The organism is Enterobacter sp. JBIWA003 (assembly GCF_019968825.1).
GTDB lineage: Bacteria > Pseudomonadota > Gammaproteobacteria > Enterobacterales > Enterobacteriaceae > Enterobacter > Enterobacter quasiroggenkampii.
The window spans coordinates 169,143-283,499 of record NZ_CP074170.1 but is presented as its reverse complement, the minus strand read 5'-3'; the positions used below and the strand labels follow the sequence as shown (position 1 = coordinate 283,499).

Annotated in this window: 104 protein-coding genes, 5 tRNA genes and 2 pseudogenes (2 of these 111 running past the window's edge); 60 read left to right on the top strand and 51 right to left on the bottom strand. The window is 56.2% G+C overall.

The annotated features are described in order from the left end of the window. From tuf to KGP25_RS01370, 5 genes are all read right to left on the bottom strand, one after another. Window positions 1–103, bottom strand: partial view of an elongation factor Tu gene (gene tuf / locus KGP25_RS01390; protein WP_014830236.1) — the 5' end (the start) only. It extends 1,082 nt beyond the left edge of the window; only the first 103 of its 1,185 coding nucleotides appear in the window; its start codon is at window positions 101–103; the stop codon falls past the left edge of the window. A 118-nt stretch (window positions 104–221) separates the two neighbouring features. Beyond that, a tRNA-Thr gene (locus KGP25_RS01385) sits at window positions 222–297 on the bottom strand. Window positions 298–303: 6 nt separating this feature from the next. Next, a tRNA-Gly gene (locus KGP25_RS01380) sits at window positions 304–378 on the bottom strand. A 117-nt stretch (window positions 379–495) separates the two neighbouring features. Further along, window positions 496–580: transfer RNA gene (locus KGP25_RS01375), tRNA-Tyr, on the bottom strand. An 8-nt stretch (window positions 581–588) separates the two neighbouring features. Next, window positions 589–664: transfer RNA gene (locus tag KGP25_RS01370), tRNA-Thr, on the bottom strand. A 317-nt stretch (window positions 665–981) separates the two neighbouring features. Between KGP25_RS01370 and coaA the strand changes: the two genes are divergently transcribed. After that, entirely contained in the window at window positions 982–1,932 is a 951-nt protein-coding gene (coaA, locus tag KGP25_RS01365; RefSeq protein ID WP_021242480.1) for a type I pantothenate kinase, read from the top strand. A gap of 43 nt (window positions 1,933–1,975) precedes the next feature. Here coaA and dppF read toward each other — a convergent pair whose 3' ends face one another. From dppF to KGP25_RS01320, 9 genes are all read right to left on the bottom strand, one after another. Next, window positions 1,976–2,989, bottom strand: a complete 1,014-nt coding sequence (gene dppF, locus KGP25_RS01360; protein ID WP_008502773.1) for a dipeptide ABC transporter ATP-binding subunit DppF — start codon at window positions 2,987–2,989, stop codon at window positions 1,976–1,978. Continuing rightward, window positions 2,986–3,969 (bottom strand): dipeptide ABC transporter ATP-binding protein, encoded by a 984-nt coding sequence (dppD, locus tag KGP25_RS01355; protein WP_047746334.1) that lies wholly within the window; start codon window positions 3,967–3,969, stop codon window positions 2,986–2,988. Before dppD ends, dppF begins: the two co-directional genes overlap by 4 nt. 10 nt (window positions 3,970–3,979) lie before the next feature. Continuing rightward, complete coding sequence (gene dppC, locus KGP25_RS01350) at window positions 3,980–4,882, bottom strand: dipeptide ABC transporter permease DppC (RefSeq protein WP_008502771.1); 903 nt, start codon at window positions 4,880–4,882, stop codon at window positions 3,980–3,982. Between the two features lie 9 nt (window positions 4,883–4,891). Beyond that, the gene (gene dppB, locus KGP25_RS01345; protein WP_008502770.1) at window positions 4,892–5,911 is read right to left on the bottom strand and encodes a dipeptide ABC transporter permease DppB; all 1,020 of its coding nucleotides are present in this window, start codon (window positions 5,909–5,911) and stop codon (window positions 4,892–4,894) included. A gap of 177 nt (window positions 5,912–6,088) precedes the next feature. Continuing rightward, complete coding sequence (dppA, locus tag KGP25_RS01340; protein ID WP_223539859.1) at window positions 6,089–7,696, bottom strand: dipeptide ABC transporter periplasmic-binding protein DppA; 1,608 nt, start codon at window positions 7,694–7,696, stop codon at window positions 6,089–6,091. Window positions 7,697–8,316: 620 nt separating this feature from the next. Then, window positions 8,317–8,393 (bottom strand) — tRNA-Pro (locus tag KGP25_RS01335). Window positions 8,394–8,484: 91 nt separating this feature from the next. Then, on the bottom strand, window positions 8,485–10,176 hold the full coding sequence (gene eptB, locus KGP25_RS01330; protein ID WP_048226604.1) for a kdo(2)-lipid A phosphoethanolamine 7''-transferase: 1,692 nt from the start codon (window positions 10,174–10,176) through the stop codon (window positions 8,485–8,487). A gap of 256 nt (window positions 10,177–10,432) precedes the next feature. After that, window positions 10,433–11,635, bottom strand: coding sequence for an MFS transporter (locus KGP25_RS01325; protein WP_008502767.1), 1,203 nt, complete (start codon window positions 11,633–11,635; stop codon window positions 10,433–10,435). Window positions 11,636–11,873: 238 nt separating this feature from the next. Continuing rightward, on the bottom strand, window positions 11,874–12,572 hold the full coding sequence (locus KGP25_RS01320) for an autotransporter domain-containing protein (RefSeq protein ID WP_048226602.1): 699 nt from the start codon (window positions 12,570–12,572) through the stop codon (window positions 11,874–11,876). A gap of 153 nt (window positions 12,573–12,725) precedes the next feature. On the opposite strand from KGP25_RS01320, the gene tag reads away from it, so the two are divergent. Beyond that, window positions 12,726–13,307: a DNA-3-methyladenine glycosylase I gene (tag, locus tag KGP25_RS01315; RefSeq protein WP_045907859.1), complete on the top strand. Its 582-nt coding sequence runs from the start codon at window positions 12,726–12,728 to the stop codon at window positions 13,305–13,307. Beyond that, complete coding sequence (locus tag KGP25_RS01310) at window positions 13,285–13,731, top strand: N-acetyltransferase (protein ID WP_048028040.1); 447 nt, start codon at window positions 13,285–13,287, stop codon at window positions 13,729–13,731. Before tag ends, KGP25_RS01310 begins: the two co-directional genes overlap by 23 nt. Here the strand turns inward: KGP25_RS01310 and KGP25_RS01305 are convergent. Continuing rightward, the gene (locus KGP25_RS01305; RefSeq protein ID WP_245405060.1) at window positions 13,694–15,973 is read right to left on the bottom strand and encodes a molybdopterin guanine dinucleotide-containing S/N-oxide reductase; all 2,280 of its coding nucleotides are present in this window, start codon (window positions 15,971–15,973) and stop codon (window positions 13,694–13,696) included. The genes KGP25_RS01310 and KGP25_RS01305 overlap by 38 nt on opposite strands. A 211-nt stretch (window positions 15,974–16,184) precedes the next feature. Here KGP25_RS01305 and KGP25_RS01300 point away from each other — a divergent pair, with 211 nt between their 5' ends. The 6 genes from KGP25_RS01300 (at window position 16,185) to ghrB (ending at window position 22,239) form a co-directional block, all read left to right on the top strand. Beyond that, entirely contained in the window at window positions 16,185–16,847 is a 663-nt protein-coding gene (locus KGP25_RS01300) for an OmpA family lipoprotein (RefSeq protein WP_024909080.1), read from the top strand. A gap of 179 nt (window positions 16,848–17,026) precedes the next feature. After that, window positions 17,027–18,043 (top strand): LacI family DNA-binding transcriptional regulator, encoded by a 1,017-nt coding sequence (locus KGP25_RS01295; protein WP_045907861.1) that lies wholly within the window; start codon window positions 17,027–17,029, stop codon window positions 18,041–18,043. Window positions 18,044–18,146: 103 nt separating this feature from the next. Next, the gene (locus KGP25_RS01290) at window positions 18,147–18,896 is read left to right on the top strand and encodes a hypothetical protein (protein WP_025910491.1); all 750 of its coding nucleotides are present in this window, start codon (window positions 18,147–18,149) and stop codon (window positions 18,894–18,896) included. 3 nt (window positions 18,897–18,899) lie between these two features. Continuing rightward, a complete protein-coding gene (locus KGP25_RS01285) occupies window positions 18,900–19,838 on the top strand; it encodes a sugar kinase (protein WP_126348576.1) in 939 nt (312 codons plus the stop codon). Window positions 19,839–19,955: 117 nt separating this feature from the next. Continuing rightward, entirely contained in the window at window positions 19,956–21,236 is a 1,281-nt protein-coding gene (locus KGP25_RS01280) for an MFS transporter (RefSeq protein WP_045907864.1), read from the top strand. 28 nt (window positions 21,237–21,264) lie between these two features. Beyond that, window positions 21,265–22,239, top strand: coding sequence for a glyoxylate/hydroxypyruvate reductase GhrB (gene ghrB, locus KGP25_RS01275; RefSeq protein WP_069720483.1), 975 nt, complete (start codon window positions 21,265–21,267; stop codon window positions 22,237–22,239). Between the two features lie 58 nt (window positions 22,240–22,297). On the opposite strand, the gene cspA is transcribed toward ghrB, so the two are convergent. Both cspA and KGP25_RS01265 read right to left on the bottom strand, forming a co-directional pair. Continuing rightward, window positions 22,298–22,510 (bottom strand): RNA chaperone/antiterminator CspA, encoded by a 213-nt coding sequence (cspA, locus tag KGP25_RS01270; protein ID WP_003860775.1) that lies wholly within the window; start codon window positions 22,508–22,510, stop codon window positions 22,298–22,300. Window positions 22,511–22,756: 246 nt separating this feature from the next. Further along, complete coding sequence (locus KGP25_RS01265; RefSeq protein ID WP_024909075.1) at window positions 22,757–23,467, bottom strand: DUF3053 domain-containing protein; 711 nt, start codon at window positions 23,465–23,467, stop codon at window positions 22,757–22,759. A gap of 331 nt (window positions 23,468–23,798) precedes the next feature. Between KGP25_RS01265 and KGP25_RS01260 the strand changes: the two genes are divergently transcribed. Beyond that, complete coding sequence (locus KGP25_RS01260) at window positions 23,799–24,086, top strand: HTH-type transcriptional regulator (protein WP_008502755.1); 288 nt, start codon at window positions 23,799–23,801, stop codon at window positions 24,084–24,086. Window positions 24,087–24,125: 39 nt separating this feature from the next. Here the strand turns inward: KGP25_RS01260 and KGP25_RS01255 are convergent, their stop codons facing one another. After that, a complete protein-coding gene (locus KGP25_RS01255; RefSeq protein WP_223539857.1) occupies window positions 24,126–25,745 on the bottom strand; it encodes an ABC-F family ATP-binding cassette domain-containing protein in 1,620 nt (539 codons plus the stop codon). An 841-nt stretch (window positions 25,746–26,586) separates the two neighbouring features. Here KGP25_RS01255 and KGP25_RS26780 point away from each other — a divergent pair. Together KGP25_RS26780 and KGP25_RS01250 are read left to right on the top strand one after the other, a co-directional pair. Continuing rightward, window positions 26,587–26,766, top strand: a pseudogene (locus KGP25_RS26780) (hypothetical protein); the annotation flags it as partial. Next, window positions 26,694–26,879, top strand: a pseudogene (locus KGP25_RS01250) (hypothetical protein); the annotation flags it as partial. The pseudogenes KGP25_RS26780 and KGP25_RS01250, both read left to right, overlap by 73 nt. A 108-nt stretch (window positions 26,880–26,987) precedes the next feature. On the opposite strand, the gene glyS reads toward KGP25_RS01250, so the two are convergent. From glyS to KGP25_RS01235, 3 genes are all read right to left on the bottom strand, one after another. Then, on the bottom strand, window positions 26,988–29,057 hold the full coding sequence (gene glyS, locus KGP25_RS01245) for a glycine--tRNA ligase subunit beta (RefSeq protein ID WP_111967676.1): 2,070 nt from the start codon (window positions 29,055–29,057) through the stop codon (window positions 26,988–26,990). Window positions 29,058–29,066: 9 nt separating this feature from the next. Next, on the bottom strand, window positions 29,067–29,978 hold the full coding sequence (gene glyQ, locus KGP25_RS01240; protein ID WP_003860141.1) for a glycine--tRNA ligase subunit alpha: 912 nt from the start codon (window positions 29,976–29,978) through the stop codon (window positions 29,067–29,069). Window positions 29,979–30,138: 160 nt separating this feature from the next. Further along, complete coding sequence (locus KGP25_RS01235; protein ID WP_045907868.1) at window positions 30,139–30,444, bottom strand: YsaB family lipoprotein; 306 nt, start codon at window positions 30,442–30,444, stop codon at window positions 30,139–30,141. Window positions 30,445–30,627: 183 nt separating this feature from the next. Here KGP25_RS01235 and KGP25_RS01230 point away from each other — a divergent pair, with 183 nt between their 5' ends. Then, the gene (locus tag KGP25_RS01230; protein ID WP_048226586.1) at window positions 30,628–31,623 is read left to right on the top strand and encodes an acyltransferase; all 996 of its coding nucleotides are present in this window, start codon (window positions 30,628–30,630) and stop codon (window positions 31,621–31,623) included. Here the strand turns inward: KGP25_RS01230 and KGP25_RS01225 are convergent. The 4 genes from KGP25_RS01225 to xylA form a co-directional block, all read right to left on the bottom strand. Beyond that, complete coding sequence (locus KGP25_RS01225) at window positions 31,616–32,536, bottom strand: helix-turn-helix domain-containing protein (RefSeq protein WP_223539856.1); 921 nt, start codon at window positions 32,534–32,536, stop codon at window positions 31,616–31,618. The two genes, KGP25_RS01230 and KGP25_RS01225, sit on opposite strands and share 8 nt — an antisense overlap. After that, window positions 32,536–33,075, bottom strand: a complete 540-nt coding sequence (locus tag KGP25_RS01220) for a cysteine hydrolase family protein (RefSeq protein WP_223539855.1) — start codon at window positions 33,073–33,075, stop codon at window positions 32,536–32,538. Before KGP25_RS01220 ends, KGP25_RS01225 begins: the two co-directional genes overlap by 1 nt. Before the next feature lie 103 nt (window positions 33,076–33,178). After that, on the bottom strand, window positions 33,179–34,633 hold the full coding sequence (xylB, locus tag KGP25_RS01215) for a xylulokinase (RefSeq protein ID WP_223539854.1): 1,455 nt from the start codon (window positions 34,631–34,633) through the stop codon (window positions 33,179–33,181). A 61-nt stretch (window positions 34,634–34,694) separates the two neighbouring features. Further along, complete coding sequence (gene xylA, locus KGP25_RS01210; protein WP_086374966.1) at window positions 34,695–36,017, bottom strand: xylose isomerase; 1,323 nt, start codon at window positions 36,015–36,017, stop codon at window positions 34,695–34,697. Between the two features lie 371 nt (window positions 36,018–36,388). Between xylA and xylF the strand changes: the two genes are divergently transcribed. From xylF to xylR, 4 genes are all read left to right on the top strand, one after another. Continuing rightward, window positions 36,389–37,381: a D-xylose ABC transporter substrate-binding protein gene (gene xylF / locus KGP25_RS01205; RefSeq protein WP_008502746.1), complete on the top strand. Its 993-nt coding sequence runs from the start codon at window positions 36,389–36,391 to the stop codon at window positions 37,379–37,381. A gap of 72 nt (window positions 37,382–37,453) precedes the next feature. Continuing rightward, complete coding sequence (locus KGP25_RS01200) at window positions 37,454–38,995, top strand: xylose ABC transporter ATP-binding protein (RefSeq protein WP_223539853.1); 1,542 nt, start codon at window positions 37,454–37,456, stop codon at window positions 38,993–38,995. Further along, complete coding sequence (gene xylH, locus KGP25_RS01195; RefSeq protein WP_045907874.1) at window positions 38,973–40,154, top strand: xylose ABC transporter permease XylH; 1,182 nt, start codon at window positions 38,973–38,975, stop codon at window positions 40,152–40,154. The genes KGP25_RS01200 and xylH overlap by 23 nt, the downstream gene beginning before the upstream one ends. A 33-nt stretch (window positions 40,155–40,187) precedes the next feature. Then, complete coding sequence (gene xylR, locus KGP25_RS01190; RefSeq protein ID WP_021242460.1) at window positions 40,188–41,366, top strand: D-xylose utilization transcriptional activator XylR; 1,179 nt, start codon at window positions 40,188–40,190, stop codon at window positions 41,364–41,366. 39 nt (window positions 41,367–41,405) lie between these two features. Here the strand turns inward: xylR and KGP25_RS01185 are convergent, their stop codons facing one another. Then, window positions 41,406–42,230: a protein bax gene (locus KGP25_RS01185; RefSeq protein ID WP_048028064.1), complete on the bottom strand. Its 825-nt coding sequence runs from the start codon at window positions 42,228–42,230 to the stop codon at window positions 41,406–41,408. Window positions 42,231–42,544: 314 nt separating this feature from the next. On the opposite strand from KGP25_RS01185, the gene KGP25_RS01180 reads away from it, so the two are divergent. The 4 genes from KGP25_RS01180 (at window position 42,545) to KGP25_RS01165 (ending at window position 49,351) form a co-directional block, all read left to right on the top strand. After that, window positions 42,545–44,575: an alpha-amylase gene (locus KGP25_RS01180; protein ID WP_223539852.1), complete on the top strand. Its 2,031-nt coding sequence runs from the start codon at window positions 42,545–42,547 to the stop codon at window positions 44,573–44,575. 196 nt (window positions 44,576–44,771) lie between these two features. Next, complete coding sequence (gene avtA, locus KGP25_RS01175) at window positions 44,772–46,028, top strand: valine--pyruvate transaminase (protein WP_223539851.1); 1,257 nt, start codon at window positions 44,772–44,774, stop codon at window positions 46,026–46,028. 305 nt (window positions 46,029–46,333) lie between these two features. Next, window positions 46,334–47,542: a collagen-like triple helix repeat-containing protein gene (locus tag KGP25_RS01170; RefSeq protein ID WP_072052246.1), complete on the top strand. Its 1,209-nt coding sequence runs from the start codon at window positions 46,334–46,336 to the stop codon at window positions 47,540–47,542. Between the two features lie 90 nt (window positions 47,543–47,632). Then, the gene (locus KGP25_RS01165; protein WP_223539850.1) at window positions 47,633–49,351 is read left to right on the top strand and encodes a POTRA domain-containing protein; all 1,719 of its coding nucleotides are present in this window, start codon (window positions 47,633–47,635) and stop codon (window positions 49,349–49,351) included. Here the strand turns inward: KGP25_RS01165 and KGP25_RS01160 are convergent. Next, complete coding sequence (locus tag KGP25_RS01160) at window positions 49,335–49,790, bottom strand: 4Fe-4S dicluster domain-containing protein (RefSeq protein WP_223539849.1); 456 nt, start codon at window positions 49,788–49,790, stop codon at window positions 49,335–49,337. The genes KGP25_RS01165 and KGP25_RS01160 overlap by 17 nt on opposite strands. Before the next feature lie 3 nt (window positions 49,791–49,793). Beyond that, entirely contained in the window at window positions 49,794–50,612 is an 819-nt protein-coding gene (gene yiaJ, locus KGP25_RS01155) for an IclR family transcriptional regulator YiaJ (RefSeq protein ID WP_021242452.1), read from the bottom strand. 224 nt (window positions 50,613–50,836) lie between these two features. Between yiaJ and yiaK the strand changes: the two genes are divergently transcribed. From yiaK to araD, 8 genes are all read left to right on the top strand, one after another. Then, the gene (gene yiaK, locus KGP25_RS01150; RefSeq protein WP_048226569.1) at window positions 50,837–51,835 is read left to right on the top strand and encodes a 3-dehydro-L-gulonate 2-dehydrogenase; all 999 of its coding nucleotides are present in this window, start codon (window positions 50,837–50,839) and stop codon (window positions 51,833–51,835) included. Window positions 51,836–51,845: 10 nt separating this feature from the next. After that, on the top strand, window positions 51,846–52,313 hold the full coding sequence (locus KGP25_RS01145) for a YhcH/YjgK/YiaL family protein (RefSeq protein WP_223539848.1): 468 nt from the start codon (window positions 51,846–51,848) through the stop codon (window positions 52,311–52,313). A gap of 151 nt (window positions 52,314–52,464) precedes the next feature. After that, window positions 52,465–53,391 (top strand): DUF4862 family protein, encoded by a 927-nt coding sequence (locus tag KGP25_RS01140; protein ID WP_223539847.1) that lies wholly within the window; start codon window positions 52,465–52,467, stop codon window positions 53,389–53,391. A 43-nt stretch (window positions 53,392–53,434) separates the two neighbouring features. Next, on the top strand, window positions 53,435–54,754 hold the full coding sequence (locus tag KGP25_RS01135; protein WP_047745807.1) for an MFS transporter: 1,320 nt from the start codon (window positions 53,435–53,437) through the stop codon (window positions 54,752–54,754). A 95-nt stretch (window positions 54,755–54,849) separates the two neighbouring features. Then, window positions 54,850–56,355: an FGGY-family carbohydrate kinase gene (locus KGP25_RS01130; protein WP_126534959.1), complete on the top strand. Its 1,506-nt coding sequence runs from the start codon at window positions 54,850–54,852 to the stop codon at window positions 56,353–56,355. Further along, a complete protein-coding gene (gene ulaD, locus KGP25_RS01125) occupies window positions 56,352–57,005 on the top strand; it encodes a 3-keto-L-gulonate-6-phosphate decarboxylase UlaD (protein ID WP_223539846.1) in 654 nt (217 codons plus the stop codon). The genes KGP25_RS01130 and ulaD overlap by 4 nt, the downstream gene beginning before the upstream one ends. 2 nt (window positions 57,006–57,007) lie before the next feature. Then, entirely contained in the window at window positions 57,008–57,868 is an 861-nt protein-coding gene (locus tag KGP25_RS01120; RefSeq protein WP_223539845.1) for an L-ribulose-5-phosphate 3-epimerase, read from the top strand. Beyond that, complete coding sequence (gene araD / locus KGP25_RS01115; protein ID WP_223539844.1) at window positions 57,862–58,557, top strand: L-ribulose-5-phosphate 4-epimerase; 696 nt, start codon at window positions 57,862–57,864, stop codon at window positions 58,555–58,557. The genes KGP25_RS01120 and araD overlap by 7 nt, the downstream gene beginning before the upstream one ends. On the opposite strand, the gene KGP25_RS01110 is transcribed toward araD, so the two are convergent. Continuing rightward, window positions 58,558–59,367, bottom strand: a complete 810-nt coding sequence (locus KGP25_RS01110) for a helix-turn-helix domain-containing protein (protein ID WP_223539843.1) — start codon at window positions 59,365–59,367, stop codon at window positions 58,558–58,560. It abuts the gene before it with no gap. Window positions 59,368–59,592: 225 nt separating this feature from the next. Between KGP25_RS01110 and KGP25_RS01105 the strand changes: the two genes are divergently transcribed. After that, window positions 59,593–60,993 (top strand): MFS transporter, encoded by a 1,401-nt coding sequence (locus tag KGP25_RS01105; RefSeq protein ID WP_223539842.1) that lies wholly within the window; start codon window positions 59,593–59,595, stop codon window positions 60,991–60,993. A gap of 10 nt (window positions 60,994–61,003) precedes the next feature. Beyond that, complete coding sequence (locus KGP25_RS01100; RefSeq protein WP_063622818.1) at window positions 61,004–62,953, top strand: glycoside hydrolase family 127 protein; 1,950 nt, start codon at window positions 61,004–61,006, stop codon at window positions 62,951–62,953. 69 nt (window positions 62,954–63,022) lie between these two features. On the opposite strand, the gene KGP25_RS01095 is transcribed toward KGP25_RS01100, so the two are convergent. Further along, window positions 63,023–63,763 (bottom strand): MipA/OmpV family protein, encoded by a 741-nt coding sequence (locus KGP25_RS01095; RefSeq protein ID WP_023615822.1) that lies wholly within the window; start codon window positions 63,761–63,763, stop codon window positions 63,023–63,025. 117 nt (window positions 63,764–63,880) lie between these two features. On the opposite strand from KGP25_RS01095, the gene KGP25_RS01090 reads away from it, so the two are divergent. After that, window positions 63,881–64,846, top strand: a complete 966-nt coding sequence (locus KGP25_RS01090; RefSeq protein WP_072061912.1) for a LysR family transcriptional regulator — start codon at window positions 63,881–63,883, stop codon at window positions 64,844–64,846. On the opposite strand, the gene aldB is transcribed toward KGP25_RS01090, so the two are convergent. The 6 genes from aldB to KGP25_RS01060 all read right to left on the bottom strand — a co-directional run bounded on the left by aldB (window position 64,843) and on the right by KGP25_RS01060 (window position 71,995). Beyond that, window positions 64,843–66,381, bottom strand: coding sequence for an aldehyde dehydrogenase AldB (gene aldB, locus KGP25_RS01085; RefSeq protein ID WP_223539841.1), 1,539 nt, complete (start codon window positions 66,379–66,381; stop codon window positions 64,843–64,845). The two genes, KGP25_RS01090 and aldB, sit on opposite strands and share 4 nt — an antisense overlap. Before the next feature lie 86 nt (window positions 66,382–66,467). Continuing rightward, window positions 66,468–68,315 (bottom strand): selenocysteine-specific translation elongation factor, encoded by a 1,848-nt coding sequence (gene selB / locus KGP25_RS01080; RefSeq protein WP_223539840.1) that lies wholly within the window; start codon window positions 68,313–68,315, stop codon window positions 66,468–66,470. Next, a complete protein-coding gene (gene selA, locus KGP25_RS01075; protein WP_223539839.1) occupies window positions 68,312–69,697 on the bottom strand; it encodes an L-seryl-tRNA(Sec) selenium transferase in 1,386 nt (461 codons plus the stop codon). Before selA ends, selB begins: the two co-directional genes overlap by 4 nt. Window positions 69,698–69,800: 103 nt before the next feature. Next, a complete protein-coding gene (locus KGP25_RS01070; protein ID WP_196346911.1) occupies window positions 69,801–70,409 on the bottom strand; it encodes a glutathione S-transferase in 609 nt (202 codons plus the stop codon). A gap of 90 nt (window positions 70,410–70,499) precedes the next feature. Continuing rightward, complete coding sequence (locus KGP25_RS01065; protein ID WP_025758413.1) at window positions 70,500–71,636, bottom strand: HlyD family secretion protein; 1,137 nt, start codon at window positions 71,634–71,636, stop codon at window positions 70,500–70,502. Window positions 71,637–71,638: 2 nt separating this feature from the next. Beyond that, on the bottom strand, window positions 71,639–71,995 hold the full coding sequence (locus KGP25_RS01060; protein WP_045907895.1) for a DUF3302 domain-containing protein: 357 nt from the start codon (window positions 71,993–71,995) through the stop codon (window positions 71,639–71,641). A 657-nt stretch (window positions 71,996–72,652) separates the two neighbouring features. On the opposite strand from KGP25_RS01060, the gene KGP25_RS01055 reads away from it, so the two are divergent. From KGP25_RS01055 to trmL, 9 genes are all read left to right on the top strand, one after another. Then, complete coding sequence (locus KGP25_RS01055) at window positions 72,653–74,560, top strand: PTS mannitol transporter subunit IICBA (RefSeq protein ID WP_223539838.1); 1,908 nt, start codon at window positions 72,653–72,655, stop codon at window positions 74,558–74,560. A 100-nt stretch (window positions 74,561–74,660) separates the two neighbouring features. Continuing rightward, window positions 74,661–75,809, top strand: coding sequence for a mannitol-1-phosphate 5-dehydrogenase (gene mtlD / locus KGP25_RS01050; protein ID WP_045907897.1), 1,149 nt, complete (start codon window positions 74,661–74,663; stop codon window positions 75,807–75,809). Continuing rightward, window positions 75,806–76,396 carry a mannitol operon repressor MtlR gene (gene mtlR, locus KGP25_RS01045; RefSeq protein ID WP_047071159.1) on the top strand — a complete coding sequence of 197 codons (591 nt, stop codon included), beginning with the start codon at window positions 75,806–75,808 and terminating at the stop codon, window positions 76,394–76,396. Before mtlD ends, mtlR begins: the two co-directional genes overlap by 4 nt. Before the next feature lie 58 nt (window positions 76,397–76,454). Continuing rightward, entirely contained in the window at window positions 76,455–76,817 is a 363-nt protein-coding gene (locus KGP25_RS01040; protein WP_223539837.1) for a YibL family ribosome-associated protein, read from the top strand. A gap of 271 nt (window positions 76,818–77,088) precedes the next feature. Then, complete coding sequence (lldP, locus tag KGP25_RS01035) at window positions 77,089–78,744, top strand: L-lactate permease (RefSeq protein ID WP_223539836.1); 1,656 nt, start codon at window positions 77,089–77,091, stop codon at window positions 78,742–78,744. Then, on the top strand, window positions 78,741–79,514 hold the full coding sequence (gene lldR / locus KGP25_RS01030) for a transcriptional regulator LldR (RefSeq protein WP_023294814.1): 774 nt from the start codon (window positions 78,741–78,743) through the stop codon (window positions 79,512–79,514). The genes lldP and lldR overlap by 4 nt, the downstream gene beginning before the upstream one ends. Beyond that, complete coding sequence (gene lldD / locus KGP25_RS01025) at window positions 79,511–80,698, top strand: FMN-dependent L-lactate dehydrogenase LldD (protein WP_223539835.1); 1,188 nt, start codon at window positions 79,511–79,513, stop codon at window positions 80,696–80,698. The genes lldR and lldD overlap by 4 nt, the downstream gene beginning before the upstream one ends. Window positions 80,699–80,880: 182 nt before the next feature. Continuing rightward, a complete protein-coding gene (locus tag KGP25_RS01020; protein WP_063622811.1) occupies window positions 80,881–82,221 on the top strand; it encodes an aromatic acid/H+ symport family MFS transporter in 1,341 nt (446 codons plus the stop codon). Between the two features lie 45 nt (window positions 82,222–82,266). Continuing rightward, window positions 82,267–82,740 carry a tRNA (uridine(34)/cytosine(34)/5-carboxymethylaminomethyluridine(34)-2'-O)-methyltransferase TrmL gene (gene trmL / locus KGP25_RS01015; RefSeq protein WP_223539834.1) on the top strand — a complete coding sequence of 158 codons (474 nt, stop codon included), beginning with the start codon at window positions 82,267–82,269 and terminating at the stop codon, window positions 82,738–82,740. Here the strand turns inward: trmL and cysE are convergent. The 5 genes from cysE to KGP25_RS00990 all read right to left on the bottom strand — a co-directional run bounded on the left by cysE (window position 82,737) and on the right by KGP25_RS00990 (window position 85,847). Beyond that, entirely contained in the window at window positions 82,737–83,558 is an 822-nt protein-coding gene (cysE, locus tag KGP25_RS01010; protein WP_008502718.1) for a serine O-acetyltransferase, read from the bottom strand. The two genes, trmL and cysE, sit on opposite strands and share 4 nt — an antisense overlap. 75 nt (window positions 83,559–83,633) lie before the next feature. Then, window positions 83,634–84,653: an NAD(P)H-dependent glycerol-3-phosphate dehydrogenase gene (gpsA, locus tag KGP25_RS01005; RefSeq protein WP_223539833.1), complete on the bottom strand. Its 1,020-nt coding sequence runs from the start codon at window positions 84,651–84,653 to the stop codon at window positions 83,634–83,636. Next, window positions 84,653–85,120 (bottom strand): protein-export chaperone SecB, encoded by a 468-nt coding sequence (gene secB / locus KGP25_RS01000; RefSeq protein WP_003860835.1) that lies wholly within the window; start codon window positions 85,118–85,120, stop codon window positions 84,653–84,655. The genes gpsA and secB overlap by 1 nt, the downstream gene beginning before the upstream one ends. Window positions 85,121–85,152: 32 nt before the next feature. After that, entirely contained in the window at window positions 85,153–85,404 is a 252-nt protein-coding gene (grxC, locus tag KGP25_RS00995) for a glutaredoxin 3 (RefSeq protein WP_008502715.1), read from the bottom strand. A gap of 11 nt (window positions 85,405–85,415) precedes the next feature. Beyond that, window positions 85,416–85,847: a rhodanese-like domain-containing protein gene (locus KGP25_RS00990; protein WP_023309913.1), complete on the bottom strand. Its 432-nt coding sequence runs from the start codon at window positions 85,845–85,847 to the stop codon at window positions 85,416–85,418. Window positions 85,848–86,094: 247 nt separating this feature from the next. On the opposite strand from KGP25_RS00990, the gene gpmM reads away from it, so the two are divergent. The 3 genes from gpmM to KGP25_RS00975 are packed head-to-tail and all read left to right on the top strand — an operon-like array spanning window position 86,095 to window position 89,868. Beyond that, window positions 86,095–87,639 (top strand): 2,3-bisphosphoglycerate-independent phosphoglycerate mutase, encoded by a 1,545-nt coding sequence (gpmM, locus tag KGP25_RS00985; RefSeq protein WP_223539832.1) that lies wholly within the window; start codon window positions 86,095–86,097, stop codon window positions 87,637–87,639. Between the two features lie 33 nt (window positions 87,640–87,672). After that, window positions 87,673–88,932, top strand: a complete 1,260-nt coding sequence (gene envC / locus KGP25_RS00980; RefSeq protein ID WP_025910576.1) for a murein hydrolase activator EnvC — start codon at window positions 87,673–87,675, stop codon at window positions 88,930–88,932. Between the two features lie 3 nt (window positions 88,933–88,935). Then, the gene (locus tag KGP25_RS00975; RefSeq protein WP_196346914.1) at window positions 88,936–89,868 is read left to right on the top strand and encodes a divergent polysaccharide deacetylase family protein; all 933 of its coding nucleotides are present in this window, start codon (window positions 88,936–88,938) and stop codon (window positions 89,866–89,868) included. An 11-nt stretch (window positions 89,869–89,879) separates the two neighbouring features. Here the strand turns inward: KGP25_RS00975 and KGP25_RS00970 are convergent, their stop codons facing one another. The 3 genes from KGP25_RS00970 to kbl all read right to left on the bottom strand — a co-directional run bounded on the left by KGP25_RS00970 (window position 89,880) and on the right by kbl (window position 93,054). Beyond that, entirely contained in the window at window positions 89,880–90,680 is an 801-nt protein-coding gene (locus tag KGP25_RS00970; RefSeq protein WP_196346915.1) for a glycosyltransferase family 2 protein, read from the bottom strand. Between the two features lie 142 nt (window positions 90,681–90,822). Further along, window positions 90,823–91,848, bottom strand: coding sequence for an L-threonine 3-dehydrogenase (tdh, locus tag KGP25_RS00965; RefSeq protein ID WP_024906616.1), 1,026 nt, complete (start codon window positions 91,846–91,848; stop codon window positions 90,823–90,825). Window positions 91,849–91,857: 9 nt separating this feature from the next. After that, window positions 91,858–93,054 (bottom strand): glycine C-acetyltransferase, encoded by a 1,197-nt coding sequence (gene kbl, locus KGP25_RS00960; protein WP_048028122.1) that lies wholly within the window; start codon window positions 93,052–93,054, stop codon window positions 91,858–91,860. Between the two features lie 215 nt (window positions 93,055–93,269). Here kbl and rfaD point away from each other — a divergent pair, with 215 nt between their 5' ends. Genes rfaD through KGP25_RS00935 form a run of 5 tightly spaced genes read left to right on the top strand, consistent with a single transcriptional unit; the run spans window position 93,270 to window position 98,449 of the window. Then, entirely contained in the window at window positions 93,270–94,202 is a 933-nt protein-coding gene (rfaD, locus tag KGP25_RS00955) for an ADP-glyceromanno-heptose 6-epimerase (protein WP_008502707.1), read from the top strand. Window positions 94,203–94,204: 2 nt separating this feature from the next. Further along, window positions 94,205–95,251 (top strand): ADP-heptose--LPS heptosyltransferase RfaF, encoded by a 1,047-nt coding sequence (gene rfaF / locus KGP25_RS00950; protein WP_045907906.1) that lies wholly within the window; start codon window positions 94,205–94,207, stop codon window positions 95,249–95,251. 3 nt (window positions 95,252–95,254) lie between these two features. After that, on the top strand, window positions 95,255–96,241 hold the full coding sequence (gene rfaC / locus KGP25_RS00945) for a lipopolysaccharide heptosyltransferase RfaC (RefSeq protein ID WP_223539831.1): 987 nt from the start codon (window positions 95,255–95,257) through the stop codon (window positions 96,239–96,241). Beyond that, window positions 96,234–97,343: a putative lipopolysaccharide heptosyltransferase III gene (gene rfaQ / locus KGP25_RS00940; RefSeq protein ID WP_023618272.1), complete on the top strand. Its 1,110-nt coding sequence runs from the start codon at window positions 96,234–96,236 to the stop codon at window positions 97,341–97,343. The genes rfaC and rfaQ overlap by 8 nt, the downstream gene beginning before the upstream one ends. Continuing rightward, window positions 97,340–98,449, top strand: coding sequence for a glycosyltransferase family 4 protein (locus KGP25_RS00935; RefSeq protein WP_063622804.1), 1,110 nt, complete (start codon window positions 97,340–97,342; stop codon window positions 98,447–98,449). Before rfaQ ends, KGP25_RS00935 begins: the two co-directional genes overlap by 4 nt. On the opposite strand, the gene KGP25_RS00930 is transcribed toward KGP25_RS00935, so the two are convergent. Continuing rightward, window positions 98,428–99,531 carry a glycosyltransferase family 4 protein gene (locus tag KGP25_RS00930; RefSeq protein ID WP_223539830.1) on the bottom strand — a complete coding sequence of 368 codons (1,104 nt, stop codon included), beginning with the start codon at window positions 99,529–99,531 and terminating at the stop codon, window positions 98,428–98,430. The genes KGP25_RS00935 and KGP25_RS00930 overlap by 22 nt on opposite strands. A gap of 230 nt (window positions 99,532–99,761) precedes the next feature. Between KGP25_RS00930 and KGP25_RS00925 the strand changes: the two genes are divergently transcribed. The 7 genes from KGP25_RS00925 (at window position 99,762) to coaD (ending at window position 107,576) form a co-directional block, all read left to right on the top strand. Then, entirely contained in the window at window positions 99,762–101,132 is a 1,371-nt protein-coding gene (locus KGP25_RS00925; protein WP_223539829.1) for an O-antigen ligase family protein, read from the top strand. Window positions 101,133–101,275: 143 nt separating this feature from the next. Continuing rightward, window positions 101,276–102,259: a glycosyltransferase gene (locus KGP25_RS00920; protein WP_048226537.1), complete on the top strand. Its 984-nt coding sequence runs from the start codon at window positions 101,276–101,278 to the stop codon at window positions 102,257–102,259. Between the two features lie 8 nt (window positions 102,260–102,267). Further along, window positions 102,268–103,239, top strand: coding sequence for a glycosyltransferase family 1 protein (locus KGP25_RS00915; RefSeq protein WP_223539828.1), 972 nt, complete (start codon window positions 102,268–102,270; stop codon window positions 103,237–103,239). 18 nt (window positions 103,240–103,257) lie between these two features. Beyond that, window positions 103,258–104,892, top strand: coding sequence for a sulfatase-like hydrolase/transferase (locus KGP25_RS00910; RefSeq protein ID WP_223539827.1), 1,635 nt, complete (start codon window positions 103,258–103,260; stop codon window positions 104,890–104,892). A gap of 156 nt (window positions 104,893–105,048) precedes the next feature. Further along, complete coding sequence (gene waaA / locus KGP25_RS00905; RefSeq protein WP_024906625.1) at window positions 105,049–106,323, top strand: lipid IV(A) 3-deoxy-D-manno-octulosonic acid transferase; 1,275 nt, start codon at window positions 105,049–105,051, stop codon at window positions 106,321–106,323. Further along, window positions 106,323–107,093 (top strand): glycosyltransferase family 2 protein, encoded by a 771-nt coding sequence (locus tag KGP25_RS00900; RefSeq protein ID WP_223539826.1) that lies wholly within the window; start codon window positions 106,323–106,325, stop codon window positions 107,091–107,093. Before waaA ends, KGP25_RS00900 begins: the two co-directional genes overlap by 1 nt. Before the next feature lie 3 nt (window positions 107,094–107,096). Then, window positions 107,097–107,576: a pantetheine-phosphate adenylyltransferase gene (coaD, locus tag KGP25_RS00895; RefSeq protein ID WP_008502695.1), complete on the top strand. Its 480-nt coding sequence runs from the start codon at window positions 107,097–107,099 to the stop codon at window positions 107,574–107,576. 2 nt (window positions 107,577–107,578) lie between these two features. Here the strand turns inward: coaD and mutM are convergent, their stop codons facing one another. From mutM to radC, 4 genes are all read right to left on the bottom strand, one after another. Next, window positions 107,579–108,388, bottom strand: a complete 810-nt coding sequence (mutM, locus tag KGP25_RS00890) for a bifunctional DNA-formamidopyrimidine glycosylase/DNA-(apurinic or apyrimidinic site) lyase (protein ID WP_223539825.1) — start codon at window positions 108,386–108,388, stop codon at window positions 107,579–107,581. Window positions 108,389–108,460: 72 nt separating this feature from the next. Then, the gene (gene rpmG, locus KGP25_RS00885; RefSeq protein ID WP_003024094.1) at window positions 108,461–108,628 is read right to left on the bottom strand and encodes a 50S ribosomal protein L33; all 168 of its coding nucleotides are present in this window, start codon (window positions 108,626–108,628) and stop codon (window positions 108,461–108,463) included. A gap of 22 nt (window positions 108,629–108,650) precedes the next feature. Beyond that, window positions 108,651–108,887: a 50S ribosomal protein L28 gene (rpmB, locus tag KGP25_RS00880; RefSeq protein WP_002436699.1), complete on the bottom strand. Its 237-nt coding sequence runs from the start codon at window positions 108,885–108,887 to the stop codon at window positions 108,651–108,653. A 218-nt stretch (window positions 108,888–109,105) separates the two neighbouring features. Next, a complete protein-coding gene (radC, locus tag KGP25_RS00875; RefSeq protein ID WP_032675724.1) occupies window positions 109,106–109,774 on the bottom strand; it encodes a DNA repair protein RadC in 669 nt (222 codons plus the stop codon). 171 nt (window positions 109,775–109,945) lie between these two features. Here radC and coaBC point away from each other — a divergent pair, with 171 nt between their 5' ends. The 3 genes from coaBC to slmA all read left to right on the top strand — a co-directional run bounded on the left by coaBC (window position 109,946) and on the right by slmA (window position 112,310). Next, window positions 109,946–111,157 (top strand): bifunctional phosphopantothenoylcysteine decarboxylase/phosphopantothenate--cysteine ligase CoaBC, encoded by a 1,212-nt coding sequence (gene coaBC, locus KGP25_RS00870; protein ID WP_115437283.1) that lies wholly within the window; start codon window positions 109,946–109,948, stop codon window positions 111,155–111,157. Next, window positions 111,135–111,593, top strand: coding sequence for a dUTP diphosphatase (gene dut / locus KGP25_RS00865; protein ID WP_008502691.1), 459 nt, complete (start codon window positions 111,135–111,137; stop codon window positions 111,591–111,593). Before coaBC ends, dut begins: the two co-directional genes overlap by 23 nt. Window positions 111,594–111,713: 120 nt before the next feature. Next, entirely contained in the window at window positions 111,714–112,310 is a 597-nt protein-coding gene (gene slmA, locus KGP25_RS00860; RefSeq protein WP_008502690.1) for a nucleoid occlusion factor SlmA, read from the top strand. Window positions 112,311–112,392: 82 nt separating this feature from the next. On the opposite strand, the gene pyrE is transcribed toward slmA, so the two are convergent. Both pyrE and rph read right to left on the bottom strand, forming a co-directional pair. Then, window positions 112,393–113,034 (bottom strand): orotate phosphoribosyltransferase, encoded by a 642-nt coding sequence (gene pyrE / locus KGP25_RS00855; protein WP_048028136.1) that lies wholly within the window; start codon window positions 113,032–113,034, stop codon window positions 112,393–112,395. A gap of 66 nt (window positions 113,035–113,100) precedes the next feature. Further along, the gene (gene rph / locus KGP25_RS00850) at window positions 113,101–113,817 is read right to left on the bottom strand and encodes a ribonuclease PH (protein ID WP_006812424.1); all 717 of its coding nucleotides are present in this window, start codon (window positions 113,815–113,817) and stop codon (window positions 113,101–113,103) included. Between the two features lie 125 nt (window positions 113,818–113,942). On the opposite strand from rph, the gene KGP25_RS00845 reads away from it, so the two are divergent. Next, on the top strand, window positions 113,943–114,357 hold the 5' end (the start) of the coding sequence (locus KGP25_RS00845) for a YicC/YloC family endoribonuclease (RefSeq protein ID WP_008502687.1). It continues 449 nt past the right edge of the window; the window shows 415 of its 864 coding nt (coding positions 1–415); its start codon is at window positions 113,943–113,945; the stop codon falls past the right edge of the window.

The window sequence follows — 114,357 nt, the reverse complement described above, 5'->3', positions numbered from 1 at the left end:
CGGTAGTGATTGCAGCGGTCAGCGTTGTTTTACCATGGTCAACGTGGCCGATAGTACCGACGTTAACGTGCGGTTTTGTACGTTCAAACTTTTCTTTAGACATCGATTGTCCCTCTAAGACACGGATAAATCGGTGATATCACCACATCAACCAGGCGAAATGCCTGAATTGTTGAATACAGTAAAATTGAAACAGAGAGAAACGGGAAGGAGAAGTGAAGTGGTGCTGATACCCAGAGTCGAACTGGGGACCTCACCCTTACCAAGGGTGCGCTCTACCAACTGAGCCATATCAGCACGTATTGGAGCGGGCAGCGGGAATCGAACCCGCATCATCAGCTTGGAAGGCTGAGGTAATAGCCATTATACGATGCCCGCATCCTGAAACTCGGCTACCCAGTTCTTTCTGTAACAAAAAAAGAGATTTCTCTCTTTTTCAGTTTGAGCTGGCTAATTTTTCCAACCAGCTCCGGCGGCATTTACGCTGCCAGAAAGTGGTGGTGGGGGAAGGATTCGAACCTTCGAAGTCTGTGACGGCAGATTTACAGTCTGCTCCCTTTGGCCGCTCGGGAACCCCACCGGACTTGATGGTGCCGACTACCGGAATCGAACTGGTGACCTACTGATTACAAGTCAGTTGCTCTACCTACTGAGCTAAGTCGGCATCAAGTAGCGCGCATTCTATGGATACCTGCGCGGTCATGCAACTAAAAATTTGCATAAAACGTTCTTTCGCTCACATTTTATGCGAACGAAGCGCTAAGCGCTGTAAAAGTAGTCATTGCGGGTCAAATAATCAACATGCACGCGTGATTTACACTATATACACCATAGCGTGACGGCTTCCGCGTAACGCAGCGCTATCCATCTTTTTTCTTATTATTCCTGCCATCTGGTGTTAACCTCCTGCCCATTGTCCAAAATTAACTGTGTGATGAGCCACGATCCGGCAGTGTAGCGCTGGCTCACTGAAGCATGCTTATGAGCAAAAAAGAGCAAACGTTAATGACGCCTTATCTTCACTTTAACCGCAGCCAGTGGGCTGCCCTGCGTGATTCCGTCCCTATGACGCTGACGGAAGGTGAAATCGCACGGTTAAAAGGGATAAACGAAGATCTGTCCCTTGAAGAGGTGGCAGAAATTTATCTCCCCCTCTCTCGCTTGCTTAACTTCTATATCAGCTCGAACCTGCGTCGTCAGGCGGTGCTGGAGCAGTTTCTCGGGACGAACGGTCAACGCATTCCTTATATCATTAGTATCGCAGGCAGCGTGGCCGTGGGTAAAAGTACCACCGCACGCGTTTTGCAGGCGCTGTTGAGCCGCTGGCCGGAACACCGCAGCGTGGAGCTGATCACAACCGACGGCTTCCTGCATCCAAACGAAGTCTTAAAAGAACGCGGGCTGATGAAGAAGAAAGGCTTCCCGCTCTCTTATGATATGCACCGTCTGGTGAAGTTTGTCTCTGACCTGAAATCCGGCGTGCCTCACGTAACAGCGCCGGTCTATTCGCACCTGATCTACGATCGCATCCCGGGTGGGGATAAAACGGTGGTCCAGCCGGATATTCTCATTCTGGAAGGTCTGAACGTGCTGCAAAGCGGCATGGACTATCCTCACGATCCGCATCACGTCTTTGTCTCGGATTTCGTCGATTTCTCTATTTACGTCGATGCGCCGGAAGACCTGCTGCAGAACTGGTACATCAACCGCTTTCTGAAGTTCCGCGAAGGGGCGTTCACCGATCCGGACTCCTATTTCCACCACTATGCTCAGCTTTCTGAAGAAGAAGCGATCAATGTGGCGACGGGGCTGTGGAATGAGATCAACTACGTGAATCTCAAAGAGAACATCCTGCCGACGCGCGAGCGTGCGAGCCTGATCCTCACCAAGAGCGAGAAGCACGCCGTCGACCAGATTCGCCTGCGGAAATAATAAAGCAGACATAAAAAAACCGGCTTAGCGCCGGTTTTTTTCATTATGCGTGTGGCTTCTCGCCGTTTTCATCCTGATCGACCGCAAAGCAGGCCACCAGCTGGCCGCCATACTCCTTCAGCTGCGGCTGTAGCTGGGTGCAGGGGCCAAAGCGGCGGCTGCAGCGGGCGTTGAATGCACATCCCGGCGGCGGATTCAGCGGGCTTGGCAGCTCTCCCGTCAGCTTAATACGCTCACGACGATCGTCCGGGTTCAGACGCGGCGTCGCGGACAGCAGCGCCTGGGTGTACGGGTGGCGAGGGTTATTAAAGATCTGGTCTTTGGTCCCCTTCTCCACGCAGCGCCCCAGGTACATCACCATCACTTCATCGGCAATATGCTCCACCACCGACAGGTCGTGGGAGATGAACACGTAAGAGAGTCCCAGCTCCTGCTGCAGATCCATCATCAGGTTCAGCACCTGCGCACGCACGGAGACGTCGAGCGCCGACACCGGCTCGTCGGCAATCACCACGTCCGGGTCAAGCATCAGACCGCGTGCGATGGCGATACGCTGACGCTGACCACCGGAGAACATATGCGGATAGCGGTCGTAATGCTCGGTTTTGAGGCCGACCTTCGCCATCATCGCCAGCGCTTTTTCACGGCGCTGCTCTTTGCTCAGATTGCTGTTAATCAGCAGCGGTTCTTCCAGAATCTGCCCCACTTTTTTACGCGGGTTCAAAGAACCATACGGGTTCTGGAACACAATCTGGATTTTCTGGCGACGCAGCTTCTGCGCCTGCGGATCGTGCTTGAGCAGATCCTGGCCCTGATAATAAAGTTCACCGCCGGTCGGCACTTCAATCATCGTCAGCAGACGGCCCAGCGTCGATTTCCCGCAGCCTGACTCTCCCACCACCGCCAGCGTTTTACCGCGTTCGAGGTTAAAGGAGACGCCGTCCAGCGCTTTCACCAGGCGTTCAGGGGCAAACAGTCCCTTTTTCACCGGGTAATATTTTTTCAGGTCGATGGCCTGCAACAGCGGCTGTTGCGTGGTGGCCTGTTGCGTACTCATAGTGTTGGCCTCCCGGCATCATCGAGTGGGTAGTGGCATTTCGACTGACGACCGTCAGCCAGCTGGTTCAGCTCTGGCTCTTCCGTCCGGCATTTGTCCGTCGCATACGGACAGCGCGGATTGAGCAGACAGCCCTGCGGACGGTCATATTTACCCGGCACCACACCCGGCAGCGATGCCAGACGCGCTTTATCCTGAGCAAACTCCGGCAGCGCGCGTAAAAGCGCCTGGGTATACGGGTGACGCGGCGCGCGGAAGATATCGTGCGAATTTCCGGTCTCGACCACCTGGCCGGCATACATCACGATGATTTTGTGCGCGGCTTCGGCCACCAGCGCCAGATCGTGCGTAATCAGCACCAGCGCCATATTCTCTTTCTGCTGCAGCTCCAGCAGCAGCTCGATGATTTGTGCCTGAATGGTCACATCCAGCGCCGTCGTCGGTTCATCCGCAATCAGCAGCTTTGGCCGACAGGCAATCGCCATGGCGATCATCACGCGCTGGCTCATCCCGCCGGAAAGCTGGTGCGGGTAAACGTCCAGACGCGAAGCCGGGTCAGGAATACCCACCTGGTTCAGCAGATCGATCGCCCGCTGACGACGGGTTTTCTTATTCCCGCCCTGGTGCACCTTAATCGCTTCCATAATCTGGAAACCGACGGTGTAGCACGGGTTCAGGCTGGTCATCGGATCCTGGAAAATCATCGCCACTTCCGCGCCCACCAGCTGGCGGCGCTGTTTTTCAGAAATGCGCTTCAGGTCCTGACCGTTGAACTGCAGGTTTTCCGCCATCACGCGGCCCGGGTAATCAATCAGCCCCATGATCGCCAGCGAGCTCACTGACTTACCGGAACCGGACTCCCCAACGATACCCACCACTTCGCCCTGATTGACGCTGTAGCTGATGCGGTCCACGGCGCGAAACGGGGTGCCTTCATCGCCGAAGTGCACCGATAATTTATCTACATTTAATAACGCCATCTCGTGCCTCTTACTGCTTCAGTTTGGGATCAAGCGCATCACGCAGGCCATCACCCATCAGGTTAAATGCCAGCACCGTCAGCAGGATTGCCAGACCCGGGAAGGTGACAACCCACCAGGCGCTTTGTGCGAACTGCAACACGTCGGAGAGCATGGTGCCCCACTCCGGCGTTGGCGGCTGCGCACCCATGCCCAGGAAGCCAAGAGCGGCCATATCAAGAATGGCGTTAGAGAAACCGAGCGACGCCTGAACGATCAGCGGCGCAAGGCAGTTCGGGAAGATATTGACAAACATCTGGCGCATCGCACCGGCTCCCGCTACGCGAGACGCCGTGACGTAGTCGCGGTTCACTTCCACCAGCACCGCCGCGCGGGTTAAACGCACGTAGTGAGGAAGCGCCACGAACGTCAGCGCCAGGGCGGCGTTACCGATCGACGGCCCGAAGATCGCCACCAGCACCAGCGCCAGCAGCAGGCTTGGCAGCGCCAGCATGATGTCGACGATACGCATGATGATGTTATCAACAATGCCGCCGAAGTAACCGGCAACCAGACCCAGTACGATCCCCATAATCAGGGATAACACCACCACCAGACAGCCGACCAGCAGCGACAGGCGCGCACCGTACATCAGACGCGACAGCACATCGCGGCCCACATCATCGGTCCCCAGCAGGTGCGCCAGGCTACCGCCGTCCTGCCAGGCAGGCGGGGCGAGCAGCGCATCGCGGAACTGATCCGCCGGGTTATACGGCGCCAGCACGTTTGCGAACACCGCAATCAGGATCATGATAGCGACATACACCAGCCCCACCACCGCGCCTTTGTTGCGCTTGAAGTAGTGCCAGAACTCCTGCATCGGCGTCATCGGAACCGGTGCAGCAACAACTTTGTTTTCAGAAACCTGTGACATGATGGCCCCTTACTTCTTATGACGAATACGCGGGTTCACCACGCCGTAGAGCAAATCGACCAGCAGGTTGACGAGGATAATCATCGTCGCGACCAGCAGAACACCGCCCTGCACAACCGGATAGTCACGGCGCTGCAGCGCGTCAATCAGCCAGCGGCCCAGGCCCGGCCAGGAGAAGATGGTTTCGGTCAGGATCGCCCCCGCCAGCAACGTCCCCACCTGGAGACCGATAACGGTCACTACCGGCAGCATGGCGTTACGCAGCGCATGGACGATAATGACGCGCATACGCGTCAGGCCCTTGGCGCGGGCGGTGCGGATGTAATCCTCACCCAGCACTTCCAGCATCGATGAACGGGTCATACGGACGATCACCGCCAGAGGAATGGTGCCCAGCACCATGGCAGGCAGGATCATATGCGCGACGGCATCCATGAAGTTGCCCTCTTCACCCCAGATAGCCGTATCAATCAGCATAAAACCGGTGAGCGGGTTGGAGTCGTCCAGGAAGACCATATCGCTGACGCGCCCGGAGACCGGTGTCAGGTTTAGCTGCACCGAGACCAGCATAATCAGCATCATGCCCCACCAGAAGATAGGCATGGAGTAGCCGGTCAGCGCCAGGCCCACGGCGGTATGGTCAAAAATAGAGCCACGCTTGACGGCAGCCAGTACCCCAACAGGGATACCCACCGCGGTGGCGAAAATCATGGCGCAGACGCCAAGCTCCAGTGTCGCTTTAAAACGCGGCACGAACTCGTCCCACACCGGAAGACGGCTTTTCAACGAAATCCCTAAATCACCGTGCAGCACGCCCCAGATATAGTGGAGATACTGCTGCCACATCGGCTTATCGAGGCCGAGTTCAGCCAGCAGCTGTGCATGGCGCTCAGGGGAAATACCACGCTCGCCCGCCATAATCATTACCGGGTCGCCGGGGATCATATGGACGAAGGCAAAAGTGAGAAGGGTGATACCGATAAACGTGGGGATAACAAGTCCCAGACGTCGGAGGATGAACTGCAACATAACCCGGATTCTCTCTGATGACGCACGACCAGTGGCGTGACGTCTGTATTGCTCACAAATCTTATTCCCTCTCCTTTCAGAGAGAGAATTAAGCACTGCTGCCGGGTGGCGCTACGCTTACCCGACCTACAGACCGTAGGCCAGTGCAAGCGCAGCGCCGCCTGGCGTTGCTTTTAATTATTCAACCGATACGTTTTCGAAGTGGTGTTTGCCCAGTGGATCAACCACGTAGCCTTTCACTTCTTTACGCACTGATTCGTACACGGTGGAGTGAGCCACAATCAGCGCCGGAGCCTGATCGTGCATAACAACCTGTGCCTGCTTGTACAGTTCAATACGTTTGTTGTGATCGTCGGTCGCACGCGCCGGCTGGATCAGGTCTTCAAACGGCTTGTAGCACCAGCGAGAGTAGTTAGAACCGTCTTTTGCCGCCGCGCAGCTGAACAGGGTGGCGAAGAAGTTGTCCGGATCCCCGTTATCACCGGTCCAGCCCATCATGACTGCCTGGTGCTCACCCGCTTTGGCGCGCTTCAGGTACTCGCCCCACTCGTAGGTCACAATCTTGGCCTGAACGCCAATCTTAGCCCAGTCAGCCTGAACCATTTCTGCCATACGACGTGCGTTCGGGTTGTACGGACGCTGTACCGGCATCGCCCACAGCTCAACGGTGAAGCCTTTATCCTGGCCCGCTTCTTTCAGCAGCGCTTTCGCTTTCTCAGGATCGTAGGAGTAATCTTTAACGTCGTCGTTATAGCCCCACATGGTTGGTGGGATCAGGTTTTTGGCTGCAACGCCAGCGCCCTGGTAAACCGCCTTGATAATCGCTTCTTTGTTCACCGCGTAGGTCAGCGCCTGACGCACTTTCACGTCATCAAACGGTTTCTTCTCGGTGTTGAAGGAGAGATAGCCCACGTTCAGGCCAGCCTGCTCCAGCAGGTTGATGTTCTTGTCCTGCTTCATGCGGGCGATGTCTGCCGGGTTCGGGTATGGCATCACCTGGCATTCGTTTTTCTGCAGTTTTGCATAACGTACGGACGCATCTGGCGTGATGGAGAAGACCAGACGGTCAATCTTCGGCTTGGTGCCCCAGTAGCCTTCGAACGCTTTATACAGAATACGGGAGTCTTTCTGGTACTGCAGCAGCTGGAATGGACCGGTACCGATTGGGTTCAGGTCGACCTTCTCCGGCGTACCGGCTTTCAGCATGTTGTCCGCGTACTCTTTGGACAGAATAGAGGCGAAGTCCATGGCCAGGTCTGCCAGGAACGGCGCTTCAGGACGCGTCAGCACGAACTGAACGGTATTATCGTCCACTTTTTTCACTTCAGAGATCAGATCCGGCAGGCCCATCCCTTCGAAGTATTCATAGCTGCCGCCAGAGACTTTGTGGTACGGGTTCTGGGCGTTTTTCTGACGATCGAAGGAGAACACAACGTCGTCGGCATTAAAGTCGCGCGTTGGTTTGAAATCTTTGCTGTCCTGCCACTTCACGCCCTGGCGCAGGTGGAAGGTATAGGTTTTACCGTCTTCGCTGACGTCCCACTTCTCAGCCAGACCCGGAATCACTTCCGTGGTGCCAGTTTTGAATTCAACCAGACGGTTATAGATCGGTACAGAGCTTGCGTCGTACGTCGTACCAGAGGTAAAGAGCTGTGGGTTAAAGCCTTCCGGCGAGCCTTCAGAACAGTAAACCAGGGTTTTTGCCTGTACGCTTGCTGCCACGGTCATAGCCACCAGGCTCAGACCAAGCTTCAGCATCCCTGACTTCTTCAAGGAAATACTCATTATTCTGCTCCAATGTGATGTTTTGCTTTGTTGTGTTACGCCGCCAGACCTTTATTTATTTTTTACCCGGTCCGGTCGGAGGTGCCCGAAGGCGTTAAAGGGATGGAGAATCCTTTCAGAAGAGCGTTTGAGTTGCAGCGCAGATCGTCCCTGAAATGCCCCTCATGCCCTACAATCTGTCAACAGAATGTGAAAACGTCAATACAGGTGACGGGGATTTACGCTGAGTGTGAGAAACCGCAAACAAAGATTAAAAAAACCATGAGCGCCAGTTTTCAGCAGGGAAATTTATGCTACTCGCCATGTTGCAGCACAACTCTCTCCCTATTTCGCCACAATCAGTGATTAACTTTTATTCAGAATGGGTAAATTTTCTTGCAGAATGGTGATTATCTGAGCACTAAATACCGCGAACGTTAAAACGCACAGCGAAAAATGCTGAGGTTATCCATAAGCAACGCGAAAAAAGATCAATCTATATATAAAAAAATACAATGGATTATGTCACAAAATCGTTAACAGACAGGGAGAAGCCGGTCTAACAGGCGTTTTGGATACTCTGGTGGGGTAAGGTCATAATGCAAAAAGGGCTAACCTTGCGGTTAGCCCTTTTCAGAATGTGGTCGGCGAGAGAGGATTCGAACCTCCGACCCACTGGTCCCAAACCAGTTGCGCTACCAAGCTGCGCTACTCGCCGAATGCGGAGCGCATCTTACTGCTGAGGTGCGCCCCCGTCAATCCCTTATTTTCAAAAAGCCATTCAACTGGCGATATTCTCGCCAGAGCAGCTACTGCGCGGCTTTTGCACTGTTATCAGGGAGTTTACACCAGTTGTTGTTTTCGTTAATTCCACCATCCGGTGAGGTATAGCCGAGACAACCCATGATGGTGTCATACAGCTCAACGTGACGACGCGGCACCTTCATCTCCGCCTCTTTCTTCAGCTGAGCAAACATCTTCGCTTTCTGCGGGTCTTCCAGATACTTGTCGGACATCCACACCATCATTGGCACGCGGAACTGCTCCGGCGGCGCCATCTTGCGTGGCGTACCGTGCAGATGCTCGTATTCATTGATGGATTCACCGTGGTCCGCCGCATAGAAGACGATCGCTTTCTTATCACGAACCTGGTCAATCACCGTATCAATAAAGTGATCCACATACATCACGGAGTTGTCGTAGGAGTTAATCAGCTGCGCTTTGGTGCAGTCTTTATCCACCCCGACACATTCCGGCGTCCATTTGGCAAAGCTACGCGGATAGCGTTGGGTGTAATTAAAGTGCGACCCTTTGGTATGCAGGATGATCATGTGCTTACCATCAGGCTTACCGTTGAGAGAGAGTTTCATCTCATCTATCAGCAGCATGTCATCGACAGGTTTTCCGCGGTTGCGCGCCTCTGCGCCAATCTGCTCGCGGTAGGAAATATTTTGCGCCATGGTGTTGCTGTAGAACCACATCTCGCTCTGCATCGCATAGAGGTCAGACGTAAATCCAAGCTGATGCAGCACCGAGAAGACGTTTTGCTCTTTTAGCGTACGCTGCGGGTTGTCGCTCGCCCCGCCCTCGCGCACAAACATGCAGCGCAGGGAGAGCTTGGTGGCGGTATCACAGGAATAGCCACGATAGGCAATCAGGTTCTTTTCCTGCGCCAGTTTCGGCGTGGTATCTCGGTTATAGCCGAGAATACCCATATGATCCCAGCGCGTGGTCTCTCCGATAATAAAGACGACGTAGGTATCGTCGATATCCTTTGGCGCAACATAGGTAAATTTCTTCGCCGGGTTTATCAGCGACTTATTATCCGAGGATTCATCCACCTGCGCCCACGCATACAGCCCCAGCGCGGAGATCCAGTTAGACGGCAAATACGAGTTGGCGACCACACCGCCATAGCTTGGCAGATCCACGCCGGAGGTACGTTCATCATTCTTCTGCTTCACTTCCAGCAGGCGAATCGGCCCCCAGACCATCAGGCCCGCCAGCAACACCACGGCGACGCTTCTGAATCGCTTTCCGGGCGTGCGGATCTGGTGAACCAGCGTGTAGCGGCAGCGGTTGCTCCAGATGAGCAGCAGCGGCAAGGCGCTGACGGCCACCAGCCAGAGAATAAAGTGGAGCCCTACAACCTCTTTAGAGAGGTCGATATCCGTGGTCATCACCGAGGCAATAATGCCGTAGCCAATCACCACGTTCATAAAGGTCATGTAATAGCTGGCACCCGCCGAGCACAGCACGATAAACGTTGCCAGCACTCGCCACACGCGACGGCCAAACAGGGTAAGAATACGGAATAAAAAGAAGGTGACCAGTACCGCAGCGACCAATTCGACAACCGCTGCAATTCCTTTCCAGACGGTAAAATCATGCGCATAACCGTCAAACCGACGAAAAAAAACTGCGCCATTCATAAACAGGCCGATGTACAACGCCAGCAAAAAGCAGAGCTTTTGTTGCGCCATCGATTTAATGTATTTCATGCAAGCTACCCGGAACAAGGGACAGTACCACCGCCCACGCTGATTATTACGTGGGCAGATTACATATACGCACAGGGGATCGTTCAGTGAAACGACGACAGGCGTGGTAAGTAGACCACAGAGGAAGGGAAAAGTGGCAGCAGAGTGTGTGATCGGTACAGTTATTTACAAAAAACACTTCAGGAATTTGACAACGCCAGCAAAGCCTCGGTTTTCACATAAGAAACAGGCCGGATAACCGGCCTTATTTAACGTCTCAGGCATGCACCTCTTTGAAGACTTCACGCTGCGGCTGACGAATCGTCGTGGACAGTGCCAGCGAGATAATCAGCAAGGCAAAGATCACGCAGAAGGTCACGTAGAACCCGCCGAACAGGGAGGCAATCAGCGAGCCGCAGATACTGCCAATCCCGAAGCCCAGATAGATAACCCCATAGTTTTTCGCCAGATTGTTCAGGCCAAAGAACTCGCTCACCAGTGACGGGAAGACGGTAATGGTGCCGCCGAAGTTAAAGGCCACGCAGGCAATCGCCGCGAAGAAGGTGGCTTCATTCAGCGGAGCGAACAGCAGCGCCGCCATACCGACCAGCGAGACCACCTGGCCAATCGTAATCACGCGGATGCGGGCAATTTTGTCAGACAGGATACCGAGGACCAGACGACCCGAGAGGTTAGCAATGGAGATCACGGTCACCGCGTTGGCCGCCGTGGCTGCATCCAGTTTCACCATCCCCTGCGCGATATCTTTCGCCACGCCGATGACATACAGACCGCTCATGCAGGCCGTCAGGAACATCACCGCCAGCATCCAGTACTGTGGCTTACGCATGGACTGCGCGAGGGTGAAGTCGTTCTCCACCACGCCGTTTACAGATTTCACTTCCTGCTGCGGCGCATCTTTCATCAGCGTGGCGCCGAACAGAATCATCACCAGCACGATAGCGCCCCAGATCATGAAGGTTTTTTCGAGACCGACGGACGCCAGCAGATGGGCGTCGATAAATTTGAACCCGAGGCTGCCCAAACCGTAAGAACCAATGGCAAACGCCGAGATTAAGCCTTTACGTTCCGGGAACCACTTCACGCAGTTTGACAGCGTCAGCAGATACCCCGCACCGTCCGCCAGCCCCACCAGCACGCCAGCGCTTAGCCACAACATCATCAGGTTGCTTGAATGCGCGGTCAGGAAAAAGCCCAGACCCAGCAGGATACCGGACGCCATGGTCACGCGCTTCACGCCAAAACGCTCCTGCAGCTTGCCCGCGACGGAAGATGAAATCGCCAGACCCAGGCTCAGCAAACCAAAGGAGAACGCGACCTGACTGACCGGGGCGCCGAGTTTGTCGGAAAGCGCACTGTTAAACAGGCTCCAGGTATAGACCGACCCCAGCGCAAACTGAGTGACGATGGTACCAAAGAGCGTGAGCCAGCGCGTGCGGTTATAGGTTGATGTGTTCATGGCAGTTGTCCTGCAAGAGAAATTAAGGAAGTTCGCTGAGGACAACGATAAACAAAACCTTAATATGCCTGGGGTAAAACGGCATGAAATGCAGGCGGAACGGAATGAAATGCCTGGAATCGGGAATGAATGACCTGGCACGGGAATAAAGCGATAGCGTGTTAGTACCTGCTATCGCTGTAAACCCTGTGGTTGTTGTATTCGAGATGTTATCGTAACGTTTAAAAAAGTAACAATTCTAGAAATTCGCGCTGACGCCGAGGGTGTATAAAAACTCCTCACCGGTAGTGGTATGCTCCCCCTGAGCCAACGACGCATAGGCCGCCATGTGGGTATTAAAGGGAATATCCGTTCCTACGGTGACATCCATCCAGCTACCGTTTTGAGCAGGGGCGGGCGTTTGTGGCATACCAAACTGCGATTTCCACTGATTTTCACCAAACTGCTGGTTATAGCTGATCTGCGCCCAGGGCCGGAGATCGCCGTACTGGGTATTCACGCGCCACCCCAGCGTGCTGATGCTGGCATGCCAGAGCGGGTCCGTGACTGACTGTGTCGACGCGCTATCCCCAAACTCGTTGATCATCATGGGAGCCGTGCCGTCATAACGCCACGCCACCACCGGGCCAGTGCTGATGCGCGCTGAAACGGGAAAATTCCAGCCCACGCTCATCGCCCCCTCTGCCGTACTGCCAGACGGTATATTCAGGGCAAGACCTGGGGCGTTTTGCGAAGACTGAATACGCTCAGCGAGAATATCCTCATAGCGCGGTTGGTGATCCGCATCCCATGTATAGCGTTCCGCCGTATTATTTTGAGCGTCTGAAACGATATATTCCTGTTGCCAGGCAGACGCTGTATTACAAAAAAACAGGCAGGCTGAAATTCCCACCAGGCCAGACACAGCATGGCGACCACTGATTTTTTTTATCATCATCAACGCGACCCCAGAGAGAGCCGAATTCGGCGATATTTGTCGTTATTCAGGAAGAGCTTATAGCCCTGTATTAACTATTGTCTTTATAGTAAACACGTCAAGCCGGTCAGAACGAAATTTTTGCGAAATCAGTATCAATAAGGGAGATGACGGATGGAACGTTGCGGTTGGGTAAGCCAGGATCAGCTTTATATCGACTATCACGATCGGGAATGGGGCGTGCCGGAAACGGATGGCAAAAAGCTCTTTGAGATGATCTGCCTTGAGGGCCAGCAGGCGGGGTTGTCATGGATTACGGTACTGAAGAAACGCGAAAATTACCGCAACGCCTTCCATCAGTTCGATCCCGTCGCCGTCGCCGCGATGACCGATGAGGACGTGGAACGACTGGTGCAGGATGCCGGCATCATCCGCCATCGCGGTAAGATCCAGGCCATCATCGGTAACGCACGGGCTTATCTGGCGATGGAACAAAACGGCGAATCATTTTCAGATTTTGTCTGGACGTTTGTGAACAACACTCCGCAAGTCACGCAGGCCGCCACGCTCGCGGACATCCCGGCCTCCACCCCAGCCTCGGATGCGCTCTCGAAGGCCCTGAAAAAACGCGGCTTTAAGTTTGTCGGCTCCACCATCTGCTACGCCTTTATGCAGGCCTGTGGCCTGGTCAACGACCACGTTACCGGCTGCTTCTGTCATCCGGGAGGCCATCATGATCCGCAAATGGCAAAGTGAAAATACCGCGCCGCTTCTGAGCCTGTGGCTTGAAAGCACCACAGAAGCGCATCCATTTATCGCGCCGAATTACTGGAAAGAGAATGAGGCCATGGTGCGGGATGTTTACCTGCCCTCCGCTGAAACCTGGGTCTGGGAGCAGGACGGCGAAACTTGCGGATTTATCAGCGTGATGCAGTCTCAGTTTGTCGGCGCCCTGTTTGTAGCGCCGTCATGCATCGGGAAAGGGATCGGGCGCGCGCTGCTGAACCATGTTCAACAGCGCTTCCCGCACTTAACCCTGGAGGTGTATCAGAAAAATGTCCGGGCGGTGAACTTCTACCATGCGCAGGGCTTTCGCATTGAAGACAGCGCCTGGCAGGATGACACCCAGCACCCGACGTGGATCATGAGCTGGCAGGCGGATCAAACGCCGTTAAGGTAAGCTCGGGACCCGTATATTTCTCGACCCAGGCCAGCGCCGTGTTTCCTGCGCAGCCATTCCCCAGCTTCGAGCTGGGGAGATCTTTGGTCAGCACGTTAACCGCCCCGTTTTTGCAGATACCGCCTTCGGCGAGCTCAAGGTCAGGCCATGCGCCCTGATGAATGCAGATCACGCCCGGCTTAATCCCGTCGCTCACCACCGCCCCTGCCAGCACCTGCCCGCGTGAGTTCCAGACGCGCACCACGTCGCCGTCCGCAATCCCGCGCGCTTTCGCGTCGAGGGTATTCAGCGTGATCGGCTCTCGTCCGGCGACCGCATACTGCTCGCGCAGGGAGGTATAGTTAAGCTGACTGTGCAAACGGTGCGCAGGATGGGCAGACAACACCTGCAGCTGATCCGGCCGGGCGTTGCCGTGCCATTCGTCCGGCTCGAGCCACGTGGGATGGGGCGGGCAGTCAGCATAGCCAAAGCTGGCGATGCGCTCACTGTAGATCACAATCTTTCCGCTCTCGGTTTTCAGCGGATGGTTCTCCGGATCGCGTCGAAAATCAGCGAAACGAACAAACTGCGCGTTCTGTTCGCTCTCCGGCATTTCAATAATCTGGTTCGCCTCCCAGAACTCAGCAAATGGCGGAAGCGTCACGCCCTGCGCCGCGCCGCGCTGCCCGGCAATCTGGTAGAACGTCTCCAGCCATTGCAGATCGCTTTTCCCTTCAGTAAAACGCGCCCGACCGCCCGCTTCCCACAGTTCGCTCAGTTCAGCAAACACGTCAAAATCGTCACGCGCTTCATCACGCGGGGCGACAACGCGCTTCATCGGGACCATATGTTGATTGCTGTAGTCGCCGGTCATGGTGAGATCGTTACGCTCAAACGAGGTGGTCGCCGGGAGGACGATATCGGCGTGTTTCGCCGAGGCGGTCCAGAAGCACTCGGAGATCACCACCAGCTCCGGCTTCTGCCAGGCGCGGATCAGGCGATTGGTATCCTGATGGTGCGTGAAGTTTGACCCGCCCGCCCACCAGACAAATTTAATATCCGGGAAGTGGCGGTCCAGACCATTGTGCTGATAGAAACCGCCCGGATTTTCCAGGGCTTCAACAATACGCGCCACCGGGATTTTATCCACCGCATCCACGCCGCCCTGCACCGAGCCCTGCAAAGACGCCAGCACCGCCGCTTTACGCGTGGGGTTACCGCCATTGGCAAAATGATAGGAGAGACCAAAACCGCCGCCCGGCGTACCGATCTGCCCAAGCATCGCGGCAAGGGTCACCAGCATCCAGTGTTTCTGCTCGCCAAACTGCTGGCGCTGCATCCCCCAGCCGGACATTAACATCGTGGCATTTTTATGGAATAACGCCGCCAGTTCGCGGAGTTTATCCGCAGGAACGCCACAAATCTCTGCTGCCCACTCTGCCGTTTTCGCCACGCCATCGGACTGGCCCGTCAGGTAGTCGGCGAACTTATCGAAGCCGGTGGTACAGCGCGTCAGAAATTCGACATCGTGCCAGCCGTTTTCCACCAGCGTATGGGCGATACCCAGCATCATTGCCACGTCGGTGCCCATATGCGGGGCAACCCACTCGGCGCTGTCGCCGAAGAAATCCAGGGTTTCAGAGCGCATCGGGTCAATGCAGATGATGCGCTTGCCGCTTTTGCGCAGCGCGTCGAAATAGCCAATGCCCTGCTCGTCGCTGGCATTCCAGGCAATTTTCAACGTGTTAAGAGGGTTAGCGCTCCACAGCACCACCACATTGGTATGCTCCAGCACCAGCGGCCAGCTGGTCTGCTGCTGATACACTTCGTTCCCGCCCACGACGTACGGCATGATCGCCTGCGCCGCACCGGTGGAGTAATCCCCCAGATGACCGGTATAGCCTCCCGCCAGGCTCATATAGCGCTGCAGCAGCGTCGACGCCTTATGCAGCACCCCGTTAGAGCGCCAGCCGTAGGACCCGGCGAAAATGGACGACGGACCGTAACTGTCGCGAATGCGCTTGTGCTGGGTGTGGATCAGCGCCAGCGCGTCATCCCAGCTCACGCGAACAAACTCATCCTGCCCGCGAATACCCTGCGGCTTGTCCGGCGAGGCCAGAAAACCTTTACGCACCATCGGCCAGCGCACGCGCGTTTTGCTATGCACCTGATCGCGAACGACGGTCTGTAAAGAGTTGGGATGTTGTGTTGGCAATGCTCCGCGAGACGACAGAACATTTTCGCCATCGGTTTCGACCAGCATCGGCCCCCAGTGGGCGGCGGTCAGAATGGTTTTCGTTGAGGTGCTCAAGCGTGCGCTCCTGGTTGCGTGCAGGTTTACGGCCTTCTTGTTGAGGCCGTTTATGGTTTGTCACAAATTTCAGAGTTATACCCGGAATTTTCTCCGTATCTGGACGTCATAATCAACTGCCACGCTCGCCGTGGCAAAGAATAAAAAGGATTAAGGAAAGAAGATGAAAAAACGCGTACTCGTTATTGCCGCTCTGGTGAGCGGTGCCCTGGCTGTTTCTGGCTGCACAACCAACCCTTACACCGGTGAACGCGAAGCGGGTAAATCCGGCATTGGCGCGGGTATCGGCTCGCTGGTCGGCGCAGGCGTTGGGGCGCTCTCCTCCTCCAAGAAAGACCGCGGCAAAGGCGCGCTGATTGGCGCAGCGGCGGGCGCAGCGCTGGGCGGCGGCGTCGGTTATTACATGGACGTGCAGGAAGCGAAGCTGCGCGACAAAATGAAGGGAACCGGCGTGAGCGTGACGCGCAGCGGCGATAACATCATCCTGAACATGCCGAACAACGTGACCTTCGACAGCAGCAGCGCAACGCTGAAACCGGCTGGCGCGAATACCCTGACCGGCGTGGCGATGGTGCTGAAAGAGTACAACAAGACCGCGGTGAACGTGATGGGCTATACCGACAGCACCGGCAGCCAGGATCTGAACATGCGTCTGTCCCAGCAGCGCGCCGATGCCGTGGCCAGCTCGCTCATCACCCAGGGCGTTGAAGCAAACCGCATCCGCACCAGCGGCATGGGCCCTGCCAACCCTATCGCCAGCAACAGCACGGCGGAAGGCAAAGCGCAGAACCGCCGTGTTGAGATTACGTTAAGCCCAATTCAGTAGGTAAAAGCAAAACGGCAACCCCGTTGCCGTTTTTAGTGTTTGCGCCCTCTCCCGTGGGAGAGGGTTGGGGTGAGGGCATCAGACCGCAACCTCCGGTAAGCGCAGCGCCACCAGGCAAATTACTTGATTCGTCCGATTTTCCCGCTAAGGTATTCTCACTAAATTCAGGGAAATCAGTGATGAGCAAACCAGCCCGGGCCACCATCAGCGACGTGGCGAAAGCCGCCAAAACCGGTAAAACCAGCATTTCGCGCTATCTTAACGGCGAGAAACACCTGCTGTCCGATGCGTTGCTGGCGCGTATTGAACAGGCCATTGCCGATCTCGACTACCGTCCCAGCCTCATGGCGCGCGGGCTCAAACGCGGCCGCACCCGCCTTATCGGGCTGATCATCGCCGATATCACCAACCCCTACTCCGTGAACGTGCTCAGCGGTATCGAAGCCGCCTGTCGCGAGAAAGGCTTTACGCCGCTGGTCTGTAATACCAACAACGAAGTCGACCAGGAGCTGCATTATCTCGACCTGCTGCGCAGCTATCAGGTAGAAGGGATTGTGGTCAACGCGGTAGGCATGCGTGAAGAAGGATTAAATCGCCTGCAGCAATCCTCCCTGCCCATGGTCCTCATCGACCGTAAAATCCCGGAATTTGCCTGCGACGTGGTCGGGCTGGACAACACCCAGGCCGCGACGACCGCCACCGAACATCTGATTGAACAGGGCTTCGAGGCCATTCTGTTTCTGAGTGAACCGCTGGGGATGGTCAACACCCGTCGTGAACGCCTGAGCGCATTTCGCGCCACGCTGGAGCGTTATCCCGGCGTGATCGCCGAAAATGCCGAAACGCCGCTGCACGAAGCCGCGCAGCTCGACAACACCCTGCGTCAGTTCCACATGCGCCATCGCGGGATGCGAAAAGCCGTTATCTCCGCCAACGGGGCGTTGACCCTGCAGGTTGCCCGCTCGCTCAAGCGCATTGGCCTGCACTGGGGCAGCGACATTGGTCTGCTGGGATTCGATGAACTGGAATGGGCGGAACTGGCTGGCGTAGGCATTACCACCCTCAAACAACCCACCTGGCAGATTGGCTATGCTGCTGTTGAACAAGTGGTTCGTCGTATTGAAGGCACCAGCGATGCCGTTCGCGAGCAGGTCTTCTCCGGAGAACTGATCGTTCGTGGCTCTACCGCGCGTTAAATTTCCCTTGTGATAGCGATCATAAATTCAACATCCTGACCTTTTCTTTGGAACCGGTTCCATCTAGCGTAATAGTATTGATATGTTGCGATGGAGTCCGAAGATGGGCAGGAAAATTATGGTGGTCACCGCCGCGTACGGTGCGGAACAGGTGCGGCAGGCGGGCGGTCAACGGGCAATGCTTCCCGTTATTGCTGGCGCGGGGGCAGACGGCGTGGAGATCCGCCGCGAGCTGTTCAACAGCGAAGAGCTGCTGGCGCTGCCTGCGCTGGGCGAATCCATTGAGCTGCTGGGCCTGCTGGCGTGCTACTCCGCACCCGCCGCCCTGTTTATGCCCGACGGCACCCTCAACCCGGACCTGCCCCACTATCTCTCTGAAGCCAACACCCTGAACGCCCTGTGGCTGAAGGTTTCCCTCGGCCATTTCAGCGACACGCAACCACTCGACGCCCTGCGTACGCTATTGAACACCAGCGGTATGGCGCTGGTCGTGGAGAACGATCAGACCGACTGCGGACAGCTCGCGCCCATGCAGCGTTTCCAGGCCGCCTGTCGGGAAATGGCGCTCCCCGTCACGCTGACCTTCGACATGGGCAACTGGCTGTGGGTGGGCGACTCGCCGGAAGAGGCCGCGCGTCATCTGGCCCCTGCGGTGAGCTATATCCACGTGAAAGCCGCCGTGCCGCATAAAGATAACTTCCGCGCCGTCGCACCGGACCGCGCCGATGCGCGCTGGCTGGATCTGCTCGGCCAGCTGCCTGCCGATGCCCCGCGCGGTATCGAATTCCCGCTGGAAGGGTCGGATTTAACCGCCGTTACCCGCCATTACGTCAACCTGCTGCGCGAGGAGTAAACCATGCACAAGACGCTGGATGTCATCACGATTGGTGAAGCCATGGCCATGTTTGTTGCCACCGAAACGGGCGAACTGAGTGCGGTGGAGCACTTTATCAAACGCGTCGCAGGCGCAGAACTGAACGTCGCGACCGGCCTGGCGCGTCTCGGCCTGAACGTGGGCTGGGTCAGCCGCGTGGGGGATGACAGCTTTGGCCATTTCGTTCTCGATTCGCTGAAAAAAGAGGGGATTGATGCCGCTGGCGTCACCCTCGACGGACGCTTCCCTACCGGCTTTCAGCTTAAATCTAAGGTCGAAAATGGAACCGATCCCATCGTGGAGTATTTCCGTAAAGGCTCGGCCGCAAGCCACCTCTCTGTCGCGGATTACCACGCCGATTACTTTGCCTCCGCGCGCCATCTTCATCTGAGCGGCGTGGCAGCCGCGCTGTCTGCCAGCTCGTATGAACTGCTGGATCATGCGGCAGCTACCCTGAAAGCCCAGGGCAAAACGATCTCGTTCGATCCGAATTTGCGCCCGGTGCTGTGGAAAAGCGAAGCGGAAATGGTGGAGAAACTGAACCGTCTGGCATTCAGGGCGGACTGGGTTCTGCCAGGCCTGAAAGAAGGGATGATCCTGACCGGCGAAAGCACGCCGGAAGGCATTGCCGACTTCTACCTGAATAAAGGGGTAAAAGCGGTGGTGCTGAAGACCGGTGCCGATGGCGCATGGTTTAAAACGACCAACGGTGAACAGGGCGCGGTCGCGGCAGTGAAGGTCGAGAACGTGGTCGACACCGTCGGCGCGGGCGACGGCTTTGCCGTGGGCGTGATTAGCGCCCTGCTGGAAGGCAAAACGCTGCCGCAGGCCGTCGCGCGAGGCAACAAGATTGGCTCGCTGGCCATTCAGGTGCAGGGCGACAGCGAAGGATTACCAACGCGAGCACAGCTCGGCGTTTAAATTCTCTCTCCCTGTGGGAGAGGGCCAGGGTGAGGGCAGCAAGCCGCACCAAATAATTAAGCCACCGTGTACCCTACAGACAACGGCGGTAACAACCTCAACAACAGAGGCAAGCCTATGAACAGTTCGACCAATGCAGTAAAACGCTGGTGGTACATCATGCCAATCGTGTTTATCACGTACAGCCTGGCGTACCTTGACCGTGCCAACTTCAGCTTCGCGTCCGCAGCGGGGATCACCGAGGACCTCGGGATCACCAAAGGTATCTCCTCCCTGCTGGGTGCCCTTTTCTTCCTGGGCTACTTCTTCTTCCAGATCCCCGGCGCGATTTATGCGGAACGCCGCAGCGTGCGTAAGCTGATCTTTATCTGTCTGATCCTGTGGGGCGCCTGCGCGTCACTGACCGGCATGGTGAACAATATTCCTGCCCTGGCCGCCATTCGCTTTATCCTCGGCGTCGTTGAGGCGGCGGTTATGCCCGCGATGCTGATCTACATCAGCAACTGGTTTACCAAATCTGAGCGCTCGCGCGCGAATACCTTCCTGATCCTCGGTAACCCGGTCACGGTACTGTGGATGTCGGTGGTGTCGGGCTACCTGATCCAGTCCTTCGGCTGGCGCGAGATGTTTATCATTGAAGGGGTGCCGGCGATTATCTGGGCCTTCTGCTGGTGGGTGCTGGTGAAAGATAAACCTGCCCAGGCGAAGTGGCTTTCCGAAGATGAAAAAGCGGCGCTGCAGGCGCAGCTGGATAAAGAACAGCAAGGTCTGAAGGCGGTACGTAACTATGGTGAAGCCTTCCGCTCGCGTAACGTGATCCTGCTCTGCGCACAGTATTTTACCTGGAGCATTGGCGTGTACGGCTTTGTGCTGTGGCTGCCGTCCATTATCCGCAGCGGCGGTGAAAACCTCGGCATGGTCGAAGTAGGCTGGCTGTCATCCGTACCGTATCTGGCGGCAACCATCGCGATGATTATCGTCTCCTGGGCGTCGGACAAGCTGCAGAACCGCAAGCTGTTTGTCTGGCCGCTGCTGCTGATTGCTGCCTTCGCCTTTATTGGCTCCTGGGCCGTGGGCGCAAACCACTTCTGGGTCTCTTATACGCTGCTGGTGATTGCCGGTGCCGCCATGTATGCCCCGTACGGACCGTTCTTCGCCATCATCCCCGAGATGCTGCCGCGTAACGTTGCGGGTGGCGCGATGGCGCTGATTAACAGTATGGGTGCACTGGGTTCGTTCTGCGGCTCCTGGTTCGTGGGTTACCTGAACGGTGCCACCGGCAGTCCGTCCGCATCGTACATCTTTATGGGGGTGGCGCTTTTCGCCTCGGTGTGGCTTACTCTGATTGTTAAGCCTGCTAATAATCAACAACACCCTGTCGGCGCTCGCCACGCCTGAATCCTTAAAAAAATCAACGGAGATTAGCATGAAGCCGTCCGTCATTTTGTATAAAGCCCTGCCGGAAGATCTGCAGAAACGTCTTGAAGAGCACTTCACCGTTACGCAGGTGAAGAACCTGCGCCCGGAAACCGTGGCACAGCACGCCGACGCGTTCGCCAGCGCCGAGGGCCTGCTGGGTTCAAGCGAAAAAGTGGATGTCGCCCTGCTGGAGAAAATGCCGAAGCTTCGTGCTACCTCAACCGTTTCAGTTGGTTACGACAACTTCGACGTGGATGCCCTAAACGCCCGCAAGATCCTGCTGATGCATACGCCGCATGCTCTGACGGAAACCGTGGCCGATACGCTGATGGCGCTCATGCTCACCACGGCCCGTCGCGTGGTGGAAGTGGCTGAGCGCGTCAAAGCGGGTGAATGGACAAAGAGCATTGGTCCGGACTGGTTCGGTGTGGATGTTCACGGCAAAACGCTGGGCATTGTCGGTATGGGGCGTATCGGGCTCGCGCTCGCGCAGCGCGCGCATTTTGGTTTTAACATGCCGATTCTGTATAACGCGCGTCGCCATCACAGTGAAGCCGAAGAACGCTTCAACGCCCGTTACTGCGAGCTGGATACCCTGCTGCAGGAAGCCGATTTTGTCTGCCTGGTTCTGCCGCTGACGAACGAAACCCGTCATCTGATCGGCAAAGAGGCGTTTGAAAAAATGAAGACGTCCGCCATTTTCATCAACGCGGGTCGAGGCCCGGTGGTGGATGAGAAGGCGCTGATTGAGGCCCTGCAAAACGGTGAGATCCATGCAGCAGGTCTGGACGTGTTTGAGCAGGAGCCGCTGCCGGTGGATTCGCCACTGCTTTCGCTGCCTAACGTGGTTGCCCTGCCCCACATCGGCTCAGCCACCCATGAGACGCGCTACAACATGGCGGCCACCGCGGTTGATAATCTGATTGCCGCATTAGGTGGAAAGGTGGAGATAAACTGCGTGAACCCGCAGGTGCAACGGTAGAAACGAAAAAACCCGCCAGAAGGCGGGTTTTTAAATTCTTTGCTACTGGGTTGGAAGCTTACAGGCTTACAACGTTACCAGCTGCTGGGCCTTTAGCGCCGCTTTCGATGGTGAAGGACACTTTCTGACCTTCGTCCAGAGATTTGTAGCCATCGTTCTGGATAGCAGAGAAGTGTACGAACACGTCTTTAGAGCCATCGTCAGGAGTGATGAAGCCGAAACCTTTATCAGCGTTGAACCATTTTACCAGACCAGTCATTTTAGCAGACATAGAAATTACCTTATTAACAAATATATTGTGCCTTCCGGCTTGATGGATTGCGTTACAGATTTTTAAGCGATGAAGGAAGGGTCACTACGAAGGGTATCTATGGATAACAATCTGGACTGCTTTACTAAACTGCTTTAGGTCTGTGTAACAAACCGACGGGAACAGTTATACCGATGTGGTAGAGGAATGACAAGCGTTATTTTCTGTATGCATAAAAAAACCCCGCCAGAAGCGGGGTTTTTCGTCTTATTCTGTGGCAGTGACTGCCGCACTCCAGGCCTGGCTAAAGGCCTGATGCTGGGAGGCCAGCGGCCCAATCAGCGTATTGTACTGGCTTGCCTGCTGCGAGGTCGGGAACTGAATACCGTTGGCAACAAAGCTCACCTGCGTATTCTGCTGGGCGATAAAGTCACCCACCTGGACCAGCTGCTGCGTGAAGATTTGCGCGGCTGGAATCAACGGCTGCAGTGCTTCAGACGGTTTGGTCACCACTTTCTCATACACTTTGTCGAAGACCGGTTTGAGATCGTCGCCCTGCTTCAGCGCAGAACGTGACGCATCAGCCTGCATTTTCGCATTTTGCAACTGCTGGCTCAGCACGCCAAGCGCACCGTTGGACTGGCGCAGCGGTTCACGCTGCGTCATGTAATCCTGTGGAACGCGGATGGCGTTCACGCTATCCACTACCGGGCGGATACCGGAATCCATCGCCTGGCTGACCTGCTGTGAATAACCATAAAGAATGGCGTAATCGGACACGAAGGGGCCAAACTGTTTTTTCTGATCCGCAGTCAGCGTCGGCAACCGCTCGCCGCTGCGCATCACTGTATTCTGCAGAAAATCGATAAACGCTTTGCGCTGATCGCCTTCTTTATCAAAACACCCACTCAGGCTAACAACCATCAACAACGCCGCAATAGGCGCAAACCAGCGAGAGCAGGACTTTCCTGTCGCCATTTTATTACTCCTTTCACCCAAAAAAGCGCACACCGGCACACGCGTGCCCGACGCTGACAAGGATAGTCCAGGTCAGCCTTGCAAGATACTCTTTTCATGCAAAACGGCTATTGCCGATTTATTTCTTATCATTTACAAAAAAATACCTGGCGAAGCCGACATATGACTAATCAGGGAATTAGCATAACTCTCCATATTGCTGAATCGGATACAGCGATCCTTACCGCACGATTAATCACACCCGTGACGATCCTGGGTTGGTATTAGGGACTATTCTTAATTGGCTCTCTGATGTTCTTGATCACGATGTGAGATTTAAGAGGAGTCCTCAATGGAATATAAAGATCCTGAGTTTGAACTGCTGAGCAGTCTGGAACAGATCATTTTTAAAGATGTACCGCAGACGATTACCCTGCAACAAAAATCCAATCCCTTTACAGAATATGAGCAATTGCGCAAAGGGACAGGACTGAAAACCGAAGAATTCGCCAGAGCGATGGGTGTCAGCGTGGCTATGGTGCAGGAGTGGGAGTCAAAACGTGAGAAACCCACCCCAACCGAGTTAAGGCTGATGCGCCTGATTCAGGCCAACCCTGCACTCAGCAAACAGATAGCGTAGTGAAGATTGAATGCCCCCGCCTTTGCGGGGGCTTGTGTTTTACAGGCTATCACAACGCCAACCCGCCTCTTCCCACACCAGCGCATGCGTTAACGTTAAGCCGCTTAAAAACGCCTCATCGTGTGATACCACCAGCAGTGCCCCAGGGAAACCGGCCAGCGCCGCTTCAATGGCCTGGACTGAAGCCAGATCCAGATGATTGGTCGGTTCATCCAGCAGCAGAAGCTGCGTGGCCTCCGCGCGCCACAGCACGCAGGCCAGGGCAGCCTTAAGACGCTCACCGCCGCTGAGCGCCGCCAATGGGAGCATCACTTTGTCAGCCCCCAGTTGAAGCTGCGCCAAACGGGTTCGCAATACCCCCTCTTCCAGAGGGGTATGACTCAAATTGAGATGCGTCATGACCGACTGCGAGAGATCGAGCCGGGAGAGATGCTGGTCGAGATAAGCACAGCTAACGGAGACCTTACAGGTACCCGAACGGGGAGTCATCTCGCCGAGGATAGTTTTTAACAGTGTCGATTTTCCGCAGCCGTTCGGTCCCTTCAACGCCACGCGCATTGGTCCGTCCATACGCCAGGTAAGCGGTAGAACAGGCACATGCGGCAGCACCAGATCCTCCAGCACCAGTACCTGCTTGCCCTCCGGGACCTGACTCCCCGGCAGAGTGAACATCACCGGGTTATCGTCTTCAACCCGCTCACGCGCCTTGTTAACCGCGGCGTTCAGCGCTTCATTTTGCTCGCTGTGCTGTTTTTTCCAGGTGCCGATACGTTCCTTTGCCGCGCCTTTATATTTGACCCGCTCAAACGACGCGATATTCAGGGTATCGACGGTGCGTAACGTCTTTGCCGACCGCCGCTGGCTGTCATCATGCTCTTTTTGCATGCGTGCGCGGGTGCGTTTGCGCTCGGTTGCCGCATGTTCCAGCGCCGCACGGGCCGCCTGCTGTTCGGCATCGCGCTGGGTTTGATAATCCGCATAATTCCCGCCGTAACTGCGCAGACCCGAGGAGCTCAGCTCAAGAATACGGGGTACCTGAGCCAGTAACTCACGGTCATGGGAGGCCACCAGTACGCCGCCCTGATACCGACTCAACTGGTCGTAGAACCATGCCCGGCCTTGTCGATCCAGATGGTTAGTGGGTTCGTCCAGCAGCATGAAATCTGCTTCAGCCGTAAACGCCCCGCACAGCAGAGCACGAATGCGCTCGCCGCCGCTGAGTTCACCGGCAGGTTTATCCGGATCAAACGGTGGGAGCTTCGCATTGATAAACGCTTCGCTCAGACGTTCGGCTATATCCCAGTAACCGTCGAGCAACGCCAGATCGTCGGGCTGGTAATCGCCGCTGTCGATGCGCTTACGCGCCGCAAAAATCGCGTCATATCCGAGCAATTCAGCCAGCGTCGTCTGCGAAGAAATGACGTGCTGCTGCGCCACCCAGGCATGCGAGCCAAAGCGTTCGATATGACCGGTAGCCGGTTCGTCCAGCCCCGCCAGCAGACGCAGCAGACGCGTTTTTCCGCTGCCGTTGCGGCCAACCAGCGCGCACAGGGAAGGTTCCAGCGTGAGATTCAGCGGACCAAAAAGGGTATCGCCCGTCGGAAACTGACAGGTGACCTGATGCAAAATAAAAGAAGGGGACTGCGCAAAATGAGCCATAAGCACTCCTGAATGAAATCAAAACATCCCCTGCCGACGCGGTGGCGTTTAGCAAGGATCGAAATTCATCAGTCGTGTTTGTTCATTTTTTGGGGGTGCTCCAGCGCGAGTAAGTTAACGCGATAAGGATAGCGGTAATGTGTTGACGGTTTCAAGGTTAAATTTTGGACGACTTATACTCCCTCTCCCTTTGGGCTGAGGGATCCCCACAAATTAATGCGAGCAGTGAACAATCCCCTCGCCCCTTTGGGGAGAGGGTTAGGGTGAGGGGGAGCATACGGCTCTGGTGGTCATTCCGTTCACTTTATGTTCCTTGCTACTCTGTAACGACAATACCCGTGAACGTGCCAGGGTGGCTCAGTCGCCACCACCCTGGCTACCCGGGCTCCCGGCGGTAAATCGCCGCTACGCGGTACCTTCGGCTTATTCCTTCCGGCTTATCGGGGACGGGCGGAGGTAACATCCTTGTAAAGCCCACCCTCTCGGCGCATCCATACGCCTCGCCCCGGCCTACAGGAAACGCCTCAGCGATTTACAGCCGGACCATAGCGTCGCTGTAAGACCTCTGCCCGCAGTATGCTTTTCATTGCGGTAATTTTGCGAGTCTCTTTCCAGAAATGGTAATATCCTCAGTGGCATAGCTCAAATCTGTTGCCGCCTGTTTTGATGAGCAGTAAGTTCTCTTCGCACCTGCAAAATCAGGTGCCGGGTTTAGCATCCTGGCTTATCTTATCGGCGGCACATTTTGTGCAGCATGCTTTGCTACATCTCAATGGTGGGCTGAGCAGGGGCATCGAAAGATGCGCCGGTATCCGATAAGGCCGGTAATGCTAACTCTGTTCAGTCCACCACCAGCGAAGTTAGCATTTCCGGTGGTGGGAGCTTTATCACTTATCGGAGGCTGCCAATATGGCTACTACCCCAACCCACGCTCATTCTTTATTCACCCTGCCCTTCAACCACACCACCGACTTCACCGAACTGGCGGATAACTGCGAACGTTTTACCGACGCACTGGTAGATTGCGAAGAACCCGCCCCAAAAATGGCGCTTTACGGCAGACTTTATGCCTGTCTGAATCTTCTGCAACCCGCGCTTCTGGATCCTGTTCCGGACGCTTTAAAAGCCAGCCTGATCGCGATCGGCTAAACCTGCCGGATGGCGCTGCGCTTATCCGGCGTACGAAAGCCCCATAAAAAAACCCGCCGAAGCGGGTTTTTAGCATTTGTCACAACGGGCACATTACTGCAGCAGCGAAATATCCGCCACGCGCAGGAACAGCTCACGCAGTTTCTCGAGCATAGAGAGACGGTTAATACGCAGCTCTTTATCTTCTACGTTTACCATCACTTTCTCGAAGAAGGCGTCGATAACGTCACGCAGCTCGGCCAGTTCCACCAGCGCTTCCTGGTAGCGACCTTCCGCGAAGACCGGCTCGAGCTTGTCGCGCAGCACCACAACCTGCATCGCCAGGGCGATCTCTTCCGGCTCTTTCAGCGTCGCGGCGTTCACACGCTCGTTCAGCGTCTCGTCGGATTTCGCCAGAATGTTGGAGACACGCTTGTTGGCCGCCGCCAGAGCAGATGCCGCTTCCAGCGTACGGAAGTGAGAAACCGCCTTCATACGCGCATCGAAATCAGCCGGACGGGTCGGACGACGCGCCAGCACCGCCTGAATGGTGTCGACGGTGTAACCTTCATCCTGATACCAGGCGCGGAAACGACCGAGCATAAAGTCGATCACGTCATCCACCACGTTGGCGTTGGTCAGCTTGTCGCCGTACAGACGCACCGCTTCTTCGGTCAGGGTCTGCAGATCCAGGTTCAGGTTCTTCTCAACGATGATACGCAGCACGCCGAGCGCAGCACGACGCAGCGCAAACGGGTCTTTGTCGCCTTTCGGATGCTGACCGATACCGAAGATACCCGCCAGGGTGTCCATCTTATCTGCAATTGCGACAGCACAGGCCACCGGGTTGGACGGCAGTTCGTCACCCGCAAAGCGCGGCTGATACTGCTCGTTCAGGGCAACCGCCACGTCTTCCGCTTCGCCATCGTGACGCGCGTAATGCATGCCCATCACGCCCTGGGTGTCGGTAAATTCGAACACCATGTTGGTCATCAGGTCGCATTTAGACAGCAGGCCAGCACGCGTTGCGTGATTAACGTCTGCACCGATTTCACGGGCAATCCAGCCGGACAGCTCCGCGATACGGTCGGTCTTGTCGCGCAGCGTACCCAGTTGCTGCTGGAACAACACGGTCTGCAGGCGTGGAAGATGATCTTCCAGACGCTTTTTACGGTCGGTATTGAAGAAGAACTCGGCATCCGCCAGACGCGGACGAACGACCTTCTCGTTACCAGAGATAATCTGGATCGGATCTTTCGATTCGATGTTTGCCACGAAGATGAAGTTTGGCAGCAGTTTGCCGTCGTTGGCATAGACCGGGAAGTACTTCTGGTCACCCTTCATGGTGTAAACCAGCGCTTCAGCCGGAACGGCCAGGAATTTCTCTTCAAACTTCGCGGTCAGCACAACTGGCCATTCCACCAGCGAGGTCACTTCTTCCAGCAGGCTGTCGCTCAGATCGGCTTTACCGCCAATCTTGCGCGCCGCGTCTTCCGCGTCCGCTTTGATTTTGGCTTTACGCTGTTCGTAGTCAGCAATGACCTTGCCGCGCTCCAGCAGGATCTGCGGATACTGGTCGGCATTGTCGATGGTGAACTCTGGCTCGCCCATAAAGCGGTGGCCGCGGATCACGCGATCGGACGCCACGCCCAGAATGGTGGCCGGAATAACGGTGTCGCCCAGAAGCAGGGTCACGGTGTGAACCGGACGCACAAAGTGCACGTCAGACGCGCCCCAGCGCATCAGCTTCGGAATAGGCAGCTTCGCCAGAGACGTGGCAATCATGTCCGGCAGCAGCGCTTCCGCGCTTTCGCCCTTCACGTGCGCACGGTACAGCAGCCACTCGCCTTTATCCGTGGTCAGACGCTCGGCCTGATCGACGGTGATGCCGCAGCCGCGCGCCCAGCCTTCCGCCGCTTTGCTCGGCTTGCCTTCCGCGTCAAAGGCCTGGGCAATCGCCGGGCCACGTTTTTCGACTTCACGATCTGGCTGGGACGCCGCCAGATTTGCCACTTTCAGCGCCAGACGGCGCGGCGCGGCAAACCACTCAATTTGACCGTGTGCCAGGCCAGCGTTATCCAGCTCGGCAGTCACGTTCGCAGCAAAAGATTCAGCCAGGCTGCGCAGGGCTTTTGGTGGCAGCTCTTCGGTGCCGATTTCCACCAGGAAAGTTTTCTCAGACATGGCCGCCTCTTATTTGTTTCGGTTGCACATCGGGAAGCCAAGGGCTTCACGGGACGCGTAGTAAGCTTCTGCAACGGCTTTGGTCAGGGTACGAATACGCAGAATGTAGCGCTGACGTTCAGTCACGGAGATGGCTTTGCGGGCGTCCAGCAGGTTGAAGCTGTGGGCGGCCTTCAGAATACGCTCGTAGGCAGGCAGCGGCAGCGGAGTCTCCAGCGCCAGCAGCTGCTGCGCTTCTTTCTCATACTGCTCGAAGCAGGTGAACAGGAAGTCCACGTCCGCGTATTCGAAGTTATAAGTGGATTGCTCCACTTCGTTCTGATGGAACACGTCGCCGTAGGTGGTTTTACCCAGCGGGCCGTCGCTCCAGACCAGGTCGTAAACGCTGTCTACGCCCTGAATGTACATGGCCAGACGTTCCAGACCGTAGGTGATCTCACCGGTGATCGGCTTACATTCCAGACCGCCCACCTGCTGGAAGTAGGTGAACTGGGTCACTTCCATGCCGTTCAGCCACACTTCCCAACCCAGACCCCAGGCACCCAGCGTTGGGTTTTCCCAGTTATCTTCCACGAAACGGATGTCGTGGATGGTAGGATCCATACCCAGCTCTTTCAGCGACCCGAGGTACAGTTCCTGAATATTGTCGGGTGATGGCTTAATCACCACCTGGAACTGATAGTAATGCTGCAGACGGTTCGGGTTTTCACCGTAACGACCATCGGTCGGACGACGGGAAGGCTGCACATACGCGGTCGCCATTGGCTCTGGCCCCAACGCGCGCAGGCTGGTCATCGGGTGTGAAGTGCCGGCGCCGACTTCCATGTCCAAAGGTTGAACAATGGTACAGCCCTGACGAGCCCAGTAATCCTGTAAGGTCAGGATCAGGCCCTGGAAGGTCTTGGTATCAAACTTTTGCATAGTATTTCGTGCTGGATACGTGTGGTTTTAAATGGAAGGGACCAGTATACCCGCTGGCTGCAAGATATACAGTACGAAACGGGGTTGTTTAGGGAAAATTGGGAAATAAGCCTTCCGGCCAGAACGCTGACGGCGTCTGGCTGTTGATTATCCGAGCAGGCTAGCGCATGGAGAGGTGTAAAAACTGACCGTCCGCATCAAACGAGCAGACAAAGCCCTCTTTACGCGACGTATGGCCCCGCAGCTCATAGCTGCCCTGAAAACGTTCAAAACCAGTAACGTCAATTTTCTGCACGTCCGAGTTATAGCGGCGAGCGGCCCGATCTTTACAGAGCGCTTCCATATTAAGTGAACGTTCCGGGCTCATTTTACCCTGCTGCGCTTTTTGCACAGGTGCTTCCTGTGGCGCACTGCATCCCGCCAGTATGAACAGCAGAAAGAGTGACGCCACACGCTTCATCATCATTTTTATTACCGCCCTGGTCAGTGGCTGTTATTTTTAGTATCAACGCTTTTATAGATTATGGTCCGGCATTCTGCGAATCTCGTGGCCTCCCGACAAGCCTGCGGAATAAAACTCAGAATTTTCCAAACGAAGACATTTGGACAATGGGAGTCACACTCAATTTACAGGGAATACGAGGAACTGATGCAGTCAAAAATTAACTGGATTGATAACCTGCGAGGAATAGCCTGTCTGATGGTGGTCATGATCCACACGACGACCTGGTACGTTACGAATGCGCACAGCATCAGCCCCGTTAACTGGGATATCGCCAATATTCTCAACTCTGCGTCGCGCGTCAGCGTGCCGCTGTTCTTTATGATTTCCGGCTTTCTCTTTTTTGGTGAACGCAGCGCGCAGCCAAGGCACTTCATCCGCATCGCGGCCTGCCTGGGGTTCTACAGTGCCGTTGCCTTGCTCTATATCACGCTGTTCACCTCAATAAACGCCGGACTATCGCTAAAATACGTGCTGCAAAAGCCGGTGTTCTACCACCTGTGGTTCTTCTTCGCCATTATCGTGATCTATCTGGTCTCCCCCCTCATTCAGGTGAAAAACGTCAGCGGAAAAATGCTTCTGGCCCTGATGGTGGTGATTGGCATTGTCGCCAACCCAAATACGGTCTCGCAGAAAATCGACGGATTTGAGTGGCTGCCGGTCAACCTTTATATCAACGGCGATACCTTCTATTACGTGCTTTACGGCATGCTGGGGCGCGCCATCGGGATGATGGACACGCAAAAACGTGGTCTGAACTGGCTCTGCGGGGCACTGTTTATCGCTGGCGTGGCGGTGATTTCACGCGGTACGCTGCATGAACTGCAGTGGCGTGGCAATTTTGCCGATACCTGGTACCTGTACTGCGGGCCGATGGTCTTTATCTGTGCCGTATCGCTGCTCATGCTCGTTAAAAATACCCTGAATACGCGTCCCCTTCCCGTACTGAGCGTCATTTCACGACACTCTCTCGGGATTTACGGTTTTCACGCGCTGGTGATCCACGCGCTTCGGACAAGAGGCGTTGAGCTTAAAAGCTGGCCGGTGCTGGATATCGTCTGGATTTTTGCCGCGACCCTGGCGATCAGCCTGTTGCTGTCGATGCTGCTGCAAAAAATCGACACTCGCCGCTTCGTCAGCTAATGCTTCGCTGCCGGGCGCGATGGTACTGGCGCGGGGAGGAAAACCCTGCCGCCAGTGAAGCCTGCTCCACGCCGCGCCCCTGCAATAGCCACTGCTCCGCCACCGCCAGACGCAGCTGCTCCAGATAATCGCGAACGCTAATCCCTAAATGTGACTGAAAAAGCCGGGTGAGATGGCGCGGGCTGACGTGCGCCAGCGCGGCGATATCAGGCAAGCTCCACGTTTTTTGTGGCTCGGCGGTGAGCGCATCCTGCGCCCGATGAATCGCCGGATGAAGATGATTGCGGTAGCGCAGCCACGGGGAGAGCTGGGGATCGTCACCGGAACGGCGGAACCAGACCACCATCTCGCGCGCCACGGCCAGCGCCTTTTCGGGACCGCACAGGCGGTTAATCATATGCAGCGCCAAATCGATGCCAGACGTGATCCCCGCGCTGGTCCAGATGTTATCATCCTGCACAAAGATGCGGTTTTCTTTAATCGTCGCTGTGGGGGCTGCGGTGCGTAAACGACTGATAACGTCATGGTGGGTTGTACACTGCCGGTTGTTCAGCAGGCCCGATTTCGCCGCCAGCAGCGCACCTGAACAGACGCACATCACCGTGATATCCCGGCGCTGAATGGCCGGCTGCAGGCGCATCAGCCAGTGCTGTATCTGTAACGCCTGTGGTGTCGAAAACTGAGTGCGGGAGTCGCTCACGCCGGGCAATACCAGCAGGCTCCCCTCAGGAAGCCTTTCCGGTAGCGGCTGGATGCCGCTCATCGTCAGGCCTATCGACGTCGGAACGTCCGGTTGCGGCCCAATGTAATGCAGACGAAACGCGTCGCCAGCCAGCACAAAGGTCTCTGCCGGGCCCGTCATATCTAATGACAGCACCCCGGGCAACATGACGAACCAGACGTCGATGGGCATTACAGTGACTCCAGCGTCTCCGCTACCGTTTTAATGTCGGCAAAACGCCCGGACAGTACCGTTTCGGTACGGTGGCGAATTTCCGCTGCACTCAGGGTAATGCCCCTGTACGTCATGGGGAACGTCAGCGTGGCATCGCTAACAAAGGTCACAGCATAACCCAGATCGGATGCCACCCGGGTGGTGGTTTCGCAGCATTGCTCCGTGCGAATGCCGCAGATAATCAACTGGTTGATATCACGTTCACGCAGCCAGCGATCGAGCCCGGTATCCGTAAAGGCATTATGGACGTGTTTCTGGAAAACCACATCCGGCTGATGACGCAAAAAGGCCATCGGTTTGACATAGCCGCTTTGCAGCGTAAATGGGCCGTCTTCATCCACATGGAAAATATCAACGACCGGAATACCGCGCGCCTGGCAGCCTTCAATCAGCCCCAGCATTGCCTGCTGAAAGGCAGGAATGTCGTCCTCCTGCCAGTAATTGCGATGATGGAACGACTGCTGAGTATCAATATTGATGAGTGCAATGCGTGACATGGTGGATCTCCTCGCCAGTGGGTGTGACACCATACTGGCAAGGAAATAAAGGCACGCACAGACCAAAAAAGGACATCCTCGTGCCGCGGTCGGACAAGCGTGTTTACGACATCAGCGGCAGCAGCTGCTGATAGATTTTACGGAATACCGCGCGCCTTTCCGCGTACCGCGCATGGTTTGCCGCGTCAGGGAAATGCGCCTGCTCAAGGGTAAGCTGCGGCAGCAGTTGCGAAAGCGGTTGTTCCGGATGAATGGCTATCTGCGCCAGACGCGCGGCGCCGAGCGCGGGGCCAACATCCCCTCCCGTACGAAAATCCAGCTGCAACCCGCTGATATCCGACAGCATTTGTCGCCAGTAAGGGCTTCGCGCACCGCCGCCAATCAGGGTGACGCTTGCGGGTTTCAGGCCGCAGTCATGGACCACGTCCATCCCGTCGGCCAGCGCATACCCCACCCCTTCCAGAACCGCACGCGCCAGTTCTGCCGGGCCATGCTGATGGGTTAAGCCAAAGAATACCCCTTTCGCTTCCGGGTTGTTGTGCGGCGTACGTTCTCCAGAAAGATACGGTAAAAACCAGACGGCACCCGCAGCGTCATCCGCCTGCTGTGCTGCGGCAATCAACGCAGGAACATCAGCCATCCCGGTCAGCTTCGCCGCCCAGTCCAGGCACGACGCTGCACTCAGCATCACCGACATCAAATGCCATTTTCCCGGAAGCGCATGACAGAAACTGTGCACAGCGCTTTCGGGATTACTGCGATAGCCGTCGCTGACGGCAAAATAGACGCCAGAGGTTCCCAGAGACAGCATCGCCTGCCCTGCCTCAACCATGCCGACGCCCACGGCACCCGCAGCGTTGTCACCGCCCCCGGCAACCACCGGTACAGCAGGCATATTCCAGCGTTCCGCAACGTCTGGCAGCAGTGTGCCTGTTACCTCGCTACCTTCGAACAGCGCGGGCATGTGTTCACGGGTCAGGTGGCAGGCATCCAGCATCGCCTCGCTCCAGTCACGTTTCGCCACGTCGAGCCACATCGTGCCGGCGGCATCGGACATGTCGGAAGCAAAATCGCCCGTCATACGAAAGCGCAGATAGTCTTTCGGTAGCAGGACTTTCGCCACCTGCCGGAAAATATCCGGCTCGTGTCGCTGCACCCACAGCAGCTTGGGGGCGGTAAAGCCGGGCATCATCAGGTTGCCGGTGATCTCACGAGACGTGGGTACACGCGCCTCAAGAAGCGCGCACTCTTCTGCACAGCGGCCATCGTTCCAGAGAATGGCGGGTCGCAACACGCGATGCTCGCTGTCCAGCAAGGTTGCACCGTGCATTTGCCCGGCAATCCCCAACGCTTTCACATCACGCAGAGAATGCTGTTCACCTAACGCCTTGATTGCACGATCCGTTGCCTGCCACCACTGCTCCGAGTCCTGTTCCGACCACAGCGGATGCGGACGTGAAACCTGCAGCTTTTCCGTCTGCGTTGCTAACACCTCGCCCTGTTCGCTTAACAGGATGGCTTTCACACCCGATGTGCCAAGATCGATCCCGATATACATTACGGTGACTCCTTTAACAGAAATGCCCGGTGGCGCTAACGCTTACCGGGCCTACGTGCTGTTATTTATCGAACAGGTAGTGATTGACCAGATTTTCCAACAGCTCCTGGTGCCCGCTCTGGTGCTGCGGTGCCAGCTGATGTTGTTCAGCGTACTTCGCGATGTCCGCAAGTGATAACTGACCTTTCAAAATTTGCTGGCCCAGCTCACTGTTCCAGCCGCTGTAACGCTTCGCCACGCGTTTATCGAGCTCGCCGTCTTCAATCATACGTGCCGCCACTTTCAGCGCCAGCGCCATGGTGTCCATCGCGCCAATGTGGCCGTAGAACAGATCGTATTTGTCGGTGCTCTGGCGACGCACTTTGGCGTCAAAGTTCAGGCCGCCGGTAGTGAAACCACCCGCTTTGATGATTTCGTACATCACCAGCGCATTCTCTTCCACGCTGTTCGGGAACTGGTCTGTGTCCCAGCCCAGCTGCGCGTCGCCGCGGTTAGCATCGACCGAGCCAAAGATGCCCAGCGCAATCGCAGACGCGATCTCATGGTGGAAAGAGTGGCCCGCCAGCGTGGCGTGGTTGGCTTCAATGTTCACTTTAATCTCTTTTTCCAGACCGAACTGCTTCAGGAAGCCATACACCGTCGCCACGTCGTAGTCATACTGGTGCTTGGTCGGTTCCTGCGGTTTCGGCTCGATCAGCAGCGTGCCGCGGAAGCCGATTTTGTGCTTATGGTCGACAACCATCTGCATAAAGCGGCCAATCTGCTCGCGCTCCTGACGCAGGTCGGTGTTCAGCAGCGTTTCATATCCTTCACGGCCACCCCAGAGGACATAGTTTTCGCCGCCCAGCTGATGCGTGGCATTCATTGCCGTCACCACCTGCGTGGCCGCCCAGCTAAACACTTCCGGATCCGGGTTGGTTGCCGCACCCGCGCCGTAGCGTGGGTTAGTGAAGCAGTTTGCTGTGCCCCAGAGCAGCTTCACGCCGCTTTGCTGCTGTTTTGCAGCCAGTACATCCACCATCTGCGCAAAGTTGTTCAGATACTCTTTCAGCGATGCGCCTTCCGGTGACACGTCGACGTCATGGAAGCAGTAGTACGGCACGTTCAGCTTGTGGAAGAACTCAAACGCCACATCGGCTTTGCGCTTTGCCAGTTCGATGGCCTCACCCGGCTGCTGCCATGGGCGGTCAAAGGATCCCACGCCGAACATATCGGCACCGTTCCAGCAGAAGGTATGCCAGTAACAGGCGGCAAAGCGCAGATGATCTTCCATGCGCTTACCCAGCACCAGCTCATCCGGGTTGTAGTGACGAAATGCTAAAGGATTGGTCGTTTTCGGGCCTTCGTAACGAACACGATCGAGTTGGTCGAAATAAGCTTGCATATTGAGCTCCATAATCAGGGTATGCGGCGAGTCGTTGATACAGGAGTAATAGTGAATAGACATTTTGGGTTGCTCAATTACGTTATTTCACACTGCTATTGAGAGAATGCACAACTGTGCGCTGGCTCGCAAAATAATGCGCAGACAAACTATTTTTCGGCGCGGATTCCAGAATCAAATGTAATTAAGACGTTACGTATTTTAAAATCCGATCGCGGTCATAAATTCAGAAATAAACCAAATATCGTAATGAGAAGATAAAAATCTGTAATTGCCAGCCCGCCTTTCCGCGTTAAAAATTTGCTGCGTCTCAGCAGTGAATGTTTCTTTTATCTCAGCAACACATACCCCTACAAAAAGGCCTAATAATTATGAAGATAAAGAACCTGACCCTAACGCTCTGCACTACGCTCCTGCTTGCCAGTTTTGCCGGTCATGCCAAAGAGGTCAAAATTGGCATGGCGATTGACGACCTGCGCCTGGAGCGCTGGCAAAAAGATCGCGATATTTTTGTAAAAAAAGCGGAATCCCTCGGCGCAAACGTGTTTGTTCAGTCGGCTAACGGCAACGAAGAAACGCAAATGTCGCAGATCGAGAATATGATTAACCGTGGCGTCGATGTGCTGGTCATTATCCCCTATAACGGCCAGGTATTAAGTAACGTGGTGAAAGAAGCCAAACAAGAAGGCATAAAAGTGCTGGCTTATGACCGCATGATTAATAATGCGGACATTGATTATTATATTTCGTTCGATAATGAAAAAGTCGGCGAATTACAGGCACAAAGCCTGATCGACAAAGTGCCTCAGGGCAATTATTTCCTGATGGGCGGCTCTCCGGTGGATAACAACGCCAAGCTGTTCCGCGAAGGGCAAATGAAGGTCCTTAAACCGTACATCGACAACGGGAAAATTAAAGTGGTTGGCGATCAATGGGCCGACGGCTGGCTGCCAGAAAACGCGCTGAAGATTATGGAAAATGCGCTGACGGCCAACAACAACAAAATTGATGCGGTTGTGGCCTCCAACGATGCCACCGCTGGCGGTGCGATTCAGGCATTAAGCGCCCAGGGGCTGGCGGGTAAAGTCGCCATTTCTGGACAGGACGCCGATCTGGCTGGCGTAAAACGCATTATCGCAGGCACCCAAACCATGACGGTCTACAAACCGATTACCGAGCTTGCCAATACGGCGGCGGAAATCGCCGTGGAACTGGGCAATGGCAAGCAACCTAAAGCAGACGCAACGCTGAATAACGGGCTGAAAGACGTTCCGGCTCGCCTGCTCACCCCTATTGAAGTCAATAAAGAGAACATTGACGCCACCGTCATTAAAGACGGCTTCCACAAGAAGAGCGAACTGTAATCCGGCGCGGCCCCTGCTTTGCAGGGGCGCATCACGTTGTACTGTTCTTCCCTCGGTTTATGTGGAGCAGTTATGCCTTATTTACTTGAAATGAAAAGCATCACCAAGCGCTTCGGCACGGTGAAAGCCGTCGATAACGTCAGTCTCCGGTTGAACCCCGGCGAAGTCGTTTCGCTGTGTGGCGAGAACGGCTCAGGCAAGTCAACGTTGATGAAAGTGTTGTGCGGGATCTACCCGTATGGCAGTTACGAAGGCGAAATCGTTTTTGCTGGCGAAGTTATCCAGGCGACTCACATTCGTGATACCGAACGTAAAGGCATCGCCATCATCCACCAGGAACTGGCGCTGGTGAAGCATCTCACCGTGCTGGAGAACATTTTCCTTGGGGCCGAAATTTCCCGCCACGGCGTGCTGGATTACGACACCATGACGCTACGTTGTGAAAAGCTGCTCGCGCAGGTGAGTCTCAGCATTTCACCGGATACCCGCGTGGGCGACCTGGGACTGGGGCAACAGCAGCTGGTGGAAATCGCTAAAGCGCTCAATAAACAGGTCAGGCTGCTGATCCTTGATGAGCCCACGGCCTCGCTCACCGAACAGGAAACTGCGGTACTGCTCGATATCATTCGCGATCTGCAAAATCACGGCATCGCCTGCATCTACATTTCGCACAAGCTGAACGAGGTTAAAGCCATTTCGGACACCATCTGCGTGATCCGCGACGGGCAGCACATCGGCACGCGTGAAGCCGCGGGCATGAGTGAGGATGACATCATCACCATGATGGTAGGACGCGAGCTGACGGCGCTCTACCCGAATGAGCCTCACACCAAAGGTGATGAAGTGTTGCGCGTGGAAAATCTGACCGCGTGGCACCCCGTTAACCGCCACATCAAGCGTGTGAATAACATCTCGTTTTCTCTGCACAGCGGCGAAATCCTCGGTATCGCCGGGTTAGTCGGCGCCGGGCGCACGGAGGCCGTACAGTGTCTGTTTGGCGTGTGGCCGGGGCGCTGGGAGGGCACGATTTATATCGACGGCCAGCCGGTGAAAATCGACAACTGCCAGCAGGCGATCGCCCGCGGCATTGCCATGGTGCCGGAAGACCGCAAAAAAGACGGCATCGTGCCGGTTATGGCGGTGGGGAAAAACATTACGCTGGCGGCGCTCGATCGCTTCTCCGGCGCGCTGAGCAGCCTGGACGATGCCGCCGAGCAGCAGTGCATCCTTCATTCACTCGCCCGATTGAAGGTCAAAACCTCCTCACCGGAACTGGCCATTGGCCGCCTGAGCGGCGGCAACCAGCAGAAGGCGATTCTGGCGCGCTGCCTGCTTCTCAATCCACGCATATTAATCCTTGATGAGCCGACGCGCGGAATTGATATCGGTGCCAAATATGAAATCTACAAACTGATTAATCAGCTTGTACAGCAAGGGATTGCCGTCATTGTCATTTCGTCTGAGTTACCCGAAGTGCTCGGCCTGAGCGACCGTGTACTGGTCATGCACGAGGGAAAACTGAAAGCCAACCTGATTAACCAGAACCTGACGCAGGAGCAGGTGATGGAAGCCGCTTTAAGGAGCGAACGTCATGTCGAAAAGCAACCCGTCTGATATCAAAGTCGCCGTTCCGACGCCCGGTGCGTTCGCAGGGCTAAAAGCGCTGAACCTACAGGTTTTCGTGATGATCGCGGCGATTATCGTCATCATGCTCTTCTTTACCTGGATGACCGATGGTTCGTACCTCAGCGCGCGTAACGTCTCTAACCTGCTCCGCCAGACCGCTATCACCGGCATTCTGGCCGTCGGCATGGTGTTCGTGATTATCTCCGCGGAAATCGATCTGTCGGTCGGTTCAATGATGGGGCTCCTCGGCGGTGTGGCGGCGATTTTTGACGTATGGCTCGGCTGGCCGCTGCCGCTGACCGTGGCGGTCACGCTGGTATTGGGGCTGGTACTGGGGGCCTGGAACGGCTGGTGGGTAGCCTACCGTAAAGTGCCGTCGTTCATTGTCACCCTGGCGGGGATGCTGGCCTTCCGTGGGATCTTAATCGGCATTACTAACGGCACCACCGTCTCCCCTACCAGTGCGGCCATGTCGCAGATTGGTCAGAGCTACCTCCCGGATGGCGTGGGCTTTACCATCGGCGTGGCGGGATTGCTGGCGTTTGTTGCATGGCAGTGGCGTGGACGCATGCGTCGTCAGGCGCTGGGGCTGGCGTCGCCAGCATCCACGTCGGTGGTGGGACGTCAGGCGCTCACGGCCGTCATTGTGCTGGGCGCCATCTGGCTTTTAAACGACTATCGCGGTGTTCCGACCCCCGTGCTGCTGCTGACGCTTTTACTGCTGGGCGGCATGTTTATGGCCACGCGCACCGCGTTTGGCCGCCGTATTTATGCCATCGGCGGCAACCTTGAGGCTGCCCGCCTCTCGGGCATTAACGTTGAACGCACCAAACTCGCGGTCTTCGCCATTAACGGCCTGATGGTCGCCATCGCCGGGTTGATCCTCAGCTCGCGTCTGGGGGCGGGTTCACCCTCCGCCGGTAACATCGCCGAGCTGGATGCTATCGCCGCCTGCGTTATTGGCGGCACCAGCCTCGCAGGGGGTATCGGCAGCGTCGCGGGCGCGGTGATGGGGGCATTTATCATGGCGTCGTTGGATAACGGGATGAGTATGATGGACGTCCCGACGTTTTGGCAGTATATCGTCAAGGGGGCCATTCTTTTACTGGCAGTCTGGATGGACTCGGCCACCAAGCGACGGGCCTGATAACGGTATTGTGACTTAATTGGGAAGTGAGCCATGTTTGAAAAGCGTCACCGCATTACGTTGTTATTCAATGCCAACAAAGCCTACGACCGTCAGGTGGTAGAAGGCGTGGGTGAATATTTGCAGGCGTCGCAATCCGAGTGGGATATCTTTATTGAGGAAGATTTTCGCACCCGTCTGGAGAACATCAAAGACTGGCTGGGCGATGGCGTTATCGCCGACTATGACGACCCCGTCATTGAGCAACTGCTGACCGACGTCGACGTTCCAATCGTGGGCGTCGGCGGCTCCTACCATTCGCCCGAACACTATCCGCCGGTTCACTATATCGCCACCGACAACCATGCCCTGGTCGAGGCCGCGTTTCTCCATTTAAAAGAGAAAGGCGTCCATCGCTTCGCGTTTTATGGTTTACCCGCCACCAGTGGCAAGCGCTGGGCCGTAGAGCGTGAGCACGCGTTTTGCCAGTTGGTCGCACAGGAGAAGTATCGCGGCGTGGTCTATCAGGGGCTGGAAACCGCCCCGGAAAACTGGCAGCACGCGCAGAACCGTCTCGCTGACTGGCTGCAAACGCTGCCGCCGCAAACCGGCATTATTGCCGTGACGGACGCCCGCGCGCGGCACGTGCTGCAGGTCTGCGAACACTTACACATTCCGGTGCCCGAAAAACTGTGCGTGATTGGCATCGATAACGAAGAGCTTACCCGCTACCTGTCCCGCGTGGCGCTCTCCTCCGTTGCCCAGGGCACGCGTCAGATGGGCTATCAGGCGGCGAAGCTGCTGCACCGTCTGCTGGATAAAGAATCTCTGCCGCTTCAGCGCCTGCTGGTGCCACCGGTTCGCGTCGTAGAACGTCGCTCGACCGATTATCGCTCCTTAAGCGACCCGGCCGTCATTCAGGCCATGCACTATATTCGCAACCACGCCTGCAAAGGGATTAAGGTCGATCAGGTACTGGATTCGGTGGGCATTTCGCGTTCGAATCTGGAGAAGCGTTTTAAAGAAGAGGTGGGCGAAACCATTCATGCCGTTATCCATGCTGAAAAGCTGGAGAAAGCACGCAGCCTGCTCATCTCCACGTCGCTGTCGATCAACGAAATTTCGCAGATGTGCGGTTACCCGTCGCTGCAATATTTTTATTCGGTGTTCCGCAAAGAGTATGACACCACGCCGAAGGAGTATCGGGATCGCCACAGCGAGGTGCTGATCTAGAAAAGAAAACGCCTTCCAGTGGAAGGCGTTTTTTTGAGATTACATATGGGCGGCGATTAAGCGCTGGTTATCCTGGTACATAGCGAACAGATAGTTGTTATAGCTCTGTCCCTTCGTCGAATACCCTTTCAGCTTGTGGATCATCGTACTGGCCGTCACTTCCTGGTCCGCTTTACGCAGCTGAGCGCGTGATTTACGGAACGATGAGTAGGCCGGGTGCGTGTTCAGATTCACCACATAGGCGTTCACGGAATCTTTCACGGATTCAAACTGCGAATAGCCTTTCACCTTGCCGGGCGCATTCGTACAACGGCCTTTCACGCATTTCATGCCGAAAAGGTTGTTGTTATTACGCGCAAGCTTAGACGTTCCCCAGCCGCTTTCGGCTGCAGCCATGGTCGCAACCATGCTGCCCGGGATGATATCCACACGCTCAAGGAGAGCATTCCACGGTACACGACGCGTGTTACCGTTCCAGCTCAGCTTGTAGCGCTTCGTGATATCTTTCAGACGCGCGCGCTCTGATGGCGACCAGCGGCTATCGTACTGTTTGGAAATCAGCCAGTTACGATCCGCAGTAATCGCGGCATTTTGACTCGTGATGTAAGGCATTACCGTCCGGAGAAACGCTTTTTTCCTTGGTGTTCCGGAAGGGTATTTTCGCAAATCAGGAAGTGAACTACTCTTTGCACTATTGCGAGAATACTCTTGTTTACTGCTAACCTTACTACTTGTCGTCTTTATTACGTGGGCTTTCTTACTCGTTGTATCCGTGTGCGTCTTCGCAAGCACCTCACCCGAAAATGCCGTGGTGAGTAACATGAGTATCGCAGCCCCATATCGTCGAATGGGAGTCGATATCATTAGGTCTCCTGGTCGGATGTAATCATCCTAACACCTTATTTTTTTCACAAATTTGAGAGCGGAATCTCAAATCATATCAAAAATAGACTTCAAGAGCACGTATAGAAATAGTCCAATTCCGAAACTATGTCACCTGAAACTTGCTCATAAAAACATCATTTCCGGAAAAATGTGTGCGTTATCGCAGATAACTGCCTAATTTTGCGCAAGATCACTCATCCTCACGCATCCTCCTGGCAGAAAGCGACAGGGGATGAGTTTTTCCCGCCCGCCTGCTGGCACACTGGTCAAAAAATCCGCGACAGGAACCAGGAATGAAACGCACCGCAATAGCCTTTCTGATGTTACCCGCACTGGCACATGCCGACTGGTCATCGCCGGGGTTTGGCGCATTTCGCGCCGAGGGCACCGGGATTTTCACCAGCCAGGCAAAGCTTGCGAAGGGTACGCGTCCTCTTACGCTGAGTTTTGACAAGACGTGCTGGCAGCCCACAGGCGCGATAAAACTCAATGAGATGCTTTCGCTCAAGCCCTGTGACGGCGCTCCGCCGCAGTGGCGCCTTTTCCGCGACGGTGAATATCAGATGCGGATTGATACCCGATCCGGCACGCCCACCCTGCTGCTGGCGGTTCAGAGCGCGACAGAACAGCCGGTGACCAACGTTATCCGCCAGTGTCCAAAGTGGGACGGTAAGCCGCTGACGCTGGACGTCAGCCATACCTTCCCGGAAGGCTCCGTCGTGCGCGACTACTACAGTAAACAGACGGCGACCGTACAAGATGGGAAAATCACCCTGCAGCCAGCCGCCAACAGTAACGGCCTGCTGCTGCTTGAGCGCGCCGAAACCGACAAGCCGGCACCGTTTAGCTGGCAAAACGCCACCGTCTATTTTGTACTGACCGACCGCTATGTGAATGGCGACCCGAGCAACGACAACAGCTATGGCCGCCATAAAGACGGCATGCAGGAGATTGGCACGTTCCACGGTGGCGATCTGAAGGGGCTGACCAGCAAGCTCGATTACCTGCAGCAGCTGGAGGTGAATGCGCTCTGGATAAGCTCCCCGCTTGAGCAGATCCACGGCTGGGTAGGCGGCGGGACCAAAGGTGATTTCCCGCATTATGCCTACCACGGCTACTACACCCAGGACTGGACAACGCTCGATGCCAACATGGGTACCGAGGATGACCTGCGTCAGCTTGTTGATGAGGCGCATAAGCGCGGCATTCGCATCCTGTTTGATATCGTCATGAACCACGTTGGCTATGCCACGCTGGCAGACATGCAGGAATTTCAGTTTGGTGCCCTGTACCTTCAGGGTGATGAACTGAAAAAGACGCTGGGAGAACGCTGGACGGACTGGACGCCTGGCGCAGGCCAGACCTGGCATAGCTTCAACGACTACATCAACTTCAGCGACAAGGCCGCATGGGAAAAATGGTGGGGCAAGAAATGGATCCGTACCGACATCGGTGATTACGATAATCCCGGCTTCGACGATTTAACGATGTCGCTGGCGTTCCTGCCAGACCTGAAAACGGAATCCACCGTCCCTTCCGGGTTACCCAATTTCTATCAACACAAGGCCGATACCCACGCGAAAGCGATTCCGGGCTATACCCCGCGCGACTACCTGACCCACTGGCTCAGCCAGTGGGTACGTGACTACGGCATCGACGGTTTCCGGGTGGATACCGCGAAACACGTTGAGCTTGCGGCCTGGCAACAGCTGAAAGACCAGGCAAGCCAGGCGCTGGCCGCCTGGAAAGGCGCTCACCCGGATAAAAAGCTCGATAATGCACCGTTCTGGATGACCGGGGAATCCTGGGGCCACGGCGTCATGCAGAGCGATTATTACCGCCACGGTTTTGACGCGATGATTAACTTTGATTATCAGGAGCAGGCGGCAAAAGCGGCGGATTGTCTGGCCGATATGGATCTCACCTGGCAGCAGATGGCGGAGAAGCTGCAAAGCTTCAACGTGCTGAGCTACCTCTCATCCCATGATACGCGCCTGTTCCGCGAAGGGGGCCCGCGCGCGGCGGAGTTGCTTCTGCTGGCACCGGGCAGCGTGCAAATCTATTACGGGGATGAGTCCGAGCGTCCATTCGGGCCGACAGGCTCCGACCCGCTGCAGGGCACCCGCTCGGATATGAACTGGCAGGACGTCACGGGCAAGCAGGCCTTAACCGTCGCCCACTGGCAAACGCTGGGTCAGTTCCGCGCCCGTCACCCGGCGATTGGTGAAGGCAAACAAACCACGCTGTCGCTGAAAGAGGGGTATGGCTTCGTGCGCGAGCACAAGGGCGATAAGGTGATGGTGGTATGGGCGGGTAATCAATAGATCAAACCCCTCACCCTAACCTTCTGCCCTGAGGGGAGAGGGGCGGGGTGAGGGGAATTCCACCAGAACTATTCACTACACAAGCCCATTACTGCCCTATAAAACAACAAATCCGACCACACCACCCGATTTGCACCAACACGGTGCTAGCGTTATGGTTACCCACTTTCTAAATAAGCTCGACAGATCACCTGCTATGACGTTTTCACTTTTCGGCGACAAATTTACCCGCCATTCAGGCATTACTCGCCTGATGGAGGACCTCAACGACGGGCTGCGCACACCGGGCGCAATCATGCTCGGCGGCGGAAATCCGGCTCAAATCCCGGAGATGAATACCTATTTCCAGACCCTGCTCGCTCAGATGCTGGAAAGCGGCAAAGCAACCGATGCGCTTTGCAATTACGACGGCCCGCAGGGTAAAACCGAACTGCTGGCACTCCTCGCCGAAATGCTGCGTGACGAGCTGGGCTGGGATATCGAACCACAGAATATTGCACTGACAAACGGCAGCCAGAGCGCGTTTTTCTACTTGTTTAACCTGTTCGCAGGACGTCGCGCCGACGGCACCACCAAAAAAGTGCTGTTCCCGCTGGCACCGGAGTATATCGGCTACGCTGATTCCGGCCTGGAAGAGGATCTGTTCGTCTCCGCGCGCCCGAACATTGAGCTGCTGCCGGAAGGCCAGTTCAAATATCACGTCGATTTTGAACACCTGCATATTGGCGAAGAGACGGGCATGATCTGCGTATCGCGCCCGACTAACCCAACGGGCAACGTGATCACCGATGACGAACTGATGAAGCTGGATGCGCTGGCAAATCAGCACGGCATCCCGCTGGTGATCGATAACGCCTACGGTGTACCGTTCCCGGGCATTATCTTCAGCGAAGCACGTCCGCTGTGGAACCCGAATATTGTCCTGTGCATGAGCCTCTCTAAGCTGGGTCTGCCAGGCAGCCGCTGCGGCATCATCATCGCTAATGAGAAAATCATCACCGCCATCACCAATATGAACGGCATTATTAGCCTTTCTCCGGGCGGCATTGGCCCGGCGATGATGTGCGAAATGATCAAACGCAAGGACCTGTTGCGTCTGTCGAATAACGTGATCAAGCCTTTCTACTACCAGCGCGTTCAGGAGACGATCGCGACCCTTCGTCGCTATTTGCCGGAAGAACGCTGTCTTATCCACAAACCGGAAGGGGCGATTTTCCTGTGGCTGTGGTTTAAGGATTTACCTATCACCACCGAACTGCTTTACCAGCGCCTGAAAAAGCGCGGCGTACTGATGGTGCCGGGCGATTATTTCTTCCCAGGTCTGGATAAGCCGTGGCCGCATACCCATCAGTGCATGCGCATGAACTACGTCCCCGATCCGGAAAAAATCGAAGCGGGTGTTAAAATTCTCGCCGAAGAGATCGAAAAAGCCTGGCGCGAAGGCAATTGTTAAATAATAAGGCTCTTCAAATGAAGAGCCTTATTTTTCCGTGATCTTAATCTTATATTAAGGATATATCCTGTAGCGTTTTATTTATCATCCCCCTTGAGTTTCCTTAGGAATATTCCTTTAATTTACGCTCACTAACTTTCCCCTCAATAATTAAGCATCGATTAAAAATCTTAACTTATTGTTATTTTGAAATAACCCTCTGCAACACAGGGAAATACCTTCCCGAGCCACTTTCATGCATATTTAAAAATAGGGCATATACTCACTAATACGCCGCTCGGCGTTCTTTTGCGTGGAGTATTCATATGCTACCTAATAATGTTAGTCGCATCAGCGCTATCGCTGTTGCGGTACTGCTCGCGTTCTCTCTTTCTGCCTGCAGTGGAAGCGGTGGCGGCTCTCATCACTCAACGGCCAAAAATAACCCTGCGACGGGAAGCAGCAGCGGCTCAGGTGATGGAAGTGGCACGACCGCGAACAATGGCGGTTCGGGCAGCAACGGCTCAGGTACCGGGACGGGTTCAGGTACCGGGACAGGCGCTGGTGGCGGAACGGGTTCTGGTTCAGGATCGGGCTCAGGAGGCAATGGCAGCGGAGGAACCGGAACAGGCAACACGGGCGGTGGCGGAACCACTACCGCAGGCGTAAATACGATACTGGGTGATGCCGGTAAAACCGTAACCAGCGTCGGATCGACGGTGGATGGCCTTGGAAGCCAGCTTCCGACAAATAACCCCGTCACGTCAACCGTTTCAACCACCGTCAGCGGTGTTGGCAGTGCCGTGTCCACCGTGGGGACAGGCGTCACGACTGGCGTTGGCGATCCAAACAACCCGAACGGTGTGGGCACAACGGTTAAAGGCGTGACCACGTCCGTCACCTCCCTTGGCAATACCGTTTCAACAGTAGGCACGGGCCTGGCGAGCTCCACTTCCGGAACACCGGTCAGCGGCGTAACCGGACTGACGGGCAGCGTGGTCAACAGCACCGGGCAACTGGTCAGTAACACCGGCACGGGTCTCACCAACACGGTAAGCAGCCCAGCGGTCACTCAGGTAACAACCGATACCACGGCCCTGGCTAACAAGACGCTGGGCGGGGTACAAGGCGTGACGCAAAGCGTGGGCACCACAACGGGTCTCGGCACACCTGTCAACGGTCTGCTGACCCAGGTGGGTGGCACCGTCAGCGGCGTGGGGACCAACATTAGCAGCAGCAATAGCGGGCTTAGCGGTGTCGGTCAGGTCGTTCAAAATGTAGGCCAGACGGTCACGGATAGCGGTACGCTAGTGAAACCCACATCAACCACCGGAGGCAGCGGCACAGGATCTCTGACGGCCGATGCCAATGTGACAGCCACAAACAATAGCCTGAGCACTACGGTCAATACCACCCTCAATACGCTGACTGCGGGTGTAACGGCCAATGCAGGCACAACCCAAAACACATCTACGACAAACCCGATTAACGGACTCAACACGTTAACCACCGGTCTGCTGACGCCAAAACAGTAACCTGCTTATTGTCATTCTGCGCCCCTGGTTCAGGGGCGCTTTATACAGCGACACTCCCCCTAACCGGGAATGATGAACAGGGATAGCGCGATGAAACACCACTTCCTTTTTTCGCTGACGGGGCTGGTTGTGCTGAGCATGGCCCGCGCCGATACACTGCCCTCTATTATTAACCCTGATAACCCGGCGCAAGTTTCTCGTAACGTTGCCCCCGAACAGACGGAGGCCGTCCCGCAGCCGAAAGTCAAAATAGAAAAACCGCAGTCAACGCTGACGCCTGAAACGCCCGTTACCATTAATCACATTCAGTTTATTGGCGGCACGCGTTATCCCTTGCAGGAATTACTTCAGCCCTTCAGGCCTTACGCCGGAAAAACCGTGCCGCTAAAAACGCTCACCGGGCTGGTAAACGATATTACGGCGCGCTATAAGGCCGACGGTTTTCCGCTCTCCTATGCCTGGCTGCCCGATAATAATTTCCAGCAGGGAAATATTAAAATTGTTCTGGTTGAAGGCTATGTCGCTCACAGCGACATCACCAGTAATAACCCGCACATCGCCGAACGTCTTAAACGTTTGTCCGAAAAAATCATGGCGGAAAAACCGCTGTCTCAGGATACGTTCGATCGCTACAGCCAGCTGATGACGCGCACCCCGAACGTTCCGGTCACGGCTAACGCACGGTTGCCAACCAATATTTATGGCGCGGCGGCAATGCAAATAACCGGCAACCAGGAGCGGAGCTGGAATATCGCCTCGACGATCGATACCCGTAAAGGGCAAGATTTAATGATGCTGAACGGCACGCTCAGCAACATGACAAGTTATGGCGATCAGCTTGGCGTGGCCACGCTTGTGCCGTTAGATAGCAACACGCGAAAAAACTATGTCGGGCTCAACTGGCAGCAGTTTTTAAACGATGAAGGGCTGACGATGCAGCTCAAAGGCAGCTATTACCGCGAAGATCCGCGAGATTTTTCGCCCCTGCTCTCTTTGCCGAATAATATCAGCGTCGATTCGAAGCAAAAAACAACGCAATACAACGGTGGCGTGACGTTTGGCTATCCCCTGCTGCTGACGCAAAAATCACAAATTAATCTGACCGGCGGTTTTGATTACACCGACCGCCAGGATGATTATGCTCTTCAGGCCAGACTGCAGGGCAAAACCTATCGTCTGGACTCCGTCAACCAGCACGCGCGTTATCCGGCGCTGGAAGTGGGCGTTAATGGTGCGCATCAGTTCACAACCGCCAGCATCAGCGGCCGACTCAACGTGCGTCAGGGCATTGATGCGATGGGTGCCGATATCGTCTCGGCCCCCAGACCCGATATGAATTTTACGCTCACGAAAAGCTATCTGGACGCAGCCTGGCTGTTTGCCGACAAGTGGCGGCTTTCAACGTCCTGGGAGGGTGACTGGTCAAATAACACGTTGCCAGAACCCGAACGCGTTAGCTTCGGTGCCCAGCGGTTTGGCCGTGGATACCAGGACAGTGAAGCAAGCGGTGATTACGGCTATGGCGGGCAGGTAGAACTGCGCTATATCCAGATGCGAAAAGAGAGTACCTGGCTTGCCACAATCCAGCCCTACATCCTGGCCGATACCGCGCAAACCTGGTTTAACACCTCCGGCTTGCCTCATCAGCGGCTCGGGTCAGTGGCGGCCGGCGTGATGGTAGGCGATACCCGCCACTATAGCGTCACGGTTGAGGCGGCAAGACCCGTAGGGGATGTTCCGACAGACAGTCGCAACAGAGACTGGCGCTACAGTCTGACATTTACGTGGAATTTCAATAAAATGCAGTAAGCCTTTCAGCCCGAATACTGACAGGATCAACGCAGCGCAGCGCGTGGGTTGGACAGGCCTCCACGCAGGCCGGTCCGCCTTCGCGATGACGGCACAAATCACATTTCAGCGCTTGTGCCCTGTTTCCCACCAGCCGTACCTGCATCGCCCCAAACGGACAGGCGACCATACAGCTCTTGCAGCCAATACAGCGCGTCTGCTCAACAAGCCAGGCGCCCGCCGTACGGCTGATGGCATGGGTTGGGCAGACGTTGGCACAGGGGGCGTCCTCGCACTGATGACACCCCACCGCCGTTGTGTAGTCGTCCCCTTTCACTACCCGAAGGCGGGAGGTAAAAGCCTGCGCGATGAAATCGTCCTGATGCGCGACCGCACAGGCCACTTCACAGGTGCGGCACCCGATGCATTTTTCCGCATCCGCCATGATAAATCGGTTCATCTGTTACGCCTCGCGTACGTTAAAACCCAGCTCTTTTGAGATAGCCTCTGCCGTTTCGCGCAGCGGTTTGAGCAGGTTCTTCTCGCCCACCTGCTTCATGCGCGACGTCGATAGCGAGATAGAGATCGCGTACGGGACGCGACCGTGAATATCAAACACCGGCACGGCAATACAGGAGACGCCCAGTTCGTTCTCTTCTTTGTCCATCGCCATGCTGCGATCGCGAATTTCCGCCAGTTCATCATACATGGCGCTCAGTTCAGTGATGGTGTTGCGCGTCAAAGGTTGGATCTGTTCCTGATGGCTTTCCCAGTAGCTCGCCACGTAATCCTGATGGCCAAACGCCATGTAGATCTTGCCCATCGCGGAACAGTAAAGCGGCATATGCTGGCCAATATAGGCGCGCGTGCGCAGCATACCGGTTGTCGGTTCGAGCTTATAAATCAGGATGGCGTGGTCATCTTCCCGGCTGGAGAAGTTCACCGTCTCGCCGGTCGCAATGTTCAGCGCTTCGAGGTGCGGAGCGGCCACGTGAATGATATTCAGCGACGACAGCGCCTTTTGCCCGACGGCGATAAATTTGGTGGTCAGGCGATAGCTTCCCGCGGCGGGTGCCGGGGTCACGTACCCGCACGACTGTAGCCCCTGCAGCAAGCGGTGCACGGTGCTCTTGTTCAGCCCCGCCAGTTCCGATAAATGCGCAAGCGGACACCCGTTCGGATAGTTGCTGAGGATCTCAATCAGCATCAGGCCGCGAAACAAGCTCTGGCTGCCTGCTGGCCTCTCTTTTTCTTGCGTCATTTCGCTCTCTTTCATGCTCATTACATGGCTCCTTTTCATCGCGACCTGATGGTAGCGCAAAGTGTGGGTCAGTTCACGATCTCAACAGAAAAAACACAACCAGTTGATTTTAATCGATTTTGAAAAACATGAATGTCGTTGATCTGACAAAATTTGATCGCTATATTTGAAATCAGATTTCGCATAGTGGAATTTAGCGATAAAAAAGCACTCACACTTGCCCTTAAAAGAACAGGAGAACAGGGATGAAAGTGACCTTCGAAGAGTTGAAAGCGGCGTTCAATCGGGTTCTGCTCGATCGCGGCATAAAAGCGGAAACCGCAGACGCTTGCGCCGAGATGTTTGCCCGCACCACGGAATCCGGCGTCTATTCGCATGGTGTGAACCGCTTCCCACGCTTTATTCAGCAGCTTGATGCAGGGGATATCATTCCTGACGCCCAGCCCAAACGGGTGATGACATTAGGCGCCATCGAACAGTGGGATGCGCAGCGCTCCATTGGCAACCTGACGGCGAAGAAGATGATGGATCGCGCCACCGAGCTGGCGTCCGATCACGGCATTGGTCTGGTGGCACTGCGTAACGCGAACCACTGGATGCGCGGCGGCAGCTACGGCTGGCAGGCGGCGGAGAAGGGCTATATCGGCATTTGCTGGACCAACTCGATTGCCGTGATGCCCGCGTGGGGATCAAAAGAGTGCTGCATCGGCACGAACCCGCTGATCGTTGCCATTCCGTCGAACCCTATCACCATGGTCGACATGTCGATGTCGATGTTCTCCTACGGCATGCTGGAGGTGAACCGCCTGGCCGGGCGCGCGTTGCCGGTAGATGGCGGCTTTGACGACGAAGGTCACCTCACCAGAGAGCCGGGCGTGATCGAGAAAAACCGCCGTATTCTGCCCATGGGCTACTGGAAAGGGTCCGGCTTATCCATCGTCCTCGATATGATCGCCACCCTGCTCTCAAACGGATCTTCCGTCGCGGAAGTGACCCAGGACAACAGCGACGAGTACGGCGTATCGCAGATCTTCATCGCCATTGAGGTGGATCGTCTGATCGATGGCCCAACCCGCGATGCCAAACTGCAGCGCATTATGGACTTCATCACCACCGCCGAACGCGCGGATGAGAATGTCGCCATCCGTCTGCCGGGGCATGAATTTACCCGTTTGCTTGAAGAGAACCGCCGCAACGGCATCACGGTTGACGACAGCGTGTGGGCGAAAATCCAGTCTCTGTAAGGAGTGGGCCATGATATTCGGACATATTTCCCAGCCAAATCCGTGTCGCCTGCCGCGGGCAATTGAAAAAGCCCTTCATTTTCTGCGCACGACGGATTTCTCTCTCCTGGCGCCAGGCGTAGTAGAAATTGAAGGTCGCAACATTTTTGCCCAGGTTCTGGATCTGACAACAAAGGATCTGCACGAGAATCGCCCGGAAGTGCATCGCCGCTATCTGGATATCCAGTTCCTGGCCTGGGGTGAAGAGAAAATCGGTATCGCGATTGATACCGGTAATAACGAAATAAGCGAATCATTGCTGGAACAGCGCGATATTATTTTTTATCACAACAGTGAAAATGAGTCGTTTATCGAAATGACACCCGGCAGCTATGCCATATTTTTTCCGCAGGATGTGCACCGTCCTGCCTGTATTAAAAACAAGGAAACCACAATTCGTAAAATTGTGGTGAAAGTGGCAATCAGCGAATTAGATTAATTTTCTGATATACCCTAAATAATTCGAGTTGCAGGAAGGCGGCAAGAGAGTGAATCTCCAGGAGCTTACATAAGTAAGTGACTGGGGTGAACGAGCGCAGCCAACGCACATGCAACTTGAAGTATGACGGGTATAAATACAGGAACGCGAAATGACCAACACCAGTTTTATTATTGGTGCGTACCCCTGCGCACCCTCGTTTCACCAGAAAGGGGAACAAGAAGAACAAACCTTCTGGCGGGAACTTTCCGACACGCCGAATATTCGCGGGCTGGAACAGCCTTGCCTTGAAAATCTTCATCCCCTTGGTGACGAATGGCTGTTCCGCCATACCCCGGGGGACTGGCAAATCGTGGTCACGGCAGTAATGGAAACCATGCGCCGCCGCGGCAGCAACGGCGCGTTTGGCCTGGCCTCAGCTGACGACGCGCAGCGTAAAGCGTGCGTGGACTTTTACCGGCATCTGCACCAGAAAATTAACGCCGTGAATGCCCGTTATCCGGGCAAAGTGATTGCTCTGGAAATGCAGGCCGCCCCGCAGGCGGGCAATGCTTCCGTCGAACAGGCCACCGAGGCGTTTTCCCGCTCCATCCGTGAAATAACACGCTGGGACTGGGACTGCGATCTGGTGCTGGAACACTGCGATGCCATGACCGGCGCCGCACCACGTAAAGGCTTCCTGCCCCTGGAGCAGGTGCTGGAGGTGGTGAAAGACACGGATATCAGCGTCTGCATCAACTGGGCGCGGTCGGCCATCGAAGGCCGTAACACTACCCTTCCCCTTGACCACGTTCAGGCCGCGCTTAATGCCGGGAAACTGGGTGCGCTGATGTTTTCAGGCACCACCCCCGGCGGGGAGTACGGTGAATGGCAGGATCTGCACGCGCCATTTTCCTCCTTCTGTGCCGACAGTCTGATGTCCACTGAATGTGCAAAAGCACTCTTTACTGCGGCGAGCGCCGCAACGTTGAAATTCTCCGGTATTAAATTACTGGAAATAAATGCTAATGCTGATGTCAGCCATCGCATCGCCATTTTGCGCGACGGTATTAGCGCAATGAATAAAGCAACGCAATAACAATAAGAAAAGTTTATTCCGGTTACCTACTGAGAGATTAACTATGAATATTTCTACTCATGCTCTACATGCGGATATTCCGCGCCAGCGCTGGCTAAGAATCATTCCTCCTATTCTTATCGCCTGTATTATTTCATATATGGACCGCGTGAATATCGCGTTTGCAATGCCGGGAGGGATGGACGAAGAATTAGGTATTACCGCCACCATGGCAGGCCTCGCGGGCGGCATATTCTTTATCGGCTATCTGTTCCTGCAGGTACCCGGCGGCAAGATTGCGGTGCACGGTAGCGGCAAGAAATTTATCGGCTGGTCACTGGTCGCCTGGGCGGTGATCTCGGTGCTCACGGGTCTCGTGACGAATCAGTACCAGCTGCTGGTGCTGCGCTTCTTACTCGGCGTGGCGGAAGGCGGGATGCTGCCCGTTGTGCTCACCATGATCAGCAACTGGTTCCCGGATGCCGAACGCGGTCGCGCCAACGCAATTGTGATCATGTTTGTACCCATCGCCGGGATAATCACCGCCCCGCTGTCGGGCTGGATTATCACCGCGCTTGACTGGCGCTGGCTGTTCATCATTGAAGGTCTGATGTCCATTGTTGTGCTGGTGCTCTGGGCATTCACGGTCTACGACCGTCCGCAGGAAGCCCGCTGGATCTCAGCGGCCGAGAAAAACTATCTGGTACAAACGCTGGCGGCTGAACAGCAGGCCATCGCCGGAAAAGAGGTGAAAAATGCCTCGCTCAGCGCGGTGCTGTCTGACAAAACCATGTGGCAGCTGATCGCCCTGAATTTCTTCTATCAGACCGGGATTTACGGTTACACCCTCTGGCTGCCGACCATTCTGAAGGAGCTGACGCACACCAGCATTGGTCAGGTGGGGATGCTCGCCATCCTGCCCTACATCGGCGCCATTGCGGGCATGTTCCTGTTCTCCTCGCTTTCTGACCGCACCGGCAAGCGCAAGCTGTTTGTCTCCCTGCCGTTGATTGGCTTCGCGCTCTGCATGTTCCTCTCCGTAGCCCTGAAAGCAAACATCTGGCTGGCCTATGCCGCACTGGTGGGCTGCGGTTTCTTCCTGCAATCCGCTGCCGGCGTGTTCTGGACGATCCCGGCAAGACTGTTTAGCGCAGAGATGGCGGGCGGCGCGCGCGGCGTGATCAACGCCCTGGGCAACCTCGGTGGCTTCTGCGGCCCGTATGCCGTTGGCGTGCTGATCACCCTGTACAGCAAAGATGCGGGCGTCTACTGCCTGGCCGTTTCACTCGCGCTGGCGTCGCTGCTGGCCCTGCTGTTGCCGGCGAAATGCGATGCCGGGGCAGAGCCCAATCCCACGATAAATCCCCATAAACGTGCGGCCTGATGCCCTCACCCCAGCCCTCTCCCACGGGGAGAGGGAGAAAACCAAACCGTAGGCCGGGTAAGCGCAGCGCCACCCGGCAATTAAGCGAGATGAAGATGAGTGAAAAAGAGACCTTCTGGCTGGGTATCGATTGTGGCGGTACTTATCTTAAAGCCGGTTTATACAACAGCCAGGGCAAAGAAGTCAGTATCGAACGCCGCTCCGTTGCCACGCTCAGCCCGCGAGCGGGCTACGCCGAGCGGGATATGCATCAGCTGTGGCAGCACTGCCACGCAACCATCGCCGCGTTGCTCAAGAATGCAGGCGTAAACGGCAACCAGATCAATGGGGTCGGCATTTCTGCTCAGGGTAAAGGGCTGTTTCTGCTCGATAAACAGGACCAACCGTTGGGCAACGCCATCCTCTCCTCCGATCGCCGGGCACTGGAGATTGTGCAGCGCTGGCAGCAGGACGGCATTCCCGAAAAACTCTACCCGCATACGCGCCAGACGCTGTGGACCGGGCATCCGGCCTCGCTTCTGCGCTGGGTCAAAGAGAACGAGCCGCAGCGCTATCAGCAGATTGGCTGCGTGATGATGGCGCACGACTATCTGCGCTGGTGCCTGACAGGCGTGAAGGGCGGTGAAGAGAGCAACATCTCCGAGTCCAATCTCTACAACATGAATACCGGGCAGTATGACCCGCAGCTTACGCGCTGGCTCGGGATCAGCGAGATTGACGGCGCCCTGCCGCCGATTGTCGGTTCAGCAGAAATCTGCGGGGAAATCACCGCTCAGGCAGCCGCCCTTACCGGTCTCGCGGCGGGCACGCCCGTCGTGGGGGGACTGTTTGATGTGGTTTCCACCGCGCTCTGCGCCGGACTGCAGGACGAGCACACGCTGAACGCCGTGATGGGCACCTGGGCCGTCACCAGCGGGATCGCCAGTGCGCTTCGCAGCAACGAACCCTTCCCCTACGTTTATGGTCGCTACGTGCATCCGCAGCAGTACATCGTTCACGAAGCCAGCCCGACCTCGTCCGGCAACCTTGAGTGGCTCACCGCGCAGTGGGGCGACATGTCGTTCAGCGAGATCAACCACGCCGTCGCCAGCCTGCCGAAAGCCGAAAGCGATGTGTACTTCCTGCCGTTCCTCTATGGCAGCAACGCCGGGCTGGAGATGACCAGCGGCTTCTACGGGATGCAGGCGCTACACACCCGCGCGCACCTGCTGCAGGCGGTTTACGAAGGCGTGGTGTTCTGCCACATGACCCACCTCAACCGCATGCTCGAACGCTTTACCCACGTTCATGCCCTGCGCGTGACGGGGGGGCCAACCCATTCGGACGTGTGGATGCAAATGCTTGCGGACGTCAGCGGGCTGGCGATTGAACTGCCGCAGGTAGAAGAGACCGGCTGTTCCGGCGCGGCGCTGGCCGCCCTGGTCGGCACCGGCGTGTATCCCGATTTCCATACGGCGCAATGCGCCCTCCGACACGACATTCGTGTCATTGAGCCTGACATGCACGCCCATGCGGCCTATCAGCGCAAGTATCAGCGCTATCAGCTACTGATTTCAGCACTACAGGGCTATCACGCCCGAGTTAAGGAGAACAACCTATGAGCCGACCATTACTGCAGCTGGCGCTCGACCATACCTCTCTTCAGGCCGCGCAGCGTGATGTCGCGACGCTTGCCGATCACGTTGATATCGTCGAAGCGGGCACCATTTTGTGCCTGACCGAAGGGCTAAACGCCGTGCGCGCCCTGCGCGAGCAGTGCCCGGATAAAATCATCGTTGCAGACTGGAAAGTGGCCGATGCCGGAGAAACGCTGGCAGAGCAGGCATTTGGCGCGGGTGCAAACTGGATGACCATCATCTGCGCCGCCCCGCTGGCCACCGTTGAACGCGGCCACGAGGTAGCCCTGCGTCGCGGGGGGGAAATCCAGATGGAGCTCTTTGGTCACTGGACGCTGGACGATGCTCGCGCATGGCATCGCATCGGCGTGAAGCAGGCCATTTATCACCGCGGACGTGACGCACAGGCGAGCGGCCAGCAGTGGGGTGAGGCAGATCTCGCAAAAATGCAAGCGCTCTCCGATATCGGTTTGCAGCTTTCGGTTACCGGCGGTATCACCCCCGCCGACCTGCCGCTGTTTAAGCAAATCAACGTCAAAGCCTTTATTGCCGGACGCGCGCTGGCAGGTGCCGCCAATCCACCGCAGGTGGCACAGGCATTCCATTCGCATATTCGCGACATCTGGGGAGCGTAACCATGCGTCAGCATCCGTTAGGTATTTACGAAAAAGCGCTGCCAAAAGATCTCTCCTGGCCCGAGCGGCTGGTACTGGCGAAAAGCTGCGGATTCGATTTTGTCGAGATGTCTGTCGATGAAACCGACGAGCGATTATCACGCCTCGACTGGAGCACCACGCAGCGCGCCTCTCTGGTGGAAGCGATGCTGGAAACCGGCGTGGCGATCCCCTCTATGTGCTTGTCTGCCCACCGTCGTTTCCCGTTTGGCAGCCGCGATGAAACCGTGCGCGAACGCGCCCGTGAGATCATGAGCAAAGCCATCAGGCTGGCGCGTGATTTAGGCATTCGCACCATCCAGCTTGCCGGGTATGACGTCTATTACGAAGCGCATGACGAGGGGACGCAACAGCGCTTTGCCGACGGGCTGGTGTGGGCCGTAGAGCAGGCCGCCGCCGCACAGGTGATGCTGGCGGTGGAGATCATGGACACCGCGTTTATGAACTCCATCAGCAAATGGAAAAAGTGGGACGACATGCTCGCCTCACCGTGGTTCAGCGTTTATCCGGACGTTGGCAACCTGAGCGCGTGGGGTAACGACGTCACCGCCGAGCTGACGCTGGGCATTGACCGCATTGCGGCTATTCACCTGAAAGATACCCAGCCCGTCACCGCACAAAGCCCCGGCCAGTTCCGCGACGTGCCGTTTGGCGAGGGCTGCGTCGATTTCGTTGGCGTGTTTAACACGCTGCATCAACTGAACTATCGCGGCGCATTTCTGATTGAAATGTGGACCGAAAAAGCAAAAGAGCCGGTGCTGGAGATTATCCAGGCGCGCCGCTGGATTGAAGCCCGTATGCAGGAAGGAGGCATGACATGCTAGACGAACTTAAAGCCGAGGTACTGGCAGCAAACCTGGCGTTGCCCGCCCACCAGCTGGTGACGTTTACCTGGGGCAACGTCAGCGCAGTGGACCGCAAAAGCGGCATGATGGTCATTAAACCGTCCGGTGTGGAATACGACGTGATGACGGCGGAGGATATGGTGGTGGTGAATATCGCCACGGGCCAGGTTATTGAGGGGAATAAAAAGCCCTCTTCGGACACGCCTACCCATCTTGCGCTGTATCGTCGTTACCCGGAGATTGGCGGCATCGTGCATACCCATTCGCGCCACGCCACTATCTGGTCCCAGGCGGGGCTGGATTTACCGGCCTGGGGAACCACGCACGCGGACTATTTCTACGGGACCATCCCCTGCACACGCCTGATGACCACGGCAGAGATTGCAGGGGAATACGAATACCAGACGGGTGAAGTGATCATCAAAACCTTCGAGGAGCGCGATCTTAGCCCGATGCAGATCCCGGCGGTGCTGGTCCACTCCCACGGTCCGTTCGCCTGGGGTAAAGACGCTGCCGATGCGGTTCACAATGCCGTGGTGCTGGAAGAGTGCGCCTATATGGGCCTGTTCTCTCGCCAGCTCGTGCCACAGCTTCCGGTTATGCAGCAGGAACTGCTCGACAAGCATTATCTGCGCAAGCATGGAGCGAATGCCTATTACGGACAGTGATCATCCGGAATTAATGTGTTCCTTGCAGTACCGTCGTTTCCAGACGGCGGGAGTTAACCCGGTATGCTTCGAAAAGATCTGCCGAAAATAGCCCACGTCATTAAAACCACACCGCGTTGCCACTTCGGTGAGCGATGCAGAGTCATTCAGCAACAATTTTTCTGCCGCCCTGACGCGCTGGCGATGTATCGCCTCCGTCAGGGTTAAATGGAAGGTCCGGCGAAACACGCGCCCCAGATAATCCGCATTACAGTGCAATGCTTTTGCCAGTTGCGAGGTAGAAAGCGGCAAATGGAACTGCGTGCGAATAAGCTGCTTCGCCTTCCACGCCATTGCTGCACCGGCTTCATCTGCGTTGTCTTCATAGCCTGACGAAAGGGAAATTTGCTGCAAAATCAGTAATAAAATAATTTCCAGCGCCACGCTTCGCTGTAATTTCTCCTGCTCGCTCAGGAACTGGCGAAAAAGAGAAATCACATACTGGGCATCCCTCACACGGCAGTGTTGTTCGATTGCCAGATTGGGTAATCGGGGCATGTGATGCTCAACCTCAAAATGCAGCCAGTAAAACTTCAGATCGGCGGGAAAGTCGCCGACGCCTACATGTCGCCTGCCAGGCCAAAGAAGCAAACTCTCGCCCGCTTTCACGTCAAATACCGTATTTTCTTCCTGGATCGTTAATGTCCCTTTTTCGACAAAAATAATCTCCCACGATGTTAATTTACGCGCAGGATGGCGGCCCACACCCCGGGAAATAAACAACCCACCGTTTTGAACCTTAACCGGAAACGCTATGGATAATTCAAGCATTTATATTCACCATTTCGCTTTTAATGCCGCCATTATTAAATGCATCCATTGATTATTAATAAATAATGGCCCGACGGCCCGATCGGAATCACATTTTTATCATCAGGTCGGAATCGTCATCTTTTTATACTTTTCCCTTCCCTTGTTGGCCTCCCCATTCAGTGCAGAATAATCAGGTACCTTGCACAAATACGATAATAAATTCGATTACCGAGGAGTTACCCGATGACTTCCACACCGATTACAGAGTCTGACGTTACACAACAGGCGATAGATGACCGTTTGTCCGTGCGCGAAAAAATTGGCTACGGCCTGGGCGACGCGGGCGGTACGGTGATTACCTGCCTGATCATGAATTTTCTGACCTTTTTCTATACCGATATTTTTGGTCTGACGCCTGCGCTCGTGGGTACGCTCTTTATTGCCCTGCGCGTATTTGACGCTATTTCCGATCCGGTCATGGGCATTATTGCCGACCGCACGCAGAGCCGCTGGGGGCGCTTTCGCCCATGGCAGCTGTGGGTCGCCTTCCCGCTCGGAATTATCGGCGTGCTGACCTTCACCGTTCCGGAAGCCAGCATGAGCGTGAAAATCGCCTGGGCATTCGGGACCTATCTGCTGCTGTCCGTGGGCTATACCGCCATCAACGTTCCCTACTGCGCGCTGATTAATACCATGACCACCCGCCATAACGAGGTGATCTCCTGCCAGTCCTGGCGCTTCGTGCAGTGCGGTGTGGCGGGATTTTTGGTCTCCGTAGGCCTGCCGTGGCTGGTCGCTGAACTGGGCCAGGGAGATGCCGCGAAAGGTTATCAGCTTGGCGTCGGCGTCCTGTGCGCCATTGCCGTGGTGATGTTCCTGTGCTGCTTCTTCTGGGTACGCGAGCGTGTCCCGCTGGCGCTGATGGGCAAATTCACCCTGCGGGAGCATCTGGCCGGACTGCGTAAAAACGATCAGTTGCTGCTGATGCTGGTGATGTCGTTCCTGCTGATCAACGTTTTCAACATTCGCGGCGGCGGATACATGTACTTTATCACCTACGTACTGCAGGGCAGCACCGCCTATACCTCGCTGTTTTTCACGATGGTGACCTTTGCGGCCATTCTGGGGGCGGTCATCGTCAACCCGCTGTCGCGCCGTATTGATACCGTCAAACTCTACTACTACACCAACCTGGTGCTCGCCGCTCTTGCGCTGGGAATGTGGTTTCTGCCAGGAGGCCCGGCGCACCAGACGCTCTGGCTGATCGTCATTTTAAGCAACGGCGTGATCCTGGGCTTCACGCTGCCGCTGCATTTCTCGCTGATGGCCTTTGCCGACGACTACGGCGAATGGAAAACCGGGGTGCGCTCATCGGGCATGAACTTCGCCTTCAACCTGTTTTTCATCAAGCTCGCGTGGGCCTCCAGCGCCGGGATCATCAGCCTGGTGTTTATCGCCGTCGCCTACCAGCCGGGCACGGGCAATCAGACACAGGCTTCGCTGCAGGGCATCACCGCCATGGAGACCATGCTCCCCGCCCTTTTCCATCTGCTACTGGCCGTTTCCATCCGCTGGTGCAAACTCAACAACCCAATGATGTCGCGCATTGCCACCGACCTGCGCCAGCGTCACGTACCGTCCTGAGGAGAACGTTATGTCCATAATGGAACCCGACCTGCACAAGCTGAAAATTAACGACCCGTTTCTCGGGCAGTATCAACGACTGGTCCGTGAAGTGGTGATCCCCTACCAGTGGGATGCGCTAAACGACCGCGTGACGGAAGCCGAACCCAGCCACGCCATTAGCAACTTCCGCATTGCTGCAGGTCTGGAGCAGGGTGAATTCTACGGTATGGTGTTTCAGGACAGCGACGTGGCGAAATGGCTGGAAGCCGTAGCGTGGTCGCTGTGCCAGAAGCCTGATGCTGAACTGGAGAAAACCGCCGACGAGGTGATTGAGCTGGTCGCGGCGGCGCAGTGTGAGGATGGCTATCTCAACACCTACTTTACGGTAAAAGCGCCTGAGGAGCGCTGGACCAATCTGGCCGAATGTCACGAGCTCTACTGCGCCGGACATATGATTGAAGCGGGCGTGGCGTATTTTCAGGGGACCGGAAAACGCCGCCTGCTGGACGTGGTCTGCAGGCTGGCGGACCATATCGACAGCGTGTTTGGCCCCGGTGAAAACCAGCTGCACGGTTATCCGGGCCATCCGGAAATCGAGCTGGCGCTGATGCGACTTTATGACGTTACGCAGGCGCCCCGGTACCTTAATCTGGCGAAATACTTTATCGAGGCGCGCGGCACCCAGCCTCACTTCTACGATATCGAATACGAGAAGCGCGGCAGAACGTCGTACTGGAATACCTATGGCCCGGCGTGGATGGTCAAGGACAAGGCCTACAGCCAGGCGCATCAGCCGCTTGCCGAGCAACAAACGGCCACCGGCCACGCCGTACGTTTCGTCTATCTGATGGCGGGCATGGCGCATCTGGCACGCCTGAGCCATGACGAGGGTAAACGGCGGGACTGCCTGCGGCTGTGGAAAAATATGGCGCAGCGCCAGCTGTACATTACCGGTGGAATCGGCTCGCAAAGCAGCGGCGAGGCGTTCAGCAGCGATTACGATCTGCCCAACGATACGGTGTACGCCGAAAGCTGTGCCTCCATCGGCCTGATGATGTTTGCCCGCCGGATGCTGGAAATGGAGGCCGACGGCCACTACGCCGACGTAATGGAGCGCGCGCTATACAACACGGTGCTGGGCGGCATGGCGCTGGACGGTAAGCACTTCTTCTATGTGAACCCGCTGGAAGTCCATCCGAAAACCCTGGCGTTCAACCATATCTACGATCACGTGAAACCCGTCCGCCAGCGCTGGTTTGGTTGCGCCTGTTGCCCGCCAAATATCGCCCGCGTGCTGACGTCGCTGGGGCATTATATTTATACCGTTCGCCAGGATGCGCTATTTATTAATCTCTACGTCGGCAACGATGTCGTCATTCCGGTTGGCGATGAAACCCTGGCGCTGCGGATCGGCGGTAATTATCCGTGGCAGGAAGCGGTGAAAATCGAGATCGTCTCACCTTCGCCGGTGAAACATACCCTGGCCCTGCGCCTGCCGGACTGGTGCGCGGCACCTGAGGTATCGTTGAACGGTGAAGACGCTGCAGGTGAAATTTCACGGGGATACCTCTATCTGACCCGAAACTGGCAAGAAGGGGATGTCGTCACGCTGACGCTACCGATGCCGGTTCGCCGGGTGTACGGAAATCCGCAGGTACGCCAGCAGGCGGGAAAAGTCGCTCTACAGCGCGGGCCGCTGGTTTACTGTCTGGAAGAAGCGGATAACGGCACCAATCTGCATAACCTTTCCTTGCCGCCTGACAGCACGTTCCGGGTCTTTGAAGGTAAAGGCATTTTCGCGCACAAGATGCTGATACAGGCAGAGGGGACGGGCTGTCATACGAAGGACACTGATGCGCTGTGGCACTATGACCGCCCGCCGGTACAACGTCATCCTCAGACGCTGACCTTTATTCCGTGGTTCAGTTGGGCGAACCGGGGAGAAGGGGAAATGCGGATCTGGGTGGATGAAGGTTGAATTTCTGCGGCCTGTTGCCCTCACCCCATCCCTCTCCCACGGGAGAGGGAGTAAACAGGCTTTACCACATCAGAAACGCCAGGTCAGGCCGGTCATCAGTGCGAAGCTGTCGTCGCGGTCGATCATCGGGCTATTCTTCACGTCGTCAGGCAACACGGTGTAGACCGCGCTGGCATTGAGATACAGCTTCTGGGTTAACTGATATTTAGCCGCCAGACCAACGTATGGCGTCCAGCTGTCACCGGCAGTGTATTGATCCAGCCCGGAGCGGCGAGACTCGCTGCCGGATACGCCGTAGTAGTAGTCGTTATAGCTTTCGTCGCTGTAGAACACACCCACAGAAGGCGTCAGGGTCAGGCGATCCATTTTGATTGGACGGAAGTATGATACTTCGCCGATCACGCCGCCGCTTTCATCCGTGGCATCACCAGAGACCGCCACTTTCAGCGATCCCCAGCTCTCGTGGCGGTAGTACGCTCCGCCGAGGAAGGCGGACGCTTTACGCTCATCCAGCTGCTTCATCTGATGGTCGTCATTATCGTCAGGGTCGAAATGCAGCGGCATCCACGTTGCGGTCAGGCTTAATTCATTTTTTGCATCTTTCCACAGGATCCATCCGCCCGTGGTCTGGCGAACGTAAAAGCGATCGCCTTCATAGCTAATTAACGGTACCGCAGTCGTATTTTCGTTATAGCCTTTGTATGGAGACTCATTAAATACAGCCCCCGCTCCAAGTGAAAATTCACCGGCCATGGCAGACGTTGATGCAAATAACGTGGCAGCGATGAGTAAATTGTATTTAATAGTCATTCTATGTAATCCATTTAAATGCCAAACAAGCGAGGCGCATAATAATGGTTACAAAATTGCCAATGCAACGCTGCGGTTTATATAATATTATATATAAAATCATATAGATGGGTGTGCATGATGAGTACATTACAGCTAAAACCACGCGAATTAAAAATTATCTCCGTCATCGCCGCCACCCACAGCATTGGTGATGCCGCCGCCCTGCTGGGTATGGCGCAGGCCAACGTCAGTAAATATCTGTCTGATTTTGAAACGCGGGTTGGGCTCAAGGTTTTTGAGCGCACCACGCGCCAGCTGGCCCTGACCCAGTTTGGTGAAGCGTTACTCCCCTACGTGAACGCCACGCTGGATAAGAACAGTCAGCTTGTTAATTTCATTGCTGATTATAAGCATGAAAAGCGCGGAAAAGTGACGATCTATGCCCCAACAGGTATCGTGACCTACCTCGCGCGACACGTGATCCATCAGATAGAAGACATCGGTGACATCCGTATCTCCCTGAAAACCTACAATCTGGACCGGAATGAATTTTCTGAAGGCGTTACCTTTCCGGATGACTGCGACATTTTAATTACCTATGCTCAGCCAAAAGACGAAAGTCTGGTGGCCAGCGTGCTGACACAATATTCCGTTACGGCCTTCGCAACCGTAGAATATTTAAATAAACATCCCTTAACCGGACCTGAAGATTTAATTAATCACTCCTGTATTCTCATTGACTCCATGCTGGTCGATGATGCCAACATCTGGCGTTTCCGCGTGCACGGCAGCGATGACGTGCATGACTACCGGGTGACCGGTAATTATATTTGCGACAATACGCAGACGGCCCTGGAGCTGGCCAGAAATAATCTTGGGATTGTTTTTGCACCCAAAGAGAGTCTGAAAAAAGAATTAACGAAAGGCATGCTGGTCCCCTGCTTCCCGCATCAGGAGGAGTGGTGGCTCGATCTGACGGCCATCTTCCGCAAACGCGAATACCAGCCCTGGCGCGTGCAATACGTTCTGGATGGCGTCCTTAACTGCCTGCGCCAGCAAATTGCCCAGGCCGCCCACGGACGGCCTGAGCTGGGCGACTAGAACAGCCCCAGTGGCTTATCAGAATAGCTGACCAGCAGACATTTGGTCTGCTGGTAATGCTCCAGCATCATTTTGTGGGTTTCACGTCCGATGCCCGACTGCTTATAACCGCCAAATGCCGCGTGCGCCGGATAGGCGTGGTAGCAGTTGGTCCAGACGCGCCCGGCCTGAATGCCGCGGCCCATTTTATAGGCCAGATTACCGTTGCGGCTCCAGACGCCTGCGCCCAGGCCATACGGCGTGTCGTTGGCAATCTCCAGCGCCTCCTCTATCGTTTTAAAGGTGGTCACGGCCAGCACCGGGCCGAAAATCTCCTCCTGGAAAACGCGCATGTTGTTCTGGCCGAAGAGGATCGTCGGCTCAAGGTAATAGCCGTCCTGCAGATCCCCTCCCAGCACCTTACGACGCCCGCCGGTGAGAATATCCGCCCCCTCTTTCTTGCCGATGTCGATGTAGTTGAGGATCGTTTCCAGCTGTCCGTGCGAGACCTGCGCCCCCATCTGTGTAAGGTTATCGAGCGGGTTACCGCTGCGAATAGACTCAACGCGGCGAATGGCCCGCTCCATAAAGCGCTCGTAGATGGATTCCTGCACCAGCGCGCGGCTTGGGCAGGTGCAGACTTCGCCCTGGTTAAACGCAAACAGCGCAAACCCTTCCAGGGCTTTATCGAAGAAGGCATCCTCTTCCTCCATCACGTCCGCGAAGAAGATGTTCGGGGACTTCCCGCCCAGTTCCAGAGTCACCGGGATAATGTTCTGCGTGGCGTACTGCATGATCTGCTGGCCCACCTCCGTCGACCCGGTAAACGCCACTTTGGCGATACGTTTTGAGGTAGCCAGATATTCGCCTATCTCCCCGCCCGCGCCGTTCACTACGTTAATCACGCCCGGCGGCAGGAGATCGCCAACAATTTCCATCAGCAGCAGGACCGAGAGCGGGGTCAGACGCGCCGGTTTGAGCACAATACAGTTTCCGGCCGCCAGCGCGGGCGCCATTTTCCAGCTCGCCATCAGCAGCGGGAAGTTCCACGGAATAATTTGGCCTACTACCCCCAGCGGTTCGTGGAAGTGATACGCCACGGTGTCGCTGTCGACTTCGCTGATCCCGCCCTCCTGAGCGCGAATACAGGAGGCAAAATAGCGGAAGTGGTCAATAGCCAGCGGCACGTCAGCCGCCATCGTTTCCCGGATCGGCTTGCCGTTATCCCAGGTTTCCGCCGTCGCCAGCAGCTCCAGATTCTGCTCCATCCGGTCGGCGATTTTGAACAGGATCGCCGCCCGGTCCTGCACGGAGGTGTGAGCCCATTTCTCTTTCGCTTTGTGGGCCGCATCCAGCGCCAGGTCGATATCACGCTTACCGGAGCTGGCAATCTCGCACAGCGGCTGGCCGGTAACCGGGGTCAGGTTGGAATAGTATTCGCCGTCGACGGGAGCGACCCAATCGCCGCCAATAAAGTTGTCATAACGGGGCTTCAGCTTGAGGGGAAAACCATACTCGCCGGGCTGGATACGCGATGAGGGAGGATTGTTTGTCATGTCCGTCTCCTTGCTGTTGGTGTACAACAAGGGTAGTTCCGGCTGGCGATTTTCTCGCCAGCCGGTAACGGTGTTTACGACGGAGGTCACGGAGTTTCAGGAAATAATAACGAATCGCGTAACAGATGATCGTTACCGCGACGGCGGGTAAAGCCGATGCGGTTGAAGTATTCCAGGATCTGGATCGCCAGCTTGCGCCCCACGTTCAGCCGATCGCGGAAATCCGCGGCGCAGGTCGAACCGCGCGCCTGATCCAGCTCGCGGATCAGGTTGGCAAACGCCACAATGCGATCGTTACGGTAGTAACGATCTTTCACGATCGCGACGATTAGCCCCTGCTGCGCCGCATGGCGCAATACCTGGCGCATCACCTGCTCATCGGTGTTGGTTTCGTGAGCCAGATCGCGAACCCACCACGGCTCATCGCCAAACAGCGGGGCCGCTTTTTGCCATATGGCCTCTTGCTCGGTGGTGAACCCAGCCTTGTGATCCGGCAGGTGCAGCCAGCCGTGGTGGCTTTTAATCACTCCGCTTTCGCGCATGTTTTCGATCAGCAGCAGCACCAGTGCATCGTCTTCCATCGGCAGCGCCATGCGTCGCAGACGCTCGCGCCCCGGACCAGGCTCGTCCTGATGCTGTTCATGGTAAGTCGCAAGCGTGTTTAGTATCTTACGCTGCCATTGCGCAGCAACCGGGGCATTGAGCAGGCTGTTGCCGGCCTGAATAAAGCCCGGCTCCTGGGTCAGCTGCCGTAAGCCTTCCCCACTCAGCTGGCGTGCCCATGCAAAATCACGCAGACTCACCGCCCCGCGATCGAGGTGCACCCGCAGCGCGGCGTTATCATCGCTGGCCTCTGCCAGCGCGGCCAGCCACTGCAGATATTCCGGCTTACGCTTGCCGCGTCGGGGTGGGTTAAGCGCCACCACGCGCGCGCCTGCCAGCGTTTCCCTTGCAGAAATGTCACGCAGTACCAGACGATCGTTATCTGCCAGCCAGAGCGGCGAATCGAATACCAGCTCAGCAAGGTCGTTTTCCAGCAGCGACACGCGCCCGGTGATATGGCTGGCCGCGTGGTGAATATGCAGCGGCTGCCATTGGGTCAACGGCATGTGTGTCTGCAGGGAGACAATCACGCGTTCAGACGGTTCCGGCGGGGCATCGGCCAGCAGCCAGTCTCCGCGATTAAGCTGCTCTTTTTCCGCATCCCCGGCAATGTTCAGCGCGATACGCTGCCCGGCGTGGGCACGGTCAGCGGGCTGGTTTTGTGCATGCAGCCCGCGCACGCGCATCGGTTTATTCACGCCCGTCAGCCAGAGGGTATCTCCCACGCTGACTTCACCACTCAGCGCGGTGCCGGTCACGACCAGCCCCGCACCTTTTACAGTAAACGCCCGGTCGATCGCCAGACGGAAACGATGATGGCTGGCGTGGTCGCGTGATGAAAGGTGCTGCAAATGGTGGCGAAGTTCGTCGATACCACGCCCTTCTGTCGCCACGGTGACAAAAAGCGATGCGTCGGCAAAACCATACTCCCGCAGGGTCGCCTGGACCGTTTCGCGCACCTCGCTGACGCGCGCATCATCCACGCGATCGGCTTTGGTCAGCGCCACGGTCAGCTGCGGGTTGCCGGTTAGCTGCAGGATCGCCAGGTGCTCGCGGGTTTGCGCCATCACGCCGTCATCGCAGGCCACCACCAGCAGGGCATGATCGATGCCGCCCACGCCCGCCAGCATGTTGGACAGAAACTTTTCATGCCCCGGCACATCAATAAAGCCCAGCACGCGACCATCAGGCTGGGGCCAGTAGGCATAGCCCAGATCGATGGTCATGCCGCGCTTTTTCTCTTCCGGCAGGCGATCGGCGTTTACGCCGGTAATGGCCTGCAGTAACGTGGTTTTTCCGTGGTCGACGTGACCGGCGGTGGCAATAATCATTTCAACAACATCTCCAGAAATCGCTCTTCATCTTCAAGGCAGCGCAGATCCAGCCACATTCGGCCGTCGTAAATCCGCCCGATAACCGGCGTCGAGAGACCGCGCCAGCGCGACGACAGCGCCTCAAGCTGGCTGCCGCGCCCGTCACGCGGCGTGAACGTCAGCGCCTCACTCGGCAGCCTGTCCACCGGCAGCGACCCGCTGCCAATCTGCGACTGGCAGGGCTCAATGCGAACGTCAAAATCGGGGTAGTGCGCGGCGACGCGCGGCAGCAGCAGTTCGGCCTGGGCGCGAATCGAGGCGGCATCGCGGCTTAACAGACGCAGCGTGGGCAGGCGGTCGGCCAGTTTTTCCGGGTGGAGATAGAGCCGCAGCGTCGCTTCCAGCGCGGCAAGCGTCATTTTATCGGCGCGCAGGGCGCGCTTGAGCGGGTGCTGCTGCAGCTGCGCAATCAGCTCGCGCTTGCCGACGATAATCCCGGCCTGCGGCCCGCCCAACAGTTTGTCGCCGGAAAAACTGACCAGGCTAACGCCCGCCGCAATCATATCCTGCGGCATCGGCTCTTTTGGCAGCCCGTACAGGCTCAGATCCACCAGCGAGCCGCTGCCGAGATCGGCAATCACCGGTATATTCAGTTCGCGCCCAATCGCCGCCAGCTCCGCCTCGTCAACCGTTTTGGTGAAGCCTTCAATATGGTAATTGCTGGTGTGAACCTTCATCAACAGGGCGGTATTTTCATTCACCGCCGCGCGATAGTCTTTCGCATGGGTACGGTTTGTCGTGCCCACTTCATGTAGCGTGCAGCCTGCCTGGCGCATCACGTCCGGAATACGAAACGCTCCGCCAATCTCCACCAGCTCGCCGCGGGACACCACCACCTCTTTGCCGCTGGCGGTGGCCGCCAGCATCAGCAGCACCGCGGCGGCGTTGTTATTCACAATGCAGGCATCTTCCGCGCCGGTCAGCTGGCACAGCAGCTCCGCCAGCGCGCGGTCGCGGTGCCCGCGCCCGGCACCGTCCAGATCGTACTCCAGCGTCACGGGCGTTCGCATGGCCTGCACAACCGCGGCAACGGCCTCTTCCGCCTGCTGCGCGCGCCCCAGGTTGGTATGCAGCACGGTACCCGACAGGTTTATCACCGGGCGTAACGCGCTTTGCGCCTTCTCATCCAGCCGCTGTTCAACTTCCTGCTCCCACGCGCTACACCAGTCGGGCAAGGCGTTTTCTGCCTGAATCGCGCAGCGGGCTTCGTCCTGAAGCAGGCGTAACATTTCCACCGTCGCGGTATGGCCGAAACGCTCAACAACAGCATGAATGCGGGGTTCGCGAAGAAGACGGTCGGTAGCGGGGATCTGGCTGTACAGCGAATGATGAGTAGTCATGAAAGCGCCTGGCGAGTAAATATCTTCCCCCCTCCCGACGGGAGAGGGAGTTAACATGTGAGGGGATTGTACCGCCTCTGGCGGCGAAGTGTTATAACCCGCGTCAAGCCTTTGGCGGTTCGGTACGGGCAAAGCTCTCGCGGCTAAACAGCGTGTCTGCAAGCTTCACCAGCAGCGGACGGTCGACGCACCAGCCCGGGGAGACGCGGCGGAAGTTGAGATAACCAATCGCGCAGGCGATGGCGATGGTCCCCAGGTTCAGGCTGTCGGTGGCGATCTTACCCTCCCGGATTAGCTGTTCGCATCTGTCCAGGCTGCGGCTGATTTTTTCCCGCTGGCGTAACAGTTCCGTTTCCGACTGCTGGGCGGCGGGCCTTGCCTGTTCCCGTACGGAGGTTAACGCCGCATCCATAATTCCATCGGCCAGGGCTTCAACCTGCTTCACCGCCAGCGCCGCTTTTGGGTCTGCTGGCAGCATTGCCGGGGCAACGCCCAGCAGCTCGATATACTCCGCAATAATCGGGGAATCAAACCAGTATTCGCCCTCGTCCGTGACCAGCGCCGGGACTTTCCCCAGCGGGTTGTACTGCGCAACGCCGTTTTCCGCGTTGTAGGGCTGTTCATTCACGAATTCAAATTCAATCCCCTTCTCCAGCAGGAGAATCGAGATTTTTCGCACGAAGGGACTGGTATAGCTGCCGATGAGTTTCATTGCCTGATCCTTGATGCCGGAAAAAAGTCAGTATGGATCAAGCGATGAAAAAAGGGCAGGTCTGCATGTCGCATTCCTGCCCTGGAAGGATTAGTGATCGAGGTAGAGGTAGTGCATCCAGCTGGTCATACGCAGCAGTACTTTACGCATAACCGAGACGTGGGCGAAGTGGTCCGAATAGACCGCCACCTGGGCATAGATACCGTCCGGCAGGGCATCGACTTCGGCGTTGGGTTCCAGCTCAATAAGTGCCTGAACGCCGTCCGTTCCCGGCACCACCGTCAGCGACTGCAGCGCGCCTTGCGCCTGATAGGTTCCCCCCGGCACCACCGGCAGAATACTGGTGAGCTTCCCGGAGAACACCTGGCCCGGCAGCGCGTTAAACACCACTTCCGCTTCATCGCCCGGCTTCAGACGCAGCAGAGAGTTCTGGCGGAACTGGGCCACAATCTGACGCTTCTGTTCAGGAATGAAGACCATTACCGGACGCAAAGGCAGCGCGGCGGCATAGGTTCCCGGACGGATCAGTACCTGAGTGATATAACCATTGCTCGGCGCACGCACCACGGTCTGGTCCAGATTGTATTTGGCTTCGGCAAGCTGGGCGCGTAACGACGCAATCTGCGACTGTTCACCGTTCACCATGCTGTCTAACTGGCTTTGGATCTGCACCTGTTCAGCCACGGAGCCTTTCACCAGCGCATCCTGTGCCAGATAGTTCTGCCGCGCGTTGTCGATATCGCTTTCAGAGAACGGATTCACCTTTGCCTGGCTGCCTTTCAGGTAGCGCTGATAATCTTTATAGAGGCGATCGCGTTCAGCGGAGACGCGCGTGGTATTGGCAACGGCTTCCGCCAGCTGCGCCTTCAGATTATCGATATTGTGCGTCGCGGTCACCAGGTCGGCCTGAAGTCTGTCGACGCGCGCCTGATAGCGGCCTGGATCCAGTTTAAATAACACTTCGCCTTTTTTAATTAGCTGGTTATTTTTATCGGTCACTTCGCTGACCACACCGGTCACCTGCGGCGTGATTGGAATAGAAATAACCGCTTTTTGCGCCGTAAAGGTATACGGGTGGTTATAGTTCATTAACAGAATAAGTCCGGCAACAATAAATACGCCACCTAATGTTGCGGTGGCAAGCGTCCACTGGTTGACCGGAATTCGGAATATTTTAAAGATGGCCCAGGCAAATGCCACGTAGGTCAAAATAATCAACAGATCCATGATTAGCGCTCCAGCGTGTTCTTATCAGCAGCAGGCTTTACCGCGCCCAGCTTTTGTTCGAGTTCCGCCACGCGTTTGGCGAGCGCATCCATGCCCGGGACCTCATCAGGCTTTGTGATGTGGTTTTGCATGCCCCAGCCGCGATCCTCGCGGTACAGCGTGGCCCAAATCCACAGGAATGGCCAGATGGCATGAAGCGTAAACAGGCTAATCCAGCCAGCCGTATGAATGGCATCGGCATGCGGATGGTTACGCTTTTTGGCCATATTATAAGGAATATCATGGATGGCGATGATTCCGTAAAAGAGAACCAGAAATACAAAAATCAATACGCCCAGCGCAAAATAGTTGAGAAACATATTCTCCTCACTTAAACAACGTCAACTCATTAAATTAATAAAACGGTACGCAACCTAATTAATTTTTTATAAACACGGGGTTGTGCTTACTATTTCCGAGCCGGGGAGTATCGGTTTTTATAATATCTCCATGCAAGTTTATAAGCGTGTCAAAATATATCCTGAATAATAATAGACTTAACCTTACAATATGAGCGTAATCCACCTTTTAACTTTTCGCCATACCACACATCAAAAGTGGTTTTTTAGCTTATCGTGTCGTGCAATATCATCCTGGCGCTGAATCGCGAAGCAGAGTTTGCCGCCGATCACAGCCGGAGAAATCCGCATAAAAATATTTTGTGAAATCAGTCACAATCCAGAAACAAACCCACCAGAACAAAACGTGACAACAATCACATAAAAGGGTGGATTTTGCTTTTTTTGTCGCCATTGTATTTTTTTTGTCCGCAGATTTTGTGATTGAGATCACTCCATTGATATCCCTACCCCCTGCCTTTACGTGATGTGCATCACACAAATTTTCCCTGTCTGGACAGTTGAACGATTCAGTGCCAGATTTCACAGCATCAGAACAGGGTCCGGCTACCTCTGCCGCCTCATTAACAATAAACCTCGGGCCGCAAGCCTAAGCGTAAACAGAAGAAGGGGTGTTTTATGTCATCCGATTTCAAGATCAAAGTTCAAAGCTTTGGTCGTTTCCTCAGCAACATGGTGATGCCAAATATCGGCGCGTTTATCGCGTGGGGTATCATCACCGCATTGTTCATTCCGACAGGGTGGTTGCCTAACGAAACGCTGGCGAAACTTGTTGGCCCAATGATTACCTATCTCCTGCCGCTGCTCATCGGTTTCACCGGGGGTCGTCTGGTGGGCGGTGACCGTGGCGGCGTCGTGGGTGCTATCACAACCATGGGTGTTATCGTCGGTGCGGATATGCCGATGTTCCTCGGTGCGATGATTGCCGGTCCTCTGGGGGGCTGGGCGATTAAGAAGTTCGACGTCTGGGTTGATGGTAAGATCAAATCCGGCTTCGAAATGCTGGTGAACAACTTCTCTGCGGGCATCATCGGGATGATCCTCGCCATTCTGGCGTTCCTCGGCATTGGCCCTGCGGTTGAAGTGCTGTCTAAAATTCTGGCGGCAGGCGTTAACTTCATGGTGGCGCACGAGATGCTGCCGCTGGCGTCTATCTTCGTTGAACCGGCGAAAATCCTGTTCCTTAACAACGCCATCAACCACGGCATCTTCTCGCCGCTGGGTATCCAGCAGTCTCACGATCTCGGCAAGTCTATCTTCTTCCTGATTGAAGCCAACCCGGGTCCAGGTATGGGCGTTCTGCTGGCGTACATTTTCTTTGGCCGTGGCAGCGCTAAACAGTCTGCTGGCGGCGCGGCGATCATCCACTTCCTGGGCGGTATCCACGAAATTTACTTCCCTTATGTGCTGATGAACCCACGTCTGATCCTGGCCGTTATCCTCGGCGGTATGACCGGTGTGTTCACCCTGAGCGTGCTGGGCGGCGGTCTGGTTTCTCCGGCCTCTCCGGGTTCTATCCTGGCGGTACTGGCGATGACGCCAAAAGGCGCTTACTTCGCGAACCTCGCGGCTATCTTTGCGGCAATGGCCGTCTCCTTCGTGGTCTCTTCTATCCTGCTGAAAACCAGCAAAGTGAAAGAAGATGATGACATCGAAGCCGCAACCCGTCGTATGCACGACATGAAAGCCGAATCCAAAGGCGCGACGCCACTGGCAGCCGGTGATGTCTCTAACGACCTGAGCCACGTGCGTAAAATCATCGTTGCCTGCGACGCCGGTATGGGTTCCAGCGCAATGGGTGCAGGCGTGCTGCGTAAGAAAGTGCAGGATGCGGGCCTGACCAACATCTCCGTGACCAACAGCGCCATTAACAGCCTGCCGCCGGATGTTGACCTGGTTATCACGCACCGCGACCTGACCGAACGCGCCATGCGTCAAGTACCACAGGCACAGCACATTTCGCTGACCAACTTTCTCGACAGCGGCCTGTATACCAGCCTGACCGAACGTCTGGTTGCCGCGCAGCGTCACGAAGACAACGAAGTGAAAGTGCGCTCCAGCCTGCAGGACAGTTTTGACGAGAGCAACGCCCACCTGTTTAAGCTGGGTGCGGAAAACATCTTCCTCGGTCGTACCGCGGCCACCAAAGAAGAAGCGATTCGCTTTGCCGGTGAGCAGCTGGTGAAAGGCGGCTACGTTCAGCCTGAATATGTCGACGCGATGCTGGAACGCGAAAAACTGACCCCGACCTATCTGGGCGAATCCATCGCGGTGCCACACGGTACGGTTGAAGCGAAAGATCGCGTCCTGAAAACCGGCGTCGTATTCTGTCAGTACCCGCAGGGCGTTCGCTTCGGTGAAGAAGAAGGCGACATCGCCCGTCTGGTGATTGGTATCGCCGCTCGCAACAACGAGCACATTCAGGTGATTACCAGCCTGACCAACGCGCTGGATGATGAGTCCGTCATTGAGCGTCTGGCCAACACCACCAGCGTTGAAGAAGTTCTGGCTCTGCTTAACAAATAACGGTACTCCTCCCTCTCCCCCCGGGGAGAGGGCTAGGGTGAGGGGAAAACGTTCCTCACCCCAGCCCTCTCGGGTAAAAACATTGATGAAGGTTAACACTATGAAAGCATTACATTTTGGCGCAGGTAATATCGGTCGTGGTTTTATCGGTAAACTGCTGGCAGACGCGGGCATTACCCTGACATTCGCCGATGTGAATCAGGTTGTCCTGGATGCCCTGAATGCCCGTCATAGCTATCAGGTCCATGTGGTCGGTGAAAACGAGCAGGTTGAGACGGTATCTGGCGTCAACGCGGTCAGCAGCATCGGCGACGACGTTATTGACCTTATCGCCAGCGTCGATCTGGTCACCACCGCCGTAGGTCCGGTTGTGCTTGAGCGTATCGCCCCTGCGGTCGCGAAAGGCCTCGCAAAACGTAAAGCGCAGGGTATCGATACCCCGCTGAACATAATCGCCTGTGAAAACATGGTGCGCGGCACCACGCAGCTGAAAGGCCACGTGCTCAACGCTGTGGCAGACGAAGACAAAGCCTGGGTTGAAGCGCACGTGGGTTTTGTGGATTCCGCCGTGGATCGCATCGTTCCGCCTTCCGAATCCGCGACCAACGATCCGCTGGAAGTGACCGTAGAAACCTTCAGCGAGTGGATCGTCGATAAAACCCAGTTTAAAGGCGCGCTGCCGACCATTCCGGGAATGGAATTAACCGATAACCTGATGGCATTTGTCGAACGCAAACTCTTCACGCTGAACACCGGGCATGCTATAACCGCGTACCTCGGAAAATTGGCCGGTCATCAGACAATTCGTGACGCGATCCTCGATGAGAAGATCCGCGCGGTGGTAAAAGGGGCAATGGAAGAGAGCGGCGCGGTGCTGATTAAACGCTACGGTTTCGATGCGGATAAACATGCAGCATACATCCAGAAAATCCTCGGTCGCTTTGAAAACCCATATCTGAAAGATGACGTTGAGCGCGTGGGCCGTCAGCCGCTGCGTAAGCTGAGCGCGGGCGACCGCCTGATTAAGCCGCTGCTGGGCACGCTGGAATACGGCCTGCCGCACGCCAATCTGGTGAAAGGGATTGCCGCCGCAATGCACTACCGCAGCGAGCAGGACCCGCAGGCGCAGGAACTGGCTCAGCTGATTGATACCCAGGGCGCGCAGGCTGCGCTGGCGCAGATTTCCGGTCTGGACGCCAACAGCGACGTGGTTGTGGAGGCGGTTAACGCATACAACGCAACCAAATGATGCAGAATGCGGCGCAGGTTAGCCTGCGCCCGGATAACAGATTGTCAGATATGCAGGCAATAATGGAACAAACCCAGGCCTTTGAAAATCGTGTGCTTGAGCGTCTGAATGCTGGCAAAACCGTACGAAGTTTCCTGATTGCCGCCGTCGAGCTGTTAACCGAGGCGGTGAATATCCTGGTGCTTCAGGTGTTTCGCAAAGACGACTACGCGGTAAAATATGCTGTAGAACCGTTACTGGACGGAGACGGACCGCTGGGCGATTTATCCGTGCGTCTGAAGCTGATTTATGGTCTTGGCGTGCTGAACCGACAAGAGTATGAAGATGCGGAGCTGCTAATGGCGCTGCGCGAAGAACTCAATCATGACGGTAATGAATACACCTTTACCGACGATGAAATCCTGGGGCCGTTCGGCGAGCTGCACTGCGTCACCGCGCTTCCTCCGGCACCGCAGTTTGATAACAGCGATCCTGAGCTCTATGCGATGCAAAAGCTGCGTTATCAACAGGTTGTCCGTTCCACGATGGTTCTCTCCCTGACTGAGCTGATTTCCCGAATCAGCTTAAAAAAAGCGTTTCAGAAGTAAGCCTGCTCACATTGGTGTATCCTTCCCTGTAAATTCCCCGTTTTCAGAGTTATTTGTCATGAAAGAAGTCGAAAAGAACGAAATTAAACGCCTGAGCGACCGCCTGGATCTCATCCGCCACCAGATGGCGGGCCTGTCACTGGTCGAGTCCGTCGAGAAGTATGCCGAACTTGAAAAAGAGACCGCGAAGCTGGAAGCAGAGATCGAGCGCCTGCGCGAGGTCAAAGGCCAGAAGCTGAGCAAAGAAGCGCAGAAGCTGATGAACATGCCGCACCGTCGTGCGATCACCAAAAAAGAGCAGGCCGACATGGGCAAGCTGAAGAAAAGCGTCCGTGGTCTGGTGGTGGTTCACCCGATGACCGAGCTTGGCCGCGAAATGGGCCTGAAAGAGATGACGGGTTTTTGTAAGACGGCGTTCTGATTTCATGCCGGGTGGCGCTACGCTTACCCGGCCTACTCTTTTCCCCTTCGTGTGAATTGGTCCAACCAATAGCGCAACCAATCCTTCCCCGGTTCACAATTCCATTATTTCCGCTCACAAAACCATTGCTAGCTCATAACATCTGGTTAACCATTCATTGTCATTAACCCTACAACACAACATTGGCAGGACCACTTTTACACAGACTGTGACGCAGAGATGAGCGGAGACTCACCCGCAGCGCAGGCTGTCTGGTCCCCAGGAGACCTGCATGAGCCTCTGGCAACAAAACTACGACCCGGCCGGCAATATCTGGCTGTCGAGCCTGATCGCATCGCTTCCGATCCTGTTCTTCTTCTTTGCGCTGATTAAGCTCAAACTGAAGGGCTACCTTGCCGCGACGTACACCGTCGCCATCGCCCTGCTGGTGGCGCTGTTCTTCTACAAAATGCCGGTCGATCGCGCGCTGGCCTCCGTCGTCTACGGTTTCTTCTACGGCCTGTGGCCGATTGCGTGGATCATCATCGCGGCGGTCTTTGTCTATAAAATCTCGGTGAAAACCGGGCAGTTCGACATTATCCGCTCGTCGATTCTCTCCATTACGCCGGACCAGCGCCTGCAGATGCTGATTGTCGGCTTCTCCTTTGGGGCGTTTCTGGAAGGCGCGGCAGGCTTTGGCGCACCGGTGGCGATCACCGCCGCACTGCTGGTGGGGCTGGGCTTTAACCCGCTGTATGCGGCGGGCCTGTGCCTGATTGTGAACACCGCGCTGGTGGCGTTTGGCGCGATGGGTATTCCGATTCTGGTTGCGGGCCAGGTAACCGGCCTGGACAGCTTTGAGATTGGCCAGATGGTGGGTCGCCAGCTGCCGTTCCTGACCATTATCGTCCTGTTCTGGATCATGGCGATTATGGACGGCTGGCGCGGCGTGAAGGAGACCTGGCCTGCGGTGATGGTGGCGGGCGGTTCGTTCGCGATTGCCCAGTACCTCAGCTCGAACTTCCTTGGCCCGGAACTGCCGGACATCATCTCTTCGCTGGTTTCCCTGGTCTGCCTGACGCTGTTCCTGAAACGCTGGCAGCCGGTCCGTATTTTCCGCTTCGCCGACATGGGCGCCTCGCAGGTCGATCAAACCCTGGCCCGCACCGGTTACACCGCAGGACAGGTGATTCGCGCCTGGTCGCCGTTCCTGTTCCTGACCGCCACGGTTACGCTGTGGAGCATCCCGCCGTTTAAAGCCCTGTTCGCCCCGGGCGGCGCGCTGTACGACATGGTCATTAACGTTTCGGTGCCGTTCCTCGACAAGATGGTCGCCCGTATGCCACCGGTGGTGCACGCCGCCACGCCGTATGCCGCGGTCTATAAATTCGACTGGTTCTCCGCCACCGGGACCGCCATCCTGTTTGCCGCTATTCTTTCCGTGGTGTGGCTGCGCATGAAGCCTGCGGCTGCGGTGCAGACTTTTGCGGCGACCGTTAAAGAGCTGATGCTGCCGATCTACTCCATCGGCATGGTGCTGGCGTTCGCGTTTATCTCGAACTACTCCGGCTTGTCATCGACGCTGGCACTGGCGCTGGCGCATACCAGCCACGCCTTCACCTTCTTCTCGCCGTTCCTCGGCTGGCTGGGGGTGTTCCTGACCGGTTCCGATACCTCGTCTAACGCCCTGTTTGCTGCGCTGCAGGCCACGGCGGCCCAGCAGATTGGCGTGTCGGACGTCCTGCTGGTGGCCGCAAATACCACCGGCGGCGTGACCGGGAAAATGATCTCCCCACAATCCATCGCCATTGCCTGTGCGGCGGTGGGACTGGTCGGTAAAGAGTCGGATCTGTTCCGCTTTACCGTGAAACACAGCCTGATATTCACCTGCATGGTCGGGGTGATCACCACCCTGCAGGCCTATGTCTTAACCTGGATGATCCCATGATAGTGATGCCCAGACGCCTGTCCGACGAGATTGCCTCTCGCGTGCGGGCGCTGATTGAAGAACAACAGCTGGAAGCGGGCATGAAGTTGCCCGCCGAACGCCAGCTCGCCGCCCAGCTTGGCGTGTCGCGCAATTCACTGCGCGAGGCGCTGGCGACGCTGGTCAGCGAAGGGGTGCTGGTAAGCCGTCGCGGCGGCGGCACCTTTGTACGCTGGCAGCATGACGACTGGTCCGAGCAAAACATCGTTCAGCCGCTGAAAACGCTGATGGAGAACGACCCGGACTACAGCTTCGACATCCTTGAAGCGCGTCACGCCATCGAAACCAGTACCGCCTGGCACGCAGCCATGCGGGCAACCGACGCCGACAAAGAGAAACTCATCGCCTGCTTTGAGGCCACGCAAAGCAGCGACCCGGACATCGCCTCCCAGGCGGACGTGCGTTTTCACCTGGCGATTGCCGAGGCGTCGCACAACGTCGTGCTGCTCCAGACCATGCGCGGGTTCTTCGACCTGCTGCAATCCTCCGTGAAGCAGAGCCGCCAGCGCATGTATCTGGTTCCGCCGGTGTTTGCCCAACTGACCGAACAACACGAGGCGGTGCTCAACGCCATTCTGGCCGGTGATGCCGAAGCCGCGCGCAAAGCGATGATGGCGCATCTCGGTTTCGTGCATACCACCATCAAACGATTCGATGAAGACCAGGCCCGACAGGCGCGTATTACCCGTCTGCCTGGCGACAGTGATATTTCCAGGGAGAACAAAGCATGATCATTTCAGCAGCCAGTGACTATCGCGCCGCGGCGCAGCGCATTTTGCCCCCGTTCCTGTTCCACTACATTGACGGCGGGGCGTATGCCGAATACACCCTGCGCCGCAACGTGGAAGATCTGTCGGAGGTGGCTCTGCGCCAGCGCGTGCTGAAGAATATGTCTGACCTGAGCCTTGAGACAAAACTGTTTAACGAAACGCTTTCCATGCCCGTCGCGCTCGCACCTGTCGGTTTATGCGGCATGTACGCCCGTCGCGGTGAAGTGCAGGCCGCCGCCGCCGCAGATGCTAAAGGCATTCCGTTTACCCTTTCCACCGTGTCCGTCTGCCCGATTGAAGAGGTTGCCCCGACCCTCAAGCGGCCGATGTGGTTCCAGCTGTACGTCCTGCGCGATCGCGGCTTTATGCGTAACGCGCTGGAGCGCGCCAAAGCGGCGGGCTGCTCCACGCTGGTCTTTACCGTTGATATGCCGACCCCCGGCGCGCGCTACCGCGATGCGCACTCCGGCATGAGCGGCCCAAATGCGGCGCTCCGCCGCTACTGGCAGGCGGTAACGCATCCACAGTGGGCGTGGGACGTCGGCCTGAACGGTCGTCCACACGATCTGGGGAACATCTCGGCGTATCTGGGTAAACCCACCGGGCTGGAAGATTACATCGGCTGGCTGGCGAATAACTTCGATCCGTCCATCTCCTGGAAAGACCTGGAGTGGATCCGCGAATTCTGGGATGGCCCGATGGTGATCAAAGGGATCCTCGACCCGGAAGATGCCCGTGATGCGGTCCGCTTTGGCGCAGACGGGATTGTGGTCTCTAACCACGGCGGACGCCAGCTCGACGGGGTGCTCTCCTCTGCCCGCGCCCTGCCAGCTATTGCCGATGCGGTGAAAGGCGATATCGCCATCCTGGCCGACAGCGGGATCCGCAACGGGCTGGACGTGGTGCGTATGATTGCGCTGGGTGCCGACAGCGTGCTGCTGGGACGCGCGTATCTGTATGCTCTGGCGACGGCCGGTCAGGCAGGCGTGGCGAATCTGCTTAACCTGATCGAAAAAGAGATGAAGGTGGCGATGACGCTGACCGGTGCGAAAACCATTAGCGAAATCAGTAAGGATTCCCTGGTGCAGGAGTTAAGCAAATTACCGGCAGCGCTGACTCCACTTGCTCAGGGAAACGCGGCCTGAATCCCCCCTCGTTAACACCTCTTTCTCATGCGTCCGATCTCCCCCTCGGGCGCTTTTTTATGCCAAAAATAACATCCAGATAACATATTGGATAAGAAAATTTGACATATACATGCCGTCCGCAATTGTATAGACAAGCAAAGACAAGAACACAAAAACAACATCACATCAGAGGGGAGCGTATGACCTATTCAGGTAAGGTGGATATTCAGCAGGTGATCGACGACAGTCGCTTTTCAGGGTTTCACTGGCTGCTCATTGTGCTGGGCTTTCTGGTTCTGGCGATCGATGGCTTTGATACGGCGGCAATGGGCTACATCGCGCCCACGCTGTCGGCAGAATGGGGGATCCATAAACAGGATCTGGGGCCGGTGCTGAGCGCGGCGCTGCTGGGGCTGTCGTTGGGCGCGCTGATCGCCGGTCCGGTATCGGACCGGATGGGCCGCAAGCGCGTACTGGTCTTTTCGTGTCTGTTCTTCGGCCTGGCAAGCCTGGGCACGGCCTGGGCGCAAAGCCTCAACACCCTGACGCTGTGGCGCTTTCTGACGGGCCTGGGGCTCGGCGCCGCCATGCCGAATGCCATTACACTGATCTCCGAGTTTGCCCCCCAGCGCTGCCGCGCCATGGCGATTAATACCATGTACTGCGGCTTCCCTCTGGGTGCGGCGGGCGGCGGCGCGATCTCGTCCTGGCTTATCCCCCACCACGGCTGGCGAAGCGTGCTGCTGACCGGCGCAATTGCGCCGCTGATTTTAACGCTGCTGCTGGCACTGCTGTTGCCGGAGTCGGTGAAGTTTCTGGTGCAGCGCGGGAAAGACGTCATGCAGGTTCGCCGCATTGCCAGCCGGTTCGCCCGCGGTACGCTGGAGGGCGTCACGGGCTTTTTCCTGGCGGAGGAGAAAGTCGCGTCTAAAAAAGGGAGCGTGTCGCAGCTGTTTTCGATGCCCTGGCTGCCCGGCACCCTGATGCTGTGGGTGACCTACTTTATGGGGCTGGTCATCTACTACGTCCTGCTGAGCTGGATGCCGACGCTGATGCAGGGGATGGGTTATGCGCTGGCGGAGTCCGCCTGGCTCACCTCGCTGTTCACCTTCGGCGGCACGGCCGGCATTCTGCTCGCCGGCTGGATGATGGACCGCTGGGAAGCGCACAAGGTTGTCGCGGGCGGGTTTATCCTGACGATGGGGCTGATCCTGCTACTCGGCATGGAGCATAACCATATCGCCCTGTTTGGCGGGTTGATTTTCCTGATGGGGATCGCGATGAACGGCGCGCAGTCGGGCATGCAGACCCTGGCCGCCACCTTTTATCCCACCGAGTGCCGCGCGACGGGCATCGCCTGGATGCAGGGGATTGGCCGCTTTGGCGGCGTGGCGGGCACCATGACCAGCGCCCAGCTTCTTTCGATGCAGTGGCAGGCAGACAGTATTTTAATGATCCTCAGCGTACCCGCTCTTGTGGCCGCGGCGGCAACCGTCTACAAAATGCTGTACAGCCGCTCGCAAGAACCCGGCGTCGCGTAGGTCCTCTCTTTTCTGCTATTCTGCCCCCGCAATTAAGGGGGCAGTATGCTTAACATCGTTTTATTCGAACCAGAAATTCCGCCAAATACCGGCAATATTATCCGCCTGTGCGCCAACACCGGTTTTCGTCTGCACATCATTGAGCCAATGGGCTTTACGTGGGACGACAAACGCCTGCGCCGCGCGGGGCTGGATTATCATGAATTTACCGCCGTTATTCGCCACCATGATTACGCCGCGTTTCTGGAAGCTGAGCAGCCGCAGCGCATGTTCGCCCTGACCACCAAAGGTACGCCAGCGCACAGCGCCGTAAGCTATCAGAAGGGTGACTATCTGATGTTTGGCCCGGAAACCCGCGGCCTGCCGGCCACGATTCTGGATGCCCTGCCCGCTGAGCAGAAAATCCGTATTCCGATGATGCCGGACAGCCGCAGCATGAACCTGTCGAATGCAGTGTCGGTAGTGGTGTATGAAGCATGGCGCCAGCTGGGGTATCCGGGCGCCATTCTCAGACGTTAAATGCCGTCACCATACTCAAACGTATGGTGAATACCGTTGAAGTGCTGATCCATATCCATGGACGGCTTATCGCTGTCTGGCTTACCGACGATACGCGCCGGTACGCCAGCGGCGGTGGTATGCGGTGGCACAGGCTGGAGCACCACGGAGCCTGCGCCGATTTTCGCGCCGCGTCCGACTTCGATATTGCCGAGGATTTTGGCACCCGCGCCTATCATCACCCCTTCGCGAATTTTCGGATGGCGATCGCCGCTGGTTTTCCCGGTACCGCCCAGGGTAACCGACTGCAGGATCGAGACGTCGTCTTCAATCACCGCCGTTTCCCCGACAACAATCCCGGTGGCGTGGTCGAGCATGATCCCACGGCCAATCTTCGCCGCCGGGTGAATATCAACCTGAAACGTCACGGAAACCTGGTTTTGCAGGAAGATGGCCAGCGCGCGGCGGCCTTCATTCCACAGCCAGTGCCCAATGCGGTACGCCTGCAGAGCGTGGAAGCCTTTCAGGTACAACAGCGGCGTAGAGTATTTATCGACCGCCGGGTCACGCGTGCGCACGGCCTGGATATCACAGGCGGCAGACGCGATCATTTCCGGGTCAGCGGCGTAAGCCTCTTCCACCACCTCACGAATGGCAATCGCGGGCATGATCGAGGACGCCAGCTTGTTGGCGAGCATATAGCTGAGCGCGCTGCCGAGGTTTTCGTGCTTGAGTAGCGTTGCGTGGTAGAAACTGGCCAGCATAGGCTCACAGTCGGCCAGCGCCCGGGCTTCGGCTTTAATGTTGTTCCAGACGATATCCAGTTCTTCACACGGCATTGCTAACTCCAGACGATAGTATAATGACCAGCCAGTTCTGCGCTGGCTGGGTCATTCAGGTGACAACGGTTCCGACTAGTTACTGCTGCGCTCGTCCTTGCGCGCACGACCTAATAAGGTCAATGCTGCCTCGCGCGCATTTTTTCCGCAATACAATACCTGATAAATTTCCTCGGTTATTGGCATTTCGACACCGAAACGGTGCGCCAACTCGCGGACTTCTTTGGTATTGCGGTAGCCTTCAACCACCTGACCAATCTTCTCCTGCGCGTCTTTCACATCGCTGCCCTGTCCGAGCATCATGCCAAAGCGGCGGTTACGAGACTGGTTGTCGGTACAGGTCAGCACCAGGTCGCCCAGGCCAGCCATCCCCATAAAGGTGGCCGGATCCGCACCCAGCGCTTCGCCCAGGCGGGACATTTCGGTCAGCCCTCGGGTGATCAGCGCCGTACGGGCGTTGGCACCAAAACCTATGCCGTCGGACATCCCGGCGCCAATCGCAATCACATTCTTCACCGCCCCACCCAGCTGCACGCCGATAAAATCGGGGTTGCTGTAGACGCGGAAGCTCTTGCCGCAGTGCAGCAATTGCTGGAGATCGTCGGAGAAGGCCTGGTCGGTTGAGGCCAGCGAAATCGCCGTCGGCAGGCCAGCGGCCAGCTCTTTGGCAAAGGTCGGGCCGGAGATGACCGCCAGCGGGATCGCATCACCCAGCGCTTCGCGGGCAACGTCCTGCAGCAGGCGTCCGGTTTCGGCTTCCAGTCCTTTTGTCGCCCAGACAATGCGCGCATCCGGGCGCATCAGCGGCTTAATCTGATGCAGCACGTCGCCAAAGACATGGCTCGGAACCACAATCAGAATGTTGCGGCTGGCCGCCAGCGCGGTCGCAAGGTCACTTTCAAGGTGCAGGGAGTCAGGGAACGGAACGTCCGGGAGAAACGCGACGTTGCAACGATCGCGCTGCAGCGTGGCGATATGTTTTGGGTCGTGGCCCCACAGGACCACCTCGTGACCATTTCTTGCCAGAGTAATGGCAAGAGCGGTGCCGTATGAGCCGGCACCGATCACAGTCATTGACGCATTAACAGTGCTCATCAGGCATCCTGATGTTGTTCAGCACCTTCGCCAGCCTGCTGCTGCAGATAGTTCATGAACAGCGCATCAAAGTTAACTGGCGCAAGGTTCAGTTGCGGGAATGTACCGCGAGAAACCAGGCTGGTGATGCATTCACGTGCATACGGGAACAGAATGTTCGGGCAGTACGCACCCAGGCAATGCGCCATCTGGTTGCCTTCGATGCCGCCGATAGAGAAGATACCGCCCTGCTGTACTTCACACAGGAATGCAGTTTCTTCGCCCAGAGAGGCGGTAACGGTCACACGCAGCACGACTTCATACACGTCATCTGCCAGCTGGGTAGATGCGGTATCCAGATCAAGTTTAACCTCTGGCTGCCAATCTTTCTGGAAAACGTGTGGCGCATTTGGCGCTTCGAAAGAGACATCTTTGGTGTAGATACGCTGGATCTGGAAAGTCATCTCGGTGTTGTTTTGTTCTGACATGGAAATACCCTTTTTAATTGTCCTAAAGTCTCTTAGCTCAGCAGCGGATCGAGTCCACCACGGGCGTCGAGCGCATACAAGTCATCACAGCCGCCAATGTGCTGCGCATCAATAAAAATCTGTGGAACCGTCGTACGACCACTACGTTGGATCATCTCTTCGCGTTTAATCGCGTCACCGTCGATCGGCAGTTCCTGGAACGTGACGCCTTTACTGTTCAGCAGCGCTTTCGCACGATGGCAGAACGGGCACGTCGCTTTGGTATAGATCTCAATATGGGCCATGACTGAACTCCTTATTTACCGCGCACCAAAGGAAGATTTTCCCCGCTCCAGCCGGAAATACCTTCTTTCAGCACCGTTACGTTTTCGAAGCCTGCTTTATGAAGCGCGCTGGCAGATTCCTGTGCCTGCATGCCGGTCGCATCCACAACGATAATCGGCTGGGCTTTGTGTTTTTCAAGCTCACCGACGTTGTTCGCTTTGATTTCAGCTGGCAACAGGTTGATTGCGCCCGCAATGTGACCTTTGCGGAAATCGTCACGCTGACGCAGATCGACAACGACGGCATCTTCTTTGTTAATCAGACGCGTCGCTTCACCACGGGTGATAACCTTAATCTTAGACGTCAGGCTCTTAAATGTGGTGAACAGCACAGCAGCCAGCAGGCCAATCCACGCGATGCTCAGAACCGGATGGCGGCTAACGAATTGCATAATTTCTTGCATGGAGGGTAACTACTCCCGACTAAGTGATAAAAAAAACCAGGACAGGAGTATACCTGTGCGTTCTGGCAAATACAGCCAGCGACCCTAACCTAATCCATTTTCTGCGGCATGCCACCTAAAAAAATGCCTCAAAATGGTCTGGTCAGCACCTTGCCCCTGCGCTTTCTTTGATCTTCTGCGGCTATTTGATCGATTCAGCTGTAGTAAAATTACGCAAATTTTGACTCTTGAGCATGAGGTTGTCGCAATGTCGGTTTCTAAAAAACCTATGGTACTGGTGATTCTGGATGGCTATGGCTACCGTGAAGACAGCCAGGATAACGCTATTTTCAACGCCAAAACCCCGGTCATGGATGCCCTGTGGGCAAAACGTCCGCATACGCTGATTGACGCGTCTGGCCTGGAAGTGGGCCTGCCGGACCGCCAGATGGGCAACTCCGAAGTCGGCCACGTTAACCTGGGCGCCGGGCGTATTGTGTACCAGGACCTGACGCGTCTGGACGTTGAAATCAAAGAACGCACCTTCTTCTCTAACCCAACGCTGTCAGGCGCGGTTGATAAAGCCGTTGCCGCTGGTAAGGCCGTTCACATCATGGGCCTGCTCTCTGCTGGCGGCGTTCACAGCCACGAAGATCACATCATGGCGATGGTTGAGCTGGCCGCTGAACGCGGTGCGGAAAAAATCTATCTGCACGCCTTCCTGGACGGCCGCGACACGCCACCACGCAGTGCAGAAGGCTCCCTGAAAGCCTTTGAAGACAAATTCGCCGCGCTTGGCAAAGGCCGGGTAGCGTCTATCATTGGCCGTTACTACGCCATGGACCGCGACAACCGCTGGGATCGCGTTGAACAGGCCTATGACCTGCTGACCCTGGCAAAAGGGGAATTCCAGTTCGCGACCGCCGTTGAAGCGCTGGAAGCAGCTTATGCACGTGATGAAAACGACGAATTCGTGAAAGCATCCGTGATCCGTGCTGAAGGCCAGGCCGATGCCGCGATGGAAGACGGCGATGCGCTGATCTTCATGAACTTCCGCGCTGACCGCGCGCGCGAAATCACTCGTGCGTTCGTCAACAGCGACTTCGCCGGTTTTGCCCGTAAGAAAGTGGTAAACATCGACTTCATCCAGCTGACCGAATACGCGGCAGACATCAAAGCCCCATGCGCTTACCCACCTGCCTCGCTGGCCAATACCTTCGGTGAGTGGATGGCGAAGAACGACAAAACGCAGCTGCGTATTTCCGAAACGGAAAAATACGCGCACGTGACCTTCTTCTTTAACGGCGGCGTTGAAGAGCCGTTCAAGGGCGAAGAGCGCATTCTGATCAATTCCCCGAAAGTCGCCACCTACGATCTGCAGCCAGAGATGAGCTCTGCAGAATTGACTGAAAAACTGGTTGCGGCCATCGAGAGCGGTAAGTACGACACCATCATCTGTAACTACCCGAACGGCGACATGGTCGGTCATACCGGGGTGATGGAAGCGGCAGTGAAGGCGGTTGAAGCGCTGGACCACTGCGTTGAGCAGGTGGCGAAAGCGGTTGAATCCGTTGGCGGCCAGCTGCTGATCACCGCGGATCACGGTAACGCTGAACAGATGCGCGACCCGGCGACCGGCCAGGCACACACCGCCCACACCAACCTGCCGGTTCCACTGATTTATGTGGGTGATAAATCAGTGAAAGCCGTAGAAGGCGGCAAGCTTTCTGACATCGCGCCAACCATGTTGTCGCTGATGGGGATGCCGATCCCTGAAGAGATGACTGGTAAGCCGCTGTTCATCGTGGAATAATCGCTCCCCATGAGGGGAAAGGCGATTTTTTCAATCACATGGGTCGTGAAGCCGCTTAGGTTATCAGTCAGACCTCTGTTTTACGCCAGCGCACTCAGCGCTGGCGTATTGCTGTGCGCCGCATCCGCCCACGCGGATGACCGCGACCAGCTGAAATCCATTCAGGCCGATATCGCCGCCAAAGAGCGTGCGGTACGCCAGCAGCAGCAGCAGCGCGCCGCCCTGCTCGCCCAGCTTAAGCAGCAGGAAGAGGCCATCTCCGCTGCCACGCGTAAACTCCGTGAAACGCAAAACACCCTTGCCCAGCTGAATAAGCAGATCGACGAGATGAACGCGTCGATTGCCAAACTCGAGCGCCAGCGCGATGCGCAGGAGCGCAATCTTGCGGCACAGCTTGATGCCGCATTCCGCCAGGGTGAACATACCGGACTCCAGCTGATCCTCAGCGGCGAAGAGAGCCAGCGCGGCCAGCGCCTGCAGGCCTACTTTGGCTATCTGAACCAGGCGCGTCAGGAGACGATCGCGCAGTTGAAGCAGACGCGCGAAGAGGTCTCCACGCAAAAAGCCGAACTGGAAGAGAAGCAGAGCCAGCAGCAGACGCTGCTCTACGATCAGCAGGCCCAGCAGGCGAAGCTCGAGCAGGCGCGCAACGAGCGTAAGAAAACCCTGGCCGGTCTCGAGTCTTCGATTCAGGAAGGGCAGAGCCAGCTGAGCGAAATGCGCGCCAACGAATCCAAACTGCGTAACAGCATCGCCCGTGCGGAAGCCGCGGCGAAAGCGCGCGCCGAAAAAGAGGCTCGCGAGGCGCAGGCCGTTCGCGACAAGCAGCAGGAAGCCTCCCGCAAAGGCACCACCTACAAGCCAAGCGAAAGTGAACGTTCCCTGATGTCGCGTACCGGCGGCCTGGGCTCACCTCGCGGTCAGGCTTTCTGGCCCGTTCGCGGTTCAATTCTGCATCGCTATGGCGAACAGCTGCAGGGTGAGCTACGTTGGAAAGGGATCGTTATCGGTGCGTCTGAAGGTAGCGAAGTGAAAGCGATTGCCGATGGTCGCGTGATTCTGGCCGACTGGCTGCAGGGTTACGGACTGGTGGTGGTGGTCGAACACGGTAAAGGTGATATGAGCCTTTACGGCTACAACCAGAGCGCGCTGGTCAGCGTCGGCACGCAGGTGCGCGCGGGCCAACCCATCGCCCTTGTGGGCAGCAGTGGCGGTCAGGGCCGCCCGTCACTCTATTTCGAAATTCGTCGTCAGGGTCAGGCGGTCAATCCACAGCCGTGGTTGGGAAGATAAGTTTTGCTTCAATTTCGTCGAATCGTTTTCTCCGTCGTCAGCACGCTGGCGCTGGCTGCACCGGTATACGCAGGTAAGCTCGCTATCGTGATTGATGACTTTGGTTATCGTCCACACTATGAAAATCAGGTGCTGGCGATGCCGTCAGCCATCTCCGTCGCCGTCCTGCCGAATGCCCCCCACGCCCGTGAGATGGCGACCAAAGCCCACAGCAGCGGGCATCAGGTTCTGATTCACCTGCCCATGGCCCCGCTCAGCAAGCAGCCGCTGGAAAAAGATACCCTGCGCCCGGATATGAGCAGCGAGGAGATCGAGCGCATCATCCGCGACGCCTACAACAAGGTGCCGTATGCCGTAGGGCTGAACAACCATATGGGCAGCGCGATGACCTCCAGCCTGTACGGGATGCTAAAAGTGATGCAGGCGCTGGAGCGTTACAACCTCTACTTCCTCGACAGCATGACCATCGGTAATAGCCAGGCAATGCGCGCCGCTCAGGGGACGGGCGTCAAGGTCATTAAGCGCAAGGTGTTCCTGGATGACACCCAGAACGAAGCCGATATTCGTATGCAGTTCAATCGCGCGGTACAGCTGGCCCGCCGCAATGGTTCGGCCATTGCCATCGGTCACCCGCACCCGTCGACCGTCCGCGTCCTGCAGCAAATGCTGCCGACCTTACCTTCCGATATCACGCTGGTGCGCCCGAGCGATCTGCTTAACGAGCCGCAGGTGGATACCTCTACGCCGAATTCTGCGCAGCCCGTCCCGACGGCACCGCGTAATCCGTTCCGCGGCGTGAAGCGCTGCGTACCGAAGCAGCCGCTAGAACCGGTCTACGCGACCCGCTTCTTCTCTGTCATCGGAGACAGCATCAGTAACAGTACGCTGGTGAAATACGTCCAGCAGCAGTGGCAGGGATGGGGTAAGAAAGCCTGACCGCCTGACGTTTATTTCGCAATCTGAGAGTCCGTCTGCTCATTCGCAACGGGCTCTTTTTTCTCCTGATGCTGATACCAGGATTTGAAATACTTCAAAAAGCTGTAGGCTGTGGCATACAGTCCCGTCACGACCCCAACCTTGCCCTGACGCCAGGCTCCGCTGAACAGATACCATTTGAAGAACGCCCCGATGGCGCTGATGATGCCGCGTCCGATCGAAGGACGAGCTGGCTGGTACTTCACCAGCCGGGTGGTGTAGCTGTTGAGCTTGTTGAACACTTCATGAAGGTTATAAAACGTGTCGTGACGCACCCGCCCCGGCATTTTCATGGCGACAATATTGCCTTCAACTTTGTCATCCACGGGTCGTTGGTTGAAGCGAGCCTGGGTACGATTGAACAGCCGCACCGGGAAATCAGGGGAGGAAACAGGGTAGATTGTACGCACCTCTTCACCCAGCACGTGCCAGTACCGGGCGATACGCCAGGCGCGATCGGCGGAAGGTTCATCCCCGGCTTTCAGGGTCAGAATAAAGTCGACAGTCTCCGCGTCCAGAATCTCGTCGCTATCCATGCAAAGCACCCAGTCATTGCTCGCCAGATCGATCGCATGGTTCATCTGCACGCCATGCATAGCATAGGGGTGATGATGAAGGGAGAGCCCGTACTCGCGGCAAATAGAAAGAGTGGCATCCGTACTGCCGGAATCCAGAACGACAATTTCATCTGCCACCGTCAGCAGCGGAGGAATCACCTCGCGCAGCAAACGCGCAGAATTACAGGTCAATAAACAAACGGTAAGCTTGAACATAGGCGCTGTAAACTTAAACGGATAATCAACAAACTTTATAAGTGTGCGGGTAAAAAAGCGAAGGAAAAATCGAAATAATCTGATTGCGGATGTAAGAAACGTGAAGAGGTCGTAAAAAAAGCGCCCGAAGGCGCTTTCTCTGTTACTCCCAGCTCAGGATCACTTTCCCTGACTGGCCGGAACGCATCGCGTCAAAGCCCTGCTGGAACTCATCGATGGAGAAACGGTGAGTAATAATCGGGGACAGATCCAGACCTGACTGGATCAGCGCCGCCATCTTGTACCAGGTCTCGAACATCTCGCGGCCGTAGATACCCTTGATGAACAGCCCTTTGAAGATCACTTTGTTCCAGTCGATGGACATATCCGACGGCGGGATACCCAGCATCGCGATACGGCCACCGTGGTTCATGGTGTCGAGCATGGTGCGGAACGCCGGCGGCGCGCCGGACATCTCCAGACCCACGTCGAAGCCCTCGGTCATGCCCAGCTCTTCCATCACGTCGGTCAGGCTCTCTTTCGAGACATCCACCGCGCGGGTGACGCCCATTTTGCGCGCCAGCGACAGGCGGTATTCGTTCACGTCGGTGATCACAACGTTGCGTGCACCCACGTGCTTCGCCACGGCCGCCGCCATGATGCCGATTGGGCCCGCACCGGAGACCAGCACGTCCTCACCCACCAGATCGAAGGAGAGCGCCGTGTGTACCGCGTTACCAAACGGGTCGAAGATGGAGGCCAGATCGTCAGAGATATTGTCCGGGATTTTGAAGGCGTTAAAGGCCGGGATCACCAGATATTCCGCGAAGCAGCCCGGACGGTTTACGCCCACGCCGATGGTATTACGGCACAGGTGCGTACGCCCGCCGCGGCAGTTACGGCAGTGGCCGCAGGTAATATGGCCTTCACCGGAAACGCGGTCGCCAATTTTGAAGCCTTTCACTTCCTGGCCGATACCCACCACTTCACCGACATATTCGTGACCGACAACCATCGGTACAGGAATGGTTTTCTGCGACCACTGGTCCCAGTTGTAGATGTGAACGTCAGTACCGCAGATAGCTGTTTTACGAATTTTGATCAGCAGATCGTTATGACCGACTTCCGGTTCCGGCACGTCGGTCATCCAAATCCCTTCTTCCGCTTTCAGTTTGGATAACGCTTTCATCATACGTCCTCAGGCAATGACGCCCAGCTGTTTACCGATGCGGGTAAAGGCTTCCACCGCACGTTCAATTTGTTCAGGCGTATGCGCCGCAGACATCTGGGTGCGGATACGCGCCTGACCTTTTGGTACCACCGGGAAGAAGAACCCGGTGACATAAATCCCTTCTTTCTGCAGTTCGCGGGCAAATTGCTGCGCCACGACCGCATCGCCCAGCATCACCGGAATGATCGCATGATCGGCACCGGCCAGGGTGAACCCTGCTGCGCTCATTTTTTCACGGAACAGACGGGCGTTAGACCACAGACGGTCGCGCAGCCCGGCACCGGACTCCACCATCTCCAGCACTTTGATAGAGGCGGCAACAATCGCCGGCGCCAGGGAGTTGGAGAACAGATACGGACGGGAGCGCTGACGCAGCCACTCAACCACCTCTTTGCGCGCAGCGGTATAGCCGCCGGATGCGCCGCCGAGCGCTTTGCCCAGCGTACCGGTGATGATGTCCACGCGGCCCATGACGTCGCAGTATTCATGGGAGCCCCGGCCGTTTTCGCCGACAAAGCCCACTGCGTGAGAGTCATCAACCATCACCAGCGCGTCATATTTATCTGCCAGGTCACATACACCCTTCAGATTGGCGATCACGCCGTCCATGGAGAACACGCCGTCGGTGGCGATCAGCACATGGCGAGCGCCCGCTTCACGAGCCTCTTTCAGGCGCGCTTCCAGCTCAACCATGTCGTTGTTGGCGTAGCGGAAACGCTTCGCTTTGCACAGGCGCACGCCGTCAATGATGGACGCATGGTTCAGGGCGTCGGAGATAATGGCATCTTCTGCGCCGAGCAGGGTCTCGAACAGGCCGCCGTTGGCGTCAAAGCAGGAGGAGTACAGAATCGCATCTTCCATTCCGAGGAAGGTTGCCAGCTTTTGCTCAAGCTGCTTGTGGCTGTCCTGGGTTCCGCAGATAAAGCGTACGGAGGCCATGCCGAAGCCGTGGGTATCCATGCCGTTTTTGGCAGCGGCAATCAGCTCAGGGTGATTCGCAAGACCTAAGTAGTTGTTCGCACAAAAGTTGATCACATGGCTGCCGTCGGCAACGGTGATGTCCGCCTGCTGGGCAGACGTGATAATACGCTCTTCCTTGAACAACCCTTCCGCACGTGCGGTCTCGAGGTCGCTGTTTAACTGTTTGTAAAAATCACCACGCATTGCAATTCTCCAGACTCGGCAAATTTCGGGACATATTACCCAAACCTATAGTTCATGACGAGATGACACGTCATCTCTTGTCGTTTTTGCAGCATAAATCACGTGTACCCTTGCGCTATGTCGGTGAATGGCTGAAGGGCAGCCATACTAATGATATGATAGAAACATTAGCGTCCGGGATTGTCCCCGGGCTCCACACTTCAAAGGTTACAGTTATGATCATCGTTACCGGCGGCGCAGGCTTTATCGGCAGCAATATTGTTAAGGCTCTCAATGACAAAGGCATCACCGACATCCTGGTGGTTGACAATCTGAAAGACGGCACCAAGTTCGTTAACCTGGTGGATCTGAACATCGCTGACTACATGGATAAAGAAGACTTCCTTATCCAGATTATGGCAGGTGAAGAGTTCGGCGAGATCGAAGCCATCTTCCACGAAGGTGCCTGCTCGTCCACTACCGAGTGGGACGGCAAGTACATGATGGACAATAACTATCAGTACTCCAAAGAGATCCTGCATTACTGCCTGGAGCGTGAAATTCCGTTCCTGTATGCCTCTTCTGCTGCCACCTACGGCGGGCGCACCTCGGACTTCATCGAGTCCCGCGAATATGAGCAGCCGCTGAACGTCTACGGTTACTCCAAGTTCCTGTTCGATGAGTACGTGCGTCAGGTACTGCCAGAAGCGAACTCGCAGATCGTCGGTTTCCGCTACTTCAACGTCTACGGACCGCGCGAAGGCCACAAAGGCAGCATGGCGAGCGTGGCGTTCCACCTGAACACCCAGTTGAATAACGGTGAAAGTCCAAAACTGTTCGAAGGCAGTGACGGCTTTAAGCGTGACTTCGTCTACGTGGGTGACGTGGCCGCCGTAAACCTGTGGTTCTGGGAAAACGGCGTGTCCGGCATCTTCAACCTCGGTACCGGCCGCGCAGAGTCCTTCCAGGCGGTGGCTGACGCCACGCTGGCGTACCATAAAAAAGGCAGCATCGAGTACATTCCGTTCCCTGATAAGCTGAAAGGCCGTTACCAGGCGTTCACGCAGGCCGATCTGACTAACCTGCGCGCCGCAGGTTATGACAAGCCGTTCAAGACCGTTGCCGAAGGCGTAACGGAATATATGGCCTGGCTGAACCGCGACGCGTAAGTATGAGAATTCTGGTGATCGGCCCGTCATGGGTGGGCGACATGATGATGTCGCAAAGTCTCTATCGCACGCTCAAGGCGCGTTATCCCCAGGCGATAATCGACGTGATGGCACCCGCGTGGTGCCGTCCGCTGTTATCGCGTATGCCGGAAGTGAATGAAGCGATCCCGATGCCGCTCGGCCACGGGGCGCTGGAGATTGGCGAGCGCCGCAAGCTCGGCCATAGCCTGCGCGAAAAGCGGTACGATCGTGCGTATGTCCTGCCCAACTCCTTTAAATCCGCGCTGGTACCCTTCTTTGCGGGCATCCCGCATCGCACCGGCTGGCGCGGCGAAATGCGCTACGGTCTGCTGAACGATGCGCGGGTGCTGGATAAAGCGGCCTGGCCATTAATGGTGGAGCGCTACGTGGCGCTGGCCTATGACAAAGGCGTGATGCGCAGTGCGAAAGACCTGCCTCAGCCGCTGCTCTGGCCCCAGCTTCAGGTTAACGACGGTGAAAAATCCCAGACCTGCAGCGCGTTTGGCCTTTCGTCTGAACGCCCGATGATTGGCTTCTGCCCTGGTGCCGAGTTCGGTCCGGCAAAACGCTGGCCGCACTACCACTATGCGGAGCTGGCGAAACAGCTGATCGACGAAGGCTACCAGATTGTCCTGTTCGGTTCGGCAAAAGACCACGAGGCGGGCAACGAAATTCTCGCCACACTCAGTAATGAACAGCAGGCCTGGTGCCGCAACCTGGCGGGAGAAACGCAGCTTGAACAGGCCGTCATTCTGATTGCCGCCTGTCACGCTGTGGTCACCAACGATTCAGGCCTGATGCACGTCGCCGCTGCGCTCAACCGCCCGCTGGTGGCGCTGTATGGCCCAAGCAGCCCGGACTTCACGCCTCCGCTGTCACACAAGGCGCGCGTTATCCGTCTCATTACCGGCTATCACAAGGTGCGCAAAGGCGATGCGGCAGAAGGTTACCATCAGAGCCTGATCGACATTACGCCAGCGCGCGTGCTCGAAGAACTCAACGCACTGCTGTTGAGCGAAGAAGGATAACGAATGCGGGTATTGATCGTTAAAACTTCTTCGATGGGTGATGTTCTGCATACGCTGCCGTCGCTGACGGACGCCATGCGGGCCATCCCCGGCATTCGTTTTGACTGGGTGGTGGAAGAAGGCTTCGCGCAGATCCCCACCTGGCATGAAGCGGTTGACCGCGTGATCCCGGTGGCGATTCGCCGCTGGCGGAAAGCGTGGTTCTCCGCGCCGATTAAAGCCGAACGCAAAGCCTTCCGCGAGGCGGTGCGGGAACAGCATTACGACGCCATCATTGACGCGCAGGGGCTGGTCAAAAGCGCCGCGCTGGTAACGCGTCTGGCACACGGCGTAAAGCACGGGATGGACTGGCACAGCGCCCGCGAACCGCTGGCGAGCCTGTTTTATAACCGTCGCCACCACATCGCAAAGCAACAGCACGCGGTGGAACGTACCCGAGAGCTGTTTGCCAAAAGCCTGGGCTATGCGCAACCGGAAACCCAGGGCGACTATGCGATTTCCCGGCATTTCCTGCACACCTCATCGCAGAAAAGCGATCCTTATCTGATTTTCCTTCACGCAACAACCCGCGATGACAAGCACTGGCCGGAAGCGCACTGGCGCGAACTGATCGGCCTGCTGGCAAGCGCGGGGCTGCGTATCAAACTCCCGTGGGGCGCACCGCACGAAGAGGCACGGGCCAAACGACTGGCAGAAGGATTTGATTACGTGGACGTTCTGCCGCGCATGAAACTTGACGGCGTCGCTCAGGCGCTGGCAGACGCTACGGCTGTAGTCTCCGTGGATACGGGCCTCAGCCACCTGACGGCGGCGCTGGACCGTCCTAACATCACGCTTTACGGCCCAACGGACCCGGGCCTGATCGGCGGCTATGGAAAAAATCAGTATATCTGCCGCCCGGAACACTCATCGCAGTTGAGCGATCTCAGCGCCGCTGCGGTATTTGCGCAATTAGAGCCTTTGCTGGCAGCAGAGAGAGCCTATGTCTGATTTTTTCTCAGCGGAGCGCCCGCCAAAGCGCGTGCTGATTATTAAGCTGCGTCACCACGGTGACGTTCTGCTTACCTCGCCGGTGTTTACCGTGCTGAAAAAGAACTGGCCGAACGTGGAAGTCGATGCGCTGGTTTATGACGATACCCAGGCGATGCTGACCAGCCATCCGCATATCGACCAGGTGCATACTATTGGGCGCAACTGGCGCAAGAAGGGCTGGTTTGAACAATTTCGCCTCTACCGCGCCCTGCTGAATACCCTGAAAGGCCGTCAGTATGACGTGCTGATTAATCTGACCGAACACTGGCACGGCGCGCGTCTGGCGCGTCGCCTGAAACCGCGCGTCTCCGTCGGCTTTAAGCCGGATAAACGCGGGGGCCTGGCACGTCGTCGCTGGGTGAAATCGTTCACCACGCTCTACCCGGCCATTCAGGACAACAGCCGCCATATGGTGGAAGTCAATCTGGATGCCCTGCGCCGAATCGGTATTCATCCGCAGTCCGACGAAGACAAGCATACGCTTTTTGTGCCTGGTGACGCGGCAGAAGCCTCTGTGGCCGAAAAACTGGCCGGGTTTGGGCTCACGAGTAAATCCTACATTCTGGTTCACCCGACCTCGCGCTGGATGTTTAAGGCCTGGGATATCAAAAAACTGGCAGCGACCATTGATAACCTGGCGGCGCGCGGCCTGCCGATCGTCCTTTCCGCCGCACCGTCAAAAGAAGAGAAGGCCTACATGGATGAGTTGCGCGCAGCCCTCACCCAGCCGGTCTTTGATTTAAGCGGTCAGCTGAACCTGAAAGAGCTGGGTGCGCTGATGAAGCACGCCCGGGTGTACTTTGGCGTGGATTCCATGCCGATGCACCTTGCAAGCGCCGTCGGTACGCCGACCGTTGCTATCTTTGGCCCTACCGGCGCCATCAAATGGGCGCCGTGGGGGGTAAATTATCGTGTGATTGTGGCCGGGTTTACCTGCCAGCCGTGCGGCAAAGCGGGCTGCGGAGACAGCGGTGTCTCAGATTGCATTACGGCCATTACCCCACAGCAGGTGCTGAGCGCAATCGATACGATGCTTCTGGAAACGGAAACCCCTGCATGAAACTGGCCATTGTTCGACAGACCTACAACCCCAACGGTGGCGCAGAGCGTTTTGTCTCACGTGCGCTGAACGTGCTGGCGCAGGATACCTCCCTTGATGTCACGCTGATTGCTCGCCAGTGGGAGGATGCCGCAGGCTGGAAAACGTTGACGGTCAATCCGCCGTTTCGCAATCGCATCGCGCGTGAATCTGGTTTTGCCGTCGAAGCCGCCGCGCATTTTGCGCAGTTTGATATTGTGCAAAGCCACGAACGCATACCGGGTGCCACCATCTTCCGGGCGGGCGACGGTGTTCACGCCACCTGGCTTGAGCAATATGGTCGTATTCTGTCGCCACTGGCGCGTTGGGCGCAGTCTCTGAGCCGTTATCACCGCTACATTCTGCAGGCCGAAGCGCAGATGTTTACCCATCCGCAGCTGCGCAAGGTGATCTGTAATTCGAAGATGGTTCGCGATGATATCGCCCGTCGCTTCGGACTGTCGGAAGACAAGCTGACGGTGATCTACAACGGCGTAGACACCGTTCAGTTTAGTCCTGAGGTCCGCGCCCTTTCGCAGCGTGATGCGCTGGGTATTCCCCGTAACGCACCGGTACTGGCGTATGTTGGGTCAGGCTTCAGCCGCAAAGGCGTCGCTACGGCGCTGCGCGCTATTGTGGCGCATCCTGACGTCTGGCTGCTGATTGCCGGCCGCGATAAACATGCGCGGAAGTTCGAAAAGCTGGCGCAGGCGCTGGGAATTTCCTCTCGAGTGAAGTTCCTGGGCCCCGTAGCCAACGTGCGTGAAGTGTATGGCACGGCTGATGCCCTTATCCTGCCGACGCTCTACGATCCCTTCCCGAACGTCTGCGTGGAAGCCCTGGCCTGTGGTTTGCCACTGCTCACCAGCCACGGTTGTGGCGCGGCGGAGTGGATAACCGAGGGTCAAAACGGCTGGGTACGCGATGCGCTGGACAGCGAAGGTTACCAGCAGGCCATCTCGCTGTGGCTAAAAGGCCGTGAACAGGGTGTCGATTACGCCGCTGCCGCGCGTGCGACTGCGGAACCTTTCACCCTGGACAGAATGGCCCGAGAGCTACAAACGCTTTATCGCGATTTGCTGCGCTGAGTGGCATCGGAGAAGACCTTCTCCATCGCATCCAGCATACATTCGCGGGTAAAGTGCGTGCTCAGGTAGTCATACCCCTGTTGCGCGAGCGTCTCGCGAAGGGCTGAGTCGGCATAGAGTTTCATTATGGCATCGCGCAGTGCGTTTTCGTCGCGCTGGGCGACCAACAATCCCGTCTGCCCGTTAATCACCGCATCTCCCGTTCCACCGGCATCCGTCGCAATAGTTGCAATACGGGTGGCTAACGATTGCAGTACGCCCTGCGGCACACCTTCCATGTCATGCGAAGGACTCAGCGCAATATCAAAGGCCGGAAACCAGCGTTCCGGATCGGGTTGATGTCCCGCCATGACCACGCGCTGCTGTAACCCCAGGGCGGCGATTTCCTGTTCCAGCGTCGCCTTGTGCGGGCCTTCGCCAACAATCGCCAGCTTGATGTGTGGATTGTCGATTTTCGCCAGGGCGCGCAGCAGTACGCTATGGCCTTTGTTCGGGCGCAAATGCGATACCACGCCCAGCCAGAAATCTTCCTCAGACAGGCCACAATGCGCGCGGGCTTCGTGCTTATCTCCCGGGTGAAAGCGTTGCGTATCGACCCCGCTTGGCACCGACGTACTCTGGGACATCGGCACGCCAATATTTGCGACCTGATGGCGCAGCGCCTCCCCGGTAGTCACGATGTGCGCGCAGGCGGTGCGGAACAGCCAGCGTGTCGTCCAGTTGTTACGCGGAACGCCGGACGCATGACGGGTTCTCACCAGTGGTACGGGGTTGGAGAGCGTCAGATTCGCCAGCGCCACCAGCCAGGTATCGGCAGAGTTATGGCTATTGATGACGTCAATCGACTGACGGTTATCCTTCAGCCAGCGACGCAGCAGCTGCAGGTTTTTAAGGTTCTTACGCTTCAACGGCATCGTGACCACCGTCAGACCGGCATTGCGTGCCAGCGCGTGAAGCGGCGCAGTTTCCGGACAAAGGAGAGTCACCTGATGGCCACGCTGAATCATCCCAAGCGATTCGTTGATAATGCGCAGAGGCTGCCCGCCTTTGCCGCCGTCTGCTTCAGTGTGAACAATGTGCATATATTTCCTGTCGTTTAGCTGAAACCGCTGTCCAGGCTGCCGATTATATACGTGGGTATTACGATAATGCACAGGCGGATTAATCTTGCTTACAAACAATGTCCTTCTGTAGTTATGGCTTCTGTGGTAATTTTCTCAGGCTTTTATTCCACTCAAAATCAGTGGAATCTGCGTATGGCATTGTTAACTAACCGGTATTAACGCCGAGATCCTTTACCAGTACCAAAATTATGACAAATACTCGTAACATCCTGACAGGTCTTTTAGTACTGTCTGTACTGGCTTTATGTTTTATCTGGCCAATCCCAAACGATCAGCTACCTTTTCATCGTAATGGACTGATTTATCCTAATATTGTGGTGGCGCTCGGTCTTTTCTTTAGCTCCTCAGTGGCGAGAAAAGCGCTGGACTTAAACAAAATTAAGTTCGTGCTTATTGTGCTCTGGGCATTAACCTTCTTTATCCTGATTAACGGCTTTTTTGTCGCGCCAGATATTAAAGAAATGGTATCGACCTGGGATGGTCAGTGGTTACGTCCGGTATTGCTTTTCTGTGCGGGTCTGGTGTTATTACCGGTGATTCAGGAGCGCTTCCCCTCTTTATCGGCAGCCCGTTTCTTTACTCTCGTCGTCCTTTTTTTCTGGGGCGTCGTCTGTATCCATCTCCTTGATACCGCTTGGCTTTACTGGCGAGACGGCGTAATCCACTGGGGCGAAACGCGGATTGTTTATAACCGCACGCGCATGAGCTTCCAGATCAATATGATCACCGGTTTCCTGCTCGCTGAACTGCTTGCACGCGGCCTGCTTCATCAGCGTTTCTTACGCCTGAAGACACCGTTCCTCGCCTTTATGCTGCTGTGTAACCTTGTCTGCACGGCGTTAGTCGATACCCGCTGGGGAACGATCGGCCTGGTTGGCAGCCTGTTCTCCACCTTCATTCTGCTCAGCCTGCACAGCATGCGTCGCAGCCGGGTGTTGCTCACAGGCGGCATTCTTTTGGGCATTACTATCGCTTCTGCGCTTCTGGGCTATGCCTCCTGGAAAACCGATCCGCGCTGGCAAAGTCTGGAAGATGATGCCGTAACCGGCTGGAACGCGCCTTTCACCAGTTTTTGCTATAACAAAACCAACGGAACAGTACCGACTAACGATCTCGGTCGTCCAATGAACCACTCCAACGGCTGTCGCGCGAGTTTCTTCCATCAGGGCTGGAAACTGGTGGGTGAACATCCTGCAGGAATGGGACCTCGCAAAGAGGCCTTCCGTTATGTGCTGCGTCGCGACACGCAGGACAATCGCATTGATATTCCACACAGCCACTACGGCCTGATTGAGTTTGGTATCCAGAACGGGGTTGTGGGCATTGCAGGCTGGCTGATTCTGCTGGCAGGCTGCTGGTACATCGGCTGGCGCGAGTTCCGCCATGGCAATATGATGGCAGGCATGTTCTTGCTGCTGTTTACGGTTGGTTTCTTCTCCCGAACCATGGTTGACCATAATCTGAAAGATCACTACCTGGAACAATATATGATGTTAACCGGGTTGCTTGTGGGAATGTGCGCGTTACGACCCGCTAAACGGACAGAAACAACCTCCTGATCGCGTATATTGCGCCGATGATAACAGGCATCGGCGCAACGTTACCCATCAGAACTCTTTTGCCTGCCGGCTGTCGAAAAGCCATTGCACATTACTGTATCGCTCGTTAGCCGCATCTCACCGCGTTAAATTACGGAGTAAGCATGTCTGGAACGCCTCAATTAAGCCTCGTTGTCGCCGTCTATAATGGCGAGAATTTCCTGAGCGCTTTTTTTGACAGCATAAAGAAACAGAATCTGCCCAGCCTGGAACTTGTTATTGTTAATGACGGCTCAACTGACGGCTCCGCAGATATCATCGCCCGCTACGCCAGTGAATTCAGTCATTTTAACGTCATCGACCAGCCTAATGGGGGTGTCTCTGCGGCCCGTAATACCGGTCTGGCCGTGGCTACGGGTGAGTACGTCGCGTTCCCGGATATTGATGACGTTATCTATCCGGGTATGTATCCGCGCCTGCTGGAGATTGCACTCGCCGGGCAGTTGGACGTCGCGACCTGCAACGGTACCTATATTTATGATGACGGACGCCCGTCGAAGAAGATTTTCCCTTCAGATAAACTTGCGTCAACCGGCGTGCTGGACGGCCCGACCTGGCTGCAGATGGCGCTCGAATCGCGCAAGTTCCTGCACGTAACGTGGCTGAATATCTATCGACACGCCTTTATCAAAGAGCAGGGCTTCAGCTTTGAACATGGTCTGCGCCATCAGGACATCCCCTGGACTACGGAAGTGCTGCTCACCGCCAGACGCGTGCAGTATATTGATGAGGTCTATTACGATTACCTGATCCATTCCGCTTCCGTTTCCCATACGCCAGGCACGGACGACACGCGCATGCGCTCTTCGCGCCATTACATGAAGATTCTGGAGATGCTGGACGCCATCAACAAACGCTATCCGGAACAGGTGAAACGCGTACCCGCCTGCCGCTGGCAAATCGCCAAAGAGGGTCTGGGGATCCTGCATAGCATTAACAACATTGACGATATGGCCAAAAAACGCGAGATCACCCGTGAGCTTTTCGATCGCGGTATCTGGACTCTGATTTGGCAAAATGCGCGCGGCTTCCGCCAACGGTGGCGTCTGGGACGTCGCTACTTCCGTCTTAAAAAACTGGCTGGCTAACGGAAATTATGAACAAACTTAAATTACACGCGGTTTCCCGCGCGGATTTCATCGCTAAAAACTACGCAGATTTCCAGACCCTTCTGGATAACCACGTCAATCCTGACGACATTCCGGAGCGATTTTATTGCGGTGGTCGCGGTGGCTGGACGTTCCAGACCGCCCTGGCGCTGAAGCACTATTATGGTGATGCAATCGAATGTTCGTTTGGCTCTGAATGCAGGCCGGATGCCATTAACCTGATGCATAACGATGACTTTGGTTCCCGAGTGAAGCCGTGGCGTGGCTTCACCGTAGTCGCGCGTGCGGACCGCCCTCCCGTCATTGGCGCAGATGTTGTCGTCGACCAGAATCCGGAAGTGGACAATCATAGCAATCGTATCTTCGTCCCCTACTGGCCACAGCCGGGCGTAAAACCGCGTGAGCGCACCGACGAGACAATCAAAACCGTCGCATTCTTCGGCCGTGTAGACAGTTTCCCGGACCAATACCGCGAAGGGAACTTTAAGCAACGCCTTGCCGAACAAGGTATCGAGCTACGCATCTCGTTCGATAACTGGACAAACTACCAGGACGTGGACGTGTGCATCAGCTTCCGCAAATCACACGATCATAAACTGGCGCGTAAGCCTGCCAGTAAGCTCATTAACAACTGGCTGGGGAAAACGGTGATGGTCTGCGATGACGAGCCGTCTTATCGCGCGATCCGCGAAAGCGAGCTGGACTACCTCATCGCCAAAAACCCTGATGAAGCCTTCGATGCCATCATGCGTCTTAAAAATTCCCCTGAACTGTATCGTCAGATGCGCGAACAGGGTGAAAAACGCCTACAGGTCTATTCCCGCGAAGCGGTCGCCGCACGCTGGTACGCCCTGTTTGAGGATATCTGGCGTAAAGGATTGCACAATCGTCCTACGGTAGTTCGCGCACTGCGCTTTGGTTTTGGTAAAGCCATTCGCCCGCTGACTAAAAAGTTCTGATCGGAATAGAGCCCTTCCATGTTCAAAACAACGACACAATCTTCGTTCACCCCACGCAGCAATCTGTTGCGCACCCTGAGGTTGACGCTGGCACTCTTGCTGCTGTTCTCGCTCTCAGAAATCATCATTCTGCTGAAAGATCATGTCTACCAGCCGAAATCCGGTGATATCTCGCTGTATCTGATCATCTCCCTGCTTGCCGCGGCCAGTGCGCGTTTCTTTCTGACTCGCCTGCTGCTGGCCGTCACGTTTATCGTTCAGATATCGGAAGCGGTGTACTACCAGTTCTACGGTCAGTTCTATGGCCCGAGTGAAGTCTGGCTGGCGTTCGTGGAAACGAAAGACATTGCCAGTGGGATCACCGACAGCCTGGGTTCACTGGGCATCTACTTCGCCATCATGATTGTGGCGGTCGTGTTTGCGCTGGTTTTTGCGCGTCGTCTTGCGCCGCTTTGGCACAAATGGATTGCGCTGCCTTGCCTGCTTGCCATCGTCGTGATGTTTGTCGGCCAGTTCTACAAAGCGGTCGACGGGCAGATGTACAAGTTCAACCCGGACCTGCGGCACTCCCTGCTGCGTAACGGCCTGTCTGCGATGAGCTTCAGCGCCATACGCCTGATCCCGGAAGCGATGTCAGGAGAAAACCAGAATCTGACCCATTACGATCCCTACCAGGTCAAACCTGTGAAGGATACGCGTGCGGGCAAATATTCGATTATTCTGGCGATAGGTGAAAGCCTTAACCCGCACCACGTCAGCGCCCTGGGCTACGAACGCGATACCACGCCCGAGCTGAAAGCGCTGCTCCAGCAGTATCAAGGTACGGGTCGTCTGATTGTCTCCAACGCCGTATCCACCCGCGTGGCCATCCCGATGCTGGTGAATAATCTGCGCGAGCCGGATAACTACGGGGCCTATAAATCGAAATCCACCAATATCTTCGCCAACGCGAAGAAACAGGGTTATCAGACCGCCTTTATCTCCGCCCAGGGACTGGAAGGGCTGAGCAACTGGATTGGTATCCATGATATTGATCTGTGGGAAGATACCCAGATCCGCCCGGCACCAGATGTCGGCGCAGACGTTGTTCTGACGCCATCCGTTGAGAAAGCAACGCTGGACTGGAACAAACCGTTCCTGATGGTGCTCAACAGCCGTGCTCCACATATCCCGTACGAGCGTAATATCCCGCAGGGCTTCGCGAAGTTCTCTACACCGCGTCTGAGTGATGATGTGGCGCAGAAGAAAAATGAGTATGACGATGCAGTCCGCCTGTATGACAAAGAACTCGCGTCCGCGATTCGCACCGCGCTGGCAAAATCCAAACTGCCGGTGCTGGTGTTTATCACCTCCGATCACGGGGAACGCGTGGGCGATAACGGTCTGTTTGGCCATTCGGTTGTAGAAATGCCAATTGCTCAGGTACCGTTCCTCTACTTCAGCAACGATCCAGCTTACGCCATGAAGGAGATCAGCCCGCAGATGCCGCTCAACCATTATCAGGTGGCAACGCTGATCAACAAGATGCTGGGCTACGACGTCAGTAATCCAAATCAAAAAGATGACAGCTTCTTTATCACTGGTGGTGACATTCGCGGGCTTTCGGAGCGCGTAACCTACCATCTGAACGCCCTCCCCGAAGCGGAGCGCTAAACGGTGAGACAAGAAACGGGCAAGAAATTGCCCGTTTTTTTTCAGGCGAATGAGCGTAACGCAGCCAAATGGGTGTCTTAAAACACCAAAGAGATAGCTTTAGACGGCTCAAATGCTTAGAATTTGCCCGCCGAAACTAAAAAAACGGATAATCGCTTGGAATTGTTGTATACCGCTCTGCTCTACATCATTCAGCCACTGGTGTGGCTGAGACTGTTGCTTCGTAGCCGTAAAGCGCCTGCGTATCGTAAACGCTGGGCTGAACGCTATGGCTTCTGCCGCAATAAAGTCGCGCCGGACGGTATTTTGCTGCATTCCGTTTCTGTCGGTGAAACGCTGGCGGCAATCCCGCTGGTTCGCGCCCTGCGTCACCGCTACCCGTCACTGCCGATTACCGTCACGACGATGACGCCAACCGGCTCGGAGCGCGCGTTATCCGCTTTTGGCAAAGACGTCCATCACGTCTATCTCCCTTACGACCTGCCCTGCGCCATGAATCGTTTCCTGAATACCGTTCGTCCGAAGCTGGTGATTGTGATGGAAACCGAACTGTGGCCGAACATGATTTCCGCCCTGCATGCCCGTAAAATTCCGCTGGTGATTGCCAACGCGCGCCTGTCAGAGCGCTCGGCGAAAGGTTACGGCAAGCTGGGTAAATTTATGCGCCGCCTGCTGAGCAAAATCACGCTGATCGCCGCGCAGAATGAAGAAGATGCGGCACGCTTTGTCTCTCTGGGCCTCAAACGCAACCAGCTTGCAGTGACGGGCAGCCTGAAATTTGATATTTCGGTTACCCCGGAACTCGCCGCCCGCGCAATCACGCTGCGTCGCCAGTGGGCGCCACGTCGTCAGGTATGGATTGCGACCAGTACCCATGACGGTGAAGAAGAGATTATCCTGCAGGCGCACCGCAAGCTGCTGGAAAGCTTCCCTGATTTACTGCTGATCCTCGTGCCCCGCCATCCGGAGCGTTTTAAGGATGCCCGTGAAATGGTGCAGAAAGGCGGTTTCAGCTTCACGCTGCGCAGCAGCGGGGAGATCCCGTCTGGCAGCACCCAGGTGGTGATTGGCGATACGATGGGCGAGCTGATGCTGCTGTACGGCATTGCTGACCTCGCGTTTGTCGGCGGCAGCCTGGTGGAGCGCGGCGGTCATAACCCGCTCGAGCCGGCAGCCCACGCCATTCCGGTGCTGATGGGGCCACATACGTTTAACTTCAAAGATATCTGCGCGAAATTACAGCAGGCCGATGGTTTAATTACCGTGACCGATGCGGATTCGGTAGTCAAAGAGGTATCGACCCTTCTGACTGATGAAGATTATCGCCTGTGGTACGGGCGTCATGCCGTTGAAGTGCTGCATCAGAACCAGGGCGCCCTGACCCGTCTGCTGCAACTTCTGCAACCTTACCTGCCCCAGCGGAGCCACTGATGTCAACGCGTCTGTCGGTCGTGATGATCGCCAAAAACGCCGCCGACCTGCTTCCGGACTGCCTGGCATCAGTTGCCTGGGCTGACGAGATAGTCATTCTTGACTCCGGAAGTACGGACAGCACGGTGGACGTTGCCCGGGCAGCGGGTGCAAAGGTGTTTACCGACGCTGACTGGCAAGGCTATGGCATCCAGCGCCAGCGCGCGCAGGGGTTTGCCACCGGTGATTATGTCCTGATGCTCGATACTGACGAACGTATTACGCCAGAACTTCAGCAGGCCATTCAGGCGGTGCTTTCCTCGCCTCAGCCTGGTGCTGTATACAGCATTGCCCGTCGTAACTATTTCCTTGGCCGATTTATGCGCCACAGCGGCTGGTATCCAGACCGCGTGACGCGCCTTTACGAGCGCGAGCGCTATCAGTACAACGACAATCTGGTGCATGAATCCCTGAGCTGCGACAACGCCCAGGTCATCCCCCTGACGGGCGATTTGCTGCACCTGACCTGCCGTGATTTCGCGAGCTTCCAGCGTAAACAGCTCAACTATGCCACGGCTTGGGCGCAGGAGCGTCACCAGCGCGGCAAGAAGGCCTCACTGACCGGTATCTTCACCCACACGCTGGGCGCGTTCCTGAAAACGCTCCTGCTGCGTGGTGGCGTTCTGGACGGTAAGCAGGGCTGGTTACTCGCGGTAGTGAATGCCCAGTATACTTTCAACAAATACACCGAGCTGTGGGCGCTCTGCCGCGGCTACTCAGAGAAAACGTGAGCCATGAGCACAAAAGCGATTTATCCGGGTACCTTCGATCCGATCACCAACGGTCATCTTGATATCATCACCCGTGCGGCGTGCATGTTCGACAAGGTGATCCTGGCGATTGCCGCGAGCCCCAGCAAAAAGCCGATGTTTGACCTCCACGAGCGCGTGCAGCTTGCCACCGATGCCATTTCGCACCTGCCGAATGTTGAGGTGGTCGGGTTTAGCGACCTGATGGCTAACTTCGCCCGCGCCCAGCAGGCGAACATTCTGATCCGCGGCTTACGCGCGGTGGCAGACTTTGAGTATGAGATGCAGCTGGCGCACATGAACCGCCACCTGATGCCGGAGCTGGAGAGCGTGTTCCTGATGCCTTCCAAAGAGTGGTCATTTATCTCGTCCACGCTGGTAAAAGAGGTAGCGCGTCATCACGGGGACGTTACCCATTTCCTGCCGGTTAACGTCCACCAGGCGTTGATGGAAAAGCTAAAGTAGCCCTATTTCTGGCACTGACGGCAGTAGAACGTGGCGCGCTGGGCGTGCTTCGTGGCAATAATGGGCGTACCGCAGACTCTGCACGGTTCGCCTTTACGGCCATACACCTGCAGCTCCTGGGCAAAATAGCCCGGCTTGCCGTCACTTTGCAGGAAGTCCTTCAGCGTTGTTCCCCCCTGTTCAATCGAGCGCAGCAATACGGCTTTAATCACGCGGACCAGCAGCTCACACTCCTGCCCCGACAGCGAAGAGGCCAGCCGATCGGGATGGATCCCGGCGGCAAACAGCGATTCGCTGGCATAGATATTCCCCACGCCGACCACCAGCTTGTTATCCATCAGCCACGGCTTAATCGGGCTTTTCTTCTTCGCGCACTTCGCTTTCAGGTATTCCGCGTTAAACGCGTCTGAGAGCGGTTCCGGGCCCAGATGCGCGAGCACGTTATGCCCTTCCAGCTCTTTCGTCCACAGCCACGCGCCAAAGCGCCGTGGGTCGGTATAACGGAGCACTTTGCCGTTACTCATCACCAGATCGACGTGGTCGTGCTTTTCCGCCGGCAGTTCTTCGGTAAGAACGCGCAGGCTCCCGGACATCCCCAGGTGGATAATGATCCAGCCGTCAGGCAGTTCCAGCAGCAGGTATTTCGCGCGACGCTGCACGCTAAGGACGGGTTGATCGCTCAGGGCGTGGATCTCATCGGACACCGGCCAGCGCAGACGCCCGTTACGGACAACCGCGTGAAGAATCGTCGCTCCGACCAGATGGGGCTCAATGCCGCGACGGCTGGTTTCTACCTCGGGTAATTCAGGCATGGTTCCTCCGTTGAGATACAGAATGCAAAAAACCCCGCAGTTGCGGGGTTTTTCGATACAAGGAGACTAAAATTATTTGATTTTAGCTTCTTTGTACAGTACGTGCTGGCGTACAACTGGATCGAATTTTTTCAGTTCCAGTTTTTCCGGCTTAGTACGTTTGTTCTTCGTGGTGGTGTAGAAGTGACCTGTACCAGCAGAAGAAACCAGCTTGATTTTCTCGCGAATACCTTTAGCCATGATTTATTTCCTCTTTAAGTACTTAGTACTTTTCGCCACGGGCACGCAGTTCGGACAGAACTGTATCGATGCCTTTCTTATCGATTACACGCATACCTTTAGCAGATACGCGCAGGGTGACAAAACGCTTCTCGCTCTCAACCCAGAAACGGTGAGAGTGCAGGTTCGGCAGGAAACGGCGTTTAGTCGCGTTCAGTGCGTGGGAACGGTTGTTACCGGTCACCGGACGCTTGCCAGTAACTTGGCAGACTCGGGACATGTCTATTCTCCAAAAATCAAATTAGCTCGAGCTTCGTATGGGGTATCGGCGCCTCGTCAGGCTTTACAGCCCGGTCATCGCATAGTTCTAAGTGAACTCTCGATTGCCAGGCCCAAATGCCAAACCCGAGATTCTCAAAGGTGGCGTAGTATACGCTGACTCGGCGGTGTGCTCAAGTCCCGAACAGACAAAGATCCCGATGGATCGCGAGAAATAGCCTAAATCCAGCCATGTTCTGCAAAAGAAATGTACTCTCCGCGGCCAATTATCAGATGGTCCAGCACACGAATGTCCATGAATTGACAGCATTTGATAATGCGCTCGGTGATTTCTTTGTCCGCTCTGCTCGGTTCTGCACAGCCAGAGGGGTGATTATGCGCGAGGATCACGCCCGCTGCATTCACTTTTATCGCTTCCCGCACAATTTCACGCGGATGCACCTCAACGTGGCTTAACGTGCCGGCAAAGAGGCAGCTATGTTTCAGTACCCGGTTTCGGTTATCGACAAAGATCACCATAAAGATCTCGCGCTCGATATCGGTTAACTGGCTTTGCAGATATTCACGCGTCATCGCTGGCGTCAGGATCGGATCGTCCTTCTCCATGCGGACATTGTAAAAACGGCGGGCAAGTTCGGCAATGGCCCTCAACTGGGCATATTTCGCCACGCCGATCCCCTCAACATGCTTAAACTGCGCCAGCTCGGCGGTCAGTAAACCGTACAGCGAACCGAAACGTGCTATCAGCTCTTTTGCCAGCGTAAATACCGTTTTGCCGGGCGTTCCGGTACGTAAAAAGAGCGCCAGCAGTTCATCATCTTTTAACAGGGTGACGTCGTAGCGCAGCAGTTTTTCACGCGGCAGCAGCTGCTCATCCTCTTCTTCCATGCTCTTTCTCCCTTTTTAACCGCATGCTGCCACAGGCCCATCCGGCGCTCGACGGCCACGTTGCGTTCTTGCGTAGCGCCTCGCAAAGTGGTCGAAGGACAAAATCACCCCGTTTTGGGGATTGTGATAAAATGCCCGCTCTCTGGTGAAACCCAACAGGAAAGAATCATGATGAGCCTGGCCGGTAAAAAAATCGTTCTTGGCGTGAGCGGCGGTATTGCTGCCTACAAAGCGCCGGAGCTGGTGCGTCGTCTGCGCGAGCGCGGGGCAGATGTGCGGGTCGCGATAACCGAAGGCGGTAAAGCCTTTATCACTCCTCTGAGCCTGCAGGCCGTTTCAGGATACCCGGTATCTGACAGCCTGCTCGATCCGGCTGCCGAAGCCGCGATGGGCCATATTGAGCTTGGGAAATGGGCAGATCTGGTTATCCTCGCCCCCGCCACCGCGGATTTAATCGCTCGGGTGGCGGCCGGTATGGCAAACGATCTGGTTTCCACCATTTGTCTGGCTACGCCTGCCCCTGTTGCCGTCGTTCCGGCCATGAACCAGCAGATGTACCGTAATGCCGCCACTCAGCACAATCTTGAGACGCTGGCCTCACGCGGCCTGCTTATCTGGGGTCCGGACAGCGGCAGCCAGGCCTGCGGCGATGTTGGCCCGGGCCGCATGCTCGATCCGCTAACGATTGTTGATATGGCCGCAGCCCACTTCTCGCCTGTCAACGATCTGCAACATCTCAACATCATGATTACCGCGGGCCCCACGCGCGAGCCGCTGGATCCGGTGCGCTACATCACCAACCATAGCTCCGGCAAAATGGGCTTTGCGATTGCCGCCGCCGCCGCGAAGCGTGGCGCGAACGTCACGCTGGTGAGCGGCCCGGTCTCTCTGCCTACCCCTGCGTTTGTGAAGCGAATTGACGTTACCACCGCGCTGGAGATGGAAGCCGCCGTGCAGGCGCATGCACAAAGCCAGCAGATTTTTATCGGCTGTGCGGCCGTTGCAGACTATCGCGCCGAGACGATCGCCGAGGCTAAAATTAAAAAGCAAGGCGATGAATTAACACTAAAAATGGTGAAAAACCCGGACATTGTTGCCGGTGTCGCCGCACTAAAAAGCCACCGTCCATACGTTGTTGGGTTTGCCGCAGAAACGAATAATGTGGAAGAATATGCCCGGCAAAAACGTACCCGCAAAAACCTCGATTTGATTTGCGCGAACGACGTATCGCTGGCCACACAAGGATTTAACAGCGACAGCAACGCACTGCACCTTTTCTGGCAGGATGGAGATAAAGTCTTACCGCTTGAGCGCAAGGAACTCCTGGGCCAACATTTACTCGACGAGATCGTTACCCGTTATGATGAAAAAAATCGACGTTAAGATTCTGGACCCGCGTGTTGGCGAGCAATTTCCGCTGCCAACCTATGCCACCTCCGGCTCTGCCGGTCTTGACCTGCGCGCCTGTCTCGATGACGCCGTAGAACTGGCTCCGGGTGCCACGACCTTGGTTCCGACTGGCCTGGCGATTCACATCGCTGACCCGTCGCTGGCGGCGGTGATCCTGCCGCGTTCTGGCCTGGGCCATAAGCACGGCGTTGTGCTGGGTAACCTGGTGGGACTGATCGACTCCGACTACCAGGGCCAGCTGATGGTCTCCGTCTGGAACCGTGGTCAGGACAGCTTCACCATTGAACCGGGCGAGCGTATCGCACAGATGGTCTTTGTACCGGTGGTGCAGGCAGAATTTAACCTGGTGGCAGACTTTGATGCCACCGACCGTGGCGAAGGCGGCTTCGGCCATTCCGGGCGCAAATAACTGCCCGACAGACACGTATCCCACAGCGTCATAATGCAATAACAAACCGCAAACGTCCGTTTGCGGTCGCTGTGTGGATGCCAGCCTGGCAAGTGCTTATTTTCAGGGGTATTTTGTAACATGGCAGAAAAACAAACCGCGAAAAGGAATCGTCGCGAAGAAATACTTCAATCTCTGGCTCTGATGCTTGAATCCAGCGATGGCAGTCAACGCATCACCACCGCTAAACTGGCCGCCTCCGTAGGCGTGTCTGAGGCGGCGCTGTACCGTCACTTTCCGAGCAAGACCCGGATGTTCGACAGCCTGATCGAGTTTATTGAAGACAGCCTGATCACACGCATCAACCTGATTCTGAAAGACGAAAAAGACACCACCGCGCGTCTGCGTCTGATTGTGCTGTTAATCCTGGGCTTTGGTGAACGCAATCCGGGCTTAACCCGTATCCTGACCGGCCACGCGCTGATGTTTGAACAAGACAGACTGCAGGGCCGCATTAACCAACTTTTCGAACGCATTGAAGCGCAGCTGCGCCAGGTGCTGCGCGAGAAGAAAATGCGTGAAGGTGAAGGATACAGCATTGATGAAACGCTGCTGGCAAGCCAGATTCTGGCGTTTTGTGAAGGGATGCTCTCCCGCTTTGTGCGTAGCGAGTTCAAATACCGCCCAACGGACGATTTTGACGCCCGCTGGCCTTTAGTCGCAGCACAATTACAGTAACGCCATCGCCGGATGGCGGCTTCGCCTTATCCGGCCTGCGAACGGGTAGGCCCGGTAAGCGTAGCGCCACCGGGCAATACAATTAAACCCCGAACGCTTCGCGATACGCTTTTACCGCTGCCAGATGGTCCGCCATCTCAGGCTTCTCTTCCAGATACGCAATCAGCTCTTTCAGGGTGATAATCGACGTCACTTTGCAGTTGTAGTCGCGCTCCACTTCCTGAATGGCGGAGATCTCTCCACGACCACGCTCCTGACGATCCAGCGAAATCAATACGCCAGCCAGCGTTGCACCGTTGGCCTGGATAATCTCCATTGATTCGCGGATCGCCGTGCCTGCGGTGATCACGTCGTCGACCAGCATGACGCGGCCCTGCAGCGCGCTGCCGACCAGATTCCCGCCTTCACCGTGGGTTTTAGCCTCTTTGCGGTTAAAGCAGTACGGCACGTCGCGGTCATGGTGTTCCGCCAGCGCCACCGCGGTGGTGGTCGCAATCGGAATGCCTTTATAGGCCGGGCCAAACAGCAGGTCAAAATCAATCCCGGAATCTACCAGCGCTTCGGCATAGAAACGGCCTAACAATGCCAGATCGCGCCCGGTATTAAACAGCCCGGCGTTGAAGAAATAGGGACTTTTACGCCCGGATTTCAGCGTAAATTCGCCAAACTTAAGTACCTGCTTGTTAAGCGCAAACTCAATAAACTGGCGCTGATACGATTTCATGGATTTGCTCCTTTGGTTTTCTGTCTTACAGGCAAAAAAAAGGCGACTCATTGGTCGCCTTTAAAATCAATTTTCTAACGCCGCTTTCTGCGTCGTGACAATGGATTCGATTCCCCCTCGGGCCAACGCCAGCAGGGAGAGAAGTTCTTCGTGAGTGAACGGCTCGCCTTCTGCCGTGCCCTGCACCTCAATGATGCGACCATCTTCGGTCATCACCACGTTCATGTCTGTCTCTGCCGCGGAATCTTCAACGTATTCCAGATCGCAAAGCGCTTCACCGTTAACGATACCGACGGAGACCGCCGCAACCATGCCTTTCATTGGGTTGGTTTTCAGCTTACCGGCTGCAACCAGCTTGTTCAGGGCATCGGCCAGCGCTACACAGGCGCCGGTAATAGAGGCCGTACGCGTGCCGCCATCGGCCTGAATCACGTCGCAGTCCAGAGTAATCGTGAATTCGCCGAGGGTTTTCAGGTCAACGGCGGCGCGCAGCGCACGCGCGATCAGACGCTGAATTTCCATGGTACGACCGCCCTGCTTACCCTTTGCCGCTTCACGGGCATTACGGGTATGGGTCGCGCGCGGCAGCATGCCGTATTCTGCGGTGATCCAGCCCTGACCCTGACCTTTCAGGAAGCGCGGAACGCCTTCTTCGATGGAGGCGGTGCACAGCACTTTGGTGTCACCAAACTCAACCAGCACGGAGCCTTCAGCGTGTTTTGTATAGTTACGGGTCAGGGTGACGGGACGCACCTGATTGGCGCTACGACCTGATGGACGCATGATGGATTCTCCGGCTTGAAACGAATGTGGCTGCGCATTATACGGATAAAGGACGCTTATTCCTATCCTGAGAAGCCCCCGAAAGCTATAATCCCCCCATCTCTCCTTTAAAAACGGGAATGTCTATGATCCGCAGTATGACCGCCTACGCCCGGCGTGAAATCAAGGGTAGCTGGGGTAGCGCCACATGGGAAATGCGCTCGGTAAACCAGCGTTACCTGGAAACGTATTTCCGTATGCCGGAGCAGTTCCGCAGCCTTGAGCCTGTTGTACGCGAGCGTATCCGTACGCGCCTGACGCGCGGTAAAGTGGAATGTAACCTGCGCTTTGAGCCCGATGCCAGCGCACAGGGCGAGCTGATCCTCAACGAAAAACTGGCGAAACAGCTCGTCAATGCGGCGAACTGGGTCAAAATGCAGAGCGATGAAGGCGAAATCAACCCGGTTGATATTCTGCGCTGGCCTGGCGTCATGGCCGCCGGTGAGCAGGATCTGGACGCCATTGCCGCTGAAATCCTGGCCGCCCTCGACGGCACGCTGG

Bases quoted from the DNA above. Each gene is read 5' to 3' on its own strand.
- avtA (WP_223539851.1), top strand. From the start codon at position 44,772: ATGACGTTTTCACTTTTCGGCGACAAATTTACCCGCCATTCAGGCATT.
- cysE (WP_008502718.1), bottom strand. From the start codon at position 83,558: ATGCCGTGTGAAGAACTGGATATCGTCTGGAACAACATTAAAGCCGAA.
- rfaC (WP_223539831.1), top strand. From the start codon at position 95,255: ATGCGGGTATTGATCGTTAAAACTTCTTCGATGGGTGATGTTCTGCAT.
- KGP25_RS01120 (WP_223539845.1), top strand. From the start codon at position 57,008: ATGCGTCAGCATCCGTTAGGTATTTACGAAAAAGCGCTGCCAAAAGAT.
- xylF (WP_008502746.1), top strand. From the start codon at position 36,389: ATGAAGATAAAGAACCTGACCCTAACGCTCTGCACTACGCTCCTGCTT.
- rfaF (WP_045907906.1), top strand. From the start codon at position 94,205: ATGAGAATTCTGGTGATCGGCCCGTCATGGGTGGGCGACATGATGATG.
- rfaQ (WP_023618272.1), top strand. From the start codon at position 96,234: ATGTCTGATTTTTTCTCAGCGGAGCGCCCGCCAAAGCGCGTGCTGATT.
- KGP25_RS01255 (WP_223539857.1), bottom strand. From the start codon at position 25,745: ATGGCTCATTTTGCGCAGTCCCCTTCTTTTATTTTGCATCAGGTCACC.
- trmL (WP_223539834.1), top strand. From the start codon at position 82,267: ATGCTTAACATCGTTTTATTCGAACCAGAAATTCCGCCAAATACCGGC.
- radC (WP_032675724.1), bottom strand. From the start codon at position 109,774: ATGGAAGAAGAGGATGAGCAGCTGCTGCCGCGTGAAAAACTGCTGCGC.
- KGP25_RS01105 (WP_223539842.1), top strand. From the start codon at position 59,593: ATGACTTCCACACCGATTACAGAGTCTGACGTTACACAACAGGCGATA.
- secB (WP_003860835.1), bottom strand. From the start codon at position 85,120: ATGTCAGAACAAAACAACACCGAGATGACTTTCCAGATCCAGCGTATC.
- KGP25_RS01060 (WP_045907895.1), bottom strand. From the start codon at position 71,995: ATGTTTCTCAACTATTTTGCGCTGGGCGTATTGATTTTTGTATTTCTG.
- selA (WP_223539839.1), bottom strand. From the start codon at position 69,697: ATGACTACTCATCATTCGCTGTACAGCCAGATCCCCGCTACCGACCGT.
- KGP25_RS01290 (WP_025910491.1), top strand. From the start codon at position 18,147: ATGGGCAGGAAAATTATGGTGGTCACCGCCGCGTACGGTGCGGAACAG.
- KGP25_RS00915 (WP_223539828.1), top strand. From the start codon at position 102,268: ATGAACAAACTTAAATTACACGCGGTTTCCCGCGCGGATTTCATCGCT.
- KGP25_RS01065 (WP_025758413.1), bottom strand. From the start codon at position 71,636: ATGGATCTGTTGATTATTTTGACCTACGTGGCATTTGCCTGGGCCATC.
- KGP25_RS01135 (WP_047745807.1), top strand. From the start codon at position 53,435: ATGAATATTTCTACTCATGCTCTACATGCGGATATTCCGCGCCAGCGC.
- KGP25_RS01225 (WP_223539856.1), bottom strand. From the start codon at position 32,536: ATGCCCATCGACGTCTGGTTCGTCATGTTGCCCGGGGTGCTGTCATTA.
- KGP25_RS00970 (WP_196346915.1), bottom strand. From the start codon at position 90,680: ATGTTCAAGCTTACCGTTTGTTTATTGACCTGTAATTCTGCGCGTTTG.
- KGP25_RS00925 (WP_223539829.1), top strand. From the start codon at position 99,762: ATGACAAATACTCGTAACATCCTGACAGGTCTTTTAGTACTGTCTGTA.
- KGP25_RS01140 (WP_223539847.1), top strand. From the start codon at position 52,465: ATGACCAACACCAGTTTTATTATTGGTGCGTACCCCTGCGCACCCTCG.
- selB (WP_223539840.1), bottom strand. From the start codon at position 68,315: ATGATTATTGCCACCGCCGGTCACGTCGACCACGGAAAAACCACGTTA.
- KGP25_RS01110 (WP_223539843.1), bottom strand. From the start codon at position 59,367: ATGCTTGAATTATCCATAGCGTTTCCGGTTAAGGTTCAAAACGGTGGG.
- gpsA (WP_223539833.1), bottom strand. From the start codon at position 84,653: ATGAGCACTGTTAATGCGTCAATGACTGTGATCGGTGCCGGCTCATAC.
- KGP25_RS00900 (WP_223539826.1), top strand. From the start codon at position 106,323: ATGTCAACGCGTCTGTCGGTCGTGATGATCGCCAAAAACGCCGCCGAC.
- KGP25_RS01230 (WP_048226586.1), top strand. From the start codon at position 30,628: ATGCAGTCAAAAATTAACTGGATTGATAACCTGCGAGGAATAGCCTGT.
- eptB (WP_048226604.1), bottom strand. From the start codon at position 10,176: ATGAAATACATTAAATCGATGGCGCAACAAAAGCTCTGCTTTTTGCTG.
- KGP25_RS01235 (WP_045907868.1), bottom strand. From the start codon at position 30,444: ATGATGATGAAGCGTGTGGCGTCACTCTTTCTGCTGTTCATACTGGCG.
- tdh (WP_024906616.1), bottom strand. From the start codon at position 91,848: ATGAAAGCGTTATCCAAACTGAAAGCGGAAGAAGGGATTTGGATGACC.
- KGP25_RS01070 (WP_196346911.1), bottom strand. From the start codon at position 70,409: ATGAAACTCATCGGCAGCTATACCAGTCCCTTCGTGCGAAAAATCTCG.
- dppF (WP_008502773.1), bottom strand. From the start codon at position 2,989: ATGAGTACGCAACAGGCCACCACGCAACAGCCGCTGTTGCAGGCCATC.
- KGP25_RS01165 (WP_223539850.1), top strand. From the start codon at position 47,633: ATGAAACACCACTTCCTTTTTTCGCTGACGGGGCTGGTTGTGCTGAGC.
- KGP25_RS01020 (WP_063622811.1), top strand. From the start codon at position 80,881: ATGACCTATTCAGGTAAGGTGGATATTCAGCAGGTGATCGACGACAGT.
- KGP25_RS01145 (WP_223539848.1), top strand. From the start codon at position 51,846: ATGATATTCGGACATATTTCCCAGCCAAATCCGTGTCGCCTGCCGCGG.
- KGP25_RS00930 (WP_223539830.1), bottom strand. From the start codon at position 99,531: ATGCACATTGTTCACACTGAAGCAGACGGCGGCAAAGGCGGGCAGCCT.
- KGP25_RS01185 (WP_048028064.1), bottom strand. From the start codon at position 42,230: ATGATATCGACTCCCATTCGACGATATGGGGCTGCGATACTCATGTTA.
- KGP25_RS01200 (WP_223539853.1), top strand. From the start codon at position 37,454: ATGCCTTATTTACTTGAAATGAAAAGCATCACCAAGCGCTTCGGCACG.
- KGP25_RS01325 (WP_008502767.1), bottom strand. From the start codon at position 11,635: ATGAACACATCAACCTATAACCGCACGCGCTGGCTCACGCTCTTTGGT.
- glyQ (WP_003860141.1), bottom strand. From the start codon at position 29,978: ATGCAAAAGTTTGATACCAAGACCTTCCAGGGCCTGATCCTGACCTTA.
- KGP25_RS01095 (WP_023615822.1), bottom strand. From the start codon at position 63,763: ATGACTATTAAATACAATTTACTCATCGCTGCCACGTTATTTGCATCA.
- KGP25_RS01260 (WP_008502755.1), top strand. From the start codon at position 23,799: ATGGAATATAAAGATCCTGAGTTTGAACTGCTGAGCAGTCTGGAACAG.
- KGP25_RS01055 (WP_223539838.1), top strand. From the start codon at position 72,653: ATGTCATCCGATTTCAAGATCAAAGTTCAAAGCTTTGGTCGTTTCCTC.
- KGP25_RS01310 (WP_048028040.1), top strand. From the start codon at position 13,285: ATGATCCGCAAATGGCAAAGTGAAAATACCGCGCCGCTTCTGAGCCTG.
- mutM (WP_223539825.1), bottom strand. From the start codon at position 108,388: ATGCCTGAATTACCCGAGGTAGAAACCAGCCGTCGCGGCATTGAGCCC.
- KGP25_RS01220 (WP_223539855.1), bottom strand. From the start codon at position 33,075: ATGTCACGCATTGCACTCATCAATATTGATACTCAGCAGTCGTTCCAT.
- lldR (WP_023294814.1), top strand. From the start codon at position 78,741: ATGATAGTGATGCCCAGACGCCTGTCCGACGAGATTGCCTCTCGCGTG.
- cspA (WP_003860775.1), bottom strand. From the start codon at position 22,510: ATGTCTGCTAAAATGACTGGTCTGGTAAAATGGTTCAACGCTGATAAA.
- KGP25_RS01180 (WP_223539852.1), top strand. From the start codon at position 42,545: ATGAAACGCACCGCAATAGCCTTTCTGATGTTACCCGCACTGGCACAT.
- yiaK (WP_048226569.1), top strand. From the start codon at position 50,837: ATGAAAGTGACCTTCGAAGAGTTGAAAGCGGCGTTCAATCGGGTTCTG.
- aldB (WP_223539841.1), bottom strand. From the start codon at position 66,381: ATGACAAACAATCCTCCCTCATCGCGTATCCAGCCCGGCGAGTATGGT.
- ghrB (WP_069720483.1), top strand. From the start codon at position 21,265: ATGAAGCCGTCCGTCATTTTGTATAAAGCCCTGCCGGAAGATCTGCAG.
- rpmB (WP_002436699.1), bottom strand. From the start codon at position 108,887: ATGTCCCGAGTCTGCCAAGTTACTGGCAAGCGTCCGGTGACCGGTAAC.
- KGP25_RS01305 (WP_245405060.1), bottom strand. From the start codon at position 15,973: ATGCTGGTCGAAACCGATGGCGAAAATGTTCTGTCGTCTCGCGGAGCA.
- dppA (WP_223539859.1), bottom strand. From the start codon at position 7,696: ATGAGTATTTCCTTGAAGAAGTCAGGGATGCTGAAGCTTGGTCTGAGC.
- araD (WP_223539844.1), top strand. From the start codon at position 57,862: ATGCTAGACGAACTTAAAGCCGAGGTACTGGCAGCAAACCTGGCGTTG.
- dut (WP_008502691.1), top strand. From the start codon at position 111,135: ATGATGAAAAAAATCGACGTTAAGATTCTGGACCCGCGTGTTGGCGAG.
- mtlR (WP_047071159.1), top strand. From the start codon at position 75,806: ATGATGCAGAATGCGGCGCAGGTTAGCCTGCGCCCGGATAACAGATTG.
- dppB (WP_008502770.1), bottom strand. From the start codon at position 5,911: ATGTTGCAGTTCATCCTCCGACGTCTGGGACTTGTTATCCCCACGTTT.
- rph (WP_006812424.1), bottom strand. From the start codon at position 113,817: ATGCGTCCATCAGGTCGTAGCGCCAATCAGGTGCGTCCCGTCACCCTG.
- KGP25_RS01100 (WP_063622818.1), top strand. From the start codon at position 61,004: ATGTCCATAATGGAACCCGACCTGCACAAGCTGAAAATTAACGACCCG.
- KGP25_RS01285 (WP_126348576.1), top strand. From the start codon at position 18,900: ATGCACAAGACGCTGGATGTCATCACGATTGGTGAAGCCATGGCCATG.
- rpmG (WP_003024094.1), bottom strand. From the start codon at position 108,628: ATGGCTAAAGGTATTCGCGAGAAAATCAAGCTGGTTTCTTCTGCTGGT.
- KGP25_RS01040 (WP_223539837.1), top strand. From the start codon at position 76,455: ATGAAAGAAGTCGAAAAGAACGAAATTAAACGCCTGAGCGACCGCCTG.
- KGP25_RS01295 (WP_045907861.1), top strand. From the start codon at position 17,027: ATGAGCAAACCAGCCCGGGCCACCATCAGCGACGTGGCGAAAGCCGCC.
- KGP25_RS01090 (WP_072061912.1), top strand. From the start codon at position 63,881: ATGATGAGTACATTACAGCTAAAACCACGCGAATTAAAAATTATCTCC.
- KGP25_RS01170 (WP_072052246.1), top strand. From the start codon at position 46,334: ATGCTACCTAATAATGTTAGTCGCATCAGCGCTATCGCTGTTGCGGTA.
- rfaD (WP_008502707.1), top strand. From the start codon at position 93,270: ATGATCATCGTTACCGGCGGCGCAGGCTTTATCGGCAGCAATATTGTT.
- xylA (WP_086374966.1), bottom strand. From the start codon at position 36,017: ATGCAAGCTTATTTCGACCAACTCGATCGTGTTCGTTACGAAGGCCCG.
- KGP25_RS01265 (WP_024909075.1), bottom strand. From the start codon at position 23,467: ATGGCGACAGGAAAGTCCTGCTCTCGCTGGTTTGCGCCTATTGCGGCG.
- lldD (WP_223539835.1), top strand. From the start codon at position 79,511: ATGATCATTTCAGCAGCCAGTGACTATCGCGCCGCGGCGCAGCGCATT.
- dppC (WP_008502771.1), bottom strand. From the start codon at position 4,882: ATGTCACAGGTTTCTGAAAACAAAGTTGTTGCTGCACCGGTTCCGATG.
- dppD (WP_047746334.1), bottom strand. From the start codon at position 3,969: ATGGCGTTATTAAATGTAGATAAATTATCGGTGCACTTCGGCGATGAA.
- coaA (WP_021242480.1), top strand. From the start codon at position 982: ATGAGCAAAAAAGAGCAAACGTTAATGACGCCTTATCTTCACTTTAAC.
- xylB (WP_223539854.1), bottom strand. From the start codon at position 34,633: ATGTATATCGGGATCGATCTTGGCACATCGGGTGTGAAAGCCATCCTG.
- xylR (WP_021242460.1), top strand. From the start codon at position 40,188: ATGTTTGAAAAGCGTCACCGCATTACGTTGTTATTCAATGCCAACAAA.
- KGP25_RS01280 (WP_045907864.1), top strand. From the start codon at position 19,956: ATGAACAGTTCGACCAATGCAGTAAAACGCTGGTGGTACATCATGCCA.
- slmA (WP_008502690.1), top strand. From the start codon at position 111,714: ATGGCAGAAAAACAAACCGCGAAAAGGAATCGTCGCGAAGAAATACTT.
- glyS (WP_111967676.1), bottom strand. From the start codon at position 29,057: ATGTCTGAGAAAACTTTCCTGGTGGAAATCGGCACCGAAGAGCTGCCA.
- KGP25_RS00910 (WP_223539827.1), top strand. From the start codon at position 103,258: ATGTTCAAAACAACGACACAATCTTCGTTCACCCCACGCAGCAATCTG.
- coaBC (WP_115437283.1), top strand. From the start codon at position 109,946: ATGAGCCTGGCCGGTAAAAAAATCGTTCTTGGCGTGAGCGGCGGTATT.
- tag (WP_045907859.1), top strand. From the start codon at position 12,726: ATGGAACGTTGCGGTTGGGTAAGCCAGGATCAGCTTTATATCGACTAT.
- coaD (WP_008502695.1), top strand. From the start codon at position 107,097: ATGAGCACAAAAGCGATTTATCCGGGTACCTTCGATCCGATCACCAAC.
- lldP (WP_223539836.1), top strand. From the start codon at position 77,089: ATGAGCCTCTGGCAACAAAACTACGACCCGGCCGGCAATATCTGGCTG.
- mtlD (WP_045907897.1), top strand. From the start codon at position 74,661: ATGAAAGCATTACATTTTGGCGCAGGTAATATCGGTCGTGGTTTTATC.
- kbl (WP_048028122.1), bottom strand. From the start codon at position 93,054: ATGCGTGGTGATTTTTACAAACAGTTAAACAGCGACCTCGAGACCGCA.
- KGP25_RS01300 (WP_024909080.1), top strand. From the start codon at position 16,185: ATGAAAAAACGCGTACTCGTTATTGCCGCTCTGGTGAGCGGTGCCCTG.
- KGP25_RS00920 (WP_048226537.1), top strand. From the start codon at position 101,276: ATGTCTGGAACGCCTCAATTAAGCCTCGTTGTCGCCGTCTATAATGGC.
- gpmM (WP_223539832.1), top strand. From the start codon at position 86,095: ATGTCGGTTTCTAAAAAACCTATGGTACTGGTGATTCTGGATGGCTAT.
- KGP25_RS00990 (WP_023309913.1), bottom strand. From the start codon at position 85,847: ATGCAAGAAATTATGCAATTCGTTAGCCGCCATCCGGTTCTGAGCATC.
- ulaD (WP_223539846.1), top strand. From the start codon at position 56,352: ATGAGCCGACCATTACTGCAGCTGGCGCTCGACCATACCTCTCTTCAG.
- KGP25_RS01160 (WP_223539849.1), bottom strand. From the start codon at position 49,790: ATGAACCGATTTATCATGGCGGATGCGGAAAAATGCATCGGGTGCCGC.
- yiaJ (WP_021242452.1), bottom strand. From the start codon at position 50,612: ATGAGCATGAAAGAGAGCGAAATGACGCAAGAAAAAGAGAGGCCAGCA.
- KGP25_RS01130 (WP_126534959.1), top strand. From the start codon at position 54,850: ATGAGTGAAAAAGAGACCTTCTGGCTGGGTATCGATTGTGGCGGTACT.
- xylH (WP_045907874.1), top strand. From the start codon at position 38,973: ATGTCGAAAAGCAACCCGTCTGATATCAAAGTCGCCGTTCCGACGCCC.
- KGP25_RS00935 (WP_063622804.1), top strand. From the start codon at position 97,340: ATGAAACTGGCCATTGTTCGACAGACCTACAACCCCAACGGTGGCGCA.
- grxC (WP_008502715.1), bottom strand. From the start codon at position 85,404: ATGGCCCATATTGAGATCTATACCAAAGCGACGTGCCCGTTCTGCCAT.
- pyrE (WP_048028136.1), bottom strand. From the start codon at position 113,034: ATGAAATCGTATCAGCGCCAGTTTATTGAGTTTGCGCTTAACAAGCAG.
- KGP25_RS01320 (WP_048226602.1), bottom strand. From the start codon at position 12,572: ATGATGATAAAAAAAATCAGTGGTCGCCATGCTGTGTCTGGCCTGGTG.